The sequence below is a fragment of the Streptomyces sp. NPDC043996 genome (genome assembly GCF_056435225.1).
Window position 1 is genome coordinate 227,961 of sequence record NZ_JBWKEY010000014.1, and the last position, 95,524, is coordinate 323,484.

82 protein-coding genes and 3 pseudogenes (1 of these 85 running past the window's edge) are annotated in these 95,524 nt (G+C 72.2%); 52 read left to right on the plus strand and 33 right to left on the minus strand.

Annotated elements, in window-relative coordinates; genetic code table 11:
- From AC07A4_RS32245 to AC07A4_RS32265, 5 genes are all read left to right on the plus strand, one after another.
- Positions 1–1,094, plus strand: partial view of an aldehyde dehydrogenase family protein gene (locus AC07A4_RS32245; RefSeq protein WP_478605511.1) — the 3' portion only. The gene continues 364 nt to the left of window position 1, outside the view; 1,094 of the gene's 1,458 nt are visible here — the last part of the coding sequence; the start codon falls outside the window, past its left edge; it ends in the stop codon at positions 1,092–1,094.
- 192 nt (positions 1,095–1,286) lie between these two features.
- On the plus strand, positions 1,287–1,832 hold the full coding sequence (locus AC07A4_RS32250; protein WP_478605513.1) for a DinB family protein: 546 nt from the start codon (positions 1,287–1,289) through the stop codon (positions 1,830–1,832).
- 99 nt (positions 1,833–1,931) lie between these two features.
- The gene (locus AC07A4_RS32255; RefSeq protein ID WP_478605515.1) at positions 1,932–2,579 is read left to right on the plus strand and encodes a PadR family transcriptional regulator; all 648 of its coding nucleotides are present in this window, start codon (positions 1,932–1,934) and stop codon (positions 2,577–2,579) included.
- 121 nt (positions 2,580–2,700) lie between these two features.
- The gene (locus tag AC07A4_RS32260; RefSeq protein ID WP_478605517.1) at positions 2,701–3,684 is read left to right on the plus strand and encodes an ATP-binding cassette domain-containing protein; all 984 of its coding nucleotides are present in this window, start codon (positions 2,701–2,703) and stop codon (positions 3,682–3,684) included.
- The gene (locus tag AC07A4_RS32265; protein ID WP_478605520.1) at positions 3,681–4,502 is read left to right on the plus strand and encodes an ABC transporter permease; all 822 of its coding nucleotides are present in this window, start codon (positions 3,681–3,683) and stop codon (positions 4,500–4,502) included. The genes AC07A4_RS32260 and AC07A4_RS32265 overlap by 4 nt, the downstream gene beginning before the upstream one ends.
- Before the next feature lie 264 nt (positions 4,503–4,766).
- On the opposite strand, the gene gad is transcribed toward AC07A4_RS32265, so the two are convergent.
- Entirely contained in the window at positions 4,767–6,182 is a 1,416-nt protein-coding gene (gene gad, locus AC07A4_RS32270) for a glutamate decarboxylase (RefSeq protein WP_478605522.1), read from the minus strand.
- 160 nt (positions 6,183–6,342) lie between these two features.
- Here gad and AC07A4_RS32275 point away from each other — a divergent pair, with 160 nt between their 5' ends.
- Both AC07A4_RS32275 and AC07A4_RS32280 read left to right on the plus strand, forming a co-directional pair.
- Entirely contained in the window at positions 6,343–7,110 is a 768-nt protein-coding gene (locus AC07A4_RS32275; protein ID WP_478605525.1) for a MerR family transcriptional regulator, read from the plus strand.
- A gap of 167 nt (positions 7,111–7,277) precedes the next feature.
- Positions 7,278–8,483 carry a DedA family protein gene (locus AC07A4_RS32280; RefSeq protein WP_478605527.1) on the plus strand — a complete coding sequence of 402 codons (1,206 nt, stop codon included), beginning with the start codon at positions 7,278–7,280 and terminating at the stop codon, positions 8,481–8,483.
- Positions 8,484–8,500: 17 nt separating this feature from the next.
- On the opposite strand, the gene AC07A4_RS32285 is transcribed toward AC07A4_RS32280, so the two are convergent.
- Both AC07A4_RS32285 and AC07A4_RS32290 read right to left on the minus strand, forming a co-directional pair.
- Positions 8,501–10,156: a threonine/serine exporter family protein gene (locus AC07A4_RS32285; protein WP_478605529.1), complete on the minus strand. Its 1,656-nt coding sequence runs from the start codon at positions 10,154–10,156 to the stop codon at positions 8,501–8,503.
- A 164-nt stretch (positions 10,157–10,320) separates the two neighbouring features.
- Entirely contained in the window at positions 10,321–10,812 is a 492-nt protein-coding gene (locus AC07A4_RS32290; protein ID WP_478605698.1) for an inorganic diphosphatase, read from the minus strand.
- A gap of 391 nt (positions 10,813–11,203) precedes the next feature.
- On the opposite strand from AC07A4_RS32290, the gene dacB reads away from it, so the two are divergent.
- From dacB to folE, 6 genes are all read left to right on the plus strand, one after another.
- Complete coding sequence (gene dacB, locus AC07A4_RS32295) at positions 11,204–12,433, plus strand: D-alanyl-D-alanine carboxypeptidase/D-alanyl-D-alanine endopeptidase (protein WP_478605531.1); 1,230 nt, start codon at positions 11,204–11,206, stop codon at positions 12,431–12,433.
- Positions 12,434–12,499: 66 nt separating this feature from the next.
- A complete protein-coding gene (locus AC07A4_RS32300) occupies positions 12,500–13,621 on the plus strand; it encodes a zinc-dependent metalloprotease (RefSeq protein ID WP_478605534.1) in 1,122 nt (373 codons plus the stop codon).
- Between the two features lie 227 nt (positions 13,622–13,848).
- Entirely contained in the window at positions 13,849–14,913 is a 1,065-nt protein-coding gene (gene tilS / locus AC07A4_RS32305; RefSeq protein ID WP_478605536.1) for a tRNA lysidine(34) synthetase TilS, read from the plus strand.
- A 129-nt stretch (positions 14,914–15,042) separates the two neighbouring features.
- On the plus strand, positions 15,043–15,603 hold the full coding sequence (hpt, locus tag AC07A4_RS32310; protein ID WP_030679974.1) for a hypoxanthine phosphoribosyltransferase: 561 nt from the start codon (positions 15,043–15,045) through the stop codon (positions 15,601–15,603).
- Between the two features lie 270 nt (positions 15,604–15,873).
- Entirely contained in the window at positions 15,874–17,919 is a 2,046-nt protein-coding gene (gene ftsH, locus AC07A4_RS32315) for an ATP-dependent zinc metalloprotease FtsH (protein ID WP_478605538.1), read from the plus strand.
- Positions 17,920–18,033: 114 nt separating this feature from the next.
- Positions 18,034–18,639 carry a GTP cyclohydrolase I FolE gene (gene folE, locus AC07A4_RS32320; protein ID WP_030679969.1) on the plus strand — a complete coding sequence of 202 codons (606 nt, stop codon included), beginning with the start codon at positions 18,034–18,036 and terminating at the stop codon, positions 18,637–18,639.
- 45 nt (positions 18,640–18,684) lie between these two features.
- Here folE and AC07A4_RS32325 read toward each other — a convergent pair whose 3' ends face one another.
- The 7 genes and pseudogenes from AC07A4_RS32325 to AC07A4_RS32355 form a co-directional block, all read right to left on the minus strand.
- Positions 18,685–19,173: a DUF3180 domain-containing protein gene (locus AC07A4_RS32325; protein WP_478605541.1), complete on the minus strand. Its 489-nt coding sequence runs from the start codon at positions 19,171–19,173 to the stop codon at positions 18,685–18,687.
- 117 nt (positions 19,174–19,290) lie between these two features.
- On the minus strand, positions 19,291–19,887 hold the full coding sequence (folK, locus tag AC07A4_RS32330; protein WP_478605543.1) for a 2-amino-4-hydroxy-6-hydroxymethyldihydropteridine diphosphokinase: 597 nt from the start codon (positions 19,885–19,887) through the stop codon (positions 19,291–19,293).
- A complete protein-coding gene (gene folB / locus AC07A4_RS32335; RefSeq protein WP_478605546.1) occupies positions 19,884–20,243 on the minus strand; it encodes a dihydroneopterin aldolase in 360 nt (119 codons plus the stop codon). Before folB ends, folK begins: the two co-directional genes overlap by 4 nt.
- Positions 20,244–20,419: 176 nt before the next feature.
- Positions 20,420–20,803: pseudogene (locus AC07A4_RS32340) on the minus strand (nuclear transport factor 2 family protein); the annotation flags it as partial.
- Between the two features lie 213 nt (positions 20,804–21,016).
- Positions 21,017–21,136 (minus strand): annotated as a pseudogene (locus AC07A4_RS32345) (nuclear transport factor 2 family protein); the annotation flags it as partial.
- Entirely contained in the window at positions 21,133–22,017 is an 885-nt protein-coding gene (folP, locus tag AC07A4_RS32350; protein ID WP_478605549.1) for a dihydropteroate synthase, read from the minus strand. The gene folP and the pseudogene AC07A4_RS32345, both read right to left, overlap by 4 nt.
- A 30-nt stretch (positions 22,018–22,047) precedes the next feature.
- The gene (locus AC07A4_RS32355) at positions 22,048–23,874 is read right to left on the minus strand and encodes a phosphatidylglycerol lysyltransferase domain-containing protein (RefSeq protein WP_478605551.1); all 1,827 of its coding nucleotides are present in this window, start codon (positions 23,872–23,874) and stop codon (positions 22,048–22,050) included.
- A 278-nt stretch (positions 23,875–24,152) separates the two neighbouring features.
- Here AC07A4_RS32355 and AC07A4_RS32360 point away from each other — a divergent pair, with 278 nt between their 5' ends.
- On the plus strand, positions 24,153–25,286 hold the full coding sequence (locus tag AC07A4_RS32360; protein ID WP_478605554.1) for an alpha/beta hydrolase: 1,134 nt from the start codon (positions 24,153–24,155) through the stop codon (positions 25,284–25,286).
- Positions 25,287–25,374: 88 nt separating this feature from the next.
- Here AC07A4_RS32360 and AC07A4_RS32365 read toward each other — a convergent pair whose 3' ends face one another.
- Positions 25,375–26,532, minus strand: coding sequence for an ABC transporter ATP-binding protein (locus AC07A4_RS32365; protein ID WP_478605556.1), 1,158 nt, complete (start codon positions 26,530–26,532; stop codon positions 25,375–25,377).
- Between the two features lie 207 nt (positions 26,533–26,739).
- On the opposite strand from AC07A4_RS32365, the gene AC07A4_RS32370 reads away from it, so the two are divergent.
- The 4 genes from AC07A4_RS32370 to AC07A4_RS32385 all read left to right on the plus strand — a co-directional run bounded on the left by AC07A4_RS32370 (position 26,740) and on the right by AC07A4_RS32385 (position 30,891).
- A complete protein-coding gene (locus AC07A4_RS32370; RefSeq protein WP_478605558.1) occupies positions 26,740–27,522 on the plus strand; it encodes an ABC transporter permease in 783 nt (260 codons plus the stop codon).
- Complete coding sequence (locus AC07A4_RS32375) at positions 27,519–28,199, plus strand: ABC transporter permease (RefSeq protein ID WP_478605561.1); 681 nt, start codon at positions 27,519–27,521, stop codon at positions 28,197–28,199. Before AC07A4_RS32370 ends, AC07A4_RS32375 begins: the two co-directional genes overlap by 4 nt.
- Positions 28,200–28,270: 71 nt before the next feature.
- Positions 28,271–29,233, plus strand: a complete 963-nt coding sequence (locus AC07A4_RS32380; RefSeq protein ID WP_478605563.1) for an ABC transporter substrate-binding protein — start codon at positions 28,271–28,273, stop codon at positions 29,231–29,233.
- A gap of 254 nt (positions 29,234–29,487) precedes the next feature.
- Positions 29,488–30,891 (plus strand): hypothetical protein, encoded by a 1,404-nt coding sequence (locus AC07A4_RS32385; protein ID WP_478605565.1) that lies wholly within the window; start codon positions 29,488–29,490, stop codon positions 30,889–30,891.
- A gap of 138 nt (positions 30,892–31,029) precedes the next feature.
- Here AC07A4_RS32385 and AC07A4_RS32390 read toward each other — a convergent pair whose 3' ends face one another.
- Positions 31,030–32,334, minus strand: coding sequence for a PH domain-containing protein (locus AC07A4_RS32390; protein ID WP_478605702.1), 1,305 nt, complete (start codon positions 32,332–32,334; stop codon positions 31,030–31,032).
- Between the two features lie 122 nt (positions 32,335–32,456).
- The gene (locus AC07A4_RS32395; RefSeq protein ID WP_478605568.1) at positions 32,457–32,960 is read right to left on the minus strand and encodes a PH domain-containing protein; all 504 of its coding nucleotides are present in this window, start codon (positions 32,958–32,960) and stop codon (positions 32,457–32,459) included.
- Between the two features lie 117 nt (positions 32,961–33,077).
- Here AC07A4_RS32395 and AC07A4_RS32400 point away from each other — a divergent pair, with 117 nt between their 5' ends.
- A complete protein-coding gene (locus tag AC07A4_RS32400) occupies positions 33,078–34,220 on the plus strand; it encodes an NADH-quinone oxidoreductase subunit D (protein WP_478605704.1) in 1,143 nt (380 codons plus the stop codon).
- A 47-nt stretch (positions 34,221–34,267) separates the two neighbouring features.
- Here AC07A4_RS32400 and AC07A4_RS32405 read toward each other — a convergent pair whose 3' ends face one another.
- The gene (locus AC07A4_RS32405) at positions 34,268–35,269 is read right to left on the minus strand and encodes an SAM-dependent methyltransferase (protein WP_478605570.1); all 1,002 of its coding nucleotides are present in this window, start codon (positions 35,267–35,269) and stop codon (positions 34,268–34,270) included.
- Between the two features lie 106 nt (positions 35,270–35,375).
- On the opposite strand from AC07A4_RS32405, the gene AC07A4_RS32410 reads away from it, so the two are divergent.
- Both AC07A4_RS32410 and AC07A4_RS32415 read left to right on the plus strand, forming a co-directional pair.
- The gene (locus AC07A4_RS32410; protein WP_478605572.1) at positions 35,376–36,578 is read left to right on the plus strand and encodes a sensor histidine kinase; all 1,203 of its coding nucleotides are present in this window, start codon (positions 35,376–35,378) and stop codon (positions 36,576–36,578) included.
- 146 nt (positions 36,579–36,724) lie between these two features.
- Positions 36,725–37,399 carry a response regulator transcription factor gene (locus tag AC07A4_RS32415; protein WP_478605574.1) on the plus strand — a complete coding sequence of 225 codons (675 nt, stop codon included), beginning with the start codon at positions 36,725–36,727 and terminating at the stop codon, positions 37,397–37,399.
- Positions 37,400–37,584: 185 nt separating this feature from the next.
- On the opposite strand, the gene AC07A4_RS32420 is transcribed toward AC07A4_RS32415, so the two are convergent.
- Positions 37,585–38,694: a DUF5937 family protein gene (locus AC07A4_RS32420; protein ID WP_478605577.1), complete on the minus strand. Its 1,110-nt coding sequence runs from the start codon at positions 38,692–38,694 to the stop codon at positions 37,585–37,587.
- A 291-nt stretch (positions 38,695–38,985) separates the two neighbouring features.
- Between AC07A4_RS32420 and AC07A4_RS32425 the strand changes: the two genes are divergently transcribed.
- Positions 38,986–39,222, plus strand: a complete 237-nt coding sequence (locus AC07A4_RS32425; protein WP_478605579.1) for a hypothetical protein — start codon at positions 38,986–38,988, stop codon at positions 39,220–39,222.
- Here the strand turns inward: AC07A4_RS32425 and AC07A4_RS32430 are convergent.
- The gene (locus tag AC07A4_RS32430; protein WP_478605582.1) at positions 39,182–40,378 is read right to left on the minus strand and encodes a threonine aldolase family protein; all 1,197 of its coding nucleotides are present in this window, start codon (positions 40,376–40,378) and stop codon (positions 39,182–39,184) included. The two genes, AC07A4_RS32425 and AC07A4_RS32430, sit on opposite strands and share 41 nt — an antisense overlap.
- 222 nt (positions 40,379–40,600) lie before the next feature.
- Between AC07A4_RS32430 and AC07A4_RS32435 the strand changes: the two genes are divergently transcribed.
- The 11 genes from AC07A4_RS32435 (at position 40,601) to AC07A4_RS32485 (ending at position 49,530) form a co-directional block, all read left to right on the plus strand.
- Complete coding sequence (locus tag AC07A4_RS32435) at positions 40,601–41,521, plus strand: Rossmann-like and DUF2520 domain-containing protein (protein WP_478605706.1); 921 nt, start codon at positions 40,601–40,603, stop codon at positions 41,519–41,521.
- Positions 41,518–42,513: a pantoate--beta-alanine ligase gene (gene panC, locus AC07A4_RS32440; RefSeq protein WP_478605585.1), complete on the plus strand. Its 996-nt coding sequence runs from the start codon at positions 41,518–41,520 to the stop codon at positions 42,511–42,513. Before AC07A4_RS32435 ends, panC begins: the two co-directional genes overlap by 4 nt.
- A 31-nt stretch (positions 42,514–42,544) precedes the next feature.
- Positions 42,545–44,248 (plus strand): L-aspartate oxidase, encoded by a 1,704-nt coding sequence (locus tag AC07A4_RS32445; protein WP_478605587.1) that lies wholly within the window; start codon positions 42,545–42,547, stop codon positions 44,246–44,248.
- 5 nt (positions 44,249–44,253) lie between these two features.
- A complete protein-coding gene (nadC, locus tag AC07A4_RS32450) occupies positions 44,254–45,258 on the plus strand; it encodes a carboxylating nicotinate-nucleotide diphosphorylase (RefSeq protein ID WP_478605589.1) in 1,005 nt (334 codons plus the stop codon).
- Positions 45,259–45,264: 6 nt separating this feature from the next.
- The gene (locus tag AC07A4_RS32455) at positions 45,265–46,071 is read left to right on the plus strand and encodes a type III pantothenate kinase (RefSeq protein WP_478605591.1); all 807 of its coding nucleotides are present in this window, start codon (positions 45,265–45,267) and stop codon (positions 46,069–46,071) included.
- 122 nt (positions 46,072–46,193) lie between these two features.
- Positions 46,194–46,580, plus strand: a complete 387-nt coding sequence (locus AC07A4_RS32460) for a hypothetical protein (protein WP_478605594.1) — start codon at positions 46,194–46,196, stop codon at positions 46,578–46,580.
- Between the two features lie 169 nt (positions 46,581–46,749).
- Positions 46,750–47,484, plus strand: a complete 735-nt coding sequence (locus tag AC07A4_RS32465; RefSeq protein ID WP_478605596.1) for a hypothetical protein — start codon at positions 46,750–46,752, stop codon at positions 47,482–47,484.
- Between the two features lie 13 nt (positions 47,485–47,497).
- A complete protein-coding gene (locus AC07A4_RS32470; protein WP_478605599.1) occupies positions 47,498–47,677 on the plus strand; it encodes a hypothetical protein in 180 nt (59 codons plus the stop codon).
- Between the two features lie 215 nt (positions 47,678–47,892).
- Positions 47,893–48,378, plus strand: coding sequence for a BlaI/MecI/CopY family transcriptional regulator (locus AC07A4_RS32475; RefSeq protein WP_478605709.1), 486 nt, complete (start codon positions 47,893–47,895; stop codon positions 48,376–48,378).
- 9 nt (positions 48,379–48,387) lie between these two features.
- The gene (locus AC07A4_RS32480) at positions 48,388–48,969 is read left to right on the plus strand and encodes an amino-acid N-acetyltransferase (protein WP_478605602.1); all 582 of its coding nucleotides are present in this window, start codon (positions 48,388–48,390) and stop codon (positions 48,967–48,969) included.
- A 225-nt stretch (positions 48,970–49,194) separates the two neighbouring features.
- Positions 49,195–49,530: a histone-like nucleoid-structuring protein Lsr2 gene (locus AC07A4_RS32485; protein WP_478605604.1), complete on the plus strand. Its 336-nt coding sequence runs from the start codon at positions 49,195–49,197 to the stop codon at positions 49,528–49,530.
- Here the strand turns inward: AC07A4_RS32485 and AC07A4_RS32490 are convergent.
- Positions 49,509–50,153, minus strand: a complete 645-nt coding sequence (locus tag AC07A4_RS32490; RefSeq protein WP_478605606.1) for an SCO3374 family protein — start codon at positions 50,151–50,153, stop codon at positions 49,509–49,511. The two genes, AC07A4_RS32485 and AC07A4_RS32490, sit on opposite strands and share 22 nt — an antisense overlap.
- A gap of 466 nt (positions 50,154–50,619) precedes the next feature.
- Between AC07A4_RS32490 and AC07A4_RS32495 the strand changes: the two genes are divergently transcribed.
- Positions 50,620–53,145 carry an ATP-dependent Clp protease ATP-binding subunit gene (locus tag AC07A4_RS32495; protein WP_478605609.1) on the plus strand — a complete coding sequence of 842 codons (2,526 nt, stop codon included), beginning with the start codon at positions 50,620–50,622 and terminating at the stop codon, positions 53,143–53,145.
- Positions 53,146–53,221: 76 nt separating this feature from the next.
- Here the strand turns inward: AC07A4_RS32495 and AC07A4_RS32500 are convergent, their stop codons facing one another.
- The 3 genes from AC07A4_RS32500 to AC07A4_RS32510 all read right to left on the minus strand — a co-directional run bounded on the left by AC07A4_RS32500 (position 53,222) and on the right by AC07A4_RS32510 (position 60,425).
- Entirely contained in the window at positions 53,222–56,287 is a 3,066-nt protein-coding gene (locus AC07A4_RS32500; protein WP_478605611.1) for an NACHT domain-containing protein, read from the minus strand.
- A 52-nt stretch (positions 56,288–56,339) separates the two neighbouring features.
- A complete protein-coding gene (locus tag AC07A4_RS32505) occupies positions 56,340–57,314 on the minus strand; it encodes a PDDEXK nuclease domain-containing protein (RefSeq protein ID WP_478605614.1) in 975 nt (324 codons plus the stop codon).
- A 96-nt stretch (positions 57,315–57,410) separates the two neighbouring features.
- Positions 57,411–60,425: an NACHT domain-containing protein gene (locus AC07A4_RS32510; protein ID WP_478605616.1), complete on the minus strand. Its 3,015-nt coding sequence runs from the start codon at positions 60,423–60,425 to the stop codon at positions 57,411–57,413.
- Positions 60,426–60,916: 491 nt separating this feature from the next.
- Between AC07A4_RS32510 and AC07A4_RS32515 the strand changes: the two genes are divergently transcribed.
- Positions 60,917–61,474 carry a M23 family metallopeptidase gene (locus AC07A4_RS32515; RefSeq protein ID WP_478605618.1) on the plus strand — a complete coding sequence of 186 codons (558 nt, stop codon included), beginning with the start codon at positions 60,917–60,919 and terminating at the stop codon, positions 61,472–61,474.
- 73 nt (positions 61,475–61,547) lie between these two features.
- Here AC07A4_RS32515 and AC07A4_RS32520 read toward each other — a convergent pair whose 3' ends face one another.
- On the minus strand, positions 61,548–62,132 hold the full coding sequence (locus AC07A4_RS32520) for a TetR/AcrR family transcriptional regulator (RefSeq protein WP_478605620.1): 585 nt from the start codon (positions 62,130–62,132) through the stop codon (positions 61,548–61,550).
- Positions 62,133–62,317: 185 nt separating this feature from the next.
- On the opposite strand from AC07A4_RS32520, the gene AC07A4_RS32525 reads away from it, so the two are divergent.
- From AC07A4_RS32525 to AC07A4_RS32535, 3 genes are all read left to right on the plus strand, one after another.
- Entirely contained in the window at positions 62,318–63,892 is a 1,575-nt protein-coding gene (locus AC07A4_RS32525; RefSeq protein ID WP_478605621.1) for an MDR family MFS transporter, read from the plus strand.
- A 183-nt stretch (positions 63,893–64,075) separates the two neighbouring features.
- Positions 64,076–64,519 carry a helix-turn-helix transcriptional regulator gene (locus tag AC07A4_RS32530; RefSeq protein WP_478605623.1) on the plus strand — a complete coding sequence of 148 codons (444 nt, stop codon included), beginning with the start codon at positions 64,076–64,078 and terminating at the stop codon, positions 64,517–64,519.
- Positions 64,520–64,623: 104 nt separating this feature from the next.
- Complete coding sequence (locus AC07A4_RS32535) at positions 64,624–65,067, plus strand: VOC family protein (protein WP_478605624.1); 444 nt, start codon at positions 64,624–64,626, stop codon at positions 65,065–65,067.
- 19 nt (positions 65,068–65,086) lie between these two features.
- Here the strand turns inward: AC07A4_RS32535 and cseC are convergent, their stop codons facing one another.
- The 5 genes from cseC to AC07A4_RS32560 all read right to left on the minus strand — a co-directional run bounded on the left by cseC (position 65,087) and on the right by AC07A4_RS32560 (position 69,895).
- A complete protein-coding gene (cseC, locus tag AC07A4_RS32540; protein ID WP_478605710.1) occupies positions 65,087–66,520 on the minus strand; it encodes a two-component system sensor histidine kinase CseC in 1,434 nt (477 codons plus the stop codon).
- A 137-nt stretch (positions 66,521–66,657) separates the two neighbouring features.
- A complete protein-coding gene (cseB, locus tag AC07A4_RS32545; protein ID WP_478605626.1) occupies positions 66,658–67,371 on the minus strand; it encodes a two-component system response regulator CseB in 714 nt (237 codons plus the stop codon).
- Positions 67,372–67,450: 79 nt separating this feature from the next.
- Positions 67,451–68,038 carry a hypothetical protein gene (locus tag AC07A4_RS32550; RefSeq protein WP_478605627.1) on the minus strand — a complete coding sequence of 196 codons (588 nt, stop codon included), beginning with the start codon at positions 68,036–68,038 and terminating at the stop codon, positions 67,451–67,453.
- Between the two features lie 86 nt (positions 68,039–68,124).
- Positions 68,125–68,682: a SigE family RNA polymerase sigma factor gene (locus AC07A4_RS32555; RefSeq protein ID WP_478605630.1), complete on the minus strand. Its 558-nt coding sequence runs from the start codon at positions 68,680–68,682 to the stop codon at positions 68,125–68,127.
- A 280-nt stretch (positions 68,683–68,962) separates the two neighbouring features.
- A complete protein-coding gene (locus AC07A4_RS32560; RefSeq protein ID WP_478605632.1) occupies positions 68,963–69,895 on the minus strand; it encodes an HhH-GPD family protein in 933 nt (310 codons plus the stop codon).
- Between the two features lie 311 nt (positions 69,896–70,206).
- On the opposite strand from AC07A4_RS32560, the gene AC07A4_RS32565 reads away from it, so the two are divergent.
- Entirely contained in the window at positions 70,207–71,832 is a 1,626-nt protein-coding gene (locus AC07A4_RS32565; RefSeq protein ID WP_478605634.1) for a sensor histidine kinase, read from the plus strand.
- A complete protein-coding gene (locus tag AC07A4_RS32570) occupies positions 71,829–72,515 on the plus strand; it encodes a response regulator transcription factor (RefSeq protein ID WP_478605636.1) in 687 nt (228 codons plus the stop codon). Before AC07A4_RS32565 ends, AC07A4_RS32570 begins: the two co-directional genes overlap by 4 nt.
- A 387-nt stretch (positions 72,516–72,902) precedes the next feature.
- Here AC07A4_RS32570 and AC07A4_RS32575 read toward each other — a convergent pair.
- Positions 72,903–73,538: pseudogene (locus tag AC07A4_RS32575) on the minus strand (phosphatase PAP2 family protein); the annotation flags it as partial.
- Between the two features lie 196 nt (positions 73,539–73,734).
- Between AC07A4_RS32575 and AC07A4_RS32580 the strand changes: the two are divergent.
- Entirely contained in the window at positions 73,735–74,562 is an 828-nt protein-coding gene (locus AC07A4_RS32580) for a hypothetical protein (RefSeq protein ID WP_478605637.1), read from the plus strand.
- 747 nt (positions 74,563–75,309) lie between these two features.
- On the opposite strand, the gene disA is transcribed toward AC07A4_RS32580, so the two are convergent.
- Both disA and radA read right to left on the minus strand, forming a co-directional pair.
- Complete coding sequence (gene disA / locus AC07A4_RS32585; RefSeq protein ID WP_478605639.1) at positions 75,310–76,431, minus strand: DNA integrity scanning diadenylate cyclase DisA; 1,122 nt, start codon at positions 76,429–76,431, stop codon at positions 75,310–75,312.
- 91 nt (positions 76,432–76,522) lie between these two features.
- Positions 76,523–77,932 carry a DNA repair protein RadA gene (radA, locus tag AC07A4_RS32590; RefSeq protein ID WP_478605641.1) on the minus strand — a complete coding sequence of 470 codons (1,410 nt, stop codon included), beginning with the start codon at positions 77,930–77,932 and terminating at the stop codon, positions 76,523–76,525.
- Between the two features lie 332 nt (positions 77,933–78,264).
- On the opposite strand from radA, the gene AC07A4_RS32595 reads away from it, so the two are divergent.
- Positions 78,265–80,004, plus strand: a complete 1,740-nt coding sequence (locus tag AC07A4_RS32595; protein ID WP_478605643.1) for a BACON domain-containing protein — start codon at positions 78,265–78,267, stop codon at positions 80,002–80,004.
- Positions 80,005–80,021: 17 nt separating this feature from the next.
- On the opposite strand, the gene AC07A4_RS32600 is transcribed toward AC07A4_RS32595, so the two are convergent.
- Positions 80,022–80,816 carry a DUF3109 family protein gene (locus AC07A4_RS32600; protein ID WP_478605713.1) on the minus strand — a complete coding sequence of 265 codons (795 nt, stop codon included), beginning with the start codon at positions 80,814–80,816 and terminating at the stop codon, positions 80,022–80,024.
- Between the two features lie 311 nt (positions 80,817–81,127).
- Between AC07A4_RS32600 and AC07A4_RS32605 the strand changes: the two genes are divergently transcribed.
- The 5 genes from AC07A4_RS32605 to AC07A4_RS32625 all read left to right on the plus strand — a co-directional run bounded on the left by AC07A4_RS32605 (position 81,128) and on the right by AC07A4_RS32625 (position 86,173).
- Entirely contained in the window at positions 81,128–82,060 is a 933-nt protein-coding gene (locus AC07A4_RS32605; protein ID WP_478605645.1) for a Ppx/GppA family phosphatase, read from the plus strand.
- 164 nt (positions 82,061–82,224) lie between these two features.
- Positions 82,225–83,049 (plus strand): sugar phosphate isomerase/epimerase family protein, encoded by an 825-nt coding sequence (locus AC07A4_RS32610; protein ID WP_478605648.1) that lies wholly within the window; start codon positions 82,225–82,227, stop codon positions 83,047–83,049.
- Positions 83,046–83,714 (plus strand): TetR/AcrR family transcriptional regulator, encoded by a 669-nt coding sequence (locus AC07A4_RS32615; RefSeq protein WP_478605651.1) that lies wholly within the window; start codon positions 83,046–83,048, stop codon positions 83,712–83,714. The genes AC07A4_RS32610 and AC07A4_RS32615 overlap by 4 nt, the downstream gene beginning before the upstream one ends.
- Before the next feature lie 148 nt (positions 83,715–83,862).
- Positions 83,863–85,716, plus strand: coding sequence for a dihydroxy-acid dehydratase (gene ilvD, locus AC07A4_RS32620; protein ID WP_478605654.1), 1,854 nt, complete (start codon positions 83,863–83,865; stop codon positions 85,714–85,716).
- Positions 85,717–85,855: 139 nt separating this feature from the next.
- A complete protein-coding gene (locus AC07A4_RS32625) occupies positions 85,856–86,173 on the plus strand; it encodes an SH3 domain-containing protein (RefSeq protein WP_478605656.1) in 318 nt (105 codons plus the stop codon).
- Between the two features lie 57 nt (positions 86,174–86,230).
- On the opposite strand, the gene AC07A4_RS32630 is transcribed toward AC07A4_RS32625, so the two are convergent.
- Positions 86,231–88,501 (minus strand): serine/threonine-protein kinase, encoded by a 2,271-nt coding sequence (locus AC07A4_RS32630; protein WP_478605659.1) that lies wholly within the window; start codon positions 88,499–88,501, stop codon positions 86,231–86,233.
- Between the two features lie 173 nt (positions 88,502–88,674).
- Between AC07A4_RS32630 and AC07A4_RS32635 the strand changes: the two genes are divergently transcribed.
- The 4 genes from AC07A4_RS32635 (at position 88,675) to proC (ending at position 92,062) form a co-directional block, all read left to right on the plus strand.
- Positions 88,675–89,181 carry an EamA/RhaT family transporter gene (locus AC07A4_RS32635; RefSeq protein ID WP_478605662.1) on the plus strand — a complete coding sequence of 169 codons (507 nt, stop codon included), beginning with the start codon at positions 88,675–88,677 and terminating at the stop codon, positions 89,179–89,181.
- A 351-nt stretch (positions 89,182–89,532) separates the two neighbouring features.
- On the plus strand, positions 89,533–90,363 hold the full coding sequence (locus AC07A4_RS32640; protein ID WP_478605664.1) for an ABC transporter ATP-binding protein: 831 nt from the start codon (positions 89,533–89,535) through the stop codon (positions 90,361–90,363).
- Positions 90,360–91,097, plus strand: a complete 738-nt coding sequence (locus AC07A4_RS32645) for an ABC transporter permease (protein ID WP_478605667.1) — start codon at positions 90,360–90,362, stop codon at positions 91,095–91,097. Before AC07A4_RS32640 ends, AC07A4_RS32645 begins: the two co-directional genes overlap by 4 nt.
- 134 nt (positions 91,098–91,231) lie before the next feature.
- Positions 91,232–92,062, plus strand: a complete 831-nt coding sequence (gene proC / locus AC07A4_RS32650; protein ID WP_478605670.1) for a pyrroline-5-carboxylate reductase — start codon at positions 91,232–91,234, stop codon at positions 92,060–92,062.
- A 93-nt stretch (positions 92,063–92,155) separates the two neighbouring features.
- Here proC and AC07A4_RS32655 read toward each other — a convergent pair whose 3' ends face one another.
- Positions 92,156–92,761 carry a cysteine hydrolase family protein gene (locus tag AC07A4_RS32655; protein WP_478605673.1) on the minus strand — a complete coding sequence of 202 codons (606 nt, stop codon included), beginning with the start codon at positions 92,759–92,761 and terminating at the stop codon, positions 92,156–92,158.
- Between the two features lie 206 nt (positions 92,762–92,967).
- Between AC07A4_RS32655 and AC07A4_RS32660 the strand changes: the two genes are divergently transcribed.
- The gene (locus AC07A4_RS32660) at positions 92,968–93,981 is read left to right on the plus strand and encodes a GlxA family transcriptional regulator (protein WP_478605715.1); all 1,014 of its coding nucleotides are present in this window, start codon (positions 92,968–92,970) and stop codon (positions 93,979–93,981) included.
- On the opposite strand, the gene trpS is transcribed toward AC07A4_RS32660, so the two are convergent.
- Positions 93,909–94,946: a tryptophan--tRNA ligase gene (gene trpS / locus AC07A4_RS32665; protein WP_478605676.1), complete on the minus strand. Its 1,038-nt coding sequence runs from the start codon at positions 94,944–94,946 to the stop codon at positions 93,909–93,911. The two genes, AC07A4_RS32660 and trpS, sit on opposite strands and share 73 nt — an antisense overlap.
- Positions 94,947–95,524 lie beyond the last annotated feature (578 nt).

A 95,524-nucleotide genomic window follows, 5' to 3' on the forward strand; every position in this document is an offset into this window, starting at 1 on the left:
CCCCCCAGGGCCGCATACTCCCCTCGCCGGACGACACCAAGGAGAACCGGCTCTACCGCGTCCCGGTGGGCGTCGTCGGCGTCATCAGCCCTTTCAACTTCCCCTTCCTCCTCTCGATCAAGTCGGTGGCCCCGGCGATCGCCCTCGGCAACGCCGTCGTCCTCAAGCCGCACCAGAACGCGCCGGTGCTCGGCGGCTCCCTGGTCGCGAAGATCTTCGAGGAGGCGGGGCTGCCCCCGGGCGTCCTGAACGTCGTCATCACGGACATCGCCGAGATCGGCGACGCGCTCATCGAGCACCCGGTGCCCGCGGTCATCTCCTTCACGGGGTCGGACGCCGTGGGCCGCCACGTCGCCACGGTCTGCGCCCAGACCTTCAAGCGCTGCGTCCTCGAACTCGGCGGCAACAGCGCCCTGATCGTCCTGGACGACGCGGACATCGACTACGCCGTGGACGCCGCCGTCTTCAGCCGCTTCGTGCACCAGGGCCAGGTCTGTATGGCCGCGAACCGCATCCTCGTGGACCGCTCCGTGGAAGAGGAGTTCACCGAGAAGTTCGTCGCCAAGGTCAAGACTCTGAAGGTCGGCGACCCGGCGTCCCCCGACACCCACATCGGCCCGCTCATCAACTCCTCGCAGGCCGACGGCGTCTCCTCGCTCGTCGCGCAGACCGTGCGGGCGGGCGCGAAGGCCCTGCTGCACGGCGGCACCGAGGGCAATCTGGTGTTCCCTTCCGTCCTGACGGACCTGCCCGAGGACGCCCCGGTGCTGCGCCAGGAGATCTTCGGCCCGGTCGCGCTGATCATGCCCTTCGACGGCGAGGACGAGGCCGTCCGCATCGCCAACGACACGCCGTACGGCCTGAGCGGGGCCGTGCACACCGGCGACGTCGAGCGCGGTGTGCGCCTGGCCCAGCGCGTCCGCACCGGCATGATCCACATCAATGACGGCACCGTCCACGACGAGCCGATCGTGCCCTTCGGCGGCGAGAAGCGCTCCGGCGTGGGCCGTCTGAACGGAGAGTCGACCGTCGACGCCTTCACCACCCACAAGTGGATCTCCGTGCAGCACGGCCGCTCGCGCTTCCCGTTCTGACGCGGAGGAGCGGGCGCGGAGGAACTGGCGCTGCGGAACTGATGCCGAGGAACCGGCGCCGAGGAACCGGCGCTGAGAAATCCGGCTTCCCCCGGACCCTTGAGGACCGTAACTGTCCTCAAGGGTCCGTAGCTTATGAGGTGTCGGAAAGCCCGGCGGAACCCCTTCGGGGGATTCAGGGAAGGGGCCCTCATGCCCACTCACGTGAACGCTGAAGCCCACGGCGACGAGCGCGGCGCGCTGATCGCCTTCGCCGACGCCCAGCGCGGCGGCATCCGCCGCTCCGTGCTCGGTCTGAGCGACGAGCAGGCCACGAGCCGCCCGAGCGCGAGCGAGCTGAACCTCGCGGGCCTCGTCAAGCACGTCGCGGAGGCCGAGCTGAACTGGCTGCGCATGGCCCAGCGGAAGCCCAACGAGCGCCAGCGCACCCAGGAGACCTGGGGCGAGAGCTTCCGGCTCGTCGAAGGCGAGACGCTCGCCGACGTGCTCGCCTTCTGGGAGGGCGTGGCCGCCGAGACCGAGGAATTCATCCGGTCCGTGCCGAGCCTCGACGACACCTTCCCGCTGCCCGATGCGCCCTGGTTCCCCAAGGGGGAGGTGTCCATGCGCTGGCTGATGCTGCACCTGATCGAGGAGATCGGCCGGCACGCGGGCCACGCGGACATCATCCGCGAGTCCCTGGACGGCAAGACCGCCTTCGAGCTGGTGGCCCTGGAGTCCGGTCAGTCCTGGGGGTGAACCGCACGGGCGGGCGAGCAGCCAGAGCCGTACCCTAGTCAAAGTTGATGAATCACGCGGAACAAATCACGCGGAACAGCAGGCTGAAGGGTGCGGTGAATGTCGGCGATCCGGCTGCTCGTCCTCGGGGCGGTGCGCCAGCACGGGCGGGCCCACGGCTACCAGGTGCGCAACGACCTGGAGTACTGGGGCGCCCATGAGTGGTCCAACGCCAAGCCGGGCTCGATCTACCACGCGCTGCGGCAGTTGGCGAAGCAGGGCCTGCTGCTCGAGCACGAGACGGCGCCGTCCACGGCGGGCGGCCCGCCCCGCACCGAGTACGAGGTCACGGAGAAGGGCACCGAGGAGTTCCTGGCCCTGCTCCGGGCGGCCCTGGTCACCGTCGCCCACGACCAGAAGCCCGACGTCCTTTCGGCGGCGGTCGGCTTCATGGTCGACCTGCCGCGCGCGGAGGTCGTCGCGCTCCTGAAGGAGCGGGTGCTCGCCCTGGAGGACTGGCGCCACTCCGTCACGGAGTACTACACGCCCGAGGACGGCCCCGAACAGCTCGGCCACATCGGCGAGATCATGAACATGTGGGTGCACTCGGCCGACGCGGGCGCGGAGTGGACCAAGGGCCTCATCGAGCGCGTGGAGAACGGCGCGTACACCTTCGCGGGCGAGGGCGAGCCGTTCGTCGGGGTCCTCGCCGAGGGCGAGGAGAACCCGTTCGCGACGGGGGAGAGGCACGTCGAGGACGAGCGCTGACCAGGCGCACAATCTCTCCATTAATCAAGTTTGACTAACCCGCTCCCGGGGCAGTACCTTCTCCGCCGGAGGCTAGTCAAGATTGACTAGCTGGCGGGAGTGCGGGCCCGGAGGGAGACGGATGGCGAACGCGATCGTCATGGAGAACGTAGGGAAGCGGTACGGGGACAAGCGTGCCCTGGACGGCCTCGACCTGGTCGCGGGGCGCGGCACGGTGCACGGGGTCCTCGGCCCGAACGGGGCGGGCAAGACCACCGCGGTGCGGATCATGGCCACGCTGCTCAGGGCGGACGAGGGCCGCGTGGAGATCGCCGGGCACGACGCGCGGCGCGAGCCGGGGGCGGTGCGCCGCCGCATCGGCCTGCTCGGCCAGCACGCGGCCGTCGACGAGGAGCTGGGCGGCCGCCAGAACCTGGAGATGTTCGGGCGCCTGCACCACCTGGGCGCCCGCCGCGCGGGCCTGCGGGCCGACGAGCTCCTGGAGCGCTTCGGCCTCGCCGACACGGGCCGCAAGGCGGTCAAGCAGTACAGCGGCGGCATGCGCCGCCGCCTCGACCTGGCGGCGTCGCTGATCACGGAACCGGAGGTGCTGTTCCTGGACGAGCCGACCACGGGCCTCGACCCGCGCGGCCGCATGGAGGTGTGGGACGCGGTCCGCTCCTTGGTGGGCGGCGGCACCACGGTCCTCCTGACGACCCAGTACCTGGAGGAGGCCGACCAACTGGCCGACCGCATCTCGCTGATCGACGGCGGCAGGGTCATCGCCGACGGCACGGCGGACGACCTGAAGGCCAGGATCGGCGGCGACCGCATCGACGTGGTGGTGCGGGACGGCGCCCAGCTAGTGCGGGCGGCGCGGCTGCTGCCGGGCGACGCCTCCGACGTCACGGTCGACGCCGACCGGCGCCTGGCCAGCGCCCCCGTCACCGACCGCATGGAGGCCCTCGCCCAGGTCGTCCGCGCGCTGAAGGACGCGGGCATCGAGGCGGAGGACGTGGCGCTGCGCCGGCCCACCCTCGACGAGGTGTTCCTGAGCCTGACCGGACGCGGCGACGACGCGGCGGCCGCCGGGGCCGCGCGGGCACGAACGGAGGAGACCGTATGACGACCCTGCCCCTGGAGCCCGCGGCGGGCGGCTCACGGCTCGCCTGGGCCCTGACCGACTGCTGGACCATGACCCGGCGCGAACTCGCCCACTGGGCACGCCAGCCCGTACAGGTCCTCGTGGGCCTCGCCTTCCCCGTGATGCTCCTGCTGATGTTCAACTACCTGATCGGCGGCGGCAAGGGCATCCAGGGCGACTACGTCGACTTCCTGGTGCCCGGGATGTTCGCGCTGACCATGGCGTTCGGCCTGGACGCGACGATGGTCGCGGTCACCACCGACCTCAACAAGGGCGTCGTGGACCGCTTCCGGTCCATGCCCATGGCCAACGGCGCCGTCCTGGTGGGCCGTTCGGCCGCCGACATGCTCCAGTCCTTCGCCTCGCTCCTCGCCATGATGGGCGTCGGCCTCGCGATCGGCTGGCGCTGGCACGGCTCCCTCGCCGGCGTTGCGGGCGCGGTCGGGCTGCTCATGCTCCTGCGGTTCGCGATGCTGTGGCTCGGCATCCACCTGGCGATGGTCGCGGGCAAGCCGGAGCTGGTGACGGCCGTGCAGATCCTGGTGTGGCCGGTCGGGTTCCTGTCCAACGCGTTCACGGTGCCGCAGACGATGCCGGACTGGCTGGGGGCGGTCGTGGAGTGGAACCCGATGTCGGCGACGGCCGCGGCCGTCCGTGACCTGTTCGGGAACGACCCCGGGGTGGCGGAGACGTCCTGGGCCGCCACCCACGCCACGGCCCTAGCCCTGGCGTGGCCGGTACTCCTGACGGCCCTGTTCCTCCCTCTGGCGGTACGCCGCTTCAGGAACCTGAGCGCGTAGGGGTTCCCTGCCGGGGGCTCCTCCCCCACCCCGCCCCTTCCCGAAACCATGGGGCTCCGCCCCCTGGACCCCCAAGAGCATCGGCCTGCGGCCTCGTCCTCAAACGCCGGACGGGCTGAAACCTGCCGCTTGCGGCGAGAGTTTCAGCCCGTCCGGCGTTTGAGGACGAGGCGCGGAGCGCCGAAAAGCTTTGAGCGGGGGAACGGGGGCAGCCGCACCCGGAGCGGGAAGGGGCGGGCCTGGGGCGCCCCGCGAGGGCACCCCCTAGTGGTGGAACCCGGTAGCCACCCCCCGATCCCGCGTCAGCGGCCCCGGCTGGCGCCGAAGCTCCGGCAGCAACCGCCCCAGATCCTCCAGAAACAGCTCCGCCAGATCCGCGGAGAACCCATTGCGGCACACCACCCGAAGCACCGCCAGATCCTCCCGGTGCGCGGGAAAGGTGTAGGCGGGCACCAGCCACCCCCGCTCCCGCAGCCGCCGGGCCACGTCGAAGACGTCGTACGCCCTCACGTCGTCCCCCGTCGTGAAGGCGAACACCGGCAGCTGATCGCCCCGCGTGAGCAGCCGGAAGTCCCCGAGGGCGGCGATCCGCCCGGCCAGGCCGCGCGCCACGTCCCGGGAGGCCTGCTGCACCGCCCGGTAGCCCTCCCGGCCGAGCCGCAGGAACGTGTAGTACTGCGCGACGACCTGCGCGCCCGGCCGGGAGAAGTTCAGGGCGAAGGTGGGCATGTCGCCGCCCAGGTAGTTCACGCGGAAGACGAGCTCCTCCGGCAGCTCGGCGGGCGTGCGCCACAGCGCCCAGCCGACGCCCGGGTAGACGAGCCCGTACTTGTGCCCCGAGGTGTTGATCGACGCCACCCGCGGCAGCCGGAAGTCCCACACCAGGTCCTCGTCGAGGAAGGGCGCGACCATCGCGCCAGAGGCCCCGTCCACATGGACGGGAACGTCGAGACCCGTCCGCTCCTGGAGCGCGTCCAGGGCCGCGCAGACGTCCGCCACGGGCTCGTAGGAGCCGTCGAACGTCGACCCGAGGACCGCCACGACCCCGATCGTGTTCTCGTCGCACAGCTGGGCGGCGGCCTCGGCGGAGAGGTGGTACCGGTCGCCCTCCATGGGCACCTGCCGCGCCTCCACCTCCCAGAAGTCGCAGAACTTCTCCCAGCAGACCTGCACGTTCACGCCCATCACGAGGTTGGGCCGGGCCTCGCGCGAGGGATAGCGGTCGGCGTTGCGCTTCATCCAGCGCCGCTTGAGCGCCATCCCCGCGAGCATGCAGGCCTCGCTGGAGCCGGTCGTCGAGCAGCCGACGGCCGCCGCCGGGTCCGGCGCGTTCCACAGGTCGGCGAGCATCGCCACGCAGCGCCGCTCCAGCTCGGCCGTGCGCGGGTACTCGTCCTTGTCGATCATGTTCTTGTCCCGGCACTCCGCCATGAGCACGCCCGCCTGCGGCTCCATCCAGGTGGTGACGAAGGTGGCGAGGTTCAGCCGCGCGTTCCCGTCGAGCATCAGCTCGTCGCGGACCAGCTGGTACGCGGTCATGGGCGGCAGCGGGTCCTTCGGAAGGCGGTGCTTCGGCGGGGCCTCGGTCATGCCGCCCACCGGATCGGCCTCCCCGAAGAACGGGTTCACGGACAGCGGGCGCTCGTCGCGGCGGTCGTCCGCGCCACGGTGCAGCGACATGGCGGTGCCTCCGAAGCCTCAAGAGGGGGCGGGCTCTCCCGGTCACCGTAGGCGGGCGAAAGGGACGTAGCATCCCGAGCCGTCCGGGCTTGCACCTCACGCGACGTGAGGACCCAGGCTTGTCCTCGTACCCGCACGACAGCAGCGAAGGGAGCGGGCGGTGAGTGGTTCCTACCCCGTCGGCCAGGTGGCGCGCCTCGCCAAGGTCACGGTGCGTGCCCTGCACCACTACGACGAGATCGGGCTCCTCACGCCGAGCGCGCGCAGCCACGCCGGGCACCGTCGCTACAGCGACACCGACCTGGACCGGCTGCAGCGGATCCGCTTCTACCGGGAGCTCGGGTTCCCGCTGGAGGAGATCGCCGTGCTGCTCGACGACCCCGACTCCGACCCGCAGGAGCACCTGCGGCGTCAGCACGGGCTGCTCACCGAGCGCATCACCAAGCTGCAGGAGATGGCCGCGGCCGTCGAGACCGCCATGGAGGCGAGACGCATGGGAATCAACCTCACGCCCGAGGAGAAGTTCGAGGTCTTCGGAGACTTCGACCCCGACCAGCACGAAGAGGAGGTCCAGCGCCGCTGGGGCGACACGGAGGCGTACGCCGAGTCGCGCCGCCGCACGGCCGCGTACACCAAGGACGACTGGCAGCGGATCAACAGCGCCATGGACGCGCTGCACGCGCGCGTGGCGGAGCTCCTCGACTCCGGTACGCCCGCCTCGTCCGCGGCGGCCATGGACGCGGCCGAGGACCACCGGCTGCTGATCTGCGACAGCTACTACGGGTGCTCGCACGAGATGCACGCCTGCCTCGGCGCCATGTACGTGGACGACCCGCGCTTCACCGCCACCTACGAGGCGATTCGCCCGGGTCTCGCCGTGTACCTGCGCGACGCGATCGTGGCGAACGCGGCCCGGCACGCCTCCTGAGGCACAGGAGGCGGACGGCGGAGGGCGCTGCGGCTAGCGGGATCCGACCGATGGAACCTGTCGCTCCCGGCCCGCGTTGATAGCTTTGGGCGGCATGGCCGATGCCATCACCACGCACGGCCCGCACCCCTCCGCCGTACGCCTCACACCCACAGGAGCCCGGAACCGTGACGACGCTTGCGCTAGGACCAAGCTGGCTGGATCCGGACTACTTGCTGAACGAGTTCGGTCTGTGGGGTCTGCTCCTGATCGTCTTCGCCGAGTCGGGCCTGCTCATCGGCTTCTTCCTGCCCGGTGACTCGCTCCTGTTCACCACGGGTCTGCTGATCACGACGGACAAGCTGGACGTCTCGCTGTGGCTGGCGTGCGTGCTGATCTCCATCGCGGCGATCCTCGGTGACCAGGCGGGCTATCTGTTCGGCAAGAAGGTCGGCCCGGCGCTGTTCAACCGCCCGGACTCCCGCCTCTTCAAGCAGGAGAACGTCACCAAGGCGCACGAGTTCTTCGAGAAGCACGGCCCGAAGTCCCTCGTCCTGGCCCGCTTCGTGCCGATCGTGCGCACGTTCACGCCGATCATCGCGGGCGTCAGTGGCATGCGCTACCGCTCGTTCATCACGTTCAACATCCTCGGCGGCATCCTGTGGGGCGCGGGTGTCACGATGCTCGGCGCCTGGCTCGGCAAGCACGAGTTCGTCCACAAGAACATCGAAGCGATCCTCATCCTGATCGTCCTCATCTCGGTGGTCCCGATCATCATCGAGCTCCTGCGGGCCCGCTCCCAGAAGAAGAAGGCGGCCGCCCAGGCCCCCGCGGCCGGACCGGACACCCCCGAGAGCGCCCCCGAGACCCCCGGCGCGTACCAGCCCCGCCAGCAGGACGGCCAGCACGGCACGTCCCCGTACCCGGGCCAGCAGCACCAGCAGTCCCCGTACCCGGGCCAGCACCCCGACCAGTCCCCGTACCAGGCACAGCAGCCGCGGTACCCGGACCAGCACCAGCAGCACCCCCAGCAGCAGTACCCGTCCCAGTACGGTGCCCAGCCGGGCGCCCAGCCGGGCACGCAGCAGTACCAGCCCCAGTACGACGGGCAGTACCAGTACGGCCACCAGGCGGGCGGCCAGCAGCAGTACCAAGGCCAGCACCAGGGCCAGCACCAGGCTCAGTACGACGGCCAGTACGAGGGGCAGCGGTACGAGGGGCAGTACGAAGGCCAGTACCAGTACGGCGACGCCGCGGGCGACCCCCAGTACCAGCAGCCCCAGCACCCGCAGCAGTCCCCGTACCCGAACCAGCGGTACCAGGGCCAGGGCCAGCAGCAGCCCCCGCACCAGCACCCCGAAGACCCCCGGCAGCACGGCCACAACCAGTACTGAGGGGCACGGAAGGCGCCCTAGAAGCCGCGCGTCCGCTTGGCCGCGCGGCGTCCCTGGGGGGCCGCGAGGCGCGGTGCCTTCAGGAACAGCCGCGACAGCTCCCCGCCCAGGTTCACCCCGATCGCGATGGCGAGGGCCAGGGCCGCCGCCTTGGACAGCGAGGCGAGCCCGGGGTTGAGGTTGTCGCGGGCGATCTCCAGGAGCCCGAAGTACGTCGCGCTGCCGGGCAGCAGCGGCCCGATCGCCGCCGTCACGAACGGCAGCGCGGACGCGAACCGGTAGCGCGACAGGAGCTGTCCGAACAGGCCCACCAGGCCCGCCGCGGCCGCCGTCGCCGCGACCGGCGAGATGTCCCCGGCACGGGCGAGGGCGCCGAACACGACCCAGGCCACGCCGCCGTTGAGGGTCACCAGGAGCACGGTGGATCGTTCCTGCTGGAGCAGGACCGCGAAGGCACAGCTCAGCGCCATCGCCGCGAACGTCTGGACCACGGGCCGGTCGGTGGAGTGGATCGACGTCTCCGGGTTCAGGCCGGCGTCGAGCTGCACGCCCAGATAGAGCACGATCAGCACGCCGCAGACGATCCCGACGATCAGGTACACGACCTCAAGGAGCCGGGCGGCCGCGGTGATGTAGTAGCCGGTCAGGCCGTCCTGTACGCCCGCGACCAGGGCCCGCCCCGGGATCAGCGCGAACAGGCCGCCGGTGATCACCGCGGAGGCCCGCACCTCCGGCAGGTCGAGCAGGCTGATCGCCACGCCCATCGCGGCGGGCGGCATCGCCGCCACCACGAACTGGTAGAACTCCGGAAGGCCGCGCCCCGCGCACAGCCACGCGAGCCGGTCCCCGAGCATCGCGCCCACCGCCGCCGCGACGAACACCACCACGCCGCCGCCGACGAGCACCGAGGCCGCGCCCGCGAGGAGCCCGCCCGCAGCCGTCAGCGCCCAGCCCGGGTAGGGGTGGCGGTTGCGGCGGATCTCCGCGAGGCGCCGGTAGGCCTCCTCCAGGCTGATGTCGACCTCTTCGGAGCTGATGTCGTCGACGAGCCGGTAGACGGCCTGGAGCCGCGTGTAGTCGGTGCCCCGGCGGCGTACCGTGCGCGAGGCCGTGACGGGGTCGTCGACGAGCGAGGGCTGGTACGAGATGGCGATCAGCGTGAAGGTGACGTTCGGCTCGCAGCGGTCGAGGCCGTACGCGCGCGTGACGGCGAACATCGCCGCCTCCACGTCCTCGGCGCCCTCGCCGCCCGCGAGCAGCAGCTCCCCGATGCGCAGCGTCAGGTCGAGCACGCGCGGCACGGCGGGCCCCGCGTCGTCCTCGTGCCGCTGCGTCGGCTCCGGCGCGGGCCGGTCGGCGACCGGGGTGCGCAGCATCGTGCGCATCCGGTCCTGCCAGGGCGCCTCCTTGGTGAGGCGGACCACCGGCACCCCGCCGGGCGGGGTGAACGCGGGCTGCTGCTGGCGCGCGTCGTAGGCGTGCGGCGCGGTGAACGCCGAGGACTCCGTGTCCTCGGGTGCCGGGGGGATCTTCAGACCCGTCGGGATCGTGAACTCCGACGACGGGTGGTCCTCCTCGGGGCCCGGCGCCTGTTCGACCCCGCCCACCGGGGCGAAGGCGCTGCGCGCCTCGTCCGACTGCGGCTTGCGGTCTTCCGCCTCCGGTTCACCCACCGGTAATGCCTCGCTCCTGTGTACGTAGGTCTCGTGCGCACCTTACGTACGTCAGTATGCTCACGCATCCGCCGTGAACACGCGAACGGGCCGCGTGACCGGGAAGGTCACACGGCCCGTTCGGGAGCGGGTGCGGGGCGGCCGGTGCGGCGCCCCGGCCGTGATCAGTGGCCGCCGTTGTCCTGGAAGCGCTTGTAGGAGGCCTCGATCTCGGCCTCGGCGTCGGCGCGGCCGACCCAGTCGGCGCCCTCGACGGACTTGCCCGGCTCCAGGTCCTTGTAGACCTCGAAGAAGTGCTGGATCTCCAGGCGGTCGAACTCGGACACGTGGTGGATGTCGCGCAGGTGCTCCACGCGCGGGTCGGAGGCCGGGACGCACAGCAGCTTGTCGTCGCCGCCCGCCTCGTCGGTCATCCGGAACATGCCGATCGCGCGGCACTTGATGAGGCAGCCGGGGAAGGTCGGCTCGTCAAGAATGACCAGGGCGTCCAGCGGGTCGCCGTCCTCGCCGAGGGTGTTCTCGACGAAGCCGTAGTCCGCCGGGTAGCTGGTGGACGTGAAGAGTCGACGGTCCAGGCGGATGCGGCCGGTCTCGTGGTCGACCTCGTACTTGTTCCGCGAACCCTTCGGGATCTCGATGGTGACGTCGAACTCCACGGGTGGCTCCTCCATGATCAGCACATACTTCGGGTGGTTAAGTGTCCCTCACGCAGATGTGTGATCGCGAAAGGGGCAGGTCGTCGTGGACGAGCGCAAGCCTTGGCAGTGGCTTCGACGGCCGCTGCGGCTTCTGCGGCGGCTTGGCGTCAAGCCTTCCGCGAAGCTGAGAACAGCCAAGCCGGCCAAGACATGGCAGGTCACGGCGGGTTCTGCCGCCGTGGGCCTCGCCGTCGCGGCGGTGGCGGTCACCGCGGCCGGACCCTGGGACTCCTCCGGTCAGCGTACGGCCGAGCGGGAGCTGGCCGCCTCTCGGGAGTCCAGGGGTGGCGCAGATCACGCGGGCGGTTCCGGAGGTTCCGCTCCCGGTTCCGCGCCCAGCGCCCCGTCGGTGCTCGCTGGGCTAGGCGCCCCCGCCCGCTCCGCGCCCGACCGCGAGGCGCTCGCCGACGCCCTGGACCCGATCCTGAAGGAGCGCGCGCTCGGCCCCGAGCGCTCGGCGGTCGTCGTCGACGCGAGGACCGGCCGACGCCTGTACGGCAAGCACGCGGGCGAGGCGCTGACCCCCGCCTCCACCACGAAGATCGCCACCGCGGTGGCGGCGCTGTCCGCCGTGGGCCCCGACCACCGGCTCCGCACGCGGACCGTCCTTCAGCCCGACTCCCGCGAGGTGGTCCTCGTGGGCGGCGGCGACCCGACCCTCACCGCGCGCGAGGACGGCCGCTACGTCGAGGGCTACGCCAGCCTGCGGGAGCTCGCCGACGACACCGCGCGGGCCCTGCGCGAGCGCGGCGGCAAGGGCGCGGTGACGCTGTCGTACGACACCTCCCGCTACTCCGGACCCGCGCAGCACCCCATCGGCCCCAACGAGAACATCACGCTGGTCAGCGCCCTGATGGCCGACGAGGGCCGCCTCGACGACTCCACCTCGGGGCCCGCCCCGCGCAGCGCGGAGCCCGCCGCCGACGCGGCCCGGAAGTTCGCCGGGATGCTGCGCGAGCGGGGCATCGAGGTCACTGACGCCGCCGACGCCAAGGACGGCCCGCGCCCGACGAAGGCCTCGCCGCGCGCCAAGGAGCTGGCGAAGACCTCGTCGCCGCCGCTGTCCACCCTCGTCGAGCGCATGCTGACGCACAGCGACAACGACATCGCCGAGGCCCTGGCCCGCGAGACCGCGCGGGCCTCGGGGGAGCCGCTGAGCTTCGCCGGCGGGTCCCGGGCGATCCGGGAGCGCCTGGACAGGCTGCGACTCCCGCTGTCCGGCGCGAAGTTCGCCGACGGCAGCGGCCTCGACCGCGAGGGCCGCCTCAGCGCGGAGCTGCTCGCCGCGCTCCTGACCCGCGCCGCCGACCCCGACCGCCCCGAACTGCGCCCCGTGGTCACCGGGCTGCCCGTCGCGGGCTTCACCGGCACCCTCGTGAACCGCTATCCCAAGGGTTCACCCGGTACGGGCCTGGTGCGCGCCAAGACCGGCACCCTCACGGGCGTCAACACCCTGGCCGGAACGGTCGTCACCAAGGAGGGCCGCCTCCTGGCGTTCGCCTTCATGACGACGGGCACCACCGACGCACAGGGCGCCCAGGCGGCCCTGGACGCCATGGCCTCGGCGTCGGCGTCCTAGCAGGGCCGGGCCGAAGGGCACCCCAACCCGGTACGCGGGCGCGGCCAACCCCGTACCGTTGACGCCATGACGAGCCTCGGTGGTGCGGAGATGGTCGACTGGAATCTCGCGGTGGCGACCGCGACCCGGCTCGTGCGGCCGGGCCCGGAGGTGAGCCGGGACGAGGCCCGAGCCGTCGTCGCGGAGCTGCGACGGCACGCCAAGTCCTCGGAGGAGCACGTCCGTTCGTTCACCCGGATGGGTACGGACGACATCCACGACACCCCCGTCCTGGTGGTGGACCGCGCGGGCTGGGTGCGCGCGAACGTCGCCGGGTTCCGCGAGGTCCTGAAGCCGCTCCTGGAGAAGATGAAGGACCGGCGCGGCAGCGGCCCGGGCGGCGCCGTCCTCGGCGCGGTCGGCGGCAAGGTGACGGGCGTGGAGCTCGGCATGCTCCTGTCGTTCCTGGCCTCGCGCGTCCTCGGCCAGTACGAGACGTTCGCCCCGGCCACCCGCGAGCTCCCGGCGGGCACGAACGGCGGCGGCAGGCTGCTGCTCGTGGCGCCGAACATCGTGCACGTCGAGCGCGAACTGGACGTGGATCCGCACGACTTCCGGCTCTGGGTGTGCCTGCACGAGGAGACGCACCGTACGCAGTTCTCGTCCGTGCCGTGGCTGCGTGACCACCTTGAGGGTGAGATCCAGGCGTTCCTCGGGGAGACGGAAGTCGACCCGATGACGGTCATCGAGCGCATCCGCGAGGCCGCCCAGTCGCTCGCCGGGGGCCGCCCGGAGGCCGAGGAGGACGACGGCGGCCGCTCCTTCGTGGACCTGGTGCAGACCCCGACGCAGCGCGAGATCCTGGCCCGCCTGACGGCCGTCATGTCGCTCCTGGAGGGCCACGCCGACTACGTGATGGACGGGGTCGGTCCCGGTGTCGTGCCGTCCGTCGGCGAGATCCGCGAGAAGTTCAAGGAGCGCCGCCAGCGGGGCGCGAGCCGCCTGGACCAGGCGCTGCGCAAGCTGCTCGGCCTGGACGCCAAACTGCGGCAGTACCGCGACGGCGAGCGCTTCGTCCGGGCCGTCGTCGAGGAGGTCGGCATGGACGGCTTCAACCGCGTGTGGACCTCCCCGAACACGCTTCCCACCAAGGCGGAGATCGCCAAACCAGCGGACTGGGTCGCGCGGGTGCACCGTAGGGCAGACTGAGTGAACAGATGCGGCGGACGGCAGGAGAACGCCCCCGTAATCACCCGTCCGAGGGACCGTGAGCCATGGGTAGGCGTGCAATGCTCGGGTAACGGCCCGGTTCTGTCACCATCGACACACTCTCAGTGACCACATGCGTGGGGTTCATGAGGTACGAACCCCGTGTGGGCACTGAAGTGACTGACCCGAGGCTCACCCCCCGAACTTCATGAAGGGAACCAACCGGAATGGGTCCCCATCCTGCGGTCGCGGCGATACGCCTGGCGGTCCGCCGCGTCCTCCACGACGTACTGACCGACGCCTCCGCCCAGCGCGAACACGCCCCCTCGCACGCCCCTCACCCCCCACACGTCCCGCGCCCCGCACACGAGCAGCCCCCCTCGCCGCTCGTGCTCGTGGCGTGCTCGGGCGGCGCCGACTCCATGGCGCTGGCCTCCGCACTCGCCTTCGAGGCCCCCAAGCTGGGCCTGCGCGCCGGCGCTGTGACCGTTGACCACGGTCTGCAGCCCGGCTCCGACCTGCGCGCCGCCGAGGTCGCCACGCGCATGACAGCGCTCGGCCTTGACCCGGTCGAGTCGCTCGCCGTCTCCGTCGGCCGCGACGGCGGGCCCGAGGCCGCCGCCCGAGACGCGCGGTACGCGGCGCTCGACGCCGCCGCCGACCGCCACGGCGCCGTCGCGGTCCTCCTCGGCCACACCCGGGACGACCAGGCCGAGACGGTCCTGCTCGGCCTCGCCCGCGGCTCCGGCATCCGCTCCCTGTCCGGCATGGCGGCGGTCTCCGGCTCCCGTGGGCGCTACCGCAGGCCGTTCCTGCACATCGACCGGCAGACGGCCCGCAAGGCCTGCATGGTCCAGTCCCTGCCCGTCTGGGACGACCCGCACAACGCGGACCCGGCCTACACCCGCTCCCGCCTGCGCCACGAGGGCCTGCCCGCCCTGGAGAAGGCGCTCGGCAAGGGCGTCGTGGAGGCCCTCGCCCGCACCGCTCAGCTGTCACGTGACGACGCGGACGCGCTGGACGCCTGGGCCGCCCAGGCGGAGGCCTCGGTCAGGGACGCGTCCGGGCGTCTGGAGTGCGCGAAACTCTTCGCCCTTCCGCCCGCCGTGCGCCGCCGCATCGTGCGCCGCGTGGCCATCGAGGCGGGCTCTCCGGCGGGCGCGCTGTTCGCCCGCCACATCGAAGAGGTCGACCGGCTCATCACCGGCTGGCGCGGCCAGGGGGCCATCAATCTCCCTGGCAAAGTCGTCGCACAGCGGCAGGGTGGCAGACTGGTGATCCGGCAAGGCTGACGCGGGAGGCCGGATTCGAGGATTCCGTGAGGGACCTCTGGGACCTCCGACGGATCTTCGATGGATCTCTGGTGGATCTCTGGTGGATCTCCGACTGTTTCCCGCGGGCCGGTGGGACGACCGAAAGTGATGCGGGTGGACGCGAAAGACATGGGCACCGACCTCCAGTCGGTGCTCATCACCAAGGAAGAGATCGACGCGAAGCTGGCTGAGCTGGCCGCGAAGATCGACGCGGAGTACGCGGGCAAGGACCTGCTGATCGTGGGCGTGCTCAAGGGCGCGGTCATGGTCATGGCGGACCTGGCACGCGCCCTGTCCACCCCGGTCACGATGGACTGGATGGCCGTGTCGTCGTACGGCGCGGGCACCCAGTCCTCCGGAGTGGTCCGCATCCTCAAGGACCTGGACACCGACATCAAGGGCAAGCACGTCCTGATCGTCGAGGACATCATCGACTCGGGCCTGACGCTGTCCTGGCTGCTCTCCAACCTCGGCTCGCGCGAGCCCGCCTCCTTGAAGGTGTGCACGCTGCTGCGCAAGCCGGAGGCCGCCAAGGTCGCCATCGACGTCGAGTGGGTCGGCTTCGACATCCCGAACGAGTTCGTGGTCGGGTACGGCCTGGACTACGCGGAGAAGTACCGCAACCTGCCCTTCGTCGGCACGCTCGCCCCGCACGTCTACGGCGGCTGACCGCCCGCGCGGCCCGGGCTTGCCTACGGCGGCCCGGGCGGCGTAAGACGCTGGGGTGCACCCGGTCGACGGGTGGCCCCCGGTGCGCAGACGGGTACGCCGGGTGGACGGGCGGGAACCCCCGGCCCTTTCCCGCCGTTGGAGCATGCGAAGGCGGGATTGCCAGCAGTCCCGCGCGGCTTCGGGTCACAATGCTGGGGTACGGTCCGAAGAACAGTCTTTTATCAAACTCACTATGGCAGGAGGTACGGAGCGGCCTCGCTCCGTGGGATGGACGTGAAGCGATACTTCCGTGGGCCAGTCATGTGGATCGTGCTGGCCGTCCTTGCCGTGGTCGTGTTGATGCAGGTCGTCGGTTCGGGCGGCGGCTACAAGACAGTGGACACCGGCCAGGTCGTACAGGCCATCGACGACAACAAGGTCAAGTCGGCCAAGCTCACCACCGGTGATGATCACACCATCAAGGTGGAGCTCAAGGACGGCCAGAAGGTCAAGGACAGCAGCAAGGTCCAGGCGAGCTACATCGGCGACCAGGGCGTCGAGATCGCCAAGATGCTGCAGGCCAAGTACGAGGACAAGCAGATCCCCGACGGTTACACCGTCTCCCCGTCGAAGCAGAACCCCTTCGTCGGCATCCTGCTGTCCCTCCTCCCCTTCGTCCTGATCGTCGTCGTCTTCCTGTTCCTGATGAATCAGATGCAGGGCGGCGGCAGCCGGGTCATGAACTTCGGCAAGTCCAAGGCGAAGCTCATCACCAAGGACACCCCCAAGACGACGTTCGCCGACGTCGCCGGTTCGGACGAGGCGGTGGAGGAGCTCCACGAGATCAAGGAGTTCCTGCAGGAGCCCGCCAAGTTCCAGGCCGTCGGCGCCAAGATCCCCAAGGGCGTGCTGCTGTACGGCCCGCCCGGCACGGGCAAGACGCTGCTCGCGCGCGCCGTCGCGGGCGAGGCGGGCGTCCCGTTCTACTCGATCTCCGGTTCCGACTTCGTCGAGATGTTCGTCGGTGTCGGTGCCTCCCGTGTGCGTGACCTGTTCGAGCAGGCCAAGGCGAACGCCCCGGCGATCGTCTTCGTCGACGAGATCGACGCCGTCGGCCGCCATCGCGGCGCCGGACTCGGCGGCGGTCACGACGAGCGCGAGCAGACGCTCAACCAGCTGCTCGTCGAGATGGACGGCTTCGACGTGAAGGGCGGCGTCATCCTGATCGCCGCCACGAACCGCCCGGACATCCTCGACCCGGCCCTCCTGCGCCCCGGCCGCTTCGACCGGCAGATCGCCGTCGACCGGCCGGACATGCTGGGCCGTCTGGAGATCCTCAAGGTTCACCAGAAGGGCAAGCCGGTCGCCCCGGATGTCGACCTGGGCGCCGTCGCGCGGCGCACGCCGGGCTTCACCGGCGCGGACCTGAGCAACGTCCTCAACGAGGCCGCCCTGCTCACGGCCCGCAGCAACCAGAAGCTCATCGACAACCACATGCTGGACGAGGCCATCGACCGCGTCGTGGCGGGCCCGCAGAAGCGGACCCGGATCATGTCCGACAAGGAAAAGAAGATCACCGCGTACCACGAGGGCGGCCACGCCCTGGTCGCGGCGGCTTCCCCCAACGCGGACCCGGTCCACAAGATCACGATCCTGTCGCGCGGCCGCGCCCTCGGCTACACCATGGTCCTGCCGGACGAGGACAAGTACTCGACCACGCGCAACGAAATGCTCGACCAGCTGGCGTACATGCTGGGCGGGCGCGCGGCCGAGGAGCTCGTCTTCCACGACCCGACCACCGGTGCAGCCAACGACATCGAGAAGGCCACGGCCACCGCTCGCGCGATGGTCACGCAGTACGGCATGACCGAGCGTCTGGGCGCGATCAAGTTCGGCGGCGACAACACCGAGCCGTTCCTCGGGCGCGAGATGGCGCACCAGCGGGACTACTCGGAAGAGGTCGCGGCGCTGGTCGACGAAGAGGTCAAGAAGCTCATCGAGACCGCGCACAACGAGGCCTGGGAGATCCTGGTCGAGAACCGCGACGTCCTGGACAACCTGGTCCTCGCGCTCCTCGAGAAGGAGACCCTCGGCAAGGAGGAGATCGCCGAGGTCTTCGCCCCGATCGTCAAGCGTCCGGCGCGCCCGGCCTGGACGGGCTCCACGCGGCGCACGCCGTCGACCCGCCCGCCGGTGCTCTCCCCGAAGGAGCTGTCGCTGACGAACGGTGCGAACGGCGCCACCCCCGCGGTGACCGCCGCCAGCGGCACCACCGCCGCCAGCGGTGAAACCCAGTCCATCGAGGTGGCCCCGGAGGACCGCCCCGAGAGCTGATCCCGGGCGTATCACCAGGCCCGGAATGGATGCTGTGCCCCCCAGGTTCTAGCCTGGGGGGCACGGCTGTTTTCGGCCGTCCGCACATACTCAGGAACCAGGAACGAGGCACAGATGACCGACCCCGTGACGCTGGCAGGCGAGGGCTCGATCGGTGAGTTCGACGAGAAGCGGGCCGAGAACGCCGTACGGGAGCTGCTGATCGCGGTCGGCGAGGACCCGGACCGCGAGGGCCTGCGCGAGACGCCCGCGCGCGTGGCGCGGGCGTACCGGGAGATACTCTCCGGGCTCCGCCAGGAGCCCGAGGACGTCCTGACGACCACGTTCGACCTGGGGCACGACGAGATGGTCCTGGTGAAGGACATCGAGATCGTGAGCCTGTGCGAGCACCATCTGCTGCCGTTCCACGGCGTGGCGCACGTCGGCTACATCCCCGCCGACTCGGGCAAGATCACCGGCCTGTCGAAGCTGGCCCGCCTCGTCGACGTGTACGCCCGCCGGCCGCAGGTCCAGGAGCGGCTGACCACGCAGATCGCCGACTCGCTGATGCGGATCCTGGAGGCCCGCGGCGCGATCGTCGTCGTGGAGGCCGAGCACATGTGCATGTCGGTGCGCGGCATCCGCAAGCCGGGCGCGAAGACCACGACGTCCGCGGTGCGCGGGCAGCTGCGGGACGCCTCGACCCGCGCCGAGGCCATGAGCCTGATACTGGCGCGCTGACGGCCGGGCGCGGCCCCCGCTGCCGGGGGCCGCGGTCCGCCGGGGTCAGGCCGCCGGGGCCGCGCCCCCGTGCTCGTCGTCGCCGTCCTCGGGCAGCTTGCAGACGCGCTCCAGGAAGAACGCCGCCGCTATCACGCCGATGCCCGCGAGGACCGAGAAGCCCGCGTAGTACGCCTGGTCGCGGCGGGCGGGGATGTCCAGATACTCCAGCATGAAGGCGCCCACGCCGCCGTACATGCCGCACACCAGCGCCGCGACGAGCGCGCTCGCCTGGCCGAAGACCACCGCCCGGGCCGCCATCAGGGGTTCCACGCCCTTCGCGCCGGGCCGCCGCTCGCGCTGGGCGCGGAGCCGGGAGCGCAGCGAGACCGCCGTGGCGAGCAGCACCGCGGCGATCACCGCGAGGACGATGGGAGCGGCCAGCGGGACGCGCGGCAGCGTGCCCACCGAGTCCCACAGGCGGGCGCCCGCCCAGGAGAGCACCCCGGCGACGACGAAGAGACCCGCCAGCGTCCTCACGCGCAGTTGCTTCATTCCGGAGGTCGCCCCTTTTGCCGGTGTCTCGTCTTGCCGGTGTCTCGCCGTCATCGCCTGGTGTGGTCGCCGTGCCCCGCTTCGGGGCGCGGCGGCGGTCCTGGTAGACCCTAACGACTACTCGGGCAGCTGGAGTTCCAGGTCGGCGCGCGGCGTGACGCCTTCCCGGGTGATGCCGTGGAGCAGGTCGGCCACCGGGCCGCGGCCCGGGAGCTGTGCCTCCGGTTCCACGTCGTGCCAGGGGGCGAGGACGAAGGCACGCTCGTGCGCGCGCGGGTGCGGCAGCGTGAGCACCGGGTCGTCCGAGACGACGTCGGCGTACGCGACGATGTCGACGTCCAGGGTGCGCGCGCCCCAGCGCTCGTCCCGGACGCGGTGGAAGGCCTCCTCGACAGCCTGCGCGCGCTCCAGGAGCGAGGACGGGGGCAGCGTGGTCTTCACGACCACGACCGCGTTGAAGTACGACGGCTGCGAGCCAGGCTCGACGCCCCACGGCTCCGTCTCGTACACCGGAGAGACGGCCTTGACGCGGAGGCCGGGGGTGTCCTCCAGGGCGTCGACGGCGCCCTGGAGGGTCTCCAGGCGGTTGCCCAGGTTCGCGCCGAGGGAGAGCACGGCGCGGTGCGGGTTGGACAGGGTGGTGTCGGCGGCGTCCACCTGCTCCACGACGGAGGCGGGCACCGGCTGGACGGTGGGGTCGCTGTGGACGTTCATACGCGGCTCCGGGTGATCGTGATGGTCACGTCGTCGAACGGGACGGTGATCGGGGCGTCCGGCTTGTGCACCGTGACCTCGATCTCCAGGACGCCTTCGTGCTTGAGACAGGTCTGGGCGATGCGCTCGGACAGCGTCTCGATGAGGTTCACCGGCTCGCCCTGCACGACGGCCACGACCTCCTCCGCCACGATGCCGTAGTGCACGGTCTTCGCCAGGTCGTCGTCGGCGGCGGCCGCACGGGTGTCCAGACCCAGGACCAGGTCCACGATGAAGGTCTGGCCTTCTTCGCGCTCCCGCGGATAGACACCGTGGTGCCCGCGGGCCTTCAGGCCGCGCAGCGCGACACGATCCACGCGAATCACTCCTGACAGTCGTCGGTATGGCCGGCTGCTGCCGACTGCGGTCGGCACACCAGCCTCATTCGAATCTACCTGCGGGCACCGACAGCGATCGCCCGCGGGGGCGCCGTAGGGCCCGGTCGGCGGCGTTCGCGGGTGCCCCTACCCACTCGGAGGCGGCCCGCCACCCCTCAGGCGGGAGTCTCGTCGTCCTCGTCGTCGCCGGACTCCGCGAGCACGGGGGAGGCGTGGTGCGACCACAGCCGCCAGCCGTCGGGCGTGCGCCGGAACACGTTGGTGGCCACCACCAGCTGCCCGACGAGCGGCCCGAGCTCGTCGCCGTCCTGCGGGGCCGGGCCGCCGCTGAGGATGTTCTCCGTGCACGTCACCAGGGCCGTGTCCCCGGCCACGCTGACCCGGACGTCGGTGAGGAAGAACTGGATGTACTCCGTGTTCGCCATGATCAGCGCGTACGAGCGCAGCACCTCGCCGCGGCCGGTGAGCACCGGCCAGCCCGGGTGGACGCAGGAGATCGCGGCGGCGCCGTCCTCCTCGTAGCTGTCGCTGTCGCCGTCGTCGCCGTCGATGCCCTCTCCGGCGTCCCTGGCGTCCCCGGCGTCCCCGTCTGCGTCGTCTGCGTCGTCCGTGTCGTCTTCGTCGTCCAGGCCGTCCAAGCCGTCCAGGGCGTTCTCAGCGCCGTGGAGGCCGTCCCGGCCGGAGGAGCCCCCGGAGAGGGTGGGAATCGGTGTGGTGAGGCTGGACGGGCCGCCGCTGCCGGAGCCGTCGGCGAGGTCCGCCGGGTCCAGCCACAGGTCGGACACCGTGTCGAAGTCGCCGCGCTCCAGTGCTTCGTAGAACGCGGTGTTGGCCCGCTCGACCTGCTCGACGTCCGTACGGGCGCGGGTCACCGAGTGCCCGCCGCTCCGGCCGCGCCCGCGGCCGTCACGGCCTGCGCCACCCGGACGGCGTCCGCGGTGGCCCGCACCTCGTGCACGCGGACCGCCCAGGCGCCCTGGTGCGCGGCGATCGCCGAGACCGCGGCGGTGGCCGCGTCCCGCTCGCGGGCGGGCGGCGGCGAGCCGCCGGGGCCCGCCAGGACACGGCCGAGGAAACGTTTGCGGGAGGCGGCGACGAGGATCGGGCGGCCCAGCGCGCACAGGCGGTCCAGGTGGGCCACGAGCGCCAGGTCGTGCTCGGCGTTCTTGGAGAAGCCGAGGCCCGGGTCGACGACGATCCGCTCCGGGGCGATGCCGCCCTCGATCGCGGCCTGCACGCGCGCGTGGAGCTCGTCGACGACTTCGGAGACCACGTCCTCGTACACCGGCTTGGCGTGCAGGTCGGTCAGGAAACCGCGCCAGTGCATCACCACGAACGGCGCGCCCGCGGCCGCCACCGTGGGGACCATGTCCGGGTCGGCGAGCCCTCCGGAGACGTCGTTCACGAGCACCGCGCCCGCCGCGAGCGCCTCGCGGGCCACGGAGGCGCGCATGGTGTCCACGGAGACCGTGACGCCCTCGGCGGCCAGCTCCCGCACCACGGGCACCACGCGGCGCAGCTCCTCGGCCTCGTCCACGCGCGTGGCGCCGGGGCGGGTCGACTCACCGCCCACGTCGACCAGGTCGGCGCCCTGGGCGACCAGGTCGACGCCGTGCTTCACGGCGGCCGTGGTGTCGAACCAGCGGCCGCCGTCGGAGAACGAATCAGGGGTCACGTTCACGACGCCCATGACCGCACAGCGGTCCCATGGGGGCAGCCCCTCGACGATTCCCCGCCCGCGCAACGTACTCATGCCTTAAGCGTAGGCCCGCGCGCGTGGGCGCTATGCCGCCTGTACCTCGCGCTGTTCGGCCGAGCGCGCGGCCGCGGGCCCCTGGTGGGGGCACGGCCGGGGCCCGGCCGTGCGGCGGCGCAGGAAGCGCGGCAGGGCGAGCGTCACGAAGCCCTCGGCCTGCATCGCCGCGAAGCCAATGCGGGGAAGGTCGCGGCTGGAGCGGTAGACCACGAAACGCGGCTCCCAGCGGGGCCGGAACTTGGCGTTGAACTTGTACAGGGACTCGATCTGGAACCAGCGCGAGAGGAACACGAGCAGGCCCCTCCAGGCGCGCAGGACCGGGCCCGCGCCCAGCTTCTCGCCGCGCGCGAGGGCGGCGCGGAACATCGCGAAGTTCAGCGAGACCCGGGCGACGCCGAGCTTCGGCGCCGCCTGCAGCGCGGCCACGATGAGCAGCTCGTTCATGCCGGGGTCGGCGCTGCGGTCGCGGCGCATGAGGTCGAGGGACACGCCGTCCTTGCCCCACGGGACGAAGTGCAGGACGGCCTTGAGGTCGCCGTACGGGCCGGGCTGCTCGTCGGTCTTGTGCGCCGTCGCGATCAGGCAGTCGCCGTCGTCGGGGTCGCCGATGCGGCCCAGGGCCATGGAGAAGCCGCGCTCGGTGTCGGTGCCGCGCCAGTCGTCGGCCGCCCGCTGGACACGCTCCAGCTCCTGGGGGCCGAGGTCACGGATGCGCCGTACGCGCGTCTCGTACCCATTGCGCTCGATTCGCTTGACCATCTGGCGCACGTTGCGCATCGCGCGCCCGGACAGGGAGAAATCCGCGACCTCCACCACCGCCTCGTCGCCGAGCTCCAGGGCGTCGAGGCCGGTCTCGCGGGTCCACACCTGGCCGCCGGTCTCCGAGCAGCCCATGACGGCGGGCGTCCAGGAGTGGGCCTTGGCCTCGTCCATGAAGCGCTCGATGGCGCCCGGCCAGGCCTCCACGTCGCCGATCGGGTCGCCTGAGGCAAGCATCACACCGGAGACGACGCGGTAGGTGACGGCGGCCTTGCCGCTCGGCGAGAAGACCACGCCCTTGTCGCGGCGCAGCGCGAAGTGGCCGAGGGAGTCGCGGCCGCCGTGCTTGGCGAGCAGCTCCCGCAGCCGGACCTCGTCGTCGTCGGTGAGGCGCGCGGCCGGGTGCTCGGGGCGGAACGCCAGGTAGATGGTGGTCAGGGCGGTCAGCAGGCCCAGGGCGCCGAGGGAGAAGCCGACGGTCCAGGGGGTGCGCCCGGTGTAGTCCACGGGCCCTTCGACGCCGAAGAGGCCGTACAGGACGTGCATCAGGCGCTCGCTGATGCTGGGGTCGCCGATGACCTTGTCCGGGTGGACGCTGACGATCACCAGGCCGAGGGCGAGGGACCCGGCGCCGAGGACGACGAAGTTCGCGAGCGCGCGCCAGCGGCTGCGCGGGTCGGGCAGGGCGGCGAACTGCTCCCGGTGCCGCAGCAGCAGCACGAGCAGCGCGATCGAGATCAGCACGCCGATGAAGGAGTGCCGGTACGCGAACTGCGCCACCGCGCCCGCGGGCAGCAGGACCACCGCGGCGCGCCACGCGCGGCGCTTGTTGCGCCGCAGGCCGTGCGCGAGCAGGAGCAGCAGGACGCCGCAGCTGAGCGCGAGGGCGGCGGCGAAGGGGCCGAACAGGCCCGGGAGCACCTCGGCGAACGTGTGCAGCCGGCTGTGGCGGAAGCGGGGGAACACCCCCGCCGCCACGTTGAGGAGCCCTACGAGCGCGCAGGCTCTGGCGACCAGGGCGGGGACGGCTTCGGGGCGGGGGCCGCGAAGGACTCGGCGCAGCCCGCGCTTACCCTCTGGAACCGCATCCGACATTTCCCCATCTATCCTGACAGACATCGCATCCCGTAGTTCTGCGAGAGAGCTTCGACCCGGCGCCAAAGGCGGCATCCGGGATATTGCGCCCTCTAGGACGGTCCTTTGGGGACACGGGTTCACTCCGGACCAGAAAACCGGCTCAAAGCTGGCGGAAAAGTACGGCAAAGGCGAGAAAAGCCACGGCCAAACCCGGGCCAGGGCTCCGCCCCGGAACCGGAGCACACCCTTCCGGCCCCCGGGAGCGAACAGGCAGAAAGCGCAGGCAGGATCTTCCCATGGGTCTCACGAGCAACAAAGTGCTGGCACTCGCGGTCGCGCTGGCCGTGCTGCTGTTCATCGGCACGATCTGGCTCTGGCCGCGGCTCGCACGCCGCAGCTGGCGCGCCATCACGGGCCGCGTAGGGCTGCTACTGGCCACGCAGGTGGCGGTCTTCGCGTCGATTGGTCTCTACACCAACCAGGCGTTCGGGTTCTACGCCAGCTGGGCCGACCTGCTCGGGCAGGAGACCGAGCAGGGCGTGGTCGTCGACCACGACGTGCTCAAGGGCGAGAAGGGCCCGGTCAAGGTCCTGGACACGCAGTCCGTCGACGTCCCGGGCGGTGAGACGCCGCGCGTCGGCGGACAGATCCAGAAGATCCAGGTCCAGGGCCGCAACTCGAAGATCGCCAGCCCCGCGTACGTCTACCTGCCGCCGGAGTACTTCCAGCCGCAGTACCGCCACCGCACCTTCCCCGCCTCCGTCGTCCTGACCGGCTACCCGGGAACCGCCGAAGCGCTCATCAAGGGCCTGCACTACCCGCAGACCGCCCACAAGCAGGCCAGGCAGGGCAAGATGCAGCCGATGATCCTGGTCATGCTCCGGCCGACCGTGGCGCCGCCGCGCGACACCGAGTGCGTGGACATCCCCGGCGGCCCGCAGGCGGAGTCGTTCTTCGCCAGGGACCTGCCCGACGCGATCATCCAGCACTACCGGGCGGGCAAGAAGCCCGACTCCTGGGGCATCATCGGCGACTCCACGGGCGGCTACTGCGCCCTGAAGCTCGCCATGCACCACCCCAGCGTCTACGGCGCCGCCGCGAGCCTGTCCGGCTACTACAAGGCCGCCCAGGACGTCACCACGGGCAACCTCTTCCACGGGGACAAGGACCTGGAGAACCAGGCCAACCTCATGTGGTACCTCGACCACATGCCGCCCCCGAAGACCTCCCTGCTGCTGAGCAGCAGCAAGAAGGGCGAGGGCAACTACAAGGACACCCTGAAGTTCATCGACAAGGTCAAGCCGCCCACGCGCGTGTCGTCGATGATCCTCGACAGCGGGGGCCACAACTTCAACACCTGGCGGCGGGAGATCCCCAACTCCCTGGTGTGGCTGAGCCAGCGGCTCACCGGAGGTTCGGACGTACGGTGACGCGCGTCTGTCCGGACGTACGGTGACGCACGTCTCATGAGGGCGGGCGGCGGCTGACGGGGGTCAGCGGCCGCCCGCCCTTCGTCTCTCAGGCCCCGAGGACCGGTCCCACCGACTCCAGTTCCACGTCCTCGCGCGCGATGTCGCGCGCGTCCGCCGCCGTCGAGCGGCGCAGCGCCTCGTGCAGCCGGCCCGGCGTGAGGACGCCGAGGAAGCGGCCCTCGCTGCGCTCGTCGATGACCGCGATCCACCCCGCGTCGTGCTGGAGCATCGTCGAGAACGCCTGCTTCAGGCTCGCGCCGACCGGGAGCCACGCCTCCATGCGGCGGGCGTGCTCGCGCACCGTGCCGGTGCCCCCGCGCGCGTGCTCGGCGGAGAGCCAGCCGTGCAGGTTGTTCTCGCCGTCCAGGACGACGGCCCAGCGGGCGTCGAGCTCCTTGGGCAGCGGGTCGTCGAGGTGGACGACGGGCGGCTGTTCCAGGTCGCCCTCCTCGATCGGCGTCACCGACAGGCGCTTGAGGCCCCGGTCGGCGCCGACGAAGTCCGCGACGTACTCCGTCGCGGGCGCGCCGAGGACGCTGGAGGGGGTGTCGAACTGCTCGATGCGCCCGTGGCCGTAGACGGCGATGCGGTCGCCGAGGCGCACCGCCTCCTCGATGTCGTGCGTGACGAACAACACGGTCTTGCGCACGGACTGCTGGAGGCGGAGGAACTCGTTCTGGAGGTGCTCGCGCACGACGGGGTCGACCGCGCCGAACGGCTCGTCCATCAGGAGCACCGGCGGGTCCGCCGCCAACGCGCGCGCCACCCCGACGCGTTGGCGCTGGCCGCCGGAGAGCTGCTCGGGGAAGCGGTCGCCGTACACCGACGGGTCGAGGCCGACCAGGTCGAGGAGCTCGGCGGCGCGCTCGCGGGCCTTGGCGCGCTTGACGCCGAGGAGGTGCGGGACGGTCGCCGTGTTGTCGAGGACCGTCTTGTGCGGGAACAGGCCGACTTGCTGGATGACGTAGCCGATGCGGCGGCGCAGCCGCACCGGGTCGATTTCGGATATGTCCTCGCCGTCGAGGAATATCCGTCCGCTGGTGGGCTCGATGAGCCGGTTCACCATTTTCATCGTCGTGGTCTTGCCGCAGCCCGACGGGCCGACGAGCGTGACCAGTTCACCCTCGCCGACCTCGAAGGACAGATCGTCGACGGCCGTCGTGCCGTCCGCGTACCGCTTGGTCACGTGCTCGAACCGGATCATGATTCCCCATTGTGGCGCGTGTTCTGTGAAGGCCGTATTGCGCCCGTCGTACGAGTCTCGGCGATTGTCAGTGCTCGGCGTTAGGGTCGCCAGACAGAGGGACGTGTGCGTTGGGGCACGCGTCCCGACCGGGTGGGGTCGGGCGGCGGTCTTGTGCTGTCGACAGGACATGCCGCGCGTGTGCGATGAAGCACATGCGCCCGCGGCATGGCTTCGGGGAATCGGGGGGAGGCGGGGCGGGTGAACAAGCGGAGCTGTCTCGTGACGAACGACTGGATCTGCGGCGAGTACGTCCGCTCGCGCAGCCAGGAATTGATCGACGCGACGGTGGAGCACGTGGGAATCACGGCCGCGTCCGTGGTGATCGGGGTGGCGGTGGCGCTGCCGCTCGCGCTGCTCGCGCGGCGCTTCAGATTCCTCGCGGCGCCGATTCTCGGCGTCACCACCGTGCTGTACTCGATTCCGTCCCTCGCGATGTTCTCGCTGCTCCTGCCGTTCTTCGGGCTTTCCGCCTCGCTGGTCGTCACGGGCCTCGTGCTGTATTCGCTGACGATCCTCGTCCGGAACATCCTCGCGGGCCTGCGGGCCGTGCCCGAGGAGGCACGGGAAGCGGCCAAGGGCATGGGGTACGGCCCGCTGCGGCTGCTCTGGGAGGTCGAACTGCCGCTGGCGCTGCCCTCGCTGCTCGCGGGCGTGCGGATCACGACGGTCTCGACGGTGGCGCTCACCACGGTCGGCGCCATCGTGGACAAGGGCGGCCTGGGCACGATGATCCTGGACGGCCTGGACACCCAGTTCAAGGCCCAGGTGCTCACGGCGTCGGCGCTGTGCGTCCTGCTCGCGCTCGTCGCCGACCTGCTGCTGCTCGCGCTCCAGTGGTGGCTGACTCCCTGGACGAGGGCCTCGGGCTCCTTCCGCATACGCAAGAGACGTCTCTCCCGCGGGGCGGACGCGGCCTCCGGTGCGGTCAAGGTGGCTGAGCCCGTATGAACGCGATATCCGGCGCCTATGAGTGGCTGACCACGTCCGCCAACTGGCAGGGCGAGAAGGGGGTGTGGCACCGGCTCGCCGAGCACCTCTACTTCACGGGTGTGTGCCTCGCCGTGGCCTGCGCCATCGCGCTGCCCCTGGCCCTGCTGCTCGGGCACATCGGCAAGGGCGGCGCGCTCGCGGTGAACATCTCGAACGTGGGGCGCGCGGTGCCCACGCTCGCCGTGCTTATCCTCCTCACGCTCACCCCGCTCGGCGAGCACGGGGACGTGCCGACGCTGATCGCCCTGGTCCTGTTCGCCGTGCCGCCCCTCCTGACGAACACCTACGTCGGGATGCGCGAGGTGGACCGCTCGGTCGTGGAGGCCGCGCGGGGCATGGGCATGAGCGGCCGTCAGGTGTTCGCCCGGGTCGAGCTGCCGCTGGCGTACCCGCTGATCATGACGGGGGTGCGGTCGTCCGCGGTGCAGGTCGTGGCGACGGCGACGCTCGCCGCGATGGCGGGGGAAGGGGGGCTCGGCCGGATCATCACGGCCGGGTTCAACCTCCAGAACACCCCGCAGGTCGTCGCGGGCGCTTTTCTGGTGGCGCTGCTCGCCCTGGTCGTGGAGGGTGTCCTGGTCGCGGTGGGGTGGGTCTTCGACCCGATGCGGGGGCGGTCGCGCGTGAGCGGCTGACCTGCCCGGACGTTCTCGTTCTCTGTCTCGATCTCTGTGTGTTTTTGAAACTCTCGAATGGTGGTTCACCGATGAACAGCAGCACGCGTCGCGCGCGACGGATCGCAGGGGCGGCCGCGGCCGTCGTGGCGCTGACCGCGGGGCTCACCGCGTGCGGCGGGGACAGCCTGGAGGACGACAAGGGGTCGGACGGCGGCAAGGGCGAGATCGTGGTGGGCTCGGCGCGGTTCACCGAGCAGAAGGTGCTCGCCGAGCTGTACGCGGGCGTGCTGCGCGACGCCGGGTACGACGCGTCGGTGAAGACCGTACAGAACCGTGAGGTGTACGAGCCCGAGCTGAAGAAGGGCACCATCGACGTCGCCCCCGAATACGCGGCCACGCTCGCGGAATTCCTCAACCTGAAGAAGAACGGCTCGGACGCGAAGCCGGTCGCCTCCAGCGATCTCGACGCGACGTACCGCGCGCTCACGAAGCTGGCGGAGCCGCGCGGCCTGAAGGCACTTCCGGCGGGCGAGGCCGTCGACCAGAACGCGTTCGCGGTGACCGCGGATTACGCGAAGAAGCACAAGCTCAAGACGCTTTCGGACCTCGGTAAGTCCGGCGAGAAGGTCAGGATCGCCGCTGGTGACGAATGCGAGACGCGCCCGTTCTGCGCGCCGGGCCTGAAGTCGAAGTACGGCATCGACGTCACCGGAATCGACCCCAAGGGCGTCGGCACCACGCAGTCCAAGCAGGCCGTGAAGAACGGCACGGACCAGCTCGTCCTGACGACGACCACGGACGCGACGCTGAAGAACTTCGGCCTGGTGATCCTCGAGGACGACAAGAAGCTCCAGAACGCGGACAACATCCTTCCCGTGATCAACGAGAAGTCCGCGGGCGACAAGGAGATAGCCGCTGCGCTCGGCAAGCTCACCAAGACGCTGACGACGGACGACCTCATCGAACTCAACCGCAAGGTCGACGAGGAGCGACAGAAGGAAGGCGACGTCGCGAAGGACTATCTGGAGTCCAAGGGTCTGATCAAGAAGTAACCGCGCTCAGGACGGCGGGGCCACGTCGTGCGACCGTACGCACACGGCGTGGCCAGGACTCGCGCGAGGGCTCCGGAGAGCGGGGACAGGGGAATCCGGAAGTCGTGCGCGCCGGGTTGCGGAATCCGGCCGCAGCAGATGGAGTGATCGGGCTGTAAGGAAGTGGCTCGGTTCGGTGGGGAGTTGCCGTGGGGGCATCGGGATTTTGGCGGGCGGGGCAACAGACTTCGTCTACGCGCGGTAAGTTTCTGGCCATGCCACGTGGACGTCACCGCCATTCCCCGCCACTGCACAGGCTGCTTCCGCCGTCGGCGGTCGCGGGCTTCTCCCTCGTCTGCGCCGGCGGCGCCTGGATGTTCGCGGAACCCGTGGTGCTGCGCGCGCTCGTCGCCGCCGCGGCCGCGAGCGCGGTGGTGGGTTCGGTCGTCATGCGCCGCTGGGACCAGTCCGCGGGCAAGCGGGTCGCCGAGCTCGGCCGGATGCGGGCGAGCGAGGAGTGGCGCTACGAGGAGCGGATAGCGGAGTGCGAGTCCGACCTCGAAGAGGCCCGCGAGCTGCGGACCAGGCTGGAGAACAAGCTGCGCGCCAAGCGGGCCGAGCTGGCCGCGCTGCGCAACGAACACGCGGCCCTGCTGCGGCGGTACGCGACGGCTGAGACCGAGCGCGCCAGCGCCCTGGAGGGGCGGCGGCTGCTCGCCAAGGAGACGTCGGGCCCGCCCGCGCTCCCGGCGGCACCGGCACGCGACGCGCGTGACCAGAAGGCCGACAGCGCGGCGCCCGAGCGCTCCGGTACGGCGACGCTGACGGACCCGCTGTACGCGCGGGCCAACGCGGCGCTGGCACGCCTTGCGGGCGCGGAGGCGGACGTAGAGGCAGGCGCGGAGGCGGACGCGGAGGCGGACGCGGGGGAATCCGGTGAGGTGCTCGGTGAGGCATCCGGCGGGGTGTCCGCGGAGATGCTCGCTGATGACGCGTACGACGGTGCGTACGACGGCGCGTACGACGGTGCGTACGACGGCTCCCATGACGACGCGCATGACGACGAGCGCGATGTGGAGCGTGGTGACGAGCACCGCGATGACTACGTCGACGCGTACGGTGACGAGCGCGGCGACGGCGGTGCCGACGAGCGCGGTGACGCCCACCTCGACGAGCACCGCGGCGAAGGCGACACGCACGGCGACGTGATCGACGTGCGTGGCGACGCGGACGCCCCAGTCGGTGGCGAGGAAGCCGGTGACGAGGACGCCGGTGACCTGCCGGGAACGGCCGAGGCGCCCGCTGAGCACGGCGACGGGGACGAGCTCGTGCCCGCCCGGCACTTCACGGTTCCGGCCGCGGCGGCCGTCGTGCCCCCCGCGCGGGTCCGCCAGCCGGCGGACGAGGGCGGCTTCGACTTCTTCGGCACGAAGGGCGAGGCCGCGAAGAGCACGGCCCCGGCCGCCCTGGACGCCGTACAGAACGCGGACCTCGCCGACGTGGTGGGCGATGAGGCGCTCGCGGTCCACAAGGCCGAGGCCGAGGCCGAGGCCGAGTTCAAGCCGTCGGACGAGGCGACCGACGCCGAGCGCGGTGTCGGCCAGGTCATCGACCTGACCGCGCACGACGAGACGGAGCAGATCGACCTGGAGGGCCTGCGCACGGCCCTGCGGGCGTAGCCACCGGATCGCTGTCCCACCGCACCGCTTCAGGGGCGGTTGGTTCCCGCCGCGTCGCGGCCGGGTCCCAGCCGCCCCTTCGCGCGTGCGCCCCCTCAGGCGGCCTCGGGGCCCGCCTTCAGCCCACCCGTCGGCCCCTCAGGCCATCCACCGGTCGGGCCGCGCCTCCCGGCGCCCCGTGCGGGAGCGCTCCGCCTGGCGGCGCAGGAGGTCCGCGGCCTCCGCGGTGGGCCGGAGCCGCGCGGTCACCGTGCTGTCCGCCCCGGTGTCGACCTTCACGTCGGCCACGCCCTTGAACCGCTCCCAGGGGCCCTGCACCAGCCGTACGCTCTGCACCTTCGCGTGCGGCACCAGGGAGAGACGGCGCCGCAGCAGACCGTGGCGCGCCGCGAACACCGCGTCCGTCACCGCCAGTCCGTGCCCCTTCCACCACACCGGGACGCACCACGCCGCGCGCGTGGGCGGCCGGGACAGCTCGTCGTCGCCAGGGACCCGCACCCCCGGCAGGACCCGTTCGATCACCGACTCGGCGAGCGCGCGCGGGGCGACCGGCACGAGCACGCCGTTCGACGACCCCGCCACGCTCAGCTCCACCCGCACCCAGCCGAGCCGCCGCCACAGCAGCGGCTCGACGATCCGCACGGTCTGCACCCGCCCCGGCGGCACCGTCTCGTGCGCCTTGTCGAGCAGCCCGTGGTCGAGGCGCAGGCCGTCGGGGGACTCGCCGACCGTCCAGTCGTACTCACCGACGAAGCGTCCGGCGCTGCTCGCGAACGCGCCGCCGAGTATGGGCAGCGCGGTCACGAGGACCGTCCAGAGGCTGTGGGTCAGGAACCACAGGAACGACGGCACGACGAGGGCCGTGAGCAGGAGCCCCCAGGGGGCGCCGGTGAGCAGCACGGACACGGCGAGCATGCGGGGCGGCACGTGCAGCAGCTGGCGCGAGGGCGCCTCGCCGACCTCGTGGGCCGTCTCGGGGGCGAGACCGGCGGCGCGCGCGAGCAGCTCGGCGCGCAGCGCGGCGGCGTCGCGCTCGCTGAGGTAGGCCAGCTCGTCCTTGTCCTCCGTGCCGACGACGTCGAGTTTGAGCTTGGTGACGCCGACGAGGCGGGCCGCGAGGGGCTGGGTCAGGTCGACGGCCTGGAGCCGGTCGAGTCGGATGTGCGCGGTGCGCCGGAACAGCAGGCCGGTGCGGATGCGCAGCTCCGTCTCCGTGACGGCGAAGTGCGTGAACCACCAGCTGAGGAAGCCGTACGCGGCGCCGCCGACGACGACGGCCGTGACGCCGAGGGCGAGCGTGGTCGCGGTCAGTTCGGACAGGCGGCGCTGGGTGCCGTCCGGGTCGTGGAAGGCCCAGCCGATGAGCACGGCGACGGGCGCCCACGCCCGCCGCAGCGGCGTGACGGGGTGCAGCCGCCGCTCGCGCGGCCCTGGGGCCTCCACCGGCCCCGCGGCGCTCGCGGAGCCCGCCTCCTCGCCGACGGGCGCGCCAGCGCCCTCCTGCGGCTCCTGGGAGCTCTCCCGCTCCCTGCCGTCCTCGCGCGGCCCGGGGGCCAGACCTTCGCTCACAGCCCCGCCGATCGGGCCTCGCCCAGCTCCGTGAGCCGGTCGCGCAGCCGCTCGGCCTCCTGGGGGTCGAGGCCGGGGATGCAGGCGTCCGTGGCGGCGGCCGCGGTGTGCAGTTGGACGCTCGCCAGGCCGAAGTGCCGCTCCACGGGGCCGGAGGTGACCTCGACGAGCTGCATGCGCCCGTACGGAACGACCGTCTCCTCGCGCCACAGCACGCCGCGGCTGATGAGGAGGTCATCGGCCCGCTCCGCGTACCGCCACGAGCGCCAGTTGCGCTCAAGGAGCGGCCAGTTCCAGGCCGCGAGCGCGAGCGGCAGCGCGGCGAAGGCCGCCCAGACGGGCCCGGCGAAGAGCCCGAGCAGCACGCCGAGCACCGCCGCGAGCGGCACCGCCCACACCACGAGCAGCATGCGCCGCATCTTCAGCAGTCCTCGTGGCAGCCCGGTCCACACGGGCTCGCCCGTGACCGCGCCGGAGTCCTGACCCGTCCCCGTTTCCATGCCTCAAGACTACGTACGGCATCTGACAGTGGTGTCGCCGCGCGGGTGCGTCAGACTGTGCGCATGAGCCCCACGACGGAGCACACCGGGAAGACGCGGCACGCGCGGAGCACGGAGCTGACCGAGACGACGGTCGGCGTCGGCGGCGCCGCCGAGAGCACGGACATGGTGCTCAACATCGGTCCGCAGCACCCGTCCACGCACGGCGTGCTGCGGCTGCGGCTCGTCCTGGACGGCGAGCGCGTCGAGCACGCGGAACCGGTGATCGGCTATATGCACCGGGGCGCGGAGAAGCTCTTCGAGGCGCGTGACTACCGGCAGATCGTGATGCTGGCCAACCGCCACGACTGGCTGTCCGCGTTCTCGAACGAGCTGGGCGTGGTGATGGCCGTCGAGCGCATGCTCGGCATGGAGGTGCCCGAGCGCGCGGTGTGGACCCGGACCCTGCTCGCCGAGCTGAACCGGGTGCTCAACCATCTGATGTTCCTCGGCTCGTACCCCCTCGAACTGGGCGGAATCACCCCGGTCTTCCACGCCTTCCGGGAGCGCGAGGAGCTCCAGAACGTGATGGAGGAGATCTCCGGCGGCCGCATGCACTACATGTTCAACCGGGTCGGCGGCCTCAAGGAGGACCTGCCCGCCGGGTGGACCACCCGCGCGCGGGCCGCCGTCGCCTCGGTGCGCTCCCGCATGGACGTGTACGACCGCCTGGTGCTCGGCAACGAGATCTTCCGCGGCCGCACGCGCGGCGTGGGCGTCCTCTCCGGAGAGGCCGTGCACGCCTACGGAGTGAGCGGTCCCATCGCGCGCGCCTCCGGAGTGGACTTCGACCTGCGCCGCGACGAGCCGTATCTGGCGTACGGCGAGCTGGGCGACGTCCTGAAGGTGGTGACCCGGCAGGAGGGCGACTGCCTGGCGCGCTTCGAGTGCCTCCTGGAGCAGACGCACAACGCGCTCGACCTGGCGGACGCCTGTCTGGACCGGATCGTCGACCTGCCGCGCGGCCCCATCAACCAGCGCCTGCCGAAGGTCCTGAAGGCCCCCGAGGGCCATACGTACGCGTGGACGGAGAACCCGCTCGGCATCAACGGCTACTACCTGGTGTCCAAGGGCGAGAAGACCCCCTACCGCCTGAAGCTGCGCTCGGCCTCGTACAACAACATCCAGGCGCTCGCCGAACTCCTGCCGGGACAGCTGGTCGCCGACATGGTGGCGATCCTGGGGTCACTGTTCTTCGTCGTCGGCGACATCGACAAGTAGATATCGGCAAGTCAGTCGGCTGATCATGCTGCCGGTCAGTCGGCCGGTCAGTCGGCAAGTAGGACGTCGTCGAGGGTGATGCCGACGGGCTGGGCCAGCCAGCCGAAGTCGCCGAGGCCGCCGGGTGCGGTGAGTTCGGCGGCTTCGCCCGCGCGCGCGAGGCGGCGGACGTACGCCGCCGGGTCGCTGGAGGCGAGCGACAGCGGCGGGCGGCCGCCGTGGACGTCCAGGGCGCGCAGGGCGGCCCGCTGGGTCAGGAGGCGGGCGCCGGGCCGCGCGCACGCGTCGAGGGCCACGTGGGCGGTGATGTCGCAGCCGCCGTCGGGCACGGGCGCCGTCTCGCGGCCGTCGCGGAAGCCGGTGAGGGTGCCGAAGGGCGGGCGGCTTTCGCGGGTGTGCGCGTAGTCGGCGGCGACCGCGAGGCCGCCCGTGAGCGTCGCCACGGCCGCCGCCCACGCCTCGTCCCGGGGGCGGCCGATCTCCGCGCGCAGGCCCGGCTCGGCGCCGAGCGGCCACCACTGGGCGAGCCAGTCGGCGTCCGGACCGGTCACCGGTCCGCCGAGCTCCTCGGTGCCGTCCGCGCGCACGAGGACCTGGCGCGGCGAGCCGTCGGCGGCCCGTTCGGCGACGTCCAGGGGGATGTTGTCGAGCCACTCGTTGGCGAACAGCAGGCCCTTCACCCCGGCGGGTGGTTCGGCGCACCACGTCACGCGCGGGTCGAGGCCTTCGGGGCGTGCGGCGCGCTCCACCGCGTACGCACGCGTGCGTGCCGCCACATCGGCGGGCAGCGCCGCGAGGACGCCCGCGGTCAGTTCGCCGCGGCCCGCGCCCACGTCCACGAACGCGAGCGGCTCGGGGCGGCCGAGCGCGGCGTCGACCCGGCACAGCAGACGGGCCACAGCGCCCGCGAACAAGGGCGAGGCGTGCACGGACGTGCGGAAGTGGCCCGCTGGGCCCTCGGGGCGGAGATAGAAGCCCTGCGGCCCGTACAGCGCCTCCTCGGCGGCCGCCCGCCACCCCCGCGCCGCGCGCCGTGCCTCATGCGTCACAGCGAGAAGGTTAAGCGGACCTCCACCTTGGGGAGTACGAGACGCCCGTACGGATCGGACCTCCGGTTGACCCGGGGCACCGGGACGGTTGCCTACGCTGGGTTACGTGCAGCGCCTCTATGACTTTCTCCGCAGACACCCGACAGGGGTCGACGCCTTCTGGGCACTCGTCCTGTTGGGTATCTCCGGGCTGAGCCTGGTGGCCGTCGCCGACTCGGAGCGGCGCGACATCACGCTCTGGGCGGTCCCGATCTTCGTCGGCCTGAGTCTGGTGATCGCGCTGCGCCGTCGGATGACGGAGCAGATGCTGGTCCTCGCCGCGGTGCTCGGCACGGCACAGATCGCCTGCAACGTGCAGCCAGGGCCCTGGAACTTCGCGATGCTCGTGATCATCTACACGGCGGCCGCGGACGGCCCGAAGTGGGCCTCGCGGTTCGCCCTCACCGGCGGCCTCGCGGCGGCCCCGCTGGCGCAGCTGCGCTGGCCGGAGGAGTCGATCAGCAGCTGGGGCAAGGTCCTCTTCACCGTCTTCATGGTCGTGCCCTTCGCCCTCGCCTGGGTGCTCGGTGACTCCATCCGCACCCGCCGCGCCTACTTCGCGCAGCTGGAGGAGCGCGCGGCCAGGCTGGAGAAGGAGCGCGAGGCGCAGTCCAAGGTCGCGGTCGCGGCCGAGCGGGCCCGCATCGCGCGCGAGCTGCACGACGTCGTCGCGCACAACGTCTCGGTGATGGTCGTGCAGGCCGATGGCGCCGCCTACGTCCTGGACGCGGCGCCCGACCAGGCCAAGCAGGCCCTCGCGACGATCTCCGGCACAGGCCGCCAGGCGCTCGCCGAGATGCGCAGGCTGCTCGGCGTGCTGCGCACCGGCGAGCCCGAGGAGAGCGGTGAGTACGTGCCGCAGCCGGACGTCGAGCAGCTCGACGAGCTCATCGAGCAGGTGCGCGGCGCCGGGCTTCCGGTCGACTTCAAGGTCGAGGGCACCCCGCGCCCGCTGCCCAGCGGCGTGGAGCTCACCGCGTACCGCATCGTCCAGGAGGCCCTCACCAACACCCGCAAGCACGGCGGTGAGAACGCCGGGGCGAGCGTCCGGCTCGTCTACTTTGACGACGGCCTCGGGCTGCTCGTCGAGGACGACGGCAAGGGCGCCCCGCACGAGCTGTACGAGGACGGCGGCGCCGACGGCAGCGGGCACGGCCTGATCGGCATGCGCGAGCGCGTCGGCATGGTCGGCGGCACGCTGGACGCCGGTCCCCGGCCGGGGGGCGGGTTCCGCATCAGTGCGCTGCTGCCGCTGAAACCCGCACACTGACACCTGTCAACCGATGCCACTGGGATCACCGGTGCGCCGGAACCGCGCCGTCGTGGTTGACTCCGCCCGTGCGGTCCGCTCCGGCCCGCCGCGCGGCGGCCTTCCGCCCGGGAGCCGCCGTCGACCCACTCCGAAGGGACCGTGAGATGTCCATCCGCGTGATGCTCGTCGACGACCAGGTGCTGCTGCGCACCGGATTCCGGATGGTCCTCGCCGCCCAGCCGGACATGGAGGTCGTCGCCGAGGCGGGCGACGGCGTCGAGGCCCTGCAGGTGCTGCGGGCCACGGCGGTCGACGTGGTCCTGATGGATGTGCGCATGCCGAAGCTGGACGGCGTGGAGACCACGCGCCGCATCTGCTCGGAGGCCAATCCGCCGAAGGTGCTGATCCTGACCACCTTCGACCTCGACGAGTACGCCTTCTCGGGGCTGAAGGCGGGCGCGTCCGGGTTCATGCTGAAGGACGTGCCGCCCGGTGAGCTGCTGGCCGCGATCCGTGCCGTGCACAGCGGTGACGCGGTCGTGGCGCCGTCCACGACGCGGCGGCTGCTCGACCGGTTCGCGCCGATGCTGCCGAGCACGGGTGGGCAGCCGCAGCACAAGGAGCTGGAGCGGCTCACCGAGCGCGAGCGCGAGGTCATGGTCCTTGTGGCCCAGGGGCTTTCCAACGGGGAGATCGCGGCGCGGCTCGTGCTGTCCGAGGCGACCGTGAAGACGCACGTGGGGCGCATTCTGACCAAGCTCGGGCTGCGGGATCGGGTGCAGGTCGTCGTGCTCGCGTATGAGACGGGGCTGGTGCGGGCGGGGGGCGGCGCGGGCTAGTTCCCTCGCGGTGCGCCCCAGGCCCGCCCCTTCCCGCTCCGGGGGCGGCTGCCCCCGTTCCCCCGCTCACCGATATTGGCGCTCCGCGCCTCGTCCTCAAACGCCGGACGGGCTGAAACCGGCAGGTTCTAGCCCGTCCGGCGCTTGAGGACGAGGCGCGAAGCGCCGATGCGCCGGGGCCCCGGCTAGCGGAGGACGCCCTCGATGAACTCGCTGCCGAGGCGGGAGACCACCCCCAGGTCCAGCTGGTGCTGCACGTACCGGCCCCGCCGCCGCGTGGTGATCAGCTCGGCCTTCTTCAGGACGCTCAGGTGCCGGGATATCTCGGGCGCCGTCATGCCGTGGGCGTCCGCGAGCTCACCCGTGGTGTACGCCCCGCGGGCCAGGTGGCGGCACAGGCGCATGCGCACCGGGTGCGAGAGCGCGGCCATGCGGCGGGTGAGCTGCTCCACGGAGGCGGGGCCGGTCAGGCCGGGGGACGTGATGGGGTAGGTGATCGAGGACTGCCAGCCGTACCGGTGCAGGACCATCACGTGGGGCCAGCCGAGGCTCGTCGGGACCAGGACGAGGCCGCCGTCGCCCGTCCTGGTGTGGCCTACCGCCATCTTGTCGACGGTGATCCGCCGGTTCTCCTCGTCCAGGGACACCGCCCCGGAGATCGCCTTGAGGGCCTCCCCGAGGCCCTTGCGGCGCAGCAGCTCGGTCTTGTGCCGGGCGTCCGCGGCCAGCTGGTGGCTCAGGCGGGCCCAGGTGTCCGAGAAGAACGCCTCGTCGCAGTCCTGCATCAGCTGGCGGAACCAGGCGCGCACGGCGGGCGGGTCGTCCAGGAGCCGCTCGGTGAACGCGACTTGGTGCTCGCCCCGGGCGGCGGCGAGCTCCAGGGCGTGGCGGCGCATGCCCGGGTCGTTCAGCGGGTCCGTCACGCGGTTCTGGTCGTAGGCGAGCTGGCAGGTGAACTCCAGGGCGGCGTCCACGAACTGTTCGTCCGTCAGCTTGTCCAGCTGGTCGAGCTCCTCGGCGAGCGTGGCGCCGGGCAGGCCGTTCTTGCCGGGGAGGCCCGCGAAGGGCGCGAAGACGTCCGAGAACGTCGTCCGCCACAGGAAGTCCGCCTCGCACAGGCGGTCCGCGAGGCCCTGGTCGAGGCGCGCGGACACGGCGGTCGCCCAGCCCTGCAGCCCCGGGTGGTGACCGGTCTCGGACAGCGCGTGCAGCGCCATGCCGAGCTCGGCGAGGGGCGAGGGCACGACATGGACGCGGTCCGGCGTCAGGCCGGTGATGTCGATGCTCACGCTCATGACCCCATGGTGCACCGTGCCACTGACAACGCCGCCGCCGATTGACGGCTGCCGTCAATCGACGAGACCTGGCCCCGGGGCCCTGTGCACAGTGGAGACATCGCCGGGGCCGCGATGGCGCCGCCCCCTCCTTGATGGCGTCGGCCCTCCCAAGGGCTCGCGTTCCCTTCCCTGACTCTTCCCTTCCCTCGGCTCTTCCCTGGTTCCCCGATTCCTCCTCAGGCACTGGACGGGCTCTTCGCGCCCTCCATGCGCCCGTTAAGTACCCTTTGTCATGAAAGGTCGTACGTCATGAGCGTCACCCAGCAGTACCTGCTCGACACCTACCGCGCCTCCCAGCACGGCGAGCCGGCCCCGCCCGCGCCCGGTGCGCACGACTGGCAGGTCGTGCGCGAGGTGCGCGACTACGGGCGCTTCGCCGCCGTGGTGCGGGGACGGCCCGCGCACGGACGCGTGCGGGCCGCCGTCGCCCGCTTCGTCCGGGGCCTCAGGGGAGGCGGCGTACGAACTCCGCGACCGCTTCCCTGACGTCGGCGGCGCTCCACGCCAGGGCTGGCTCGTTCACGGTGACCTCCGTGACGGACAGGCCCGGTGGACCGTCCGGGAACCAGCGCCAGAACAGCAGGGTCTTCGTCTCCTCGGCCTGCGCGAGCGCCGCCTCGTTCAGGACGTCGGGCGCGTAGGGAAGCCACACCTGGAACTGGTGGGTGTGCGGTGGGTCGGGGTGCACGCGCGACCAGGGCACCGGGGAGGACACCAGCTCCTCGCGGAGCGCCTCGGCGACCACGCGCGCGTGGGCGACGTACTCCGGCAGGCGCGGCAGGACGTCCTTCAGGCCGAGCCGTGCCGCGAGGGCCGTCGGGAACTGCTGGAAACCGAGCCCTCCGTAGCGGTGCAGCCAGGCGCGGGCCTCGTCGACCAGGGTGCGCGGCCCGGCGAGCGCGGCGCCCGCGAAGCCCTCCAAGGACTTGTAGAACGACACGTAGACGGTGTCCGCGAGCGCGGCGATCTCGTGCAGCGGACGACCGAAGTGCGGTGTGCACTCCCACAGGCGCGCGCCGTCGAAGTGGACGACGGCGTCCCGCTCGCGCGCCGCCGCCACCACCTCCTGGAGCTCCTCCCACGTGGGCAGCAGGAAACCGGCCTCCCTCATGGGCAGTTCGAGCATCAGGGTGCCGAAGGGCTCCTCGAAGTCCCGTACGTCCTCGGCCGTGAACGGGCGCGGGCCGTCCGCGGGGTGCACCGTGCGCAGGCCGCTCACCGCCGACAGGGCGCCCCCTTCGTGGACCTCCGGGTGCGAGCGCGGGTGCAGCGCCACCGTCGCGTTGCCGGTGCGGCCCGCCCAGCAGCGCAGCGCCACCTGCTGCGCCATCGTGCCCGTCGGGAAGAACGCGGCGGCCTCCTTGCCGAGCAGCCGCGCGACCTCGTCCTCCAGCTCGGCGACCACGCCGTCGCCGTACACGTCGGGCGGGGCGTCCAGGTCGGTGACGTCCGCCGCGCGGTCGAGGGCCGCGAGGCGCTCACCCAGGCGCACGGTCGTCGGGGGGCGTGACAGGAGGCGCTCCGCGCCCCGGGCGGCGGCGATGCGCCGGGCCTGCTCGTCAGGGGCCTGATCGTCGTCGGCCCCGTCGGCCCCGTCGGCCCCGTCGTCCTCGGGGGCTTTCCTCGCTTCGTCTGCGGTCATCCACAGATCATCCCGCGCGGTCGTACGAATGCCCACAGCCTGTGGACAGCCGACGGCGCCGCGCCAACCGATCGCGTTAGCATGACGAGAAATCGTCCGGTACCCCGAGCGGACTGGAACGGAAGGCGTCATCGCGTGAACGCACCACACCGGCCGGAGCAGCCCCCAGAGCCCCGTCCAGACGCGCGGTCGGACCCCAGGGACCGCCCCGCGCGGCTCGCCGTGGGCGTCGTCGGCGCGGGCCGCGTCGGCCCGGCGCTCGCCGCGGCCCTCCAGCTGGCCGGGCACCGCCCGGTGGCCGTCTCCGGTGTCTCCGACAGCTCCGTCAGGCGCGCCGCCGCCATGCTCCCCGACGTGCCCCTGGTGCCGCCCGCCCAGGTCCTGGCCCGCGCCGACCTGGTGCTCCTGACCGTGCCGGACGACGCGCTGCCCGGCCTCGTCGAAGGCCTCGCCGAGACCGGCGCGGTGCGCCCGGGACAGCTCCTGGCACACACCTCCGGGCGGTACGGCACCAAGGTGCTCGACCCCGCGCTGCGCGCCGGTGCGCTGCCGCTCGCGCTGCACCCGGCGATGACGTTCACCGGCACCCCTGTAGACGTGCAGCGCCTGGCCGGGTGCTCCTTCGGGGTCACCGCGCCCGAGGAGCTGCGGCTCGCCGCGGAGGCCCTGGTCATCGAGATGGGCGGCGAGCCCGAGTGGATCGCCGAGGAGGCCCGCCCGCTGTACCACGCGGCGCTCGCGCTCGGCGCCAACCACCTGGTGACGCTGGTCGCCGAGTCCATGGAGCTGCTGCGGGACGCGGGCGTCGCGGCCCCCGACCGCATGCTCGGCCCGCTGCTCGGCGCGGCCCTCGACAACGCCCTGCGCTCCGGCGACGCCGCCCTGACCGGCCCCGTCGCGCGCGGCGACGCGGGCACCGTGGCGGCGCACGTCGCGGAGCTGCGCAAGCACGCGCCGCAGACCGTCGCCGGATATCTGGCGATGGCCCGCGCCACCGCCGACCGCGCGCTCGCGCACGGCCTGCTCAAGCCGGAGCTCGCCGAGGACCTGCTCGGCGTGCTCGCGGGACCCGGCGCGGCGACGGGCGGCACCGGCGGCCCCGAGGAACCCGGCGACGGCGGAGCGGACGGAGGAGACCGATGAGCGGCATCCAGCTGGTGCACGCCGCCGAGCGGCTGCGGGCACGCGCGCGTAGCGGCCCACGGGCCGTCGTCATGACCATGGGCGCCCTGCACGAGGGGCACGCCACGCTGATCCAGGAGGCGCGGCGCACGGCGGGCCCGGACGGTGAGGTCGTCGTCACGGTCTTCGTGAACCCGCTGCAGTTCGGCGCGGGCGAGGACCTGGACCGCTATCCGCGCACCCTGGAAGCCGACGTGAAGACCGCCGAACAAGCGGGCGCGGACCTCGTCTTCGCGCCCTCCGTAGAGGAGGTCTATCCCGGAGGCGAGCCCCAGGTGCGCGTCAGCGCGGGCCCGATGGGCACGGTCCTGGAGGGCGCCACGCGCCCCGGGCACTTCGATGGCGTGCTCACCGTCGTCGCCAAGCTGCTGCACCTGACGGCACCCGACGTCGCGCTCTTCGGCCAGAAGGACGCCCAGCAGCTCGCCCTCATCCGCCGCATGGCGCGCGACCTGAACTTCGACGTGCGGATCGAGGGCGTACCGACGGTCCGCGAGGAGGACGGGCTCGCCCGCTCCAGCCGCAACCGCTATCTGTCGCCCGCCGAGCGCCACACCGCGCTCGCGCTGTCCCGGGCCCTGTTCGCGGGCCGCGACCGGCACGCCGCGCAGGAGGCCCTGCGCGCGCGGGCCGCCCTCGCCCCGGCCACCGCCGCGCGCGCGGACGCGCTGAACGCGCTGGGGGAGGCCCGTGCCGCCGCCGACGCGCACGCCGTGGCCCAGGCCGCGCCCGCCGGTCCCGGCGCGGTCCTCGCCGCCGCCCGCCAGGTCCTCGACGAGGCCGCGCGGCTTACGCCGCCGCTCGCCCTGGACTACGTGGCGCTGGTCGACCCCTCGGACTTCAGGGACGTCACCCCCGGCCACCAGGGCGAGGCGGTCCTCGCCATCGCCGCCAAGGTCGGCACCACCCGCCTCATCGACAACATCCCGCTCACCTTCGGAGCCTCCGCGTGAAGCCCCGCCCGACCGCGAACGGAGCCTTCGCATGAGTGCTACCGGCATACGGCTGCACGCCCCCGCCCCCGGCTGGTCGCTCGACGCCGACGTCGTGGTCGTCGGCTCCGGGGTGGCCGGTCTGACCGCCGCGCTGCGCTGCGCGGCGGCTGGCCTGGAGACCGTCGTCGTCACCAAGGCCCGCCTGGACGACGGCTCCACGCGCTGGGCCCAGGGCGGCATCGCGGCCGCGCTCGGCGAGGGCGACACCCCCGAGCAGCACCTGGAGGACACCCTCGTGGCGGGCGCGGGCCTGTGCGACGAGGAGGCGGTGCGCACGCTCGTCACCGAGGGCCCCGACGCCGTACGCCGCCTCATCGAGACCGGCGCCCGGTTCGACGAGGGCACCGACGGCTCCCTGGAGCTCACCCGCGAAGGCGGCCACCACCGCCGCCGCATCGCGCACGCGGGCGGCGACGCGACCGGCGCGGAGATCTCCCGGGCCCTCGTCGACGCGGTCCGCGCGCGCGGCATAGCCACCGTCGAGAACGCCCTGGTCCTGGATCTGCTGTCGGACGCCAAGGGGCGCGCGGCGGGCGTCACGCTGCACGTCATGGGCGAGGGCCAGCACGACGGCGTGGGCGCCGTGCGCGCGCCCGCCGTGGTGCTCGCCACCGGCGGCATGGGCCAGGTGTTCTCGGCGACGACGAACCCGTCCGTGTCGACGGGCGACGGCGTCGCCCTCGCCCTGCGCGCCGGTGCGGAGGTCTCCGACCTGGAGTTCGTGCAGTTCCACCCGACGGTGCTCTTCCTGGGGGCCGACGCCGAGGGACAGCAGCCGCTGGTGTCCGAGGCCGTGCGCGGCGAGGGCGCCCACCTCGTGGACGCGGACGGCGTGCGCTTCATGGTGGGCGCCCACGAACTCGCCGAGCTCGCCCCGCGCGACATCGTCGCCAAGGGCATCACGCGCCGCATGCTCGAACAGGGCGCCGAGCACATGTACTTGGACGCGCGCCACTTCGGCGCCGAGATGTGGGCGACCCGCTTCCCGACGATCCTCGCCGCCTGCCGCGCCCACGGCATCGACCCGGTGACCGAGCCCGTCCCGGTGGCCCCGGCCGCGCACTACGCCTCCGGCGGCGTCCGCACCGACCCGCACGGCCGCACCACGGTGGAGGGCCTGTACGCGTGCGGGGAGGTCGCCTGCACCGGCGTGCACGGAGCGAACCGGCTCGCGTCCAACTCCCTCCTGGAGGGCCTGGTCTACGCCGAGCGCATCGCGGCCGACATCGCCGCCCGGCACGCGGCGGACGCCCTCCACGCGCGCGTGCCCGCGCCACTGGTCACGCCCGAGCAGCCGGCCCATCCGCTGCTGCCGCCCGAGGCCCGCTTCGCCATCCAGCGGATCATGACCGAGGGCGCCGGAGTGCTCCGCTCCGAAGCCTCCCTCGCCGAGGCCGCCGAGCGGCTCGCGCGCATCCACGCGGACGCGGCGGGCGCGCTCGCCGAGGACGGCAAGACCACCGAGCCGGGCGTGGAGGCCTGGGAGACCACCAACCTGCTGTGCGTGTCCCGCGTCCTGGTGGCGGCGGCGCAGTGGCGCGAGGAGACTCGGGGCTGCCACTGGCGCGAGGACCACGCGGAGCGCGACGACGCGGCGTGGGGGCGCCACATCGTCGTCAGCCTCAACCCCGACCGGACCCTCGCGACCCGTACGACTCAGAACGCCCGTTTCCCCAGCACCCAGGAGCAGTGACCGACGTGAGCACTCCCGACCTCCCCCTCGTCGACAGCGGCTGCGGCGACGCCTGCGGCTGCGGCGACACGGCACACGACCCCATGGAGTGCGGACTCGACCCGTCGCTCGCCCTGCTCCTCGCCGACGCCGGGCTCGACCCCGTCCAGGTCGAGGACATCGCGCACCTGGCGATCGCCGAGGACATGGAGTTCTCGCCGGACGCCGTGGACGTCACGACGGTCGCCACCATCCCCGAGGAGGCCGTGTCGACGGCCGACTTCACCGCGCGCGAGGCGGGCACCGTCGCGGGCCTGCGCGTCGCCGAGGCGGTCTTCTCCGTGGTGTGCGCGGACGAGTTCGAGGTGGAGCGGCACGTCGAGGACGGCGCGCGCGTCCAGGCCGGAGAGGTGCTCCTGAGCGTCACCGGCCGCACCCGCGACCTGCTCACCGCCGAGCGCAGCGCGCTCAACCTCCTGTGCCGCCTGTCCGGCATCGCGACGGCCACGCGCGCGTGGGCGGACGCCCTGGAGGGCACAGGCGCGAAGGTCCGCGACACCCGCAAGACGACGCCGGGCCTGCGCTCCCTGGAGAAGTACGCGGTCCGCACGGGCGGCGGCGTCAACCACCGCATGTCGCTCGCCGACGCGGCCCTCGTCAAGGACAACCACGTGGTCGCGGCGGGCGGCGTGGCACAGGCCTTCAAGGCCGTGCGGGACGCCTTCCCGGACGTGCCGGTGGAGGTCGAGGTGGACACGCTCCACCAGCTGCGCGAGGCCGTGGACGCGGGCGCCGACCTGATCCTCCTGGACAACTTCACGCCCGGCGAGACCGAGGAGGCGGTCGCCATCGTCGGCGGCAGGGCCCTCCTGGAGTCCTCCGGCCGCCTCACCCTGGAGAACGCGGCGGACTACGCGCGCACCGGCGTCGACTTCCTGGCCGTGGGCGCCCTCACGCACTCCTCGCCGATCCTGGACGTCGGCCTGGACCTGAGGGAGGCCGCCGAGGCCCCCGCGCGCGGGACGGAGTAACCCGCCATGCTGCTCACGATCGACGTCGGCAACACCCACACCGTCCTCGGACTCTTCGACGGCGAGGACATCGTCGAGCACTGGCGCATCTCCACCGACGCCCGCCGTACGGCCGACGAGCTCGCGGTGCTCCTCAACGGCCTGATGGGCATGCACCCGCTGCTCGGCGAGGAGCTCGGCGACGGCATCGACGGCATCGCGATCTGCTCCACGGTCCCGTCCGTCCTGCACGAGCTGCGCGAGGTCACCCGCCGCTACTACGGCGACGTACCGGCCGTCCTGGTGGAGCCCGGCATCAAGACGGGCGTGCCGATCCTCATGGACAACCCCAAGGAGGTCGGCGCCGACCGCATCATCAACGCGGTCGCGGCGGTCGAGCTCTACGGAGGCCCCGCGATCGTCGTGGACTTCGGTACGGCGACGACGTTCGACGCGGTCTCCGCGCGCGGGGAGTACGCGGGCGGCGTCATCGCTCCCGGGATCGAGATCTCCGTGGAGGCCCTCGGCGTGCGCGGCGCGCAGCTGCGCAAGATCGAGCTGGCCCGCCCGCGCAGCGTCATCGGCAAGAACACCGTGGAGGCGATGCAGTCGGGCATCGTGTACGGCTTCGCGGGCCAGGTCGACGGCGTCGTGCGCCGCATGGCGCGCGAGCTCGCGGGCCCGCACGTCGACCCGGGCGACGTCACGGTCATCGCCACCGGCGGCCTCGCGCCGATGGTGCTCGGCGAGGCGTCCGTCATCGACGAGCACGAGCCGTGGCTGACGCTGATCGGGCTCCGACTGGTGTACGAGCGAAACGTGTCCCGTACCTGACAGTCCGTCAAGCAACCCTGACAGCCTCTCAAGCAACCCGGAGCCCTCAACAGGAGTCCTTCCAGGGAGGGGTTCTGAGTGGGTGTCCGGTTGTTGCCGGGGGGCTGATGGGCGGGCGAGGAATGGGACGCAGGGGGCGGGCGGCGATCACGGCCGCCTTCGCCGCGATGGTGCTCGCCGCCGCTCCCGCCGTCGGCGCCGCCTCGGCGCACGAGGAGCGGTCCGAGGTCACGCCCCTGACCGCCCCGGCCACCGCCGTCGCGCCGGAAGCCGGGGACGCCGCGTCCGTCACCACGGCCGCCGAGCCCGGCGCCAGCGCGCAGCGGGGCGGTGACCCCGACTCCACGGCCACCATCCAGCCGTCCTCCACGCCCGCCGCCGAGCACCGCCCGGCCGGGCGGATGGCCGATACCGGCGCGGGCGTGCTGCCGTGGCTCGCGGCGGGCGGGGCGGGAGCGCTCGGCGTCGGAGCGGTGGCGTTCGCGACCGCGCGAAGGCGGGCGGACTAGGCGGCCACCGCGCCCCGCCCTCTCCGGGCCCCGGACCCCTCCGCTTGTGAACACCGCGCCCCCATAAACACCGCTGAGCACCGCTGAACACCGCTGAGCACCGCGCCGCGCGGTGCGGCGAACGGGTGAGTTAAGACGATTTTGTCCCTTCCGGGCGTATCGTCACCCCATGCCCACGCCATACGGATCCCGGGGCGGCCTGGCCTTCGGCGCGGGGGAGCTGCGTGTGCTCCGCCGTGCCCTGGCCCTCGCCCTGCACACCAGTACCGTCCGCGCCCTCGACGACCAGGCCGTGCAGGACTGCGTGCGACTCGCCGACGACATCGACGAGGCGGTGCGCGAAGGCGCCCGGCTGCGCGCCTTCCTGGTGGCCGACCTCGCGCGCTACCGGGCGGCGCTGCCCGGCACCGCGACCGGGTATCTGGAGCTCCTGGAGGACGTGCTCGCCATCGGCTACCGGCCGGGCCCCGACGACCTCGCGGCGCTGCGCGCCCTGCGCGGCACCCCGCGCGCGGCGGCCCTGCTCGGCCGCTGCGAGGCGCTCGCCGAGCGTGACGTCCGCGCCCGGCTCGCGGCGGCGGGCGAGACGGCAGCAGGCGAGACGAGGACGGGCGAGACGGGGACGGGCCAGACAAGGACGAGCCAGACGAGGACGAGCCAGACGAGGACGAGCCAGACGGGGGCACCCCGCCCCATGGTGCCCCCCTCGCGCACCCGGCTGATCGGGCTGCCCGGCGGGCGCGCCGCCGACGAGGGCAGGACCGCGCCCCGCCCGAAGACCCCCGCACAGCCCCCGGCCGCCCCGCCGGAGCGGCCGCGCCCGGTGCCCACCCCGGCCGAGGTGTTCCCGCCGAAGCGCCCGTCGCCACCGCCCGCCCCGTCGCAGCGCCTCGCCGCGGGCTAGCTACGCTGGGGGCATGGACTACGTCTCCGCGCTCCTGCCCCCCGTAGTGATGGCCGTGTTCTTCGTCGGCCTCATCGTGACGATCGTCAAGACCCAGGGTGGCGCCAACAAGGCCAAGGAGGACGCCGCGGTCGACGCGGCGATCGCCCGCGCCGAGTCCGCCCGGCAGACCCCGGGGCCTGGCGCCGCCTGACGGCGCCACGCCCGGCCCGCCCGGCGACCGGGCCGCGATCACCTCTGGCGCGGGACCGCGAGGAGCACCTGATCCTCGCGGTCCCGCGCCCTTTTTGTCCAAAATGAGTGTTATGTCAAGTCGCTCTCGCCTTTCTCGGCTTCAGTGACTTCGGCCACTTCGCCCACTATTGTTCTGCCGTGCCTCGCCCCTTGGGAGAACTCGAAGACGCAGTGATGACGCGGGTGTGGAAGTGGAACCGCCCCGTGACCGTTCGAGAAGTCCTGGAAGACCTTCAGCAGGAACGGTCCATCGCGTACACCACGGTCATGACCGTTTTGGACAATCTCCATCAGAAGGGGTGGGTACGCCGCGAGGCGGAAGGCCGCGCCTATCGATATGAGGCGGTCTCCACGCGCGCCGCGTACGCGGCCGCGCTCATGAACGAGGGCTGGTCGCAGAGCGACAACCCCGCCGCCGCTCTCGTCGCGTTCTTCGGCATGATGTCGCCGCAGCAGCGGGAAGCCCTGACCGACGCGGTCCGCATGGTGGAAGGTCATGAGAACCCCGAGCGGCCGCAGGACAACCCCGGCCAGACCGCCCAGAACGCGAGCCCACCAGCGGTGAACACGAGCCCGCCCGCCAAGAACGCGAGCCCGTCGGCCGGGAACGCCGGGAACGCCGAGAACCCCGGCGCGCCGGGCGGCGCGGGCGAACGATAGCGTCCGCTCATGCCAGCCAAGGCCGACGAACTCCCGCCGGAGCCCACCGAAGTCGCGCCGCTCCGCGCCGTCGCGCCAAATGCGGTCTCCGTGCGCAGGGCGCGCACCACCGATGTGCCCGCCGTGCGGTCCCTGCTCGACGCGTACGTCCGTCGGGGCATCCTGCTCGACAAAGCGACCGTCACGCTTTACGAGGACATCCAGGAGTTCTGGGTCGCGGAACGCGACGACAACGCCGAGGTGGTCGGCTGCGGGGCCCTGCACGTGATGTGGGAAGACCTCGCCGAAGTGCGCACGCTCGCGGTGAATCCTCAGGTCAAGGGCGCGGGCGTGGGCCATCAGCTGCTCGGTAAGTTGCTGGGGACCGCGCGCTGGCTCGGCGTGCGGCGGGTTTTCTGCCTCACCTTCGAAGTGGACTTCTTCGCCAAACACGGCTTCGTGGAGATCGGCGAGACCCCCGTCGATACCGTCGACACAGATGTCTACACCGAGCTGCTGCGTTCCTATGACGAGGGCGTAGCGGAGTTCCTGGGTCTCGAACGAGTGAAACCGAACACCTTGGGCAACAGCCGGATGCTTCTGCATCTGTGATCGTGACCGGGCTATTCCGGGCTGTCACATGCCCTGGTTCCCTATGTCCGAAACGCGCATGTTTCCTGGGATCCCGTGCAGCTGGTCTCTCCCAGGGGTTTGTGTTTTTCCGAGAAAAGCGGTTTGCTTTCCGACGTACTGCAGTGCTGCATATAACAGGGGGCGGCGAATCGGCGGCCCACGCCGCATGGCCCGGCCCTGAAGTTATCGATGAAAGGAAATCCGGTGGCACAGAAGGTTCAGGTCCTTCTTGTCGATGACCTCGACGGCGGCGAGGCGGACGAGACCGTGACGTTCGCGCTGGACGGCAAGACGTACGAGATCGATCTCACCACCGCCAACGCAGACAAGCTCCGCGGTCTTCTCGACCCGTATCTCAAGGGCGGGCGTCGCACTGGAGGCCGTTCGAGCGGTCGGGGCAAGGGGCGTGCGGCGGCGGTGTCCAGTAGCCAGGACACGGCTCAGATCCGCGCCTGGGCGAAGGACAACGGCTTCGAGGTCAATGACCGCGGCCGCGTTCCCGCGTCCATTCGCGAGGCCTACGAGAAGGCCAACGGCTGACTTGTCGCGCGCCGCAAGCGGGCCCGATGGCACTGTGTTGCCGCCGTGTCCACGAGGCGTACGAGGTCAGAGCCCGCGGCGGAGCCGGAATGGGGGTCGGTTCCGCTGCCGTCCGTGGCTCGCGGCGCCAGGGTCGCGAGCGACGGCAGCGTCGTCTCCACCTCGTGCCCGGGCTCCGGGGGGCGCAGCCACACGGCGGCCCCTCGTGAGCCGGGAAGCCCGGGTGGAGTCGGCGCGTCGACCAGGCCGCCCGCTCCGATCGCGGTGAGATCCAGGGGGATGTCCCCCCACTGAAGCCAGTCAAGGAGCCCGGGGAGTTCCTCGGCGCTGCCCGCGGCCACGAAGAGCCGCATCGTCCCGCCCCGCAGGGCCACCGGCGCCTTCGGCCGCAGGTGCCGCAGCGCGGCGAAGCCCGCTTCGGCCGGCAGTTCCAGGACGTCGAAGCGCAGCCCCGTGACGAGGCGGACTACCGCCCCCGGAGCACCCGGCGCCACCGTCCAGCCGAGGTCCCGCTCGTACCACCGCCGTACCCGATCGCCCAGCGTGCGGTCGCGCCGGGCGGAGGGGCACCGGTCAAGCTGTTCGGCCGGCGGCCTGGGGTGAGGAACGCTGGGGAGGGCCATGCCAGGAGCAACAGCCCAAGGCGCACCTGAGTTACGGCGTACGTCACGCACAGTGGCGCATCGTGTGCGCACAGTGGTGAGGCGGGGGGTGTACTGGAGCTCTTCGTGGCGCAAGGGTGTTCGCCCGTAGCGGAGGGAACCGGTGCGCGCCGCATGGAGTGTCCGTGCATACGGGTAAGACATCCCTAGTGGGGAGGGGCGACACGCGGTGTTCAGGCGTCTCACGTTCGCCAACGGCGTACTGATGGCGTGGGTAACTGCTTGGCCTGCGGGAACATCGTCTCGCACCATCAGGTTGGAGCATGTGTCGGCGTTGGAGTCAGGAACCGTTCCTTACCGTAGTGAGGGTGATCCGGACGGGTGTCGGCAGTTGGAATGAGCGGTCCCCGCTTGCGGGACTAAGCTGCGGAAGGACAGGGAGGGGACCGACCCCTTACTGCCTGACCGCTCTGAGGAGCGATTAACGATGTTCGAGAGGTTCACCGACCGCGCGCGGCGGGTTGTCGTCCTGGCTCAGGAAGAAGCCCGGATGCTCAACCACAACTACATCGGCACCGAGCACATCCTCCTGGGCCTGATCCACGAGGGTGAGGGTGTCGCCGCTAAGGCCCTGGAGAGCCTCGGGATTTCGCTCGAGGCGGTCCGCCAGCAGGTGGAGGAGATCATCGGCCAGGGCCAGCAGGCGCCCTCGGGCCACATCCCCTTCACCCCCCGTGCCAAGAAGGTCCTGGAGCTGTCGCTCCGCGAGGCCCTTCAGCTGGGCCACAACTACATCGGCACGGAGCACATCCTGCTCGGCCTGATCCGCGAGGGCGAGGGCGTCGCCGCCCAGGTCCTCGTGAAGCTGGGCGCAGATCTCAACCGCGTCCGCCAGCAGGTCATCCAGCTGCTGTCGGGCTACCAGGGCAAGGAGACCGCCACCGCCGGCGGTCCTGCCGAGGGCACGCCCTCCACGTCCCTGGTCCTCGACCAGTTCGGCAGGAACCTCACCCAGGCGGCCCGCGAGTCCAAGCTCGACCCGGTCATCGGGCGCGAGAAGGAGATCGAGCGGGTCATGCAGGTGCTGTCCCGCCGCACCAAGAACAACCCCGTCCTGATCGGTGAGCCCGGCGTCGGCAAGACCGCCGTCGTCGAGGGCCTCGCTCAGGCCATCGTCAAGGGCGAGGTGCCCGAGACCCTCAAGGACAAGCACCTCTACACCCTGGACCTCGGCGCCCTGGTCGCCGGTTCGCGCTACCGCGGTGACTTCGAGGAGCGCCTGAAGAAGGTCCTCAAGGAGATCCGCACCCGAGGCGACATCATCCTGTTCATCGACGAGCTGCACACGCTCGTGGGTGCGGGTGCCGCCGAGGGCGCCATCGACGCGGCTTCCATCCTGAAGCCGATGCTGGCCCGCGGTGAGCTCCAGACCATCGGCGCCACCACGCTTGACGAGTACCGCAAGCACCTGGAGAAGGACGCCGCCCTCGAGCGCCGCTTCCAGCCCATCCAGGTCGCCGAGCCCTCGCTGCCGCACACCATCGAGATCCTCAAGGGCCTCCGCGACCGGTACGAGGCGCACCACCGCGTCTCCATCACGGACGAGGCCCTGGTCCAGGCCGCCACCCTGGCCGACCGGTACATCTCGGACCGCTTCCTGCCGGACAAGGCGATCGACCTGATCGACGAGGCCGGATCGCGGATGCGCATCCGCCGGATGACCGCGCCGCCGGACCTCCGCGAGTTCGACGAGAAGATCGCGGGCGTGCGCCGGGACAAGGAGTCGGCCATCGACTCCCAGGACTTCGAGAAGGCCGCCTCCCTGCGCGACAAGGAGAAGCAGCTCCTGGCCGCCAAGGCCAAGCGCGAGAAGGAGTGGAAGGCCGGCGACATGGACGTCGTCGCCGAGGTCGACGGCGAGCTCATCGCCGAGGTCCTCGCCACGGCCACCGGCATCCCGGTCTTCAAGCTGACCGAGGAGGAGTCCTCCCGGCTGCTGCGCATGGAGGACGAGCTCCACAAGCGCGTCATCGGCCAGAAGGACGCCGTCAAGGCGCTCTCGAAGGCGATCCGGCGTACGCGAGCGGGTCTGAAGGACCCCAAGCGCCCCGGTGGCTCCTTCATCTTCGCGGGCCCGTCCGGCGTCGGTAAGACCGAGCTGAGCAAGGCCCTGGCCGAGTTCCTCTTCGGTGACGAGGACGCGCTGATCTCCCTCGACATGTCGGAGTTCAGCGAGAAGCACACGGTCTCGCGCCTCTTCGGCTCGCCTCCCGGCTACGTCGGGTACGAAGAGGGCGGCCAGCTGACCGAGAAGGTGCGGCGCAAGCCGTTCTCGGTGGTCCTCTTCGACGAGGTCGAGAAGGCCCACCCGGACATCTTCAACTCGCTGCTCCAGATCCTGGAGGACGGTCGCCTGACCGACTCCCAGGGCCGGGTCGTCGACTTCAAGAACACGGTCATCATCATGACGACCAACCTCGGCACCCGGGACATCTCCAAGGGTTTCAACCTGGGCTTCGCCGCCTCGGGTGACAAGAAGACCAACTACGAGCGGATGAAGAACAAGGTCTCGGACGAGCTCAAGCAGCACTTCCGCCCCGAGTTCCTCAACCGCGTGGACGACGTCGTCGTCTTCCCGCAGCTGAGCCAGGACGACATCCTCGAGATCGTCGACCTCATGATCGGCAAGGTGGACGAGCGCCTGCGGGACCGGGACATGGGCATCGAGCTCTCCCAGTCCGCGAAGGAGCTCCTCGCCAAGAAGGGGTACGACCCCGTCCTGGGTGCCCGGCCGCTGCGCCGCACCATCCAGCGCGAGGTCGAGGACACGCTGTCCGAGAAGATCCTCTTCGGCGAGCTGCGTCCGGGCCACATCGTGGTCGTCGACACGGAGGGTGAGGGCGAGACCGCCACGTTCACGTTCCGTGGCGAGGAGAAGGCCGCGCTGCCGGATGTGCCGCCGATCGAGTCGGCGGCGGGGGGCTCTGGCCCCAACCTGAGCAAGGAAGCGTGACGCCAGCGCTGAGCTGAGCTGAGCTGAGCGTGGGGGCTGCCCCGGACCTTTGGGTCCGGGGCAGCCCCGTTTTTGTTTATGCGGGGGGAATGTTCCAGAAGGAGATGTTGAGGACCTCGACTTTGGTGTGGGGGAAGAACTCCTGAAGGTGGTCGGGGGACAGGCAGTGGCCGGTTGCTGCCGCGATGATGACCTTGCGTACGTGGGAGAACACCCGGCGCAAGGCGGAGAGGTCCTCCGTGCCGTCGAGCGACCAGAGGCGGAGCGTTTCGATACCGGGCAGTTCGGGCGCGCCGTGGAACTCCGGCAGTATCGGCCGGAACAGCAGGAGGTTGTCGAGGGAGGGGTGTTCGGCCAGTTCCCCGAAGTCCCGAGCGGTCAGTTCGCAATGCCCTTTGCCGAGGTGGAGGTACTTCAGGGCGGGCCAACGCGAGAGGCCTTTCAGGCCGCATGTGCCGATGGCGCCGGGGTTGAGGGAGAGGGAGTTCAACGGGGCGTCGATTGGCAGCCACGTGGTGAGGTCGCCACCGTTCAGGGTGTGGTTGGTAACCAGTGTGCGCAGAGATGTCAGCTGTTTCAGCCCTGATACGGCAGATACGGCACCGGGTTCACGATGAGGCAGCAGTTGCAACCAGTTCACCTCCAGGTCGGCCAGTGGGCCCAGATCGACCTCTGGGGCGCAGCCGGACAACGTAAGCGTCGTGAGACGACGCAGGCACCGGAAGGGGCGTAGATCCGCCAAGGTGGGGTTCTCGAAGAGGGACAAGCGCTCGAGAACGCTCGGATCGATGAAGGCCAGCAGTTCCTCGGCGGTGTAGGAGCCGGAAATGTTGAGATAGGGGTGCGGGCCCAACCGCCGTAGCGCTTCTGCCTGTTCTCTTGTCCTGGCTGTGGGGTACACGCCTCGCCGGGTGACGTGCGCGACCACGGCGTCGGCGAATTCGTCGGTGTCGAAGGTGTCCCAGGAGACCAGCAGGCGGCCGCTCACACTGCTGCTCTCGTGGCCCCGGAAGCGTTTCAGGACCGGCAAGGCAAACTCGCTGCCCACCAGTGCGGCGGTGTGCACCACCCCCAGTGCCTCGTCGTCCGTGAGGCCCTCCGGGCCCGGGAGGAGTTCGAGGACCAGGGGGCCCGCCTCTGCCAGGGCGCGGGCCTCCGATGCCGTGCTCGGGGGGATCAGGCCCGTCGCGCGGGCTTCGACCTCCTCGCGGACCGCCGGGTCCAGGGTCGTCGCGTCCTGGAGGCAGGCCAGGGCCAGGAGGCTCACGCGGGGGGAGTCGTCGGCGGCGAGGAGGCGGCGCAGGAGGCGGGCCCGTTCGTGGGGGCGGGCGTGGGCCACGGACATGCGGATGACGTCCTCCCACTGGGGGTCACCGGCGTGGCTGACGAGGGCGTCCAGGTGGCCCTCGGCCACGGCGGCCCGCGCGCCCAGGTAGTCCTGGAAGGTGCGGTGCACGAAGTGGACCACACCGGGCGCCGGTTCGCGGAGCAGGCCGCTGCGCAGCAGCAGGTGGCGCAGGACGGCCCCGGCGTCGCCCTGCTGGGCCGCTGAGGCGATCGTCGGCAGGGCGCGCTCCAGGAGGAGCAGGGCGCCGTCGTGGTCCATCTCGGTGCGGCCGCTGAGGATCAGGCCGTACGCGAGGGACTGGAGCAGGTCGAGGCGGGCCTCCTCGCTCAGCTCGATGCCGTCGACCGGGCCCATGCCGCGCTCGCGGTCGCGCCGCGTGAGCAGCATGGACAGCGCGGCGTCGTACAGCTCCTTGCGGCCCTCGGGCAGAAAGCCCCGGCGTTCGCGGTGCAGGGCGCAGATCAGGCCGCACATGAGCGGGTTGGTGGCCATGACGGCCAGGTCCCGCTTGGCGTGCAGGGCGGCGAGCAGCGGCTCCTCGTGGTGCCGGGCGTCGGCGGCGGCGTGCCAGCGGCGGACGAAGGTGGTGACGTCGGCGCGCTTCATGGGCGCGAGCGTCAGCTCGTGGAAGCCCCGGTCGGCGAGCCAGGCGGGGTGGACGGCGGTGGGGCGGGTGGTGACGAGCCACTGGTTGTCGGGGTACGCCCGGGTGAGGTCGAGGAGCCAGTCGCGGACGCGGGCGCGGTCGGCGGCGGGCACCTCGTCGATGCCGTCGACCATGACGAGGCCGCGCCCGGCGGTCAGGACGCGCTCGGCCCAGCCGTCGGGGGCCGTGCGGGGGCAGCCCACGGCGGTCAGGAAGGCGTCGGGCGCGGGCAGGGCGGCGGCCCGGACGAGGGTGCGCAGGGGCAGGACGAAGGGGATGCGGGTGCCTTCGCGGGCCGCCGTCACGGCGAGCCACTGGACGAGGGTCGTCTTGCCGGAGCCCGCGTCGCCGCGCAGCAGGACCCGGGGGTGGCTGGCGAGCACGGTGTCGGCGGAGAGCTGGACGGTGACGGGGGCGAAGCCCATGGCGTCGCCGGGCGACCCCTGCTCGTAGGAGGTCGCCTCCAGGGTCAGGTAGGCGACCTCCAGGGGCCACAGGTCGGGGGACTCGCGCAGGTCGATGCCGTAGATGGTGAGGCGGTTGTGTTTGTCGGCGGCGTGGCGGAGGTAGCGGCGTTCGAACGCGGCGTCCTGGGCGCTGGGGCGGGGGTTCCTTCGGATCAACTCGTCAATTTTGACGATGAGTTCCGCCTGGGTGCGGCTCTGCTCCACCAGGGTGCGGGCGGTGAAGGTGCTGCGCTGGGTGAAGAAGTGCAGGATGTGCACGCACGCCCACTCGGTGACGGAGTCGAGGAAGGCGGTGGCGTCGGCCGAGAGGTCCGGCGCGGGGACGCGGAGTTCACGGGCGAGCGCCTGATGGCCCAGGTGGACGGCCTGGACGTCGTCCATGTCCAGGGCGCCGATGGCGAGGAGCCTGCGGGTGAGGGCGTCGGTGACGGCGCTCTCCTCGTCCGGCGGGAAGGGCGGTTCGCCCGGCGAATCCGCGGCGCGCCGGATCAGCTCGGCGGCCAGCTTCCGCACGTCGCCCGCGTCGAGGGCGCGCTTCTCGCCGCGGAAGGAGACCAGGGCCGACAGGCGTACGGGGCGGTCCGTGAGCCCGGCGCCCGGACCGTCCCGTACGAAGAGCTTCCGCAGGAGCGGGGCGACGGCGCTCGACACGAGCCGGGTGCCGAGTATCGCGGGATCCATGGCTGCGGCTCGCCCCTTCGGAGTGCGGGTCCTGTGGTCGGGCGGCAGCGTCTCACGGGTGCGGGGCGGCGTCGACGGGGCCGATGGCATCGCGCAGGACCCGCGCCAAGTCCGCCTCGGTGGGCAGGAGTTGGCGGCCCCGTGCGGGCAGGGTGGTGTATGTGGCCTGGCCGCTGCTGGTCTCGATGAGGACGCCGATGGTGGGGGCGTCCCGGTCGGGGTCGCGGACCCGGGCGTCCACGGCCTTCACATGGGTGTCGAGGCGGGAGAGGTGGGTGGGGCGCGCGGTGGTCGTACCGAGCGCGCAGGCGACGTACCGGCGCAGCGTGAGGTGGTAGAAGAGCAGGTCAACGCGGTGGTACTGGTCCCCGGCGAGCACCGGGTAGCGGCAGCCGACGAAGGCGAAGCCGGAGCCGAGGCCGGTCAGGAAGCGGACCATCCGGGTCGCGATGGACTCCTCGTACGTGGGCTCGGGCTGCCGCTGCTCGTCCAGGCGCGCGAAGTCCAGGCGGTAGGGGTCGCCGACGAGTTCGTCGAGCGCGGGGGAGCCGTCCGGCAGCGTCACGTCGTACGTCACCGGCACGCTGCCGTGCGGGATGTGCAGCCGCTGGCGGATGGCGAGGTGCAGCTGGGCCCGGGACCAGCCGTTGCGGACCGCCTCGGTGGCGTAGAAGTCGCGTTCCGCGCGCGTGTGCAGCTTGTCGAGGAGCACGGTGATGTGGGTCCAGGGGAGCTGCGCCACGGGGCGGTGCGCGATCAGCGCGGGCCAGGTGTGCGCCATCTTCGGGGTCTGCACCAGGTTCCGGTACGAGAAGATCCGTTGCCGGGGGAAGGCCGCGCGCAGGTCCGTCGCCATGCGCGCGACCAGGCCCGTGCCCCAGCCGTCCTCGGCCTGGCGGGCCAGGATCAGCTTCCCGATCCGCCAGTACATGTGCACCAGTTCGGTGTTCACGGCCTGGCGTGCCCGCATGCGGGCGGCTTCCGCGGTGGCCGTCGCCTCGGCCAGCAGATCTTCATACTTGCGCATGGGGCGAGGCTTGCGCAGGGCGCGCTTTACAGGGGCGGGAACTCTGCGGGGTCATCCGAACGTGTGGGGGTGGTTTGGGAGTTCGGGGGGGGCGGTTCAAACAGACGGGGTGGCGAAGGGCTTCGGTGCGAGGCGGGAGAGTGGGTCGCCCTCCCGCATGTCGATGATGTGGGCGGCGTCGCTCCCGAACACGACGACCATCCTGACGTCCGGGAAGACGCGCGTCAGCTCGCTGACCGCTGTCTCCCAGGGGCTCGTGAGGGTCAGCGTCAGACTCCGTACGCCGGGCATGCGCAGCTCGGCGGGAACGTCGGTCAGCGTGTGCGTCGACAGCTCGAGATTCTCCAGAAGCGGCAGTCGCGCGAGAGCCTCCCACGTCGCGGCCGACCTCGGCTCGGTGTGACCGAGGAACACGTCCTTCAGCCCTTGCCATCTGTCCAGGCAGTGCAGACCGTTCACGGTGCCGGCCGGCAACTCGAGCTGGAGGCTGCGCAGCGGAGCCTCGGCGGGGAGCTGACGCAGGTCCCACGGTGCCGCTGAGCGGTTCACGTGCAAGTGGGTCAGGCGGTGCAGCGCGGCGAGGGCCTCCGGGGTCAGGCACGCCGGGGACCAGTCGAGTCGCAGGTACGTGGGCTCGCAGGCCGCGATCAGCGAGGAGGCCGTCGCGGAAGTGACGCCCTCGCGGATCTCCAGGAGCTTCGGGCGCAGGCCGAGGCGTACGAGCTCGTCGATCTGCTCGTCACCGCGGAGCGTGAAGTGGGTCACCCCGTCGTCGAGGCGCGCGATGATCTGCTCCGCGTACAGCGCGAGGTCGAACCTGTCCCAGCCCCACATCAGCTGGCTGCGGACCCTGATGGTGGAGTGGTCCACGAAACGGGAGAGAAAGGGGATCGCGGCGTCCGACGCGGTGTGGGTGGCCGCGATGGTGACGTGCAGTGCCTCCGTGTCGTCCAGGCCGTCCGGCCCCGGAAGCAGTTCGAGCACCATGGGGCCGACGCCGCCCAGTTCACGAGCGGCTTCGGCGCTGCCGGGCGGGATCAGCTCGGCCATGTGCCGCTCCACCTCCTCGCGCACCGCCGGGTCGAGCTCCGCCGCGTGTTCCAGGCAGGCCGCGGCCAGGAGGTGGACGCGGGTGCGCCGGTGGCCCTGGGGCAGGGCGTCGCCCTGGGCGAGGAACTCGCGCAGGATCTCCGCGCGCTCCCGGGGCCGCGCCTGCGCCACCGCCATGCGGATGACGTCCTCCCACTGGTCGTCGGCGCCGTGACCGGCGAGGACGCCGAAGTCGCCCTCGTCGACGGCGGCCCGCGCCCCCAGGAAGTCCTGGAACGTGCGGTGCACGAACTCCACGGTCCCAGGGCCCGGCTCGCGCAGGAGGCCGCTGCGGTGCAGGAAGTGCGCGTACACCGCCTTCGCGTCGCCGAGGGCCGCGAGCTCCGGCACCGCGGGCAGCGCGTCCGCGATGATCGTCTCCGCGCGTGAGCGGTCCATCGCGGTGCGGCCGTTGCGGATCAGCCAGTACGCGAGCCGCTGGAGGAGCTGGAGCTGCGGTTCCTCCCGCACCTCGGGGACGTTCATGTGGCGTTCGCGGTCGCGGCGCAGCACGAGCATGGAGAGCGCGGCCGTGTACAGGTCCTTGCGGCCGAGGGGAAGGAAGCCCCTGCGGTCCCGGTGCAGGGCGCAGATCAGGCCGCACATCAGGGGGTTGGTGGCGAGACGGCCGAGGTCCGGCTTGGCGCGGACGGCCTCCAGGAGCTGCTGCTCGTACGCCGCGAGGGCGGCGTCCTCCTCCGGGGCGCCGCAGGTCGCGGCGGCGTGCCAGCGGCGGACGAACGCCGCCACGTCCGTGCCGCTCATCGGCGCAAGGGTCAGCTCCGTGAAGTCCTCGTCGGCCAGCCAGTCCTCCCGTACGGCCGAGGGGCGGGAGGTCACCAGCCAGCGGTTGCCGGGGTAGGCGTCCATGAGGTCGGCGAGCCACGCGCGCGTGCGGGCGCGTTCCGCGTCGGGGACCTCGTCGATGCCGTCGACCAGGAGCAGGGCCCGGCGCGCCCTGAGGACGCGCGCCTCCCAGCCGTCCGGCTGCTCCCCGGCGAGCGGGCAGCCCACCGACGCCAGGAACTCCCGGGGCGCGGGCAGGCGCTGCCCGTGGCGGGTCAGGGTGCGCAGGGGCAGGACGTAGGGGACGCGGTCGTAGAGGTACGCCATGCGGTCGTCCAGGTCCTGGCGGGCGGCCGACACCGCGAGCCACTGGACGAGGGTCGTCTTGCCGGAGCCCGCCTCGCCGCGCAGTAGGACGCGGTCGTGGGAGGCGAGGGCCTGGTCCGCGGGGCGCGGCGCCGGGTCGAGCTTGGCCTCGAAGACCGGGTGCCACTCCTCGCCCACCTGGACGTCCCCGAGGTGCTGTTCGCGCCCCGTCGCCATCAGGCTCATGTACGCCGCGTCCAGCGGCCACTTCCCCGGGGAGTTGGCGAGGTCGATCCCGAAGATCGTCAGCTTGCCGTGCTTCTTCGCCACGTACTCCAGGTACCGCTGCTCGAACGCGGTGTCTTCCGCTCCCGGCAGGGGGTCCCTTTTGATCAGCTCGTCAACTTTGGCTATCAGTTCCGCCTGGCGGCGGCTTTGCCGGACGAGGGTGTGGGGGACAAAGGTCGACCGCTGGGTGAAGTAGTTCAGGACGTGCAGGCTCGTGGTGTCGAGCAGGCGCACGTAGAAGTACGCGGCGTCGGCCGAGAGGTCGCGCGAGGGGTCCCCGGCCGCGCGGCGCAGGCGGGCCGCGAGCTCGGCGTGGCCCAGCTCCACGGCCTCCACGTCGGTCAGGGTGAGGTCGCCGAGCGCGTGCAGGGTGTCGGCCAGGGCGTGCACGACGGCCTGGTCCTCGTCGGCGGGCAGCGGGCGCTCGCCCGCGCGGACCGCCTGGCGCACCAGTTCGGCGGCGAGCGCGGCCAGGTCCTTCCTCGTCAAGTGCCGCCGCTCGCCCTTGAAAGAGACCAAGGAGTCGATACGTACGGGTTTGTCCACCAGGTCCGCGCCCGGTCCTGGGCGGGTGAACAGCTTCTTGACCAGAGGGGTCACGACTCCGGACGCGAGACGGATGCCGATGGCCGCGGGTTCCATGCGCGTGAGCGTAGCGCCGGTCACATTCCCGCCGCGGTGGATCTTGCCGTCGGTGACATGACGCACAGGGCATACGTCACATACGAGGCCGGTTAGTGGTGGCCTTCGGCCTCGCGGGAGGGACTTTCGGCCCGCAACCCACCCCCAGGGCTACGGCCGCCCCTAGTAGAAGCGCGTTTTGGGCGGCGCCCCGGAGGCGGGTTACCAAGGGATGGCCGTCCGGCACACACCCCTCGTGTGCCGGACTCGCTTGTGCGGTTCCCCGTATGCGCGGTCCCCGTGTGTGCGGTTCCCGTTCGCAGTCCCCGTAGGTGCAGTGCCCGTCTGCGCAGTCCCCGTCTGCGCAGGCCGTGTCTGCGCAGGCCGTGTCTGCGCAGGCCCTGTCTGTGCAGTCCCCGTTTGTGCAGTCCCCCGTACGTCTCAGCGTGCGGCCGCGTCCCCGTCGTAGCCGTACCCCCGGCACCCCTGTGCCGCCCGCCCCGGAGGTCCTCATGTCGAAGCGCTCGAAGTCCCACCATTCCGGCCGTCCGTCCCGCCGCGTCCGCGCGGCCGCCGTCGCCCTCGGCGTCGGCGCGGTGACGGTGCTCGGAGCGGGCGTGGCGGGTGCCGCGGAGAAGGCTCCGGCGGCTCCGCGCTGGCAGGACCCGGTCGACAACTACCGCCTCTCCGCGAGCTTCGGGCTCGGCGGCAGCATGTGGGCGCACAAGCACTCCGGCCAGGACTTCGCCGTCCCGACCGGCACGGTCGTCGAGGCCGCGGGCGCGGGCACCGTCGTCAAGGCGGGGCCGAACGGCGCCGGTGACGGCCCCGCGTACGGCAACGCGATCGTGATCAAGCACGCCAACGGCACGTACTCGCAGTACGCCCACCTGTCGCGCGTCGAGGTCCGCGTCGGCCAGGCCGTCGGCACCGGCCAGCGCATCGCCCTGTCCGGCAACACCGGCAACTCCAGCGGTCCCCACCTGCACTTCGAGATCCGCACGACGCCGAACTACGGCTCGGCCGTCGACCCGGTCTCCTTCCTGCGCAAGCAGGGCGTGCGCGTCTGACCCGACGGCCGCACGCGTCGCGGCGGCATGAGTGGGGCACGCGCGGACGATCTCCCCGCGCGTGCGCCCCGGCTCAGGCGGCGCCGTGGTGCGCCTGGGTCACCAAGTCGATGGCGACCTCGAGGATGGCTTTCCGCTTCTCCTCGGGGTCGCCTTCGGCGTCCTTGAGGACGAACATCCCGCCGTGCATCGTGAACAGCGCGCTGAAGCAGCGCACCTGCGTGGTCATGGGCGTCGCCGGATCGTCGTCCTTGAGGATGTCCAGGAGCGCGAACATGCGGTCCTTGAAGCTCTCGCCGGTCTTCAGGTCGCGCATCGTCGCCTGGTTCTCCTGCATGAAGCGGAAGAGGGGGGCGGCGCGGTCGAGGATCTCGCTGTAGCGGGTCAGGATCTCGCGCTTGGTCTCCAGCGTGCGCGGCTGCTCCTTGCCCCAGACGATCAACTCGTCGATGGGCCGGGTCATGTCGTCGAAGATGCTGGTGAGGATGTCTTCTTTGGTCTTGAAGTGGTAGTAGAGCGCCGCCTTCGTGACCTCGAGACGCTCCGCGATCTCCCGCAGCGACGTCTTCTCGTACCCCTGCCCGGCAAACAGTTCGAGCGCTACGTCCTGAATGCGCTGGCGAGTGTCACCGCGGCGCTGCTGCTTCCCTGTGCCCATGGGGCGATCCTCGCACTCCTCCGCCGCCCCTAGGTGACACGCCCTTTGCGATCCCTTGAGGCTTACTTGACGACCGGCTAGCTAACTTGCTTGACGCCCGGCTAGTTAGGGGTCTACCTTCCCTCAGTGTAGCCAACTTGCCGGGCGGCAAGTAAGTGGTCGGGGAGTGGGGAGCGGGGAGCGTCATGGCGAGTGCGGTAGCGGTTAAGACGGGCAGTGAAGAGAAGGCGCAGGTGGCGGAGGGGCCACCCCAGCGCAGCGTGCGCGTGGTGATCTTCGCGCTGATGGTCGCGATCCTCCTCGCGATGCTCGACAACATGATCGTGAGCCCCGCGATGCCGACGATCGTCGGTGACCTCGGCGGCCTGGAGCACCTGTCGTGGGTCGTCACCGGATACACCCTCGCGACCGCCGCCTCCACTCCGATCTGGGGCAAGCTCGGCGACCTGTACGGACGCAAGGGCGCCTTCCTCGCCTCCATCGTGATCTTCCTGGTCGGCTCCGCGCTCAGCGGCCTGGCCCAGGACATGGGGCAGCTCATCGCCTTCCGCGCGGTCCAGGGGCTCGGCGCGGGCGGCCTGATGGTCGGCGTCATGGCGATCATCGGCGAGCTGGTGCCGCCCCGTGAGCGCGGCAAGTACATGGGCATGATGACCGGCGTCATGGCCGTCGCGATGATCGGAGGACCGCTCGTCGGCGGCACCCTCACCGACCACCTCGGCTGGCGCTGGGCCTTCTACATCAACCTGCCGCTCGGCGTCGTCGCCCTGTTCATGGTGAGCGCCGTCCTGCACCTGCCGAAGAAGCAGGGCGGCGGCCGCATCGACTACCTGGGTGCGGCCCTGCTCACCGTCGGCATCACCTCCTTCGTCCTCGTGACCACCTGGGGCGGCACCGAGTACGCCTGGGGCTCGGTCGTGATCATGGAGCTCATCGGGCTCGGCGCCGCCGCGCTCGTCGGCTTCTACTTCGTCCAGCGCAAGACCGCCGAGCCGCTGATGCCGTTGCGGATCTTCCGCAGCCGCAACTTCACGCTGATGTCGGTGATCAGCTTCCTGACCGGCTTCGTGATGTTCGGCGCGATGCTCTTCCTGCCGCTGTACCAGCAGTCCGTACAGGGAGCATCGGCCACCAACTCCGGCCTGCTGCTCATGCCGATGCTGCTCGCCATGATGGCCGTCTCGAACGTCGCGGGCCGCGTCACCACCGCCACCGGCAAGTACAAGGTCTTCCCCGTGGCGGGAAGCGTCCTGATGGCCGTGGGCCTCTTCCTGCTCGCCCAGATGGACACCGAGACCTCCCGACTGACCTCCGGGATCTACATGGCGGTCCTCGGCGCGGGCATGGGCTGCCTGATGCAGATCACCATGCTCGTCGCGCAGAACAGCGTCGAGATGAAGGACATGGGCGTCGCGTCCTCCTCGGCCACGCTGTTCCGCACGCTCGGCTCGTCCTTCGGCGTCGCCGTCATGGGCGCGCTGTTCAACAGCCGGGTGCAGGACGAGATGGCCGAGCGGGCCGGTGCCGCGGGCGGCAAGGTCACCGAGCAGTCCGCGCAGCTCGACGCGGCGAGCCTCGCCAAGCTGCCGGACGCGGTGCGCGAGGCCTACCAGCACGCCGTCTCGTCCGGGACGCACGCCGCGTTCGTGCTCGGCTCCGTGATGGCGGTGGCCGCCCTGCTCACCGCGGTGTTCGTGCGGGAGACGCCGCTTCGGGGGGCCGCCCCCGCCGACAAGAAGGCGGCGCCCGCCGACGCATAGGCCGGCCGGGAGCGCGGACGGGGACTCCGCGCGCGGGGCGGGAGCGACGGCCCCAGCGGCCGTCCGAGCGGACGCCCCGCACCCCGGCCCACCACGGCCCCCGGCGCGATCGTGCCGGGGGCCGTCGCCGTCCCCGGGTCCGCCGGGGGGCCGTTGTCAGTGGCGCGTGCCAGCATCGGAACCGTGGAGAAACTCCGGCAGCTGCGCCTGGCCAAGGACGCGATGGACCGCGACTGGGCCGACCCCGGGCTCGACCTGGCCGCGGTGGCGGCGTGCGCGGGGTATTCACGCTTCCACTTCCTGCGCGCCTTCAAGGAGGCGTACGGCGAGACGCCGGGCCAGTATCTGTCACGGCGCCGCATCGAGCGGGCCGAGGACATGCTGCGCTCGGCGGACCTCGCCGTCACGGAGGTGTGCGTCCTGGTCGGCTTCACCAGCCTCGGCACGTTCTCGACGACCTTCAAGCGCCACACGGGCCTCACCCCCAGCGAGTACCGCCGCAAGCACGTCGGCCGGGGCGCCGCGCTCATACCGGGGTGTTACGCGCTGCTGTGGGCCGGAGCCTTCCCGGGCCGCGCCGGGCAGGGGCCGGACACCCCGGGCCGCGGCGAGCACGGCAATTCTTGAGAAGCGGAGCCCCGGAGCACCTGCTTACGGTGGCCGGGCCGGCGGCGAACCCCCGCTGACACATCCCCCGTACCGCTGACACATCCCCCGTACAGGAGCACACCATGATCAAGGGACTCTCCATCTCCACCCTCTGGGTCCTCGACCAGGACCGGGCCAAGGAGTTCTACACGGAGAAGCTGGGCCTGGAGGTCCGCACGGACATGACCCTGGGCGAGGGCGGCATGCGCTTCCTCACCGTGGGGGCCAAGGACCAGCCCGAGGTGATGCTGGCCCTGATGGTGCCGGGCGGCGCGGGCATGGACGCCGAGTCGGCCGAGGCGCTGCGCAGGCTGGTCAGCAAGGGCGTGCTCGGCGCGGCCCTGCACACGGACGACATCCACGGGGACTACGAGAAGCTCAAGGCCCGCGGCGTCGACTTCCTCCAGGAGCCCCAGGAACGCCCGTACGGCACCGAGGCGATCTTCCGTGACGACTCGGGGAACTGGTTCTCGTTCACCCAGGAGCGCGAGGGCGGCCTCGACCTGGACAAGGACTGGGGCTGCTGACCCCGCCGCCCGCCCCGGCTCACATGTGGTCGGGCAGCTGGAGCATCGGGTAGCTCCCGGTGTTCGTCGGCGCGTGCTCCGGCAGCCACAGGACCGCCACGGCGCCCTCGGCGGGCTCGTCGGCCGAGGCGCCCGGCGGGCGCACGTTGCGGAAGGTGAGGCGGGCGCCGAGGACCCGCGCCTGGCCCGCGGCGATGGTCAGGCCGAGGCCGTGGCCGCGGCCCGCGCGGTCCGCGGAGCCGGTGCGGAAGCGGCTCGGCCCCTCGGCGAGCAGCGCCTCAGGGAAGCCGGGGCCGTGGTCGCGCACGCGCACGACGCGGCCCTCGACGCTGACCTCGATGGGCGGCTCGCCGTGCTTGGCGGCGTTGGTGACGAGGTTGTACAGGATGCGCTCCAGGCGGCGCGGGTCGGTGGTGACCTCCGACTCGTGCACGACCGCCACCGTCACCTCGGTGGCCAGCAGGCCCATGCGCCGGGTCACGAACTCGCCGAGCATGATGTCCTGCAGCTCGGCCCGCTCGGAGGCGGAGTCGAGCCGGGCCACTTCGAGCACGTCCTCGACGAGCGTGCGCATCGCCTGCGCGCGGTCCTTGACCAGCTCGGTGGGGCGCCCCGGCGGCAGCAGCTCGGCCGCCGTGAGCAGCCCGGTCACCGGGGTGCGCAGCTCGTGCGCGATGTCGGCGGTCACCCGGCGCTCGGCCTCGAGGCGCTGCTTGAGGGCGTCCGCCATGGCGTCCACGGCCTGCGCGAGGTCGTCTGTCTCGTCCCGCACGACGCCGCCGATGGCCTCCCGCACGGTCACGTCGGTCTGGCCCAGGGCGACCTCGCCCGCGGCCGTCGCCGCCTTGCGCAGCCGGCGGGCGATCTGGCCGCCGATGAGCACACCGATCGCGCAGCCGCCGAAGACGACCGAGATGGAGCCGATCACGAGGGCCTGGTCCAGGTCCTTCATGATCGCGGTGCTGCGGTCGGTGAAGCGGGTGTGCACCGAAAGGACGTGCCCGTTGGTGAGCGGCACGGCGGCCCAGATGTCGGGCACGCCGTCGCGGTGCTCCTGCACGAAGGTGGCGCGGCGCCCGGAGAGGACCTTGCGGCGCAGCTCCTTCGGCATCTCCGGGTCGTCGATCTTGGTGCCGTACAGGGAGCTGGTGGAGCCGCGCGTCTCGTAGTTGCGCTGGGCGATCTGGACGCGCTCGTCCTGGAGGTCGCGCGCGTTGTCGAGCATGGAGACGCGCGCGGCGTTGTGCACGACGAGGCTGAGCGCGATCGCGATCAGCGCGCCGACCAGGCCGATGGCGGCGGCGATCTTCCAGCGCACGCCGGTGCGGAGCCGCGATCCGGCCAGTGCGGAAAGGCGCTCCCGCAGCCGCGCGAACCACCCGCCGTCCGGCCCCCCGGGCCCGCCCGGCCAGGCGTCCTCGTCGCGCCCGGCGGACCGGGCCGCCGTGCTCATGCCCCGGCGCATCGCCGCCCCCTGTCCTGCCGTCCGAACGCCGTAGGGCGCCTGTGCCCGGACCGCGCCCCGGGCCGCGACGGCGGCGTCCCGTACGTCCGCGCGGCCAGCGCCTGGTGTTCCCGCATGCCGCAAGCTCACGCCTTGAGCTTGTAGCCGAAGCCGCGGACCGTCTCGATGCGGTCCTGGCCGACCTTGGTGCGCAGGCGCTGCACGTGCACGTCGACGACGCGCGTGTCGCCGCCCCAGCCGTAGTCCCACACGCGCTCCAGGAGCTTGTCGCGGGACAGGACGGTGCCCGGCGCGGCGGAGAACTCCAGGAGCAGGCGCATCTCCGTCGGGGTGAGGGCGACGGTCTGGCCGCCGCGGCGGACCTCCATGCCCTCCGTGTCGATCTCCAGGTCGCCGAAGGTCAGCACGCCGCCGTCGGTGCCGCCCCGCTCCTGCTCGGCGGCCGCGGCCGAGCCCGCGCCGCTGGCGTGCCCGAAGCGGCGGAGCACGGCACGGATGCGGGCGACCAGGACCGCGCCGTCGAAGGGCTTGGTCACGTAGTCATCGGCGCCCGCCTCCAGGCCGAGGACGACGTCGATGGAGTCCGCCCGCGCCGACAGCATGATCACCGGGACGGTGGACTCCTCGCGGATGCGGCGGCACAGCGACACGCCGTCCATGCCGGGCACCATCACGTCGAGCAGGGCGATGTCGGGCTGGTTCGCCCGGAACGCGTCGAGGCCCGCCAGGCCGTCGGGCATGGCGGTGACCACGAAGCCGTCGCGCTCCAGGGCGAGCTGCGTGGCCTCGCGGATGACGTCGTCGTCCTCGACGAACAGGACATGGGTGTGTTCTGCCATCGGGTGCTCTCAGTTCCGGTTCTCAGTCGGGGCAGGGTCTGCGGGTCTGTGGATCTGTGGATCTGTGGATCTGCGGGTGTTACTTGTCGCTCGGTGTGGCCGGTTCGCTGCCCACAGCGTTGCTGTAGTCGTTGCGCACGCGGCCCCGCTCGGTGAAGCGGTCCGTCGACCAGCGGTACGTGATGACGTCCTCGCCCGTGGGGTCGTCCACGGAGCCGTCCTCGCCGTACAGCTGCTTGCTGACGACCAGGGCGCCACGGTCTATCTCGGCGTAGACGGGAGGCTGCTCGTCGGCGAAGACATTCTCGTACTTCTTGCCGTCGGGGCGATACACGTAACTGCCGATGCCCACGGCGTCACCACAGGTCAGGACGTTTACGACGACATCGGACGAGGCTGCTCCGGTCAGGTTGCCGTAGGAGACGTCCACCGGGTACTCGTCCTCGACGCAGGGCTTCAGATCGCGCTTCACGGCGAGGCTGACCTTCGGGTCCCGCTTGAGGAGCTTGACCGCGTCGACGTTCTTCGGTGCCGGTGACGGCGAGCCGGACGGGGACGCGGAGGCCACCGCTCCGGTGCGGGCGGGGCCCTCGTCTCGGGTGCCGGAGCCGCCCGTGGAGCAACCGGAGAGCACGAGCAAAAGGCCGAGGGCGGCGAGCACGGCCACCGCCGCACTCCCCGCCTTCCGCCTCTCACCCGCAGTTGTCGTACGTCCCGGCCGACCGGCTAGGCCGGATCGGCTGGCCCGGGGACTCAGGCCGCGCAACGCTCCCGCTCCTCACGTCCGAACGCGCGCGCAGCGGACCCTGCCGACTCATCGGCGGCACGGCTCTCCAGCTCCTGACGGAGCCGGGCGAGCGCCCGGTGCAGCGTGCTCTTGACCGTACCGGCCGACATGCCAAGCGCGGCGGCCGTCTCCTCCGTGGACATCTGCTCCCAGTGTCGCAGCACCACGACGCTGCGCTGCTTGGGGGCGAGCACCTTCATGATGTCCATCAGCAGGGCACGGTCCGCGTGCTGCTCGGTGGCGTCGTCCACGCAGGCGTCCGGCAGCTGCTCGGTCGGCACCTCTTCGAGCTTGCGGGCACGCCACCACTCGGTCCGCGTGTTGATCATGACGCGGCGCAGATAGGCGTCCGCGAGGCGCTTGTCGGCTATGCCGTCCCAGCGGCCGTACGTCCGCACGAGCGCCGTCTGCAGCAGGTCCTGCGCGTCGACCGGGTCCGGAACGAGCCGCCGGGCGCTGCGCAGCAGGGCGTCCTGCCGAGTGCGGACGTACTCTTCGAACTCGAGCACCTCGCCGTGCGCCATTCCCAACCGCCTCCGTTCCGTTCGTCCCCGGTTCGCTGACCGCGATCCCTTGTGTCTGTGCGGTACGGGAATGAAGCTACGGAGGCCGTGTCACGGCGTTGTGCGGAGCAGCCAGCGGCGGACGCACGGCTGTACGTCGGTTGTGTAACAGAAGTAGGCGAGCCGTAAACCCGCAGTTGAGTGTGGGTACTAATGCCCGTTTTGCCGCCGTGGGTTTGTTACGCGGGAGCTGACAGGGCCCTTCGCCGCCCGCCGCATCGGACTTCGCCGCCCTTGGCCGTCAGGTCAGCGGCAGCCGGTAGAAGCCGTCCGGCAGCGGCTCCACGAGGCCGTCGTCGACGAGGCCGTCGAGCGCGCGGGCCCGCTGCACCGGCTCGTCCCACACCCGGTCGAGCGCGGCCTGCGGCACCGGCGTCACGGCCTCGCGCAGCACGGCAAGGAGTTTGCCGCGCACCTGGCGGTCCGTACCGGCGTACGTCTGGCCGCGGCGCGCGGGGCCGTCGTGCGCGGGCTTGTCCGCCCCCAGCCAGGCGCAGTGCGCGGCGATCGGGCAGCGCGAGCAGTCCTCGTTCTTGGCGGTGCACACCAGCGCGCCCAGCTCCATGGACGCGGCGGCCCAGCGCGCGGCGGTCGCCTCGTCCTCGGGCAGCAGCGCGCGGGCCAGCTTGCGCTCGGCGGCGGTGGTCGCGTTCGGCGGGTACTGCACCCCGGCCACGGCCCGCGCGAACACGCGCCGCACATTGGTGTCGAGCACCGCGTGCCGCTGGCCGTACGCGAAGGACGCCACGGCCGCCGCGGTGTACTCGCCGATGCCGGGCAGCGCGAGCAGCTGCGCGTGGGCCGCCGGTACGTCGCCGCCGTGCCGCTCCGTTATGGCGACGGCCGCGCCGTGCAGGCGCAGCGCCCGGCGCGGATAGCCGAGCCGCCCCCAGGCGCGCACGGCCTCGCCGGGCGCCTCCTTGGCCAGGTCGGCCGGGCGCGGCCAGCGGGCGAGCCACTGCTCGTACACGGGCAGGACACGGCTCACGGGCGTCTGCTGGAGCATGAACTCGCTGACCATGACCCCCCAGGGCCCGGCGTCCGGACGGCGCCACGGCAGGTCGCGCGCGTGCGCCTCGAACCAGGCGATCACGGGGGAGTGGAGGTCGGCGGGGAGGGGGCGGGCTGCGGCGGTGCCGTCGGATACGCGGTCGGAGGCGAGTGCGGTCGGCATGCCCACGATCCTGCCACGCGCAGGGCGTGACCGGTTCCCGCCGCTCCGCGACGGGGTTGTCGCGCTGCGCGCTCGTCCTCGAACGCCGGACGGGCTTGATTGCCGCGCTGCGCGCTTGTCCTTAATCGCCGGACGGGCTTGGTTACCGCGCTGCGCGCTTGTCCTCAATCGCCGGACGGGCTTGATGGGCTGTGCTCTCGTCCTTGGGTGCTGGACGGGCTTGATGGGCCGTGTGTTCGTCCTTGGGTGCGGTGCTGGTCCCTGACGATCGGCAGATTTCGGGGTGGGGCGGGGGGAAGTAGCGTCAGAGGGTGAGATCCCGACGCCGCGTGGACGCCCTGCTCTGGCTGGCCCTGGCCGTTCCCGCGGCCAGTGCCGACGCCATCGGTCTGAACGAACCGCGTACGGTGTGGCAGCAGCTCGCGGGTCTTGCCGCGCTCGCGGCCGCCGCGGCGGTCTGGCGGCGGCGCCCCGCGCTGGCGTTCCTGCTCGCCGCCGCCCCCGGCGAGGCCACCGCGCCGTCGCTGTTCACGGTCTCGTACGGCATGGCGCTCGCGGCGTTCGCGTTCCTGCTCGGCAGGCACGGTCCGCGGGCCCGGCCCGCCCTGGCCGCGTTCGCCGCGGTCGCGGTGGCGGGCACCGCCAAGGTGGCCGTGCGGGACGTCGACCCGGTCGTCGAGTGGCTGGTCCTGATGGGCACGCTGCTGTTCGGCGCGGTCTTCCCCTGGCTCGCGGGCCGCTATCTGCGGCAGAGCCGGGCGCTGACCGCGGCGGCGCTCGCGCGGGCCGACCAGCTGGAGCGCGAGCAGCGCATCGTCGCCGACCGCGCCCGGCTGCGCGAGCGGGCCCGGATCGCCCAGGACATGCACGACTCGCTCGGCCATGAGCTGAGCCTGATCGCGGTGCGCGCGGGCGCCCTGCAGCTGGCCGCCGACCTGCCCGAGCACCACCGCGCGGCGGCCTCGGACCTGCGCGCGGCCGCCGCCGACGCCACGGACCGACTGCGTGCGGTGATCGGCCTGCTGCGGGACGAGGGCGACGAACCCGCGCCGCTGGCCCCGCCCGGCGAGACGGTGGAGCAACTGGTCGCGCGGGCGGCGGAGTCCGGCCTTGAGGTGCGCTACCTCGAAGGCGGGGCGGGCGAGGCCGGGTCCCGGGAGGACCCGGCGGCGGACCGGCTCGCCCACCGCGTGGTGCAGGAGGCCCTGACCAACGCGGCCAAGTACGCGCCGGGAGCCCCCGTCACCGTGGGCGCGACCCGCGCCCGGGGCCGTACGACGATCACCGTCACCAACGGGCCATCCCGGCAGCCGGGTTCGCCCTCCGGCGGCGGCTCCGGACTCGCTGACCTGCGGACGCGCCTGGCCGCGCTCGGCGGCTCGCTGGAGGCGGGGCCGCACGGCGGCGGCTTCCGGGTGCGGGCGGGCATACCCGCCGACGCGACGGAGGCCGCCGCCCTCGCGGGCCCGGCGGACGAAGCTGAGGGGGCGCGACTGGGGGCGCCCGCGCCGCCGGGCGGCGCCTCCGGCCACCTCGCCCACGCCCGCCGTCGTACCGTCCTCGCCTTCGGGGCCGCCGCCGCGACCGGCGCGGTGCTCGTCGCGGGGAGCTTCGGCTGGTACGCGTACACGAAGACGCACTCCGTCCTGAAGCCCGCCGACTTCGCCGCGCTGCGCGTCGGCGCGCCGCAGGCGGAGGTCGCCGCCGTGCTGCCCGAGCGGAGCGTCGCCGACCCGCCCGTGGAGCGGGCGCCCGTCCCGCCGCCGCGGGGCGCGGACTGCCGCTACTACCGCGCGGACGGGCAGCTGTTCACCTCGTCCACGCACTTCAGGCTCTGCTTCGAGAACGGGAAGCTCGTGGACAAGACCGTGATCCCCAAGGCGGGGACCGGGAGCGAGGCGCGCGCACAGACGCGCGGGAAAGGAGGGGCCCGGTGATCCGCGTCCTGCTGGCCGACGACGAGGCGATGATCCGCGCCGGGGTGCGCGCCATCCTCGCCGCGGGCGAGGGCATCGAGGTCGTCGCGGAGGCCGCCGACGGCCGCGCGGCGATCGAACTGGCCCAGGCGCACCGCCCGGACGTGGCGCTCCTGGACATCCGCATGCCCCGCCTCGACGGCCTCGCCGCGGGCGAGGAGATCGTACGGACGCTGCCGGGCACGGCGGTCGCGATGCTGACGACGTTCTCCGAGGACGCCTACGTCGCGCGGGCGCTCGGCGGCGGCGCGACCGGGTTCCTGCTGAAGTCGGGCGACCCGCACGAACTCATCGCGGGCGTGCGGGCGGTGGCGGGCGGCGCCGCGTTCCTGTCGCCGAAGGTGGCCCGGCACGTCATCGACGGGCTCGGGGCGCGCCGCATCGGCCGCGAGGCGCGGTCCCGCCAGCGGGTGGCCGCCCTGACCCCGCGCGAGCGGGAGGTCCTCGGCCTGGTGGGGGCGGGTCTCTCCAACCCGGAGATCGCCGCGCGCCTGCACCTCGTGGAGGGCACGGTCAAGGCGTACGTGAGCGCGGTCCTCGACCGGCTCGAGGTCAAGAACCGCGTTCAGGCGGCGATCGTCGCCTACGAGGCGGGCCTCGTCGCGGACGACGGCGCCCCGTCGACACCGGGCACGCCGCGCTGAACTCCGGCTTCAGGGGCGGTGGGTCGGGGGCTGCTGGTAGTCGCCGTATGTGGTGTCGTACTCGCCGTGTCCGGTATGTTCGCCGTGCCGGTTATGTCCGCTGTGGCCGTCGTAGTGGGGCTGCTGGGACTGCTGGGACTGCTGGGGGATGTACGGGGCGGCGTGCGGGTCGCCGTACGACTGGCCCGGGTAGGGCTGGTGCTGGTCCTGGTACCCGTGCTGGCCGTGGTAGCCGTGGTCCTGGTACCCCTGTCCCTGGTACGTCTGCCGCTGGTAGGCCTGCTGTCCCTGGTACGTCTGCCCCTGGTGCGCGGAGTCGTCGTACGGGGCCTGGGTGCCGTACTGGTACGAGGGTGCCGCGGCCTGCGGGGCGTACGGTGCCCGGTCCGGCTCCGGGGTGCGCGCCGCGGGCGCGGCCGGGCCGGAGCCCGCGAACCAGGTGACGAGCGCCGCGCGCGACCCCCGCATCGTCTCGGTGATCCGCGCCACGGGGCGCGCGGCGAGGCGTACCGCGAGGAACGCGACGGCCGCGCCGAGGAGCAGTCCGACGCCCACGTCGTGCGGGTAGTGGACGCCCACGAACACCCGCGAGAAGGCCATGAGCACCGCCATCGGCAGCGTCAGGGCGGCGATGCGGGGCCAGGCGAGCGCGAGGCCCACGGCGGCGGCGCCCGCGATCGTGGAGTGGTTGCTGGGGAAGGACCAGTCGCCGTGCGGGGGGCACTCGACGAGCGGCGTCAGCGCGCCCTTCACGGCCCGGCACGGCCGCTCCTCGTCGATCAGGGACTTCACCGACTCACTGATCACATAGGCGAGCGCGGTGCCCAGGGGCGCCAGGACCGCCACGGCGAACGCCCGCGAGTCGCCGCTCCGGGCCCGCCACCAGGCCACGACGAACAGCGCGCCGAACAGCAGCAGGCCCAGTTCCGTCCACACCTCGGCAAGATGCTGCACCCACGTCGGGGTGTCGTGGGCGAACTCGGTGATGTCGAGGTAAAGGCCGGAGGAATCCATGGTGTCCATGATTACGGACCGTACGGAGGGATTCCGAATCGTCACATCCAGCGATGGACCGATATCGGACCTGACGAAAGACAGGGACGGAGGTCAAGCGCGGGGCGGGCCAGGTGGCCGGAACCATGATGATGATCCGCAAAAGTTGTGACCTGAGGCGGCGGGTGGGGCCAGACAACGCGCGGTTCTCTCGTAAGGTTTGGGCGTGGGATCTCTGCGCAATCCGATCGGTCCGCTTCCCTCCTCCATCTACTGGCGCCGGAGGGCCATCCTGGTGTCCGTGGTGGCGCTCCTCGCGCTCCTCGTCGTCTGGGCACTCGTCTCGGGCGGGGGCGGCGGGAAGAACGGCGCTGACGGGCCGTCGGGCAACGGCCCCGCGACGTCCATCACGCCCGGCCCCACCGGCACGGGCCCCGCGATCAGCGAACACCCGGGCGGCCGCGACGAGTCGGAGGGCTCCGACGACTCCGGTGGCTCCGGCGGTTCGGGCGGCTCCGGTGACTCCGGTGGCTCGGACTCCGGCGGCTCGGGCGAGGACTCCGGCGGCTCCGGGGGCGGCGCGGGCTCCGACGACGGCGCCAAGGGTGGCGGCGGCTCCGGCAACCGGCTGCCCGCGGGCTCGACGCTGGCCAACTGCGCGCCCGGCACGGTGAAGTTGAAGCTGCGCAGTGTGCGGAACGAGTACGAGGTCGGGCAGAAGCCGAAGCTGGAGCTGACCGCCGTGAACAAGGGCGGCAAGGCCTGCAAGGTCGATCTCGGCGCCAAGGGAACGGTCCTGACGATCACTCAGTCCGATACGGGTGACGAGATCTGGTCCTCGGACGACTGCCCGGCGGCGGCCGTGACGAGCCTGCTCTTCCGGGTGCCGGCGGGCGGGCAGATCACGCACGCCGTGCAGTGGGACCGCAAGCCCAGCGCTCCGCAGTGCGCTACGCCGCCGGCGGGGGGTGCGAAGCCCGGCACGTATCTGGTCGAGGCCAAGTCCCCGACCCTGGGCGCGCCCCGGGCCTCCTTCCTCCTCCTGGCCGACTAGCCCCACCACGGGCTCCGCCCCGGGGCGGCCGTGGTGGGGGTGCCCGCCTCTGGACTGGCCCCTGGATGCGCGCCCCCGCCTTCGCCTCAGGCTTCCCCACCCACCCGCCCGTACCTCCGCAGCGACCCGGCGCCCCTTCCCCCGCACTCCAGCCTCCGCGCCCCCTTCCCCGCCGCTCCGCGGCGGTGCTGCCCACCCGCCCGCCCGTGGCTCCGCAGCGACCCGGCGCCCCTCCCTGCGCACCCCAGCCTCCGCGCCCCCTTCCCCGCCGCTCCGCGGCGGTGCTGCCCACCCACCCGCCCGTGACTCCGCAGCGACCCGGCACCCCTTCCCCCGCACCCCAGCCTCCGCGCCCCCCTTCCTCGCCACTCCGCGCCGGACCACCCACCCGTGACGCCCCGGCGACCGGGGCGACCAGGCACACCACACCCCCCAACCCCCAACCCCCACCCCACGATGCGCTCGCCGCTGGGTCACGGGTGGGTGGGCGGGAGTACCCGCCGCGAAGCGGCGGAGGACGGCCCGACAAGCGGCACCCCCGAAGGAAGCCCGGCCGCACACCCGCGCGCGGCGGAGGGCGGCGCGGCCCCGCCAGGGCGCGACCCCGCCGGAGCGCGGTGCGCTAAGCGGCAGCCTCGGCGAGAGCGCGCCCGCAGGGCTGTGTGCGCCGGAGGGCGCCGGGGCGAGCGGTGGGGAAGGGGCGCGCCCCCCGCAGGGGGCGCCGAGTTCGCTGCGGCCCGCCGGGGGCTAGACGTAGCGCTCGAGGATCGAGGACTCCGCCAACCGCGAAAGCCCTTCGCGCACGCTCCGCGCCCGCGCCTCCCCGACCCCGTCCACGGTCTGGAGGTCGTCCACGCTGGCGGCGAGGAGCTTCTGCAGCCCGCCGAAGTGCTCCACGAGCCGCTCGATGATGGCGCCGGGCAGCCGGGGGACCTTCGCGAGCAGGCGGAAGCCGCGCGGGGAGACGGCCGAGTCGAGCGTCTCGGGCGAGCCCGTGTAGCCCAACGCGCGGGCCACCGTGGACAGTTCGAGGAGTTCGGCGTGGGTGAGGGAGTCCAGCTCGGCCAGCGCCTCGTCGACTGTGCGCGAGCGCTTGGCGGTGGGCTCGGGGACGTAGTCCCGTACGACGAGCTCACGCTCGGGCTCCACGCCCGCGATCAACTCGTCCAGCTGCAGGGCGAGGAGGCGGCCGTCGGTGCCGAGCTCCACCACGTACTCGGCGATCTCCGTGGCGATGCGCCGCACCATTTCGAGGCGCTGGGCGACGGCGGTGACGTCCCGCACGGTGACCAGGTCCTCGATCTCCAGGGCGGAGAGGGTGCCCGCGACCTCGTCCAGGCGGAGCTTGTACCGCTCCAGGGTGGCGAGGGCCTGGTTGGCGCGCGACAGGATCGCCGCCGAGTCCTCCAGGACCCGCCGCTGGCCGTCGACGTACAGCGCGACCAGGCGCATCGACTGGGAGACGGACACGACGGGGAAGCCGACCTGTTTGCTCACGCGGTCCGCCGTGCGGTGCCGCGTGCCGGTCTCCTCGGTCGGGATGGTCGGGTCGGGCACCAGCTGCACGCCCGCCCGCAGGATCTTCGACAGGTCCGAGGACAGCACGATGCCGCCGTCGAGCTTGCACAGCTCGCGCAGGCGCGTCGCGGTGAACTCCACGTCGAGGACGAAGCCGCCGGTGCACATCGACTCGACGGTCTTGTCCGAGCCGAGGACGATGAGACCGCCGGTGTTGCCCCGGAGGATGCGCTCAAGGCCGTCTCGCAGGGCTGTGCCCGGCGCGACGGCGCTCAAGGAGGCGCGCATCACGTCGGCACCGGAGCCTCCACCGGGCTTGCCGGGAACCGCTGCCCGGTCGTTGGCTGCCACTGCACTCCTCCGGTCGCAGGTTGTCCGAGCCCTCGGCCAACCCGGTGCCGAACGCCTTGGTTCGTACGGATGGGCGAGACCAGGGCAAAGTCTACCGGCGGTCCTCGCCCTCCCGTGGGGCCTCTCGGCGACGCGATCTCGGAAGGACGCGCAGCGCGTCGCCCATGTCGGCGACTTCGGTGACCTTCATACCGGCCGGGACCTTCCCGGGGTCGGCCGGCACGAGGGCGTGTGTGAAGCCGAGGCGGTGGGCCTCCGCCAGTCTGCGCTGGACGCCGGTGACCCGTCTGACCTCGCCCGCGAGGCCCACTTCGCCGATCGCGACGAGGTTCTTGGGCAGCGGGGTGTCGCTGGCGGCGGAGGCGAGGGCGAGGGCCACCGCGAGGTCGGCGGCGGGCTCGGACAGCTTCACTCCGCCGACGGTGGCGCTGTAGATGTCGCGCTTGCCGAGGGCGGTGATGCGGCCGCGCTGCTCCAGGACCGCCAGCATCATCGACACCCGGGAGGTCTCCAGGCCCGAGGTGGTGCGGCGCGGGGAGGGGATCTGGGAGTCCACGGTGAGCGCCTGGACCTCGGCGACCAGGGGGCGGCGGCCTTCCAGCGTCACCGTCAGACAGGTGCCGGGCACGGCCTCGGCGCGGCGGGTGAGGAACAGGCCGCTGGGGTCGGCGAGGCCGGTGATGCCCTCATCGTGCAGCTCGAAGCAGCCGACCTCGTCCGTCGCGCCATAGCGGTTCTTGACGCCGCGCACGAGGCGCAGGCGGGCGTGGCGGTCGCCTTCGAAGTGCAGCACCACGTCCACCAGGTGCTCCAGGAGGCGGGGGCCCGCGATCGCGCCGTCCTTGGTGACGTGCCCGACCAGGAGCGTGGACATGCCGCGCTCCTTGGAGGCGCGGATCAGGGCGCCCGCGACCTCGCGGACCTGGGCCATGCCGCCGGGCGCGCCGTCGATCTCCGGAGAGGCGACCGTCTGCACCGAGTCGAGGATCAGGAGCGAGGGCTTCACCGCGTCCAAATGGCCGAGAACCGCCGCCAGATCGGTCTCCGCGGCCAGATACAGATGGTCGGAGAGCGCGTTGATGCGGTCGGCCCGCAGCCGGACCTGGCTCGCGGACTCCTCGCCGGTGACATAGAGCGTGCGGTGGTCGTCCGAGGCCGCCTTCGCCGCCACGTCGAGCAGCAGCGTGGACTTGCCGACGCCGGGCTCGCCCGCGAGCAGCGCCACGGCGCCGGGCACGAGGCCGCCGCCGAGGACCCGGTCGAGCTCGGGCACCCCGGTGGAGCGGGCGGCCGCCTGGCGGCCGTCGACCTGGCCGATGGGCAGGGCCGAGGTGGTGACGCGGCCGGGGGTCGTGGTGCGGACCGCGGGCGTGCCGTACTCCTCGATCGTGCCCCAGGCCTGGCACTCGGGGCAGCGGCCGAGCCACTTGGCCGTCTGCCAGCCGCATTCGGTGCAGCGGTAGGACGGACGGTCCTTGGTGGTCTTCGTACGGGCAGCCATGCACGGAACCGTAGCGGCAGCCACTGACAGCGCCGCCGGACGCCCCACCGACAGCGCCGCCGGACGCCCCACTGTCGGCGCCGCCGGACGCCCCGCCGCCGGTGCCTCGGACGCCCCGCCGCCAGTGCCGCCGGGCACCCCGCGAAGATCCGCCAGGCCCCGCTGGCCCGCGCCACCCCATCGCCACGGGAAACTGCGGCGCGGCAGCGGTCGAACAGACAACGGAATCGTGTGTTCCTGTCCCCTTTTGAGGGATCTGTTCACCCGTAAGGATTAAATGTGCTCAAGGGGGAGGAAGGCCCCGGCATCATGCGCCTAACTTCGCACGGGTGATGAGCAGCAGTCCGGAAGTCCCCACGCACACCACCGGCGCGCACCGGGCGCATGCGGGCGCGCGCAAGCGTGTGGTGCCGCGCGCGGTCCCGCAAGCGCCCCCCGCGCGCTACGAACCATTCCTGGACGGCCTGTTCACGTACTGCCTGTCCGTCCTGTGCGACCACGACGCCGCCACCGCCGCCCTCGGCGAGGTCCTCGCGCTCGCCGAGCGCCGCGGCACCCGCCCGGACGGCGACACGCGCGCGTGGCTGTACGCACTCGCCCGCTGGATGTGTCTGCGCGCACTCGCCGAGGCCCGCAAGGGCGGCCGCCAGGGGGCGCACGCCGCGGGCTCCGGGAAGACCCCGCCCGCGGCCCCGCACGCCACCGATCCGCCCGCCCCGCTCGCCGCGCCGCTCGCCACGGACGACCCCGAGCCCGCCCGCCGCCGCGAACTCGCCCAGCTGGCCTGGCCGGAGGCGGCCGGCACGACGCCGGAGCAGCGCGAGGCCCTGGAGCTCGCCGTGCGCCACCAGCTCGCGCCCAAGGAGGTCGCCGCCGTCCTCGGCCTCGACCCCGAGGCCACCCGCGAGCTGCTCGCCTCCGCCGCCTGCGAGGTGGAGCGCACCCGCGCCGCGCTCGCCGTCGTCGAGACCGGCACCTGCCCGATCGTCGCCCGCCTCACCGGCGACCACCAGGTGCTGCTCGGCACCGCCCTGCGCCGCGAGCTCGTCCGGCACGTCGACGACTGCCCGCGCTGCCGCCGCACCGCCGAGCGCGCCGGCTCCAGCGCCTGGCCCGGCACCGCCGTCTCCCCGGCCGCGCTGCCCCTGATCGAGGCCCCGCGCGCGGCCCTGCACCACGCGATGGCCCACGTCCCGCGCGCGCCCCGCAGGGCGCGCGGCGGCCCCCGCTTCGACCGGCGCGGCTTCCCCATGGACCCCAAGGACCACGCAGCCCGCCGCGAGCGCTTCCGCGCGCGTGCCGTCACGACCACGGTCGTCGCCACCGTCGTCGCCGCCCCCGTGCTCGCCCTGTGGGCCGCCTACCGAGGCGCGCCCCTGACCGGCGAGGGCACCGACGGCCGCGCCTCCAGCGCCTCCGAGGCCGACGAAGGCCCCGGCGGCAAGGACGGCTCCCGCGCGCGCGACAGCTACGAGAACGCGGGCAACGCCAAGACCACCCCCGACCCCCGCTTCGCCTCAGGACGGGGCAAGCCGGGCGTCTCCGTAGAGGTCATCAGCCCCGGAGTGCAGCCCTCCGCTCCCGGCGCCGGACGGATCGCCGTCCAGGCCAGGTCGAGCGGCGGGGTCACCCTCATCACGCTGACGGCGTCCGGCCGTTCACCGGTCCGCTGGTCCGCGAGCACCGGCGCGCCCTGGCTCCTGCTGAGCCAGTCGTCGGGAACGCTCGCGCCGGGCGAATCGTTCACGATCCGGGTGTACGTCGACGACGACCGCGAGCCGCCCGGCCACTGGAGCGCGCGCGTCACGATCGGCCCCTCGGGCGCTGTCGTCTCCCTCGCGGGGTACGGCGGCTCCCGGCCGCCCAGCCACCCGGGCCCCCGCCCGACGCCCACCCGCCCCGGCCCCTCCGACCCCGACCCGACGCCCACGCCGAGCGGCGACGGCGAACCGACGCCCACCCCCACCAACCCCGACCCGACCCCCACGGACCCGGCCCCCACCGACCCCGCGCCCACGCCCACGGACCCCGGCTCCACGCCCCCGCCGAGCGGGGACCAGGGCCAGGGCTGAGCGGGCCCGTGGCCGGGTCAGGCGCGCGGCGGATCCGCCGGGTGCGGTGCCACCAGCGGCAGCTGCGACGCAAGGCGCGCCTCGCAGAGCTCCACGAGCCGGTCGTAGCCCTCCTTGCCCATGAGCTCGATCAGCTCCGGCCGGTACGAGACGTACACAGGGTCGCCCGCCCCGTGCGCCGAGGTCGCCGACGTGCACCACCAGTGCAGATCGTGGCCGCCCGGGCCCCAGCCCCGGCGGTCGTACTCACCGATGGACACCTGCAGCACCTTGGTGTCGTCCGGCCGCTCGATCCAGTCGTACGTCCGCCGCACCGGCAGCTGCCAGCACACGTCCGGCTTGGTCTCAAGGGGCTCCCGGCCCTCCTTGAGCGCCAGGATGTGCAGCGAGCAGCCCGCTCCGCCCGCGAAGCCCGGCCGGTTCTGGAAGACGCACGAGCCGTTGTACGGCCGCGTCTGGCGCTCGCCGTCCTCGTCCACCGACACCCAGCCGCTCTCGCGGCCCACGTCGTGGTGCTGCCAGATGTCGGGCGTCAGCCGGTCCACGAACTCCGCGACCCGCTTCTCGTCGTCCTCGTCCGAGAAGTGCGCGCCGAGCGTGCAGCAGCCGTCGTCGGCGCGGCCCTCCTTGATGCCCTGGCAGCCGCTGCCGAAGACGCACGTCCAGCGGGACGTCAGCCACGTCAGGTCGCAGCGGAAGAGCTGCTCGTCGTCCGTCGGGTCCGGGAACTCCACCCAGGCGCGGGCGAAGTCGAGGCCCTTCTCGTCGTCCGCGGGCGCCGCGTCGGCGGCCGCCTTGCGCAGCTTGCGCACCGCTTTACCCGCCTTGTCGGCCTTGAAGTTCTTGCCACCCTTGCCGGACTTGCCAGCCCTGTCAGCCTTATCGGCCCTGTCAGCCTTATCGGGCTTATCGGCCTTGTCAGGCTTGCCTGGCTTGTCGGCCTTCCCGGACGCGGCCGACTCGTCCCGCGACAGCGGAACCGACAGGTCCGAGGGCTCCGATGAGCGCGCGGACTTCGATTTGTCGGCCTTCGTCTTTTTCGTCTTTGGCACGCCTCCAGGGTATGCGCGTCCACGCCCGCCCCGGGACCAGCTACGGCCACGAGCGCAGTAGCGTTCCGTATATGAGACTCGGTGTCCTCGACGTGGGTTCGAACACGGTGCATCTGCTGGTGGTGGACGCCCACCCCGGCGCTCGCCCCCTGCCCGCGCACTCCCACAAGGCCGACCTGCGCCTTGCCCAGCTCCTCGATCCGGCGGGCGCCATCGGCCCCGACGGCGTCGACCGGCTCGTCGCCACTGTGCGTGACGCCCTCCAGGCCGCGGAGGACAAGGGCGTCGAGGACCTGCTGCCGTTCGCCACCTCCGCCGTGCGCGAGGCCACCAACGCCGACGACGTCCTCGCCCGGGTCCGCGAGGAGACCGGCGTCGACCTGAAGGTCCTCACCGGGGCGGAAGAGGCCCGGCTCACCTTCCTCGCGGTCCGCCGCTGGTTCGGCTGGTCCGCGGGCAAGCTCCTCGTCCTCGACATCGGCGGCGGCTCCCTGGAGATCGCGTACGGCATCGACGAGGAGCCGGACGCCGCGGTGAGCCTGCCCCTGGGCGCCGGGCGGCTCACCGCGGCCTGGCTGACGCAGGACCCGCCGGAGCCGGGGGACGTACGGGCGCTGCGGCGGCACGTGCGGGCCCAGATCGCCCGGAGCGTGGGCGAGTTCAGCCGCTTCGGCAGCCCCGACCACGTCGTCGCGACCTCCAAGACGTTCAAGCAGCTGGCCCGGCTCGGGGGCGCGGCGCGCTCCGCCGAGGGTCTTTACGTACAGCGCGAGCTGAAGCGGAAGTCTCTGGAGGACTGGGTGCCGCAGCTCGCCGCCATGACCGCGACCGAGCGCTCGGAGCTGCCCGGGGTGTCCGAGGGCCGGGCCGAGCAGCTGCTCGCGGGGGCGCTGGTGGCCGAGGGCGCGATGGACCTCTTCGGCGTCGAATCGGTGGAGATCTGCCCCTGGGCCCTCAGGGAGGGCGTCATCCTCCGCCGACTGGACCACCTGCCCGCGTCCTGACCGATCCAGCCCGTCCGGCGTTTGAGGACGAGGCGCGAAGCGCCGACGCTTTTCGGGGGTGCCAGGGGGCGGGGCCCCCTGGTTCCGGGAAGGGGCGCCCGCGCGCGGAGCGCGCTGATGGACCGAGTGGGGAGCCCCCGGCAGGGCCCCGTACGCTGTCCTTCGTGGCAGAACCAGCGGTGCGGATCCCGGACGCGAAGGTCGCCCTGTCGACGGCCTCCGTGTACCCGGAGTCGACGGCGACGGCCTTCGAGATCGCCGCGCGCCTCGGCTACGACGGCGTCGAGGTCATGGTGTGGACCGACCCCGTCAGCCAGGACATCGAAGCGCTGCGCCGCCTCAGCGACTACCACCAGATCCCGATCCTCGCCGTGCACGCGCCGTGCCTCCTGATCACCCAGCGGGTGTGGTCCACGGACCCGTGGGTGAAGCTCCAGCGAGCACGCGCCGCCGCCGAGAAGCTGGACGCGTCGACGGTCGTCGTGCACCCCCCGTTCCGCTGGCAGCGGGCGTACGCGCGGGAGTTCGTCGAGGGCATCTGGCGGATGGCGGGCGAGACGGACGTGCGCTTCGCCGTGGAGAACATGTACCCCTGGCGCTACCGCGACCGCGAGATGCTCGCGTACGCCCCCGACTGGGACGTCACCAAGGACGACTACCGGCACTTCACGATAGACCTGAGCCACACCGCCACCGCACGGACGGACGCCCTCCAGATGGTCGACCGCATGGGCGACCGGCTCGGCCATGTCCACCTCGCCGACGGCAAGGGCTCCGCGAAGGACGAGCACCTGGTGCCCGGGCGGGGCACGCAGCCCTGCGCCGAGCTGCTCGAACGCCTCGCCACCAGCGGTTTCGACGGGCATGTCGTCATCGAGGTGAACACCCGGCGCGCCATGTCGAGCGCCGAGCGCGAGGCCGACCTCGCCGAGGCCCTCGCGTTCACCCGGCTGCACCTGGCGGCCGCGGCGAAGGTGCCGCGCCCGTGACCGGCCAGACGCCCGAGCCCGCGCCCCGCCGCCGGGGCCGCCCCTCGCGCACCCAGGCCGAGCAGGGGCCCGCCATGCGCGAGGTGATCCTGGACGCGGCCCGCGAGCAGTTCTCCGAGAACGGCTACGAGAAGACGTCGGTGCGGTCCATCGCCAAGGCCGCCGGGGTCGACTCGGCGCTCGTGCACCACTACTTCGGCACCAAGGAGCAGGTCTTCGCCGCCGCCGTCGAGGTGCTCTTCGCGCCCGCCCTGCGGGCCCCGGCCGCCGTCGAGGACGGCCCGCCGGACGGCGTCGGCGAGCGCCTGACCCGGTTCATCCTCGGCATCTGGGAGAACCCGGAGACCCGCGCTCCGCTGCTCGCGATCGTCCGCTCGGCGGTGAACAACGAGACGGCCGCCGCGGTCTTCCGCCGCCTCGTCTCCAGCCAGATCCTGGCCCGCATCGCCCGCACCCTGGGCCTGCCCGACGCGGAACTGCGCGCCGAACTGGCGGCCGCGCAGCTGGTGGGCGTCCTGATGCTCCGGTACGTCATCCAGATCGAGCCCCTGGCGTCGGCGGACGTGGAGGAGCTGGTCGCCAGGCTCGCGCCGGTGGTGCAGGGGCACCTGACCGGGTTCCCCGGGACCGCCACCGCCCCCGCACCCACCCCTACGGAGACGTGAGGCGTCCTACGGAGACGTGAGGCGCCCTACGGAGACGTGAGACATCCGTCCCGTCATCCGGACACCCTGTCCGGATCTTGGATCATCGGCGTACGCTCGGCCGTAGTCACACATGCCCCGAAGCATGACTCTTGAGGAGCGAGCGACGATGCCCGAGCTGAGGTCCCGCACAGTCACCCACGGCCGCAACATGGCGGGCGCGCGCGCCCTTATGCGGGCCTCCGGGGTACCGGGCGCGGACATCGGCCGCAAGCCGATCATCGCCGTCGCCAACTCCTTCACCGAGTTCGTGCCGGGCCACACCCACCTGGCGCCGGTCGGCCGCATCGTCAGCGAGGCCGTGCGCGCGGCGGGCGGCATCCCGCGCGAGTTCAACACGATCGCCGTGGACGACGGCATCGCGATGGGCCACGGCGGCATGCTCTACTCGCTGCCCTCACGCGACCTGATCGCCGACTCGGTCGAGTACATGGTGGAGGCCCACTGCGCCGACGCCCTGATCTGCGTCTCGAACTGCGACAAGATCACGCCCGGCATGCTGATGGCCGCCCTGCGCCTGAACATCCCGACGGTCTTCGTCTCCGGCGGCCCCATGGAGGCGGGCAAGGCCACCCTGGTCAACGGCACCGTCCGAAAACTCGACCTCATCGACGCCATGGTCGACGCGTCGAACGAGAACGTCTCCGACGAGGACATCCTCCGCATCGAGGAGAACGCCTGCCCGACCTGCGGCTCCTGTTCCGGCATGTTCACGGCCAACTCCATGAACTGCCTGACCGAGGCCATCGGCCTGTCCCTGCCGGGCAACGGCTCGGTCCTCGCCACGCACACCGCCCGCCGGGCGCTGTACGAGCGCGCGGGCGCCACGGTCGTGGAGATCGCCAAGCGCTACTACGACGGGGACGACGCCTCCGTCCTGCCGCGCAACATCGCCACCCACGCCGCGTTCGAGAACGCCATGGCCCTCGACATCGCCATGGGCGGCTCCACGAACACGATCCTGCACCTGCTCGCCGCCGCCCAGGAGGCCGAGGTCGGCTACGACCTCACCGACATCGACGCCGTCTCGCGCCGCGTCCCCTGCCTCGCCAAGGTCGCCCCGAACGTCGCCCCGCAGGGCACGTACTACATGGAGGACGTGCACCGCGCGGGCGGCATCCCCGCGATCCTCGGCGAGCTGTACCGCGGCGGGCTGCTCAACGAGGACGTGCACACCGTCCACTCCTCCTCCATCAAGGAGTGGCTCGACGCCTGGGACGTCCGCGGCGGCTCGGCCTCGGGCGAGGCCGTCGAGCTGTGGCACGCGGCCCCCGGCTGCAAGCGCTCCGCCGAGGCCTTCTCGCAGTCCGAGCGCTGGGACACCCTCGACACCGACGCCGCGAACGGCTGCATCCGCGACGTCGCGCACGCCTACTCCAAGGACGGCGGCCTCGCCGTCCTCAAGGGCAATCTGGCGGTCGACGGCTGCGTGGTGAAGACGGCGGGCGTGGACGAGTCGATCTGGACCTTCGAGGGCCCGGCCGTCGTCTGCGAGTCGCAGGACGAGGCCGTCGAGAAGATCCTGAACAAGCAGGTCACGGAGGGCGACGTCGTCGTCATCCGCTACGAGGGCCCCAAGGGCGGCCCCGGCATGCAGGAGATGCTCTACCCCACCTCCTTCCTCAAGGGCCGCGGCCTCGGCAAGGCCTGCGCCCTGGTCACCGACGGCCGCTTCTCCGGCGGCACGTCGGGCCTGTCCATCGGCCACGCGTCGCCGGAGGCGGCGTCCGGCGGCGTCATCGCCCTCGTCGAGGACGGCGACCGCATCCGCATCGACATCCCCGGGCGCACGATCGAGCTCCTGGTCGACGACGCCGAACTGGCCCGCCGCCGCGAGGCCCTCGGCGGCGTCTACGCCCCCAAGTCCCGTGAGCGCAAGGTCTCGGCGGCCCTGCGGGCGTACGCGGCGATGGCGACGAGCGCGGACAAGGGCGCCGTGCGGGACGTGTCGCGGCTGGGCTGAACCCGGCGGCCGGGGCGACTGTCCTCGTTTGTCCTGCAACTGGTGTAGCGCGCGGGCGCGTCTATGGTGTGGAGTACATGCCATGGGCGGCCCGCGCCGCCCGTTTCACGTGGAACACGGGGACATACGGGGGATCACCATGAGCAGCGAAGAACTGACGATGCCCAGCACCGCCGACGTGGCGGACGGGGCGGCACTGACCATCGAGGCGGCCACCGCGCGCCGCTACACCGTCGTCGAGGACGTCAACGTCCGCTCAGGACCCGGCACCTCGTACGAGAAGGTCGGCCGCGTCCAGGCCGGCGCCCTCGTCACCATCAGCTGCCAGAAGCCGGGCGAGCGGGTCACGGGGCCGACGGGGACCTCGAACATATGGGACAAGATCGGCAGCGGCCGGTACGTCTCCGACACGTACGTCAGGACTGGCAGCAACGGGTACGTGGCACCGCGCTGCTGACCCGGGGCCTACGGGCCACGGGCCGCTCCTTACGGTTTACGGCCGCCGGAGCCCGGGTCATCCGGACTTCGGCGGCTTCGCCGTGTCGAAGGCGTACACCAGGTTCCCGGTGCCGGTGACGATCGCCGCGCGGCCCGCGAGGGCGACGCGCGGGCTCGCGCCGTACTCGTTGGACGACCCGTTCGTCTTCGGGTCGGTCGTCCACAGCCGCTCGCCGTCGCGCGGGGCGAGCGCCGCGACCCGGCCGCTGGCCGAGGCGAAGTACAGCGCCCCGGGCCCGGCGACCGGCCCCGAAGCGCCCTCCACGCCCGCCTGACGCGTCCACTTGAGCTTGCCGGAGCCCGCGTCGACCGCGCTGACCTCGCCGTTCTGCTGCGTGAAGTACACCGACGCGCCGGCGAGCGCGGGCGCCCCGCCCTGCCGCTTCGCCAGCCGCGCCGTCGTCGCCTTCGCGCGGTCCGCGTCGAGGCTGACGAGCGCGTCGTACGCGATCACGCCGACCTCGCTCACGTGCCGCTTGGCCAGCAGGAGCCGCCCGCCGTGCGCGCCGAGGACCTGGTGCGGCCCGTCGAGCGCGACCGACCCGGCGAGAGCGCCCGACCGCAGGTCGATGCCGCGCACCGTCGCGTGCTGGACCTCGGCCCTCCTGGTCTGCTCCCTCGACCCGCACATCAGATACGCCCGCCCGCCCGCGGCCAGCGGCGCGCAGGCGTCGCCCGACGGGAACGGGGTCCGCCACAGCACCTTCCCGGAGCGGGCCGCGCGGGCCTCGACGCGGGTGCGGCCCGCGTCGGTGGTGAGCACGGTGGTGCCGGTCACCACGGCGTCCGCTTCACGGCCGGTGAGAGCCAGGGACTGGCCGCCGTACGGGGCCGACCACAGCGTCCGGCCCGTGGCGGCGTCCAGGGCCATGACGGAGCCGCGCCCCGTGTCGTCCGGGGGCATCCGGTAGCCGAGGACCGTGTCACCGGCGAGACCGACGAAGTAGGTGCCCTGCGGGGGGATGCCGGGGCTGTGCGCCGTCCACAGCCGCTTGCCGTCGGCGAGGCGGACGCGGGTGGCGACCACGCCGCCGCCCCCGCAGTACGCCGAGTCGCCCCGGGGCACACAGCGCAGCTCGTCCGTGATCTTCGCCTGGCCGGGCGGCACGAACTGCCGCCAGGCCTCGAAGCCGCGGGGGAGGGGCGCGCCGGTGGCGGCGACGGTGCGGTCCTTGCCGTCGGGACCGCCGGAGCCGCCGTCCGAGCCGCTCGTGGTGTTCGGCTGGAGCAGCGCGACACCGGCGGCGATCGCGGCGACGGCCGCGACGGCGGCGAGCACGGGCCGCCACCGCCGCCGCAACCGCCGCCCGAGCCCCGACGCCCCGGCCCCGGACTCCGCGTTTCCTGTACTTCCCGTGCTCCCCGTGCTCCCCGGGCTCTCCGCGCCCCTCGCGCCCGCCGTGCTTCCCGTGTCCCCGGGCAGGTGGTGCTGGGTGTCCGTGTCCCGCGTGCGGTTGCCGCGGCCGCGCGCCACGCCCAGCTCCCCGGGCAGGTCCCGCAGCCGTACGAGGAGTTCGTCGATGGTGGGGCGGACGGCGGGGTCCTTGGCGAGACAGGGCTCGACCACCGCACGCAGGGCGCCCGGCACGTCGTCGAGCGCCGGGGCCTCGTGCACGACCTGGTACGCCGTCATATAGGGGGAGTCCGCGTCGAAGGGCCCCTGCCCCGTCGCCGCGTACACCAGCAACGTACCGAGCGAGAAGACGTCCGACGAAGGCCCGACGCCCCGAGGGGTCTGCAACTGCTCCGGCGACATGAACGGCGGCGTGCCGATGACCCGCCCCGTCATCGTGAGCGTCTGCTGGTCGGCGGCGCGCGAGATGCCGAAGTCGATGACGCGCGGCCCCTCCGCGGACAGCACGACGTTGGACGGCTTCAGATCGCGGTGGACCACGTCCGCGCGGTGGATGTCGCGCAGCGCCTCCGCGAGCCCGATGGCGAGCGTGCGCAGCTCGGTGCCGCCGATGGGGCCGCCCCGGGCGATGCGCTGGGCGAGCGTGGGGCCTTCTATGTACGCGGTGGCCATCCACGGGTGCCGCCCCTCGGGGTCGGCGTCGACCACGGCCGCGGTGAACGCGCCGCTGACCCGGCGGGCCGCCGCGACCTCCTGCCGGAAACGCGTGCGGAACTCGTCGTCGTTCGCGAACTGCTGGTGGATCAGCTTGATCGCGACCGGCCGCCCCGACGCCGTGCGCGCGAGGAAGACGGTGCCCATGCCGCCCGCGCCGAGCCGCGCCTCCAGCGGATAGCCACCGATCTCCTCAGGGTCCCCCGAGCGGAGCGACACCTCTTTCGACCTCCCCGTGCCGGTCGTCCCCCGTCATCTTGCCTGTCCGCACAAATTAGCGGCCCGGCCGGGAGGCGCGGCAAGGCGGGGGATGAATTCGGCGTGGCTCGCCGGGGCGCGGGGGCGCGTGAGCCGCGGCGGCCCAGGGGCCCGGCCGGGCGATAATCGAGGGTGTGAGCGACGAACCACGGACCGAACCGACCGGAGCGACCCCCGCGGGACCCCGGCCCGAGCCCCTCCGCTTCTTTGGCACGACGTGGCTGGAGCACACCGACGGCTACGGCCTCCGCCGCGTCGGCGTCGCGGTCGGCTCGCTCGCCGCGGCCGTCGCGGGCTGCCTGGTGCTGCGCTTCGCGTACGACGGCCTGAAGATCGCGAACGTGGGCACGTTCGTGAACCTGCTCGTGGTCGTCATGTTCGCCATCTGCAGCGCGATCGCGTTCCGCCGCACCTGGGAGGGGTTCTCCAAGCGGCACGACCCGCGCTCGGTGGCGTCCATGCGCTCCCTGATGAGCATCGGCTTCATCGGCTCGCTGCTCGCCTACTTCCTCCGCTCCCTGAAGGAGGCCCCGGGCGAGAAGCTGCACCGCGAGGAGTACGAAGAGGCCCGCACCCAGTACACCCGCCGCACCAAGCGCCGCACCGGCAACCCGTCCAAACGCAAACGCCACCAGAAGTAGCGACGGCGCTTGAGGACGAGCGGGTGTTTCAGCCCGTCCGGCGATAGAGGACAAATTCAGCCCGTCCGGCGTTTGAGGACGAGGCGCGAAGCGCCAATTGCTGTTGAGCGGGGCCCGGGGCGGCAGCCCCGGTTTCGGGAAGGGGCGGGCCTGGGGCGCACCGCGAGGCCCCACCACCCACCCCCACACACCCACCGCCCCCCACATAGACCCCACAGACCCCATAAACCCCACCAGACCCACCACAGGACGGGCTGGACCAGGCCAACGGCCCGGTCCAGCCCGTCCCGCGTAGGGGCACACCCCCGCAACCCCTTGACGGAGAGGCCCCCCGCGCGCAATATTCATCACATGATGAATACCTCGACCTCACCCCCGACCCCGACGACCCCCACCCCCACCACCCCCGCCATCCACGCCCACTCCCTCACCGCCGTCCGAGGCCCCCGCACCGTCCTGCGAGGCCTCACCTTCACCGTCCCGCGAGGCCAGATCACCGGCCTCCTCGGCCCCTCCGGCTGCGGCAAGTCCACGCTGATGCGCTCCGTCGTCGGCACCCAGGCCAAGGTCACCGGCACACTGACCGTCCTGGACCACCCGGCGGGCACCCCGGCCCTGCGCTCCCGCATCGGCTACGTCACCCAGGACCCCTCCGTCTACGACGACCTCACCGTCCGCCAGAACCTGGACTACTTCGCCGCCGTCCTCACCCCCGGCCGCGGCCCCGCCGCCGCCCGCCGCCGCCAGGACGTCGACCGCGCCATCGCCGACGTCGACCTCACCGACCACGCCGACTCCCTCGCGGGCAACCTCTCCGGCGGCCAGCGCAACCGCGTCTCCCTGGCCGTCGCCCTCCTCGGCACCCCCGAGCTCCTCGTCCTCGACGAGCCGACCGTCGGCCTCGACCCCGTACTCCGCCGCGACCTGTGGAACCTCTTCCACACCATCGCCGCCGAACGCGGCACGACGATCCTGGTCTCCTCCCACGTCATGGACGAGGCGGAGCGCTGCCACCGGCTGCTCCTCATGCGCGAGGGCGAGATCCTCGCCGACGACACCCCCGACGCCCTGCGCGCCCGCACCGGCTCCAGCACGGTCGAGGACGCCTTCCTCCACCTGGTCGACGCGGCGAACGCCGCCCACGCCCCCAGCTCGCCCACCCCCCACCGGAGCCCCCGATGAACACCCACCGCACCCTCGCCACGGCCGCCCGCGTCCTGCGCCAGCTCCGCCACGACCCGCGCTCCATCGCGCTGATGGTCTTCGTCCCCTGCGTGATGCTGCTGCTCCTGCGCTACGTCTTCGACGGCAGCCCCCGCACCTTCGACTCCATCGGCGCGTCCCTGCTCGGCATCTTCCCGCTGATCACGATGTTCCTGGTCACCTCCATCGCCACCCTGCGCGAACGCACCTCCGGCACCCTGGAACGCCTCCTCGCCCTGCCCCTGGCCAAGGGCGACCTGATCGCGGGCTACGCCCTCGCCTTCGGCGCCCTCGCCGTCGTCCAGTCCGCCCTCGCCACCGGCCTCGCCCTGTGGGGCCTCGGCCTGGACGTGACCGGCTCGGCCTGGCTCCTCCTCCTGGTGGCCCTCCTCGACGCCCTGCTCGGCACCGCGCTCGGCCTCTTCGTCTCCGCCTTCGCCGCCTCCGAGTTCCAGGCGGTCCAGTTCATGCCGGCGGTGATCTTCCCCCAGCTCCTCCTCTGCGGCCTGTTCACACCCCGCGAGCGGATGCAGCCCGTCCTCGAGGCCATCTCCAACGTCCTCCCCATGTCGTACGCCGTCGACGGCATGAACGAAGTCCTGCGCAAGGCCGACATCACCGGCGACTTCGTCCGCGACGCCGCCATCGTCGCCAGCTGCGCCGTACTCGTCCTGGCCCTGGGCGCCGCCACCCTCCGCCGCCGCACGGCCTGACCCCACCACCCGGGCAGTCCGCCAGGCCAGGGGAGTCCGCCACCCGGAGCGTCCGCTCAGCGGACACCCCGCCGACGCCGCCCCGACCGATGCGAGGATGGCCCCGAACGACGCACCCCGGGAGGCCCTCGCTCATGAGCCAGTCGCGCAAGCCGAGCCAGAAGATCGCCGTACTCGGCACCGGAAAGATCGGCGAAGCCCTGCTCAGCGGCATGATCCGGAGCGGCTGGGCGCCCGCCGACCTCCTGGTCACCACCCGCCGCCAGGAGCGCGCCGACGAACTCCGCACCCGCTACGGCGTCGACCCCGTCAGCAACGCCGACGCCGCCAAGCACGCCGACACGCTCATCCTCGCCTGCAAGCCGCAGGACATGGCCGCCCTGCTCCACGAGCTCGCCCCGCACATCACCCCCGAGCGCCTCGTCGTCAGCGCCGCCGCCGGTATCACCACCTCCTTCATCGAGGACCACCTCGCCCCGGAGATCCCCGTCATCCGCGTCATGCCGAACACGCCCGTCCTCGTCGACGAAGGCATGTCCGTCATCTCGGCCGGCACCCACGCCACCGCCGCTCACCTCGCCCACGCCGAGGCGGTCTTCGGCGCCGTCGGCAAGACGCTCCGCGTCCCCGAGACCCAGCAGGACGCCTGCACGGCCCTCTCCGGCTCCGGCCCTGCGTACTTCTACTTCCTCGTCGAGGCCATGACCGACGCGGGCATCCTCCTCGGCCTGCCCCGCGACAAGGCCCACGACCTCATCGTCCAGGCCGCGATCGGCGCCGCCGTCATGCTCCGCGACAGCGGCGAGCACCCGGTGAAGCTCCGCGAGAGCGTCACCTCCCCCGCCGGCACCACCATCAACGCCATCCGCGAACTCGAGAACCACGGGGTGCGCGCCGCCCTCATCGCCGCCCTTGAGGCCGCCCGCGACCGCAGCCGCGAGCTCGCCTCCGGCAACGGCGGCTGACCCCTCCCTTCCTTCTCCTTACTTACGTGCTTGCCCGCGCCGGGGGCTGAGGGCTGTGCCCCTCGCCCCCGCCATCGGCCTGCGGCCTCGCCCTCAAACGCCGGACGGGCTGCTCAGCTCCGCCGCCGTGATGAGGTCGCTCGTCGTCACCACCCGCGCGAACCCGCCCCCGTGCAGGGACACCGCCGTCGCCCGCGCGATCTCCTCCGCGCCGAGCCGCCAGCCGAACGGGCCCTCCAGGTCGAAGGTGTACGTGGCGTCCAGCGCGAACAGCACGTCGTACCCCAGGTTCCCGCCCATCCGCGCCGTCGTCTCCGCGCACATGTTGGTCTGGATCCCGGTCACCACGAACTGCGAGATCCCCGCCTGCTTGAACCAGGCGTCCAGATCCGGCGTCCCGTAGAAAGCCGAGTTCACGCTCTTCGTCACCAGCAGCTCGCCACCGGCCCCCTTCCCACGCCGCTCCTCGACGTACTCCTTGAACTCATTGCCCGCATATCCCGACCGCAGCGGCGAGTCCGGCTTCAGCGAGTCGTGCCGTACGAACACGACCGGCCGCCCCGTCGTCTGCCACGCGTCGATCAGTGCGGCGATGTTCTCGTCCGCCCCCGGGTTGTTCCGCGCTCCCCAGTGCTCCACCTCCTCGAAGCCCCGCTGTACGTCCACTACGACCAGTGCCGCGTTCTCCGTGATCTCCATGCCCTCGATGCTGCCGCCCGGAGGCACTCCATCCCAGGGCTACAAAAGCCACTGATCGATGGTTTACTGCCAGCGTGCCGTCTGCCGTCGAGTCACCCGCTAGTGAGCCGCCCGCCAGCGAGCCGCCCGCCAGCGAGCCGCTCACCTTCGAGCCACCCGCCACCGGGCCGTCGCCCGTCCCCCCGGAGCAGCCGCGCCCGGAGCCGGTGCGCCCCCAGCGCGTCGCCCTGCTCGCCTTCCCCGGCATCCGCGCCTTCGACGTCAGCGTGATCACCGAGGTTTGGGGCGCCGACCGCACCGACCGGGGCGTCCCCCCTTTCCAGCTGCACCGTGTCGCCGCCGACCCCGCGCCCGTCCCCATGCGCGGTGGCCTGAGCCTGACCCCCGACCGCACCCTCGCCTGGCTCACCCGCCTGACTGGCACCGACCTGATCGTCGTCCCCGGCCTCGATGAGCACCTGACTCCCGCACCACCCCCGATCCTCGAATCCCTGCGCCGCGCCCACACCCGGGGCGTCCCCATCGCGGCCCTGTGCGGCGGCGCCTTCACCCTCGCCCAAGCGGGCCTGCTCGACGGCCGCCGAGCCATCACCCACTGGCATCTCGTCGAACTGCTGCGCACGCATCACCCCCGTGTCGACGTCGTGCCCGACGCCCTCTTCATCGAGGACCACAACATCTGGACCGCGGCGGGCACCGCCGCCGGCATCGACCTGTGCCTGCATCTGGTCCGCACGGCCCATGGCTCCGAAACCGCCGCGACGATCGCCCGCTCGATGGTCACCGCCCCCTTCCGTACCGGCGGTCAGGCGCAGTTCATCGAGCACCCCACTCCCCGCGCCGACCGCGACGCCGACGCCCTGGCCTCCGTCCGTGAATACGCCCTCCGTCACCTCCATGAGCCGCTCACCGTCGCCGACCTCGCCCACCGCGCGGGCATGTCGGCGCGCTCCTTCGCCCGTCACTTCACCGCGGCGACCGGCACCACCCCCCTGCGCTGGCTCCTCGACCAGCGCGTCGCCGCCGCGCAGAAGCTTCTGGAACGCACCGACCTGCCCATGCCCGAGGTGGCCCGCCGTGCGGGCTTCGGCAGCGAGATCACGATGCGACAGCACTTCGCATCGCGCCTCGCCACCAGCCCACGCGCCTACCGCGCCGCGTTCACCGGCACGCCCGAGGGCACCTCGACCGCAGGGGGCAGCAGCCCGATCGCTCGATAGGCGGCATCGACCGTCGGTCGCGCCAGCCCCCTGGCCCGCTCGGCCCCGGCCCGCAACACCTCCTCCAGATACGCGGAGTCCGCCACCAGTTCCTTGTGCCGTTCCCGCACGGGCCGCAGCAGCTCCACCACGGCGTCCGCGGTGTCCTTCTTCAGCGCCCCGTACGACTCATATACACCGCTCAGCGCTTCCGGGTTCCCACCTTCGCAAGCGGCGCGGAGCTCCAGCAGATTCGAGACCCCGGGCCGGTTCTCGCGGTCGTACACGACCTCGCCCCCGCTGTCCGTCACGGCCCGCATGATCTTCTTCCGCACCACGTCCGGCTCATCGAGGAGATAGACGATCCCGGCCCCGGACTCGTGGGACTTGCCCATCTTCGACGTCGGGTCCTGCAGGTCCATCACCCGCGCGGCCACCTCGGGCCGTGTCGCCCGCGGCACCACGAACGTGTGCCCGTACCGCTGGTTGAACCGCACCGCCAGGTCCCGCGTCAGCTCGACGTGCTGCGTCTGGTCGTCCCCGACCGGCACCTCGTCGGCCCGGTACGCCAGGATGTCCGCCGCCATCAGCACGGGATACGTCAGCAACGAGAGCCGCACGCTCCCGCCCCGCTCGCGCTCGACCGCCGACTTCTCCTTGTACTGGATCATCCGTCGCATCTCGCCGTCGTTCGCGACGCACTCCAATAGATACGAGAGCCGGGCGTGCTCGTCCACGTGACTCTGTACGAAGAGAGTGCACAGCTCGGGGTCGATGCCCGAGGCCAGGAGGAGCGTCGCCGCCTGCCGGCTGAGCCTGCGCACCCGGCTCGGGTCGTGGTCCACGGTCAGCGCGTGCAGGTCCACGACACAGAACAAGGAGTCGGCCCGGTGCTGATCCACTTCAGCCCAGCGCCGGATGGCGCCCAGGTAGTTCCCCAGGGTCAGGTGCCCGGTCGGCTTGATCCCGCTGAAGATCCGCGTCATGTCTTCTCTCCACCTCCAGAACGGGGCCGTCGCCCCGACGGCCGGGTTCAGGTCCTCCGGAGGGAGATACGCGAACGGCCGCCGAAGCGGCGGCCGTTGAGTACACGCGTGAGTACGGCCGCCGTCAGGCGGCCCACCACAGCTGGGTGCACGCGTGCGTAGTCATGCGCCCACAGTAGCCCTCCGAGGCCCTGAGTTGACACCCCTAGAGGCGGAACGTAGTGTTCTCCGAGTTGCCCGACGTGAGCGTCGACCTCTGGTCGGTCCCCGGGCAGCCATTCCGCAAGAACCATTCAAGCGATCGACGCACAGTCACTTCGTTTCGGCGAAGGGCGTCGTCGTCTCGTTTCTATGGCTTATTGCGAAATGAGGAATCGGCGTTCGAAGGAACGCCCCCGATTAGGTCGGGAGCCGAGATTCCGCTAAAGTCTCACTCGTCGGAACGGCCCAACGGCCAGGAAGACAAACCCGGTTGACTGGGAGTCAGGCCCGAAAGGATCTGATAGAGTCAACACCGCAGGAAGGCCGAAAGGCCGGAAAGCACCGAGGAAATCGGAACGGACCGGGAAGCCGGAAAG

Coding starts and splice junctions, on each gene's coding strand:
- AC07A4_RS32470 (WP_478605599.1), top strand. CDS start 47,498: ATGGACTACGTCTCCGCGCTCCTGCCCCCCGTAGTGATGGCCGTGTTC.
- AC07A4_RS32520 (WP_478605620.1), bottom strand. CDS start 62,132: ATGGGCACAGGGAAGCAGCAGCGCCGCGGTGACACTCGCCAGCGCATT.
- AC07A4_RS32375 (WP_478605561.1), top strand. CDS start 27,519: ATGAACGCGATATCCGGCGCCTATGAGTGGCTGACCACGTCCGCCAAC.
- AC07A4_RS32500 (WP_478605611.1), bottom strand. CDS start 56,287: ATGGATCCCGCGATACTCGGCACCCGGCTCGTGTCGAGCGCCGTCGCC.
- trpS (WP_478605676.1), bottom strand. CDS start 94,946: ATGACGCGGATCTTCAGCGGGATCAAGCCGACCGGGCACCTGACCCTG.
- AC07A4_RS32495 (WP_478605609.1), top strand. CDS start 50,620: ATGTTCGAGAGGTTCACCGACCGCGCGCGGCGGGTTGTCGTCCTGGCT.
- AC07A4_RS32430 (WP_478605582.1), bottom strand. CDS start 40,378: ATGACCGCAGACGAAGCGAGGAAAGCCCCCGAGGACGACGGGGCCGAC.
- folP (WP_478605549.1), bottom strand. CDS start 22,017: ATGAGTACGTTGCGCGGGCGGGGAATCGTCGAGGGGCTGCCCCCATGG.
- AC07A4_RS32560 (WP_478605632.1), bottom strand. CDS start 69,895: ATGCCGACCGCACTCGCCTCCGACCGCGTATCCGACGGCACCGCCGCA.
- AC07A4_RS32510 (WP_478605616.1), bottom strand. CDS start 60,425: ATGGAACCCGCGGCCATCGGCATCCGTCTCGCGTCCGGAGTCGTGACC.
- AC07A4_RS32640 (WP_478605664.1), top strand. CDS start 89,533: ATGATGAATACCTCGACCTCACCCCCGACCCCGACGACCCCCACCCCC.
- AC07A4_RS32265 (WP_478605520.1), top strand. CDS start 3,681: ATGACGACCCTGCCCCTGGAGCCCGCGGCGGGCGGCTCACGGCTCGCC.
- AC07A4_RS32355 (WP_478605551.1), bottom strand. CDS start 23,874: ATGTCGGATGCGGTTCCAGAGGGTAAGCGCGGGCTGCGCCGAGTCCTT.
- AC07A4_RS32505 (WP_478605614.1), bottom strand. CDS start 57,314: ATGCGCAAGTATGAAGATCTGCTGGCCGAGGCGACGGCCACCGCGGAA.
- AC07A4_RS32445 (WP_478605587.1), top strand. CDS start 42,545: ATGAGTGCTACCGGCATACGGCTGCACGCCCCCGCCCCCGGCTGGTCG.
- tilS (WP_478605536.1), top strand. CDS start 13,849: ATGGGTCCCCATCCTGCGGTCGCGGCGATACGCCTGGCGGTCCGCCGC.
- proC (WP_478605670.1), top strand. CDS start 91,232: ATGAGCCAGTCGCGCAAGCCGAGCCAGAAGATCGCCGTACTCGGCACC.
- AC07A4_RS32535 (WP_478605624.1), top strand. CDS start 64,624: ATGATCAAGGGACTCTCCATCTCCACCCTCTGGGTCCTCGACCAGGAC.
- AC07A4_RS32655 (WP_478605673.1), bottom strand. CDS start 92,761: ATGGAGATCACGGAGAACGCGGCACTGGTCGTAGTGGACGTACAGCGG.
- AC07A4_RS32415 (WP_478605574.1), top strand. CDS start 36,725: ATGTCCATCCGCGTGATGCTCGTCGACGACCAGGTGCTGCTGCGCACC.
- AC07A4_RS32380 (WP_478605563.1), top strand. CDS start 28,271: ATGAACAGCAGCACGCGTCGCGCGCGACGGATCGCAGGGGCGGCCGCG.
- ilvD (WP_478605654.1), top strand. CDS start 83,863: ATGCCCGAGCTGAGGTCCCGCACAGTCACCCACGGCCGCAACATGGCG.
- AC07A4_RS32595 (WP_478605643.1), top strand. CDS start 78,265: ATGAGCAGCAGTCCGGAAGTCCCCACGCACACCACCGGCGCGCACCGG.
- AC07A4_RS32425 (WP_478605579.1), top strand. CDS start 38,986: ATGAGCGTCACCCAGCAGTACCTGCTCGACACCTACCGCGCCTCCCAG.
- AC07A4_RS32395 (WP_478605568.1), bottom strand. CDS start 32,960: ATGGAAACGGGGACGGGTCAGGACTCCGGCGCGGTCACGGGCGAGCCC.
- AC07A4_RS32460 (WP_478605594.1), top strand. CDS start 46,194: ATGGGACGCAGGGGGCGGGCGGCGATCACGGCCGCCTTCGCCGCGATG.
- radA (WP_478605641.1), bottom strand. CDS start 77,932: ATGGCTGCCCGTACGAAGACCACCAAGGACCGTCCGTCCTACCGCTGC.
- cseC (WP_478605710.1), bottom strand. CDS start 66,520: ATGAGCACGGCGGCCCGGTCCGCCGGGCGCGACGAGGACGCCTGGCCG.
- AC07A4_RS32490 (WP_478605606.1), bottom strand. CDS start 50,153: ATGGCCCTCCCCAGCGTTCCTCACCCCAGGCCGCCGGCCGAACAGCTT.
- AC07A4_RS32625 (WP_478605656.1), top strand. CDS start 85,856: ATGAGCAGCGAAGAACTGACGATGCCCAGCACCGCCGACGTGGCGGAC.
- AC07A4_RS32480 (WP_478605602.1), top strand. CDS start 48,388: ATGCCAGCCAAGGCCGACGAACTCCCGCCGGAGCCCACCGAAGTCGCG.
- AC07A4_RS32360 (WP_478605554.1), top strand. CDS start 24,153: ATGGGTCTCACGAGCAACAAAGTGCTGGCACTCGCGGTCGCGCTGGCC.
- AC07A4_RS32645 (WP_478605667.1), top strand. CDS start 90,360: ATGAACACCCACCGCACCCTCGCCACGGCCGCCCGCGTCCTGCGCCAG.
- AC07A4_RS32385 (WP_478605565.1), top strand. CDS start 29,488: ATGCCACGTGGACGTCACCGCCATTCCCCGCCACTGCACAGGCTGCTT.
- AC07A4_RS32525 (WP_478605621.1), top strand. CDS start 62,318: ATGGCGAGTGCGGTAGCGGTTAAGACGGGCAGTGAAGAGAAGGCGCAG.
- AC07A4_RS32455 (WP_478605591.1), top strand. CDS start 45,265: ATGCTGCTCACGATCGACGTCGGCAACACCCACACCGTCCTCGGACTC.
- AC07A4_RS32250 (WP_478605513.1), top strand. CDS start 1,287: ATGCCCACTCACGTGAACGCTGAAGCCCACGGCGACGAGCGCGGCGCG.
- cseB (WP_478605626.1), bottom strand. CDS start 67,371: ATGGCAGAACACACCCATGTCCTGTTCGTCGAGGACGACGACGTCATC.
- folE (WP_030679969.1), top strand. CDS start 18,034: ATGACCGACCCCGTGACGCTGGCAGGCGAGGGCTCGATCGGTGAGTTC.
- AC07A4_RS32325 (WP_478605541.1), bottom strand. CDS start 19,173: ATGAAGCAACTGCGCGTGAGGACGCTGGCGGGTCTCTTCGTCGTCGCC.
- folK (WP_478605543.1), bottom strand. CDS start 19,887: ATGAACGTCCACAGCGACCCCACCGTCCAGCCGGTGCCCGCCTCCGTC.
- ftsH (WP_478605538.1), top strand. CDS start 15,874: ATGGACGTGAAGCGATACTTCCGTGGGCCAGTCATGTGGATCGTGCTG.
- AC07A4_RS32515 (WP_478605618.1), top strand. CDS start 60,917: ATGTCGAAGCGCTCGAAGTCCCACCATTCCGGCCGTCCGTCCCGCCGC.
- AC07A4_RS32300 (WP_478605534.1), top strand. CDS start 12,500: ATGACGAGCCTCGGTGGTGCGGAGATGGTCGACTGGAATCTCGCGGTG.
- AC07A4_RS32605 (WP_478605645.1), top strand. CDS start 81,128: ATGAGACTCGGTGTCCTCGACGTGGGTTCGAACACGGTGCATCTGCTG.
- AC07A4_RS32465 (WP_478605596.1), top strand. CDS start 46,750: ATGCCCACGCCATACGGATCCCGGGGCGGCCTGGCCTTCGGCGCGGGG.
- gad (WP_478605522.1), bottom strand. CDS start 6,182: ATGTCGCTGCACCGTGGCGCGGACGACCGCCGCGACGAGCGCCCGCTG.
- AC07A4_RS32475 (WP_478605709.1), top strand. CDS start 47,893: ATGACGCGGGTGTGGAAGTGGAACCGCCCCGTGACCGTTCGAGAAGTC.
- AC07A4_RS32420 (WP_478605577.1), bottom strand. CDS start 38,694: ATGAGCGTGAGCATCGACATCACCGGCCTGACGCCGGACCGCGTCCAT.
- AC07A4_RS32370 (WP_478605558.1), top strand. CDS start 26,740: ATGGCTTCGGGGAATCGGGGGGAGGCGGGGCGGGTGAACAAGCGGAGC.
- AC07A4_RS32255 (WP_478605515.1), top strand. CDS start 1,932: ATGTCGGCGATCCGGCTGCTCGTCCTCGGGGCGGTGCGCCAGCACGGG.
- panC (WP_478605585.1), top strand. CDS start 41,518: ATGAGCGGCATCCAGCTGGTGCACGCCGCCGAGCGGCTGCGGGCACGC.
- AC07A4_RS32365 (WP_478605556.1), bottom strand. CDS start 26,532: ATGATCCGGTTCGAGCACGTGACCAAGCGGTACGCGGACGGCACGACG.
- AC07A4_RS32555 (WP_478605630.1), bottom strand. CDS start 68,682: ATGGCGCACGGCGAGGTGCTCGAGTTCGAAGAGTACGTCCGCACTCGG.
- AC07A4_RS32260 (WP_478605517.1), top strand. CDS start 2,701: ATGGCGAACGCGATCGTCATGGAGAACGTAGGGAAGCGGTACGGGGAC.
- hpt (WP_030679974.1), top strand. CDS start 15,043: ATGCGGGTGGACGCGAAAGACATGGGCACCGACCTCCAGTCGGTGCTC.